The organism is Amycolatopsis sp. CA-211722 (assembly GCF_056828465.1).
Genome location: NZ_CP184752.1, coordinates 2973396 through 3086522, shown reverse-complemented (window position 1 = coordinate 3086522; position 113127 = coordinate 2973396). Strand labels below are relative to the sequence as shown.

The following is a 113127-nucleotide window of genomic DNA, read 5'->3' as shown; positions in this document are numbered from 1 at the left end:
AAGGCGGACGCCGCCGCGGCCGGCCGGGAGCGCGGAACGAGCGCGTACAGGCCGAGGACGACCGCGAGCGCGCCGAGCAGGCCCCACGACGCCGCGCCGAAATCCGACCACAACCCGGGAGCGGTGTAGCCCGGCGCGGTGAACACCGGCGTGCCGAACGCGACGATCGCCAGCACCGCCGCCGCCACGAGCGGGGTGAGCACGTTCCCGCCCGCCCGCGTCCCGTCCAGGCCGGTGTCCAGCTCCGCGTTGTCGTCTTCGGAGACGTCGCGCTCCACGACTCCGGTGATCACCGCGGCGAGCGCGGCGACGGCCGCCAGCACGAGCGCGATGAACGTCCACGTGACACCGGGGCCCGCCGAAAAGCCGACCTTGTCCGGTAGCGGCAGCGGCAGGTCGACCCCGAACAGCGCCGGGTCCACCGCTTTGTCCTCGGTCACGGACAGGGCGGCGCTCAGCACCGCCGCGCCCGCGAGGACGACACCCGCCCACGTGGCCGCGACGATTCCTCTGGCGAACGCGGAGAGCCGCGGCACGAAGACGAACAGCGCGGGCACGGCGAGCACGACCGCGGCGCCGAGCAGCAGCCAGCGCGACGGTGTCTCGGGTACCGGCGTCGGACCGTTGGCCTTCAGCACCGGAGCCAGCGCACCCGCCGCCGCGGCTCCGGCGGCGAGCAACGCCAGGCCGCCGGTGGCCAGCCGCCACCAGAACAATCCCGGCAGCTTGGCCTCGCCCGCCAGGTCACCGGTGGCGGCCTCGCCCGCTTCCGCGACGTCGAACCGGGTGAAGGCGAGCCCCACCAGCGCCAGACCCGCGACGGTCACGACCACCGAACCGGGCGCGACCGAAAGCCGGTCCACGACCGATCCCGCGATCAGGGGCGGGATCCCGACCGCGAGCGCGCCCAGCCCCGCTCCGGCGAATCCGCCCTTGCCGACCTCGGCCGAGGGCGAACTCACCGCCACGAGCGCGGTCAGCGGCAGCAGAGCGGCGAGCAACAGGTACCCGGCCATCGCGACGGTCGGGCCCTCGAAGGCGTTCTTGGCCAGGAGGTACGCGTTGCCCGATCCGAACGGCGCGAGGAGCAGGCCGACCCCACCCGCCACTCCGAGCACGGGTCCGAGCAGCCGCCAGCGACGCCGTCCGTCGAGCTCACCCGCCAGTTCCGCCTCGTCGCGGGCGGCCCCGGCGGCGAACGCGCCGGCCGCGAGCGTGAGCAGGTGGCCCGCCACCAGCGGCCACAGCCCCGGCCCCGCCGGAGGCAGCGCGAGCAGCCTGTCGGCGAGGAACAGTTCCGGGCGCGCGGCGAGGGAGCCGTCGGCGAGCAACTGCAGATCCAGCAGCAGCCGTCCGGGCGCGAGCGCGGTGAGCCCGAGCACCAGGCCCGCCGCGAGCCCCGACCGTCCGGTGACCACCGCGTAGAGCACGGCGGCGGCGGGCGCCAGAGCCAGCACGACCAGCAGGGGGGCGGCGGTGAAACCAGGCGAACCGCCCTGGATCACGGGCAGCAGCGCGCCGGCCGCCAGCGCGACCGAACCGGCCGACACCAGCCCCGCCGACAGCAGAAGCGCTCGCGGGCGGGCGCCCGGTTCGCTCCGGAGAAGTTCGGCGGACGCGGTACCGGGGACGGCTTGCCCGGCGGAGTCGCCAGGGTGCCGTGAGCGCGAAGTCATCGACGGCGACGCTAGCAAGCCGGGGTCGGCGGGGCCCGCCAGCAGGGGCCACCCCAGGTACGACCGGCGCTCGGCCGGCCCCTGAAGAAGCCCAACCCGGGCAAACCTCCTTCAACACCGTCGAGCAACCGCTTATTTCGCTCGTTTGCCTCCTTTCCGGCCCTCCGGTACCCCCGAATGGCCCTCCGATCTTGTAACGCAAGTCACACGGTTGTGAGTAAACCTGGTCTAACTTTGGGTAATCCTCACTGGACAACGGCCAGATCGCCGTCGCCCGATCGGCCGAGAGCGCCGCCAGATCTTGCTGATCGGGGTGCCGCTTCGTTACTGTCCCGGGGTCCCCATTACAGTCAGATCACGAATGAGAGCACCGAACGAACCACCCCCGAGGTCGTTCACCGGGATCCCCCGCCCGGGCTCTTGATCCGACTCCCCGAACACGGAAGGCCCCGTCTTGGCTTCACACCGCTCCCCCGGCGGCCAAGCTCCTTCCCCGGCGCTCGAGAACGCACTCGATGGTGCGGTCGTCCGCGTCCGGGGCTCGCACCGCCTGTCGCCCCCGTCCTCGGCCCTTCGTGGCCGTGTCGTGGTCGCAGCCGTCGCTGCCGGCGCCTTCGCGGCCGCCGCTGCCGGGCAGACCCTGAAGTCCGTTTCGGAATCCTCCGACGCCGCCGTCACGCCGCTGGCCAGCACCCAGGACGCGAGCGCCTCGTTCGCCCTCGGTGGCGGAGCCGGTGGTGGCGCCCCTGAGCTGCTGCCGACGAGCCAGTCGACCAACGCCTCCGCCGAAGCTCAGAAGCTCTCGGAGAACAACAGCATCACCCAGGCCCGCGTCAAGCGTGAGGCCGAAGCGGCCCGCAAGGCCGAAGAAGAGGCCAAGCGCCCCAAGACCTGCATGCCGGCCAAGGGCACCTTCACCTCGGGCTTCGGTGCCCGGTGGGGCACGAGCCACCTCGGCATCGACATCGCGGCCCCGATCGGCACGCCGATCGTCGCGGCCTCCGACGGCACGGTCATCGAAGCGGGCCCGGCCAGCGGTTTCGGCCTCTGGGTCAAGGTTCAGCTCGCCGACGGCACCATCCACGTCTACGGCCACATGAACTCGTTCTCCGTCCGCGAAGGCCAGAAGGTCAAGTGCGGCGAGGAGATCGCCGAGGTCGGCAACCGTGGTCAGAGCACCGGCCCGCACCTGCACTTCGAGGTGTGGCAGAACGGCACGAAGAAGATCGACCCGCGCCCGTGGCTCGCCGCCCGTGGCGTGAGCGTCGGCTGATCGAGCCTCCGCTTTCCTCTCGACGCAACACCTTTTCACCGCATCGGTGACTCCACCCGTGGAGAAGGCGCGCCGGGCGAAGACGCTCTGGCGCGCCCTCAGGCCCTCCGCTTCCCGTTTCGCAAACGCCGAGGACACCGGCTTCGGAAACATCGGGAAGCGTAGTAGGCCATCGGGCGCGGAACTCGCGCGGCCTTCCGGCCCCTCAGAGCGCTCACGCGACGCCGCCGGGCGACTTCCGGACGAAGTACCCCACGGCGATCTGCCACACCGTGCAGAGACCCACTGGCCGCTGTCGGGCGAAAAATCCCCAAGGAAGAGTTCGGCACCCGGCTGGCCGCGGCCCGAACAGCCATCGCCGCGCGTGCCCGCATACGACACACCGTCCGGCCCCGTCCGGTTCGTGCGTCCGCAGTAACGCGCGCCAGGCCGCGACCAGCCTGAGCACTTCCGGCGGTTCCGGACCCCGATCCGTCCCCGCCCCTTCTTCAACACCCCGCAAATACTCGAGTACCCCACTCGAGAGAACCCCAAACAAGACCCCGTCCACACCGCTGCGCCCCTCCTCCTGAACGGGGCACACCGGCTCGTCCAGCCTACCCCAGCGCATCGAACTCGTGTTCGATGGCACAGGTATACGGGAAGGGTCCGACAGTTTTCGCGAGCGATGAAGAAACCGCAGGTCAGGGCTAGAGTTTGACCATCGGGACGCTGCCGATGAGCATCAGCCGGACCTTGCCGGCGGCACCGAAGTCGATCGTCGCCGTGGCCCGCGGGCCCGTGCCGTCGCAGGCGACGACGGTGCCGAGCCCGTACTTGTCGTGGCTGACCCTGTCGCCGACGTCCAGTTTGAGCGCGACGGTGTCCTTCCAGCCCTTGCCGAACGGGCTCGTGCTCGCCGACCGCGAGGCCGGCGAGCCACCGCCGCGGCTCCCCCAGGTCGTCGCCGCACGCGGCGATCCACCCGAGGAACCGAAACCGCCGGAGGACGACGAAGGCGCGAGCCTGCGCCAATCGACCAGGTCGGCGGGAAGTTCGTCCAGGAACCGCGAGGCCGGGTTCATCTGCGGCTGCCCCCAGGCGGACCGCACCATCGAGCGGGAGACGTACAGCCTCTTCCTCGCCCGCGTGATCGCGACGTAGGCGAGCCGGCGCTCTTCGGCCAGCTCAGTCGGGTCACCGAGCGCGCGCATATGCGGGAAGATCCCGTCTTCCCAGCCCGTTCCGAAGACGACCGGGTACTCGAGGCCCTTCGCGGTGTGCACGGTCATCAGCGTGACCACACCCGCGTCGTGCCCCTCGCCGTCGTCTCCGCCGTCGGGCGACGGGACCGAATCCGCGTCCGCCACCAGGGAGACCCGCTCCAGGAACGCGGGCAGCGAGCCCGGCTCCGGCACACCCGGCTCGGTCTCCGGCAGTTCACCCTCCGGACCGGCGACCTCGGTGGTGAACTCGGTGAACTCCCGCGCGACGGTGACGAGTTCCGTCAGGTTCTCCACTCGCGACGCGTCCTGTGGGTCTTCGGATTCCTCGAGTTCCGTGCGGTAGCCGGTGCGCTCCAGGACCGCTTCGAGGATGTCGGCGACCTCCGCGCCGCTTTCCACGACCTCGCCGAGCTCGTCCATCAACTCGACGAAACCGGTGATCGCCTTGGCGGAGCGCGGGTTCAGCAACGGCACCTCGCCGTTGACGGCACCGCGCAACGCCTGCGCGAACGAGACGCGCTCACGCTCGGCGTACGTCGCGATGACGGCTTCGGCGCGGTCACCGATGCCTCGTTTGGGGACGTTGAGGATGCGGCGCAGGCTGACCGTGTCCTCCGGGTTCGCCAGCACCCTCAGATACGCGAGCATGTCGCGGACCTCGCGCCGTTCGTAGAACCGCACCCCGCCGACGACCTTGTACGGCAGGCCGAGGCGGATGAAGATCTCTTCGAACACGCGGGACTGGTTGTTGGTGCGGTAGAAGACCGCGACGTCGGAGTAGTCCGCTTCGCCCTTGTCCGCCAGCGCGTCGATCTCACCCGCGACGAACGCCGCTTCGTCGTGCTCGTTGTCCGCGACGTAGCCGACGATCTTCTCTCCGTCACCGGAATCGGTCCACAGCCGCTTCGCGCGCCTGTTGGGGTTTCGCGCGATGACCGCGTTCGCCGCGTTCAGGATCGTCTGGGTCGAGCGGTAGTTCTGTTCCAGCAGCACGGTCCGCGCGTTCGGGAAGTCGCGTTCGAATTCCTCGATGTTGCGGATCGTCGCGCCGCGGAAGGCGTAGATCGACTGGTCCGCGTCACCCACGACGCAGAGTTCGGCGGGCTCGATGCCGGCCTCGTTCGCCTCGGTGCCGACCAGTTCGCGGACCAGCGTGTACTGCGCGTGGTTCGTGTCCTGGTACTCGTCGACCAGCACGTGCCGGAACCGCCGCCGGTAGTACTCGGCGACGTCCGGGTACCGCTGCAGGAGTTCGACCGTCCGCATGATGAGGTCGTCGAAGTCGAACGCGTTGGCCTGGTTCAGCCGCCGCTGGTATTCGACGTAGACCTCGGCGACGCGGCGTTCCAAGTCGTTGCCCGCGTCGGCGACCGCCGTCTCCGGATCGATCAGCTCGTTCTTGAGGTTCGAGATGTGCACGGCCAGCGTGCGCGCCGCGTACTTCTTCGGGTCGATGTCGAGATCCCGGGCGACGAGGGTGATGAGCCGCTTCGTGTCGTCCGAGTCGTAGATGGAGAAACTCGACGACATCTCCAGCGTTTTGGCCTCACGGCGCAGGATCCGCACGCACATGGAGTGGAACGTCGACACCCACATGGCGTTCGCGCGGCGGCCGACGAGGTCGCTCACCCGCTCCCGCATCTCCGCGGCCGCCTTGTTGGTGAACGTGATCGCCATGATCTGGCCGGGGTGCACGTCCCGTTCGGCCAGCAGGTACGCGATCCGCCGGGTCAGCACCCGGGTCTTGCCGGAACCCGCGCCCGCGACGACCAGCAGCGGCGAGCCCGCGTGGGTCACGGCTTCGCGCTGCGCCGGGTTCAGGTCGTCGAGCAGGTCCGAGTGCCGGGACTTGGCCGGACCGTCCGCTGGGAGATCGAAGAGGGTGTTCATCGCCGGTCCACGCTACAGCGCCGGGCGTAGGCGATGTTGCCGCCTGCCGTCCGACGCGCGAGCGGGGTTCGCGGCGGAGGATCGGTCGCCATGGACACCAACGGAATTCCCTCCCGGCTCAGGGCCGCCGACGTCGACCGCGAGCGGGTCGCCACCCGCATCCAGGCCGCCGGCGGTGAAGGCCGTCTCACTCTCGAAGAAGTGGAAGACCGGCTGAGCGCCGTGTATTCCGCCAAATACACCGACGACCTCGTCGCGCTCACGTCGGATCTGCCGAAACCCGCGCCGAAACGGCGCCCGGTCGTGTTCGGGCATCCGGCCGTGCGGATCCACCTCGCGGTCGCCGTGGTGCTTTCGGTGCTGCTGATCGTCCGCTGGACGGCATCGGGGGCGCCGTTCTTCTGGCCCGCGATGCCGATGTTCTGGCTGGCGATGAGCGTCCTCGTGCACGCCCGCGTCCGCGGAGCGCGCCGCCGCTTCGAGCGGGAGGACCGCTTCGCTGTGGCATAATGATCGGCATGCGGCACCACGCGACGCGATTTTTTTACGGGATCCGGACTCCGGCTCCCGTGATCGCATAGTGCCGCCAATGCCATCACCCGAAGCCCCGGAGTCCACGGACCCCGGGGCTTTGCGCTGTTCCGGGGGCCAGCAGGGAATCCGGACCGAAGAGAGGTCCCGATGAACACCACACAGAAGCCGGACGCCGAAGAACCCACCGCCACCGCCGAAGAGATCGGCGAGCTCCGCAAGGAGATCGACTTCCTCGACGGCGAGATCCTGCGGCTCGTCAAACGCCGCGTCGAGGTCTCCAAGACGATCGGTGCGGCCAGGATGGCCGCCGGCGGCACCAGGATCGTCTACAACCGCGAGATGGACGTGCTGGCGCGCTACCGCGAGCTCGGGCCGGAGGGACGGCAGCTGGCGATGGCGCTGCTCAACCTCGGTCGGGGCAGGCTGGGGCGGTAGGTGGTAGCAAAGGTCCCTTGCTCCCCCAAGGCCCGTCCGGATCGCGTTTAGCGGGCTGAACGCGATCCGGCGACGTCACGATCCTGTGCCGTGAGGTGGAACTCAGGGTGTTCCCCGAGCCACGACGGCGCGGGACAGGGCAAACTGGACACATGATTAACCTCATCGCCGTGATCATCGCGATCGCCGGTGTCCTGGCGGCATTGGGCCATCTCGGTTATCTCGCCATGCTGAACAACGCGGCGGGTAAGCGCGCGGGCGGCACCCCCATCGCCCAGTACGTCAAGACGCGCTGGCCGATCGCAGCGGGTACCACGGCCGCCTCGCTTTTCGCCTGGCTGCTCACGAGTGGGGGAACGACGCTCGACGTCATCGCCATTTTGCTCGCTGCGGGTAGCGGGATCACCGCCACGAAAGCCCTGCAGTCGACCCAGCAGAAGTACCGCAGCGGCAACTGAACGGCTTCACCAGCGCCGATAGCGCTCCGTTACGTCACCGAGGCCCGTTCGGCCGCGCCCGACCGAGTGAAACATCTGCAACTTGCAGAGTGGGTGAAGACTTGCGGGTGTCGAACTTTTAGTGTGTTCCTCGTGTGGACCCTTGCGTCTGGGTCGGGCGATGCCCGTATGGCGCGCGGGGGCGATGGCCCCGCGCGCCCCCAGTCGTATGCGCGTGCATTTGCTCACGAGAGTGCTTGGGAGTCTGCAAGCGAGGGATCCCGTGAACCCGCTGCTCCGTTCGGCTTAACCGGTGTCACATCGCCGTCAGGGCCGGCCCGTGAGGGGGTCGCTCGGACATGAACGGCTGGGCGGAACGACAGGGACGCGACGGCATCACACAGACAGGACGTCACCGGGCGGGTGGCGCCGAGAGCTGGACCCCACCCGTGCCGCCGAGGCGGCAGCGCCCGACCGGGCACGGGCATCACGCGCACCGCGAGTTCGCCCCGCCCTCCACCGGTTCCCTCCCCTTGCCGCCACCGCGGGACAGGAGGGCGCCGAGCCCTGGCTACGCCCCATCGAGCGGCCGTCTGCCGCTCCCCCAGCCCGCGCGCGTCGAGGTCTCCTTCACCGAACCGGTCCCCGCGGAAGAACGGACGGCGAAGGTCGCGCAGCGCACGAAGGTGACGCTGACGGCTCCCGCTCCCCGCCGTCCCGAGCCGGTGGAGGTCGACGACACCGACGACGTCCGCGTCTACCTCGCCCCGCCGGTCGACGGCCTGAGCACCTTCGACCTCGGTTCGGTGCCCGCGTCGGTGACCCCGCCCAAGACCTGGCGCAAGGCCGCCTGGTTCGCGGCGGCGGCGTCCGCGCTGGTCGTGGTCGGCTTGCTCTTCGCCGGTTCGTACCTGGTCGGCAAACCCCTCCCGGAGCAGCAGAGCCAGGGCGGCTGGCCCGGATACCGCGGCGGCAGCCCGATGACCCAGGACGATGTCGCCGGCCATCCGGCCACGCCGCCGCAGGGAGGCGCGGTCGGCAACCCGTCCGAATCCGCGACCGAGTCCGCCACCAGGGACGACAGCAGCTCCGCCAACTCGGGCACCGCCTCGGACAGCGAGACCGCCGGGACCGACTCGTCGCGGCCCGGCTCCAGCTCCGGCCCGGTGACGTCCGGGCGGCCCACGCCGCCGTCGAGCGACCGGCCGCAGAAGCCGCCGGTCGTCCCCGCCAACCGCACCACCACCCCGGCCCCCTGGTACGCGTCGCAGCCGGACGCGGAGGCGATGGGCGACAACACCGAGATCTTCCTCAACTCGGTCACCACGAACCCCCAGGAAGCGTCCTCGGTGACCTCCGGCGGCCTGCGCGACGAAGGCGCGGAAGGCCTCCGGGACCGCTACCGCGACGTCGCCTACTTCGAGGTGAAGAAGGTCAGCATCGACCAGCGCCGCGGGGTCACGGTCAACACCGTCGAGGTCACGCACAAGGACGGCACGAAGACCATGGAGCAGCGCACGTTCACCTTCGGCGACGACGACAAGATCGTCGACGACGGCATGTAGGCGACCACGCACGTGCAAGTGTCCTGTTCCTCTGCACGTGCGGTGCGTTGAGCGGTCGTCCCTGGTCCGGGTGGGTGACCTAAGCTGCCGTTCGTCGTATGGCGACGGCATTCCGGCGATGGAGTCTGGCCGTGGGCCGTCCGCACAGGGTTTCCTGGCGACTGCAGGGTCCGCACCGTTCAGAAGACGGCCGCGCGGACCAAAGGCGTCGGCCGAACGGCCCAGCGCCTGCCCCGGACCAGAGCGAGGAATTTCGTGCTTGATCGACAGCGCATACGGCGTGAGGACGCCGTACGTGTCGAGGACGTCATCCCGGAAGAGATCCTGAACGACACCCGCGTCGACCGCGAGTACCTCGAGCAGGTCTTCCGCGAGCCGCAGAAGTTCGTGCCCGCGCGCACCCGCGAAGAGCGGGCCCCGCGGCCCGAACCCGAGGTGGACGAGCCGGAAAGCCGCGCCGTCCGGCGGGCCAAGCTGGCCGGCCTGGTCGCCGCCGGGTTCCTGGTCGCGGGCGCCGTCGTCACCGCGGGCGTGCTCGCGGGCGCCCAGCCGCAAGGCACCGTGCCGGGTGCCGCGGCACCCGAGGCCATGAGCGGGGCCGCCGCGCTCGGCGGGCTCGCCGTTCCGGACTCCACCGAGCCGCAGCGGAAGCAGGAGCCACCGACGCCGTCGGGCACCAGCACGACACCTCAGCCGTCCTCGGGCACCGGCTCGGGTTCGCTCCCCTCGCAGGGCTCGTCGTCCAGCAGCACCAGCTCGCAGCCGGCCGTCAAGCCCGCCGCGGTCAGCACGGCCGAGGGCAAGATCGACGCGGTCCGGAAGTTCTACCGGGCCGTCGACGCCGATCCCTACGGCGCGATGTCGCTGATCACGCCGGTGCTGGCCGAATCGGAGGCAGGCAAGCTGATCGAGGCGTGGAGCGCCATGGACGCCATCCAGATCCAGGACATCCGCGAACAGGCCGACGGCACCATCCTGGCCGTCGTGACCATGCGCAACCCGGACGGCGGCCTGCTGCGGGTCACGCAGGTGCTGGAATTCGCCGACGAGACCTCCGGCCTGATCACCGACGCGCGGCTGCTGTCCGCGCAGCACATGTGACGGACACCGCGCGTGTAACAGCCCTCCACCCAGGGCGATCAGAGTGTGCCGCGTGTGTGTGCGCAGAGTGAGCGCCTAGCCTTGTCACGAGTCGGTCTCGGAAAAGCCGGCACACAGACCACTACATGTGCATACGCTCCAACGCTGTGGCGTGCTGAAGGCCGCACCGCGCACGCGGACGATTCCGCGTCGTGAAGACGGAGCCCAAAGGGAGGTCGCGTGAGCGACGAGGGTCGCCTGGTCGCCGGTCGATATCGCATCGCCGGGCGGATCGGCACGGGCGCGATGGGGGCCGTGTGGCAAGCGCACGACGAGGTACTCGGCCGCACGGTGGCGATCAAGCAGCTGCTGCTGCAACCCGGGCTTGAGGCTCACGACGCCGAAGACGCCCGTCAACGCACGATGCGTGAGGGGCGGATCGCCGCCAGACTGCACCACCCGAACGCCATCTCGGTGTTCGACGTCGTCACCGACGACAACGGCCAGCCGTGCCTGATCATGGAGTACCTGAACTCCACCAGCCTCGCCCAGGTGCTGCAGGAGGAGCGGACGCTGCCGCCGACGGAGGTCGCGCGGATCGGCGCGCAGGTCGCGGCGGCGCTGACCGAGGCGCACGCGGTCGGCATCGTGCACCGGGACATCAAGCCGGGCAACATCCTCCTGGCGCCCAACGGCACCGTGAAGATCACCGACTTCGGCATTTCGCGGGCCAAGGACGACGTCACGGTCACGAAGACCGGGATGATCGCCGGAACCCCCGCCTATCTGGCGCCCGAGGTGGCCATCGGCGGTGACCCGGGCCCGGAGTCCGACGTCTTCTCGCTCGGCTCGACGCTCTACGCCGCCTGCGAAGGCCAGCCGCCCTTCGGCCTCAGCGAGAACACGCTGAGCCTGCTGCACGCGGTCGCGGCCGGGCAGATCATCCCGCCGCGCCAGTCCGGCCCGCTCGCCAGTGTGCTGGCCGTACTGCTGCACCCGGAAGTGCGGCACCGCCCCACCGCCGAAGAGTGCGAAGAGCTCCTCGCCGCCGTCGCCCGGGGTGAAACGCCGCTGGGCGGCCCCGCGGACGACACCGTGCTCGCCGCCCCGATCGCGGGCGCGCTCGCCGGCGGTGGCGTGACCCAGGCGCTCGACAGCGAGGCCGCCGGTCATTCGGGCTCGCTCCTCGACGAACAGGACGCGGCCGGGTCGTACTACGACGACGAGGACGACTACCAGCAGCCCGCGTCGGGCTACCCGGAAGACGACTACGACGGGTACGACAACTACGACGAGACGGCGTTGCTGGCCGAACGCGGCCACCCCGGCGGCGGCCCCGCGCCCACGCGCGCCGTCCCGATCCCCGCGGGCGACTACGACGACGACCCCTACGACGACGATTACGACGACCCGCCCCCGCCGCCCGCCCGCGCGCAGACCAGCCCGGTGGACGAGGACGACGACGAGAAGCCGGGCGCGTGGAAGAAGCCCGCGATCATCGGTGGTGTCGTGGTCGTGGCGCTGGCCGCGCTGGGTTTCTGGCTGCTGAGCCCGAACAACCCGGAGACGCCCGCGCAGGTGGGGAATTCGTCGACGAAGCCGTCTCCGTCCGCGACGTCTTCGGCGCCCGAGACGACCGAGACGCCGACGGAGACGGAGTCTTCGGAGCCGCCCAAGGAGACGACTTCGTCGAAGAAGACGACGAGCAGGGCGACGCAGACGCAGGAGCCGGATCGGCCGACCAGCACGAAGAGCTCCGCCAAGCCGCCGTCGCAGACGACTCCGCCGAGTTCCAGCAAGTCCGTAGAGCCGACCGACCCGCCAGCGAGTTCGACCACGACTGGCGCCTGACCCGAGGCTGCAATTGAGTTCTGAAGGTTCCATCGTCGGCGGCCGGTACCGCCTGGACCAGCCCATCGGGCGTGGCCGGGCGGGCATCGTGTGGCTGGCGTTCGACACACGCCTGCTGCGCACGGTCGCGATGAAGCGCATGTACCTGCCGGTCGGTCTGCCGCCGGACCGGGCGGAGCAGGCCAAGGCCGTCGTCGTCCAAGAAGGCAAGGACGCGGCCAAGTTCGAGCACGCCACCGCCATCAAGGTGTACGACGTGCTGCCCGACGGGCCGGACGTGTGGCTGGTGATGGAGTACATCCCGTCCCGCGGGATGGCGACCTTCCTCGCCGAACACGGCAGGCTGACCGCGGAACAGGCGGCCGGGCTGGGCATCGTGCTCGGCCGCGCGCTGGCCGCGATGCACGAGGCCGGGGTGGTGCACCGGACCGTCGAGCCGGGCACGGTCCTGCTGGCCGACGACGGCGGCGTGAAGCTCACCGACATCGGCATCACCGGTGGCGGTCCGAGCCCCGCGTACCGGGCGCCCGAGGTGGCGCGCGGCGAACCGGCGACTTCGGCGTCCGACGTGTTCTCGCTGGGCGCGACGCTGTACACGGCCGTCGAGGGGGTGCCGCCGTTCGGTGAAGACGGCGAGTCCTCGGAACGGCCGCCGCAGACCGCCGGGCCGCTGGCGGGCGCGCTGCGCAAGATGCTGCGGGCGGAGCCGGACGCGCGGCCGACGATGGCCGACACGGTGCGCTCGCTGAACGCGATCACGGAGGGGCGGCAGACCGCGTTCATCCCGCCGACCGCGCCCGCCATGCCGACGGTTCCGGCGTCGATGCCGATGCCCGTCCAGCAGGCACCGCAGCAGCCGATGCAGCAGTTCCCTCAGCACCAGCCACAGCAGTACCAGCCGCCTCAACCGCAGTACGCGCCGCCGGCGCAGCAGTACGCGCGCTCCGCGCCGGTGGCCGCGAAGTCGCCCGACACCCGGAAGTGGCTGATCACGGCAGGCGCCGTGGTGGCGGCGATCCTCGTCGGTGTGCTGTTCGCGGAGCTGTTCCTGATTTAGAGGTGCTCGAGGACCAGCGTCGCCAGTTCGACCGGACGGCTGAGGTACGGGCTGTGGCTCGCCCGCCAGGTCACCGTCGTGTCGCACCGGGCGGCGAAGTGGACGACCATTTCCGGGACGAGCGCCCGGTCTTCGGTGCAGGTGACGTACGTGGTCGGGGTTTCCTTCCACGCCGAGCCTTCCGGGGACTCGTCGAAGATCGTGACGGGTTCCGGGCGCAGCAACGCCGTGGCGCGCTCGGCGACGGCGTCCGTGCAGTCGGCGTACATCGCCTCGCGGACGGCGGCGAGGTCGAGATGGGTCAGACCTCGATCGTCGAAGATCAGGGGCAGCTCTTGGGGTTCGCGCCCGGTTTCCTCTCTGGTCCGCTCGATCCAGTACTGAGCGGTTTCCCCTGGTTCGCTAACGATCGCGGCCAGATAGATCAGGTGCGAAGCCCCTTGAAGGCCGCTGGCGGTGAGCCCGCCGAAGGAGTGCGCGAGCACCACTGGCGGCTCGGCCGCCCGGTCGACGAGTTCCTGGACGGTTTGGGTGGTTTCGGCGATCGGACGCCCGCCGAGGTCGGGGACGGTGACCTCGGCGCCTTCCCTGCGCAGGCGTTCGACGACGTCGTCGAAATGGGCGGGCTGGTGCCAAGAGCCGTGCAGGACGATGAGGGGACGCACCGGGGTCCTTTCGCTGGCGGGGTTCCCTGCCAGGTTGTCGACCGCCGGCGCGGCTGATCAAGCTCAGCCGGTTTTCGTGCCCACTCGGCCAGTCCCGCTTACCTGTCCGGCCCCTTCGCGGATGGCACCGAGGAAACGGCGTACCGCGGGGTGTTCCCTGGCGTGCGCGGCCACGGCGGCGTGGATGGACCGCACCGGATCGGGGCGGCGGACCTTGCGGATGGCGACGCCGGGATGCGGCGCGCCGAGACCGAGCTCCGGGATCAGCGCGACACCGAGCCCGGCGGCCACGAACCCTTGCGCCGTCTGGTAATCCTCGGATTCGACGACGTGGTTCGGGGCGAATCCGGCCGCGCCGCAGGCGTCGAGCAGGATGTCGCGGCAGGCGCCGGGGAGACCGTCGACACCGACCCACGGATCCTCCGCGAGTTCGCCGAGATCGAGGACGCGTTTGCGGGCGAGCCGGTGGTTCTTCGGCAGGATCGCGCGGTACGGATCGTCGAGCAGGTGGACGTACTCGACCCCCTTGACCCGGGGGGTGCTGCTGGGGAGCACGATCATCGCGACGTCGGCCTCGCCCGATTCGATCTCGGGCATCGAATCGTCGGGCTCGACCAGTTTCAGGTCGAGGCGGACACCGGGGAACTCCCGGCGCAGGGCGGCGACGGCCAAGGGCACCAGCGAGGCGCCCGCCGTGGCGAAGTAGCGGATCGCGAGCCTGCCCGTGCGGCCTTCCTTGAGTTCGGTGAGCGCGGCTTCGGCCTTCGCGAGCTGGGTGCTCAGCGTTTCCGCGTGTTCGGACAGCAGCGAACCGGCGGGGGTCGGCCGCACGCCGCGGCCCACGCGTTCGAGCAGTTCGACGCCCGCTTCCCTTTCCAGGGTGGACAACTGCTGGCTGATCGCGGAAGGTGTGTAGCCGAGATTCCGGGCGGCGGCGGTGATCGAACCGCTGCTGATCACGGCTCGGAGGACCTGCATGCGGCGGACGTCCAGCATGCCCCGATCTTACAGTTCTTCTTAAGGCTGCCTGCAGTTATTTTCGCTTGTCCTTACGCGTCGGCGCGGCGAAGCTGGGCCAGGCACTTAAGGAGGACTGGGGTGGGCGAGACGAAGACCCTGCTGCGGATCGGCGCGCTGGCGCTCATGTGGGGATCGAGTTTCTTCTGGATCAAACTGGGGCTCGGCGCGTTCACGCCGGTGCAGCTCGTGCTGGCGCGGGTGGCGCTCGGCGCGGCGGTGCTGATCGGGCTCTGCTACCTCGGCCGGGACCGGCTGCCGTCGGGGCGGCGGATCTGGGGACATCTGGCGGTCGCGGCGTTCTTCCACAACGCGCTGCCGTTCCTGCTGTTCGCGTGGGGTGAGCTGACCGTCGACTCCGGGATCACCGGGGTGCTGAACTCGACGACACCGTTGTGGGTGTTGCTGGCCGCGCCGATGATGGGCGCGCGGACGAAGATGACCGCGGTGCGGGTCACCGGGCTGGTCGTCGGGCTCGCCGGGATCCTGCTGATCTTCGCGCCATGGGAGGCCTCCGGCTTGCTGAGCTGGGGCGCGCTGGCGTGCCTCGCGGCGGCCGCGAGCTACGGTTTCGCGTTCGTCTACGAGGGCAAACACCTCACCGGCACCGGCGACTCGCCGATGGCGCTGGCCGGCGGGCAGATGCTGCTGGCGACCGGGTTCCTCCTGCTCGCGATGCCGATGGGCGGTTTCGAACCGGTGCACCTGAGCACCGGCGCGGTCGTCGCGGTCGTGATCCTGGGGATCGGGTCGACCGGGATCGCGTTCGCGCTGAACTACCAGCTCCTCGCGAGCGAGGGCGCCGTCGCGGCGTCGATCGTCGGGTATCTGCTGCCGGTGGTTTCGGTGCTGCTGGGAGCGGTGTTCCTGGCCGAGCCGCTGAACCTGAGGGTGATCGCCGGGATGGTCGTCGTGCTGGGCGGGGTCGCGCTGACCCGGCTCCGCCCGAGGGAGCAAGGGACCTTTGCTACCACTCCGCAGGTCGAGCGCCCTTTGGCCGCCGCCGGGGAGGCCGCGCCGTGACCTGCGTTTAGCGGGCTAAACGCGATGCGGTGGGGCCTGGGGGCTCGCCGGATCGCGTTTAGCCCGCTAAAGGCGACGCGACCGCGAGGACGAGCAGGGCGGCGAGGACGATCTCGACCCAGAAGTAGAGCCAGCTCGGATAGAACCGCTCGGGCCGCTCCGCGAACCGTGCGACCAACCGCCCGAAGGCCATCCCCGCGAGCGCGACGGCCACCGCGATCGCGGCCCCCCGCTGGATCCCGCCGACGTCGAAAGCCGCGAACCCGAGCAGCGCCGCGACAGCCACCCCGAAGCCGCCGTACACCGCGCGCACCTCGGTTCGCGCCGTCGCCGACTCCAGCGAAACGCCGAACGGCCGGATCAGCCGTTCCGGCGCGACGAGCCCGAGCAGCCCCATCCCCAGGAAGAACAAGGCCACCAGGCCGATGAGAACAGACGCCACCTAGACGAGACGCCGGTCGGACGCCCAGCGCGAAAGCTCGTACCGGTTCGAAAGCTGCGTCTTCCGCAGCACGCTCGACACGTGGGTCTCGACGGTCTTCACCGAGATGAACAGCTCCGAAGCAATCTCCTTGTACGCGTACCCGCGCGCGAGCAGCCGCAGCACGTCCCGCTCACGCGGGGTCAGCAGGTCGAGGTCCGGGTCGCTGATCGGCGCGGAACCCGGCCGGTCGGCGAACGCGTCGAGCACGAACCCGGCCAGCCGCGGCGAGAACACCGCGTCCCCGTCCGAGACCCGCACGACGGCCCGCACGAGCTCCTTCGACGAGATCGTCTTCGTGACATACCCCCGCGCCCCCGCGCGGATCACGGCGATCACGTCTTCCGCGGCGTCGGAGACCGACAGCGCGAGGAACACGACGTCCGGCAGTTCCGGGCGGACCCGGCGCAACACCTCGGCGCCGCCACCGTCCGGCATGTGCACGTCGAGCAGCACGACCTGCGGTTTGGTCCGGGCGATGCCCGCGACCGCCTCGGCGACCGAGCCCGCCTCACCGACCACGCGGACGTCGTCGGTGATCGAGTCCAGTTCGGTGCGCACACCCGCCCGGAAGAGCGCGTGGTCGTCGACGAGGAAGACCTTCACCGGCTCCCGCGTCTGCTGGTTCTCCGTCACGATGCTCCCTCGCTCGCCCTGTCCCGTGAGCATAGCGACCTCACGCCGCACCCTTCCCCGCCTTGACCGGCATCTCCAGCTGGACCTCGGTTCCTTCACCCGGTGCGGTACGAAGCTTGAGCTTCCCGCCGTGCCGCTCCATCCGCCCCCGGATGGAATCGGCGAGCCCGTGCCGATCACTCGGCACGACGTCGGGGTCGAACCCCTTACCCCGGTCGCGCACGAAGACCGTCACCGCGGTCGGCTCGACTTCGGCGTACACGCTGACCTCGTCGACACCCGCGTGCTTGGCGGCGTTGACGATCGCTTCGCGCGCCGCCTGGACCAACGCGGTCAGCGGCTCGTTCAGCGTCGCCTCCCCCACGACCACCTGCTGCACCGAGATCGCGAACGCGTCCTCGACCTCGCCACACGCGGCGGCGAGCACCTCGGACAGCTGACCGCTGACGGCCTCTTCCTCGGTCTTCTTGCTCTTGCCGTACCCCGACGGCCCGTACAGCCAGCCGCGCAGCTCGCGTTCCTGACCGCGCGCGAGCCTGGCGACCTCGCGCGGCGATTCCGCCTGTTTCTGGATCAGCGCGAGGGTCTGGAGGACGGAGTCGTGCAGATGCGCGGCGATCTCGGCGCGTTCGTCGGTGCGGATGCGGGCGGTGCGCTCGTCGGAGAGGTCGCGGACCAGGCGCAGCCAGAACGGGACGGTCAGCACGGCGACGCCGAACAGCGTCGCGATCACGGCGACCAGCGCGAACTTGACCTGGTCGATGCTGCCGCTCTCCAGGACGACGACGCCGATGCCGGTCATCACCAGCGCGACACCGGCGACCAGGCGGATCGCCGCCGACCAGCCCCCGCCGCCGAGAAAGGCCGTGGCGACCCCGCCCTTGGCACTGATACGCCAACGCCGCCGCTGCGACTCGTCGGCCTCGCGCCAGACGACGGCCGCGCCGATCATCGCCAGCGCCAGCGGGATGGCGACCCAGCCGCTGATCAGACCGGTCAGCGTGCCGCTGGCGACGGCGAGGCCGACACCCAGCGCGATGAGCCCGAAGGCCTGCTGCTTCTCTTTCGGCGCGGACTTCTCCGGCTCGGCCTCGCCGGATCGCTGCTGGACGAACACCCAGAGCAGGCCGTACGCGAGCAGGCCCGCGCCGTTCAGGGCGGCGAGCAACGCGAACGCGATCCGGACCCAGAGCACCTTGACGCCGAGGTGGTCGGCGAGGCCGCCGGCGACACCCGCGATGGCGCGGCCGGAACGGCGGCGATACATCTTGGGCGGCTCGAACGGCGCCGGGGACAGGCTGCCGGTGACGGGCACCGGCGGGCGCTCGATGATCGTCGGCTTCACCTGTCCGGCGAGCTCGTCGGTGACGGATTCCTGCACGTTCTCCATGGTCACACGGAGTGGGGTACTGATCCATCGGGGAAACCCCTGACTCTTCCCGCTGGGGGAAACCTCAGGGACGTTCCCGGATGTGGCGAGGGCCCGCCGGGGCGCATTCTTTGTGGCATGAGTGGGAGTGAGACACAGGTTCCGAAGCGCGGCCCCGCGGCCGGCTTCGAGGAGACCGTCAAGGATTTCTGGCGGAGCAGGCCGGTCCGTCCGGTGGCGGGCCGCAAGTTCGCCGGGGTCGCCGCGGGGATCGGCTACCGGTACGGCATCGACCCGACCGTGGTCCGGGTGGCGTTGGTCGCGGCGACCGTGTTCGGCGGTTTCGGCGTCTCCGTCTACCTGCTGGGCTGGCTGTTCCTGCCGCAGGAAGGCGATCGCGTTTCCGCGTTCGAGGGCCTGATCGGCCGGGGGCGCGCGTCGAGCTCGCCGGCGTTCGCGGTGATGCTGCTGCTTCTGCTGTTCCCCGGGCTCACCTGGACCCTGAGCGGCGGCTGGATGGCCGACGGCACCGGCCTGATCGGGTTCGCACTGATGGCCGTCGCGCTGTACCTGCTGCACCGCAACCGCGGTCAGTTCAACCGGCCGACGATGCCCGCTCCGGCCTATCCGACGGCCGCGTTCTCCATGGCGTCGGCGTCGGCGGCCTCCACCTCGACGGCGACCGAAGGCGGCTGGGACCCGCTCGCGGCCGACCCGTCGGCCTGGGATCTGCCGAACGCGTCACCCTCCGGCGGACTGCCGCCGCAGAGTCCTCCGCCGCCTCCCGCGCCGCCGATGCCCCGTCGCCGCAAGTCGAAGATCGGCGCCGCGACCTTCGGGATCGCCGTGCTGGTGGCCGGAGTCGGCACGGTTCTCGGCCTGGACGGCGAGACGTGGTTCACCCCGCAGCACGTCGTCGGGCTCACCCTGGGCGTGGTCGGCATCGGATTGGTGGCCGGTTCGTTCGTCCGAGGCGGCCGCGGGCTGATCGGGCTGGCGGTGCCGCTGGCGATCGTCGGGATGGCGCTGACCACGGTGCCGTTCGAGAACTTCTCCGTGAAGGGCGGTGTCGGCGATCTGAAGGCGACGCCGAGCCAGGTGTCCGACGTGCTGCCGGAGTACCGCCACTCGGCGGGCGACATCGACCTCGACCTGACCAAGCTGCCCGCCGGCGCGTCGGTGAGCACGAAGGTCTCCAACGGGGCTGGCAACTCGACGGTGCTCGTGCCGGCGGGTGCCGAAGTGAAGGTCTCCTGCGAGACGGGGGCGGGCGAGGTCGACTGCCTCGGTCACTCCCGCTCGGGGGTCGGCGAGGACGCGGTCGACTTCACCGCGCCGGGCGACAACGGGCAGAAGATCACGGTGCAGGTCAAGAACGGTGTCGGGAACGTGGAGGTGCGCCGTGGCTGAGTACGACTACGACAACACGCAGACCCAGTCTTCGCAGCCCGCCAAGCGCGGGGTGGACGTCTTCACGCTGTTCATCGGGATCGCGACGCTGCTGGTGTCGGGTTACGTCCTCTCGGACGGTTCCACGTGGCTACCGCAGTTCGACTTCCGGTGGGTCATGGCGGGCGGGGCGATCTTCGTCGGCGTCCTGCTGCTCGCCGCTTCGCTGCGCAAGAGCCGCCGCTAGCGGCGCCGCTGACGCTCCACCCACTCCGAAGGCCCCGGCCCCTCGCCGGGGCCTTCGCCTTGCTCCCGACCTGCGTTTAGCCCCCTAATCGCGATCCGGGCCGCGCCAGATGCCCCCGCCCCCCGACCTGCGTTTCGCGGGCTAAACGCGATCCGGTCGCCTGGGTGCCCCAGGGCCGACAGATCGCGATTAGGGGGCTAAACGCAGGTCCGAGCCGGGAAAGGTCACTCCCACTCGATGGTGCCCGGCGGCTTGGACGTGACGTCCAGGACCACCCGGTTCACCTCGGCGACCTCGTTCGTGATGCGGGTCGAGATCCGCTCCAGGACCTCGTAGGGCAGCCGCGTCCAGTCCGCGGTCATCGCGTCCTCGGACGACACCGGCCGCAGCACGATCGGGTGCCCGTAGGTCCGCCCGTCACCCTGGACGCCGACGCTGCGGACGTCGGCGAGCAGCACCACCGGGCACTGCCAGATCTCGCCGTCGAGCCCGGCCGCGGTGAGCTCCTCGCGCGCGATGGCGTCCGCCGCGCGCAGCGTCTCGAGCCGCTCGGCGTCGACTGCGCCGATGATCCGGATCCCGAGCCCCGGGCCGGGGAACGGCTGCCGCTGCACGATCGTCTCCGGCAGCCCGAGCTCCAGCCCGACGCGCCGCACTTCGTCCTTGAACAGCAGCCGCAGTGGCTCGACGAGCTCGAACTGCAGGTCGTCGGGCAGCCCGCCGACGTTGTGGTGGCTCTTGATGTTCGCCGCGCCCTCACCGCCGCCGGACTCGACGACGTCCGGGTACAGCGTGCCCTGGACCAGGAACTTGTAGTCGCCCTCGGCCTTCAGGTCGCGCTCGGCCTGCTCGAACACGCGGATGAACTCGCGGCCGATGATCTTCCGCTTCTCCTCCGGGTCGGTGACCCCGGCCAGCGCGTCGAGGAACCGGTCCCGCGCGTCGACGGTCACCAGATTCACCCCGGTGGCGGCGACGAAATCGCGTTCGACCTGGGTGCGCTCGCCGGAGCGGAGCAGACCGTGATCGACGAACACGCAGGTCAGCCTGTCCCCGATGGCCCGCTGGACCAGCGCGGCGGCCACGGCGGAGTCGACGCCACCGGACAGCCCGCAGATCGCCCGGCCGTCGCCGACCTGCTCGGCGATGCGCTTGACCTGGTCGTCGACGATGGACGACGTCGTCCACTGCGGCTTGATGCCCGCGATGTCGTGCAGGAAGCGGCGAAGCACCTCCTGGCCGTGCGGCGAGTGGTGCACCTCAGGGTGGTACTGGACGCCGGCGAAGCGGCGCTCGACGTCTTCGAACCCGGCGACGGCGGCGCCGTCACTGGAAGCGGTCACGGTGGCGCCCTCGGGAGCCTTCGTGACGCTGTCGTTGTGGCTCATCCACGCCGGCTGGTTGCTCGGGAGACCGGCGTGCAGCACGCCGCCTTCACCGGCCACGCGGACCTCGGTGCGGCCGAACTCGCGGATCCCGGTCGGCTCGACCGTCCCGCCGAGGGCCTGCGCGAGCACCTGGTGGCCGTAACAGATGCCGAGGATCGGCACGCCCGCGTCGACCAGGCCGGGGGCGAGAGCCGGGGCGTTCTCCGCGTACACGCTGGAAGGACCACCGGAAAGAATGATCGCGGCGGGGTCCTTGGCGAGGATGTCCTCGGCCGTGGCGGTGTGCGGGACGACCTCGGAGTAGACCTGCGCCTCACGCACGCGCCGCGCGATCAGTTGCGCGTACTGCGCCCCGAAGTCCACGACGAGTACCGGACCGGTGGGACTGGGCACCTGAAACCTCCAGATCAGAGCAGCACGCTTCCCCACCATCGTCCCAGGTGGGCCGGGTCACCTCGCCGCCAACCCCCTCTCGATTCAGGACAGCGGATGACCGCGAGGCGGCCTACCGTCCGACGGCATGGGCATCGACTGGACCAAGGAACTCTCCGAACAGCTCGACTGGCACTGGACCCAGCACCTCCGGCCCCGGCTGGACACCCTCGGCGACGCCGAATACCTCTGGGAACCCGCCGAGGACTGCTGGACGATCCGGCACGACGAGAGCGGCAAGCCGACGATCGACTGGGCGTATCCGGAGCCATCGCCGCCGCCGGTCACGACGATCGCGTGGCGCCTCGCCCACATCATCGTCGGCGTCTTCGCGATGCGGAACGCGTCGCACTTCGGCGGGCCGACCGTCGACTACCAGACCTTCCCCTACGCGGGCTCCGCCGAAGAAGCGCTGAAGCAGCTCGACGACGCCTACGCGCGGTGGCGTGACGGCGTCCGCGGCCTCACCGCCGAAGACCTCCAGCGCCCCTGCGGCGACGCCGAAGGGCCGTACGCGGAGTACCCGCTCGCGACCCTCGTCCTCCACATCAACCGGGAGGCCATCCACCACGGCGCCGAGGTCCTCCTCCTGCGCGACCTCTATCGGGCACGCCCGCGAACAGATCGCGTTTAGCCCGCTGAACGCGATCTGTTCGAGGTGCTCGCCGAACCCTGACTGGAATACCGTGTCCCCATGGACATGATCACCCCGGAGCCGCGTCCCGCCTGGATCGCCGGACGCCCCGAGCAGGGCGCTTCGACGATCACCGTGCACCACCCCTACGACGGCAGCGAAGTCGCCACCGTCGCGGTGCCCGGACCGGAGCAGGTCGAACGAGCGGTGAGCGCGGCGGCGAGCGTCGCGAAGGAGTTCCGGCGGTCCTTGGCGCACAGCCGCGCCGCGGCGCTCGACCACGTTTCGCGGGTCATCGCCGGCCGGGCCGAGGAGATCGCCGAGGTCATCACCGCCGAGAACGGCAAGCCGCTCAAATGGGCCGAGGCGGAGGTCCGGCGAGCGGTGTCGGTGTTCCGGATCGCCGCCGAGGAGGCCCGCCGGTTCAGCGGCGACCTGCAGCGCCTGGACACCGACCCGGCGGGTGAGGGCAGGCTGGCGCTCACCCGCCGGATCCCGCGCGGCCCGGTGCTCGGCATCGCGCCGTTCAACTTCCCGCTGAACCTGGTGGCGCACAAGGTCGCGCCGTCGCTCGCGGTCGGCGCGCCGATCATCGTCAAACCCGCGCCGCGCACGCCGCTGGCCGCGCTGATCCTCGGCGAGATCCTGGCCGAGACGGACCTGCCCGAAGGCGCGTTCTCGGTGCTGCCGCTCGGCAACGAGGAGACGTCGGCGCTGGTCGCCGATCCCCGGCTGCCGGTCGTTTCGTTCACCGGTTCGGGTCCGGTCGGCTGGTCGATCGCGGACGCCGCGCCGCGCAAACACGTCGTACTCGAACTCGGCGGCAACGCGGCCGCCGTCGTGCTCCGCGACTGGCCGGACCCCGAAGGCGCCGCGGAGCGCATCGCGACCTTCGGCAACTACCAGGCCGGGCAGTCCTGCATCGCCGTGCAGCGGGTCATCGTCGAACGTGAGGTCGCCGAAGAATTCGTGCCCGCCTTGGTCGAAGCGGTGCGGGCACAGCGAACCGGTGACCCGTACGACAAGAACACCGACGTGGGCCCGGTCGTCGACGAGGCCGCGGCGGAGCGGATCGTCGCCTGGATCGACGAGGCCGTCGCCGCGGGCGCGAGGATCCTCACCGGCGGCAAGCGGGACGGCGCGACGGTCGAGCCGACCGTGCTCACCGACGTCCCACCGTCCACAAAGGCCTGGGCGGAGGAGATCTTCGGTCCGGTGCTCGCAGTGTCCATTGTGGATGGAGTGGACGAGGCTTTCGCGTCGGTCAACGAATCCGCGTACGGCTTGCAGGCCGGGGTGTTCACCCGCGACGTGCATCTGGCCTTCTACGCGTCGACGGAACTCGAAGTCGGCGGCGTGATCATCGGCGACGTCCCGAGCTACCGCGCGGACCAGATGCCGTACGGCGGCGTCAAGGGGTCCGGTGTCGGCCGGGAGGGGGTCCTCGCCGCGATGTACGACCTCACCGAGGAACGGGTCACCGTCTTCACCGGCATCGACCTCTAGTCCGGGGTGACGGCCTGCGCGAACCCGAACACCTTGTCCGGGTCGTAGGTCTTCGCCACCTGCTTGAGACGAGTGGCGTTGCCGCCGTAGTAGGCCGTCATCCAGTCGGGCAGGGCGGGGTCGATGTAGTTGACGTAGCCCCCGCCCAGTCCGAGCCCCGACACCACCTCCGCGACCGAATCCGTTGCCGCGGAACGATTACGCGCGTCCGCCTGACTGTAGATCTGCACACTGCCGATCGCCTTCCGGTGCCAGAACGCGGTGGCGTCCGGGGCGATGTCGGCGACGGCGCCGCCGAGACCGTCGACCAGCAGGTCCATTCCTTGCCTGCCCTTGAGGACGGACGTCAGCTTCGCGGGCTCCGCCGGTTCTTCGAGTATCCGCGATGAGGCCACAAAGGACTGACGGTTCTCACTGCCGGAGAAGTACTTCATGGCACCGAGATAATCGAGCTGCTTCACCGTCCGCGTTCCACCGACCTGGTCGAGCAGCTTTCCCAGCGAAGCGGAATCGCCGACGTGGCAACCGGAAATCCGCACACCGACCGTCGATCCGCCGGACAGCACGACATTCGCCCACAGCTCGGGCGGCGCTTCGGGAAGCCAACGCTGCCATTCGGCGACGACGTCGTTCGCGCTGCCCGCCGGGAACCGCAAGGAGAACACCGAAACGGCCGAGGGCGCCGGATCGGTACGGAAGGTGAACGAGGTGACGACACCGAAGTTGCCGCCTCCCCCACCGCGTAACGCCCAGAACAGGTCCGGCTCGGAATCCGCCGACACCGTCCGCAGTTTCCCGTCCGCCGTGACGACCCGCGCGGACACCAAATGGTCACACGTGAGACCGTATTTCCGGGCGAGCACGCCGATTCCGCCACCGAGCGTCAGCCCGGCGATCCCGACGCTGGGGCAGGAACCCGCGGGCAGGCAACGACCCGCACGGCCGAGTGTCGCGTAGACGTCCTTCAGTTTCGCGCCCGCGCCGATCACGACCTGTTCACCTTGGACGTCCACTGAGGACATTCCGCCGAGGTCGATCATCAAGCCGCCGTCGGGAACCGAATATCCGGCGTAGCTGTGCCCTCCGCTACGCGCCGCGATGGGAACCCGTCTCGCCGCGGCGGAAACGGCCGCCTGAACGTCTTCGGCCTTGGCGCATTTCGCGATCGCGGCGGGCTTGAGCCCGTCGAAGGCCGGGTTGAACACGCGTTTGGCGCTGTCGTAACCGGAATCCCCCGGCAGGAGCAGGGAAACCTTGTTCCGCAACGCCGCCCAGTCCGGTGGGCCGGACGGCGGCGTGACGCCGGTACTCGGCGGCAACGACGTTCCCGGCGCGGAGCTGGGCGGCTGGGCCGGCGGCGCGGCGGAACACGCCGTCACGGCCGCCCCGGCCACGGTCGCGCCGGCGAGTTTGAGGAACGCCCTTCTCTCCATGCCAGTTAGACGCCCGTGGGGCGGGCAGGTTGCGGCCTTACCCCCGAAGGTGTGCGCTCACCGGCACGACCAAGGGCGTACCGGACACCGGATCCGCCATCACCTTCGCCGTCAGGCCGAAGATCTCCTCGAGAAGCGGCTCGGTGAGCACCTCGGCGGGCGGGCCCTGCGCGACGATCCGGCCGCCGCGCATCGCGACCAGCTTGTCGGCGTAGCGGGCGGCGAGATTCAGGTCGTGCAGCACCATCACCACGGTGGTGCCGCGTTCTTCGTGCAGCCGGTACACCAGGTCCAGCACGTCGATCTGGTGCGCCAGGTCGAGATACGTGATCGGCTCGTCGAGCAGGAGCAGGCCGGTCTCCTGCGCCAGCGTCATCGAGATCCACGCCCGCTGCCGCTGGCCGCCGGAGAGCTGGTCGACCACCCGGCCGGCGTGCTCCTCCATCCCGGTCAGCCGCAGCGCCCGCTCGATGGCCTCGTCGTCGGACGAGGACCACTGCCGGTACCAGCTCTGATGCGGATGCCGCCCCCGCCGGACCAGATCGGAGACGGTCAGCCCCTCGGGCGCGGACGGGGTCTGCGGCAGCAGGCCGAGGATCTTGGCGACCTCACGGGTCGGCAGCTTGTCGATGCGTTCCCCGTCGAGCAGCACCGCGCCCTGCCGTGGCTTGAGCAAGCGCGCCAGCGCGCGCAGCAGGGTCGACTTGCCGCAGCCGTTGGGGCCGATGATCGCGGTGACGGTCCCGTCGAGGACGTCGAGGTCCAACCCGGTCACGACGGGCGTTTCGCCGTAGCCGAGTTCCAATTCCCGGGCACGCAGTCTGGCGTTCACGCGCGCTCCTCCTTACGGCTGCGGATGAACAGGAAGATCAGATACGGCGCGCCGAGGATCGCCGTCAGCACGCCGACCGGAAGCCCGGACAGGCCCGGCGTCACCCGCACCACGAGATCCGCGCCGACGGTCAGCAGGGCGCCGAGGACCATCGAGCCGAACAGCGGCGGCTGCGCGGAACGGACCAGCCTCAAGGCGATCTGCGGGGTGGCCAGCGCGACGAAGGTGATCGGGCCCGCGGCCGCGGTGGCGACGGCGGCCAAGGCCGCGCCGAGCAGCAGCAGGGTGCCGCGGGCGGCGTCGACCCGGATACCGAGGCCGCGCGCGGTGTCGTCGCCGAACTGCAGGCCGCCGATGGTGTGCCCGGCGACCAGCGTGATCGGCGCGAGGACGGCCAGCGCGAGCAGCACCGGGGCGACCGATTCCCAGCCGACGTCGGCGAGGCTGCCCACGATCCACGTCGTCGCCCGCGCGGCGTTGTCGACGTCGCCGATGGTCAGCATCCAGTACACGAGGTTGTAGCCGACGGCCGAAAGCGCGATCCCGATCAGCACGAGCCGGTAGCCGTCGATCCCGCGCCGCCATGAAAGCGCGTACAGCAGGATCCCCGCGATCACGCCGCCGGCCAGCCCGGCGAGCGGAACGCCCAGCGTGCTCGCCAGGCCGCTGACCTGGCCGCCGGTGCCGCCCGCGACGATCACGCCGACCGCGCCGACACCCGCGCCCCAGGTGATGCCGAGGATGTCCGGGCTGGCCAGCGGATTCCTGGCGATGGTCTGGAACAGCGCGCCGGACAGCCCGAGTGCGGCGCCGACGCCGATCGCGGTCAGGGTGCGCGGCATCCGCAGGTCGAAGATGATCCCGCGTTCCCGCGCGGTGCCGCCGCCGAACAGCGTCTTCAGGACGTCGCCGACGCCGATGTGGGAGGTGCCGATCCCGATGTTCAGCGCCGCGACCAGCACGAGCGCGACCGCCGCGAAGAACACGACGGCGAGCGTCCTCGGCCGCACCGGCCAGGCCGCCGGGCCGAGCGAGATCACCTTGGGAGGCGTCATATCCGTGCCAGGCCCTTCTTGCGGACGAGGTGGACGAACACCGGCACGCCGAGCACCGCCAGCATGATGCCGACCTCCAGGTTGTCCGAGGCGACGACGCGGCCGAGCAGGTCCGCCGCCAGCAGCAGGATCGCGCCGAGCACGGCGGAGAACGGCACCAGCCACCGGTAGTCGGGCCCGCTGAGGGCCCGCGCGAAATGCGGGACCAGCAGGCCGAGGAACGCGATAGGACCGCAGGCGGCGACGGCCGCGCCGGTCAGCAGCGTGATCGCGGCGACCCCGAGCAGCCTCGTCCGGCCGACCCGCCGTCCGAGCGCGACGGCGACGTCGTCACCGAGCGCGAGCGTGTTCATCCCTGGGGTGTTGATCACCGCGAGGAGCAGGCCCGCGGCCACGAACGGGGCGATCTGGCCGATCATCGCGGGATCGCGGCCGGCGATCGAACCGACGTGCCAGAAGCGGTAGGTCTCCATCCCGCGGTCGTCGCCGAGCACGATCGCGGAGATGACGCCGTTGAGCAGGGCGCTCACCGCCGCTCCGGCCAGCGCGAGCGTCACCGGTGTGGCGCCGCGGCCGCCGACCGCGCCGAGCAGGAACACCACCGCGCTCGCGACGAGGGCACCGGCGAAGCCGAACCAGATGAACGCGTACAGGTCGTCGATGCCGAGCACGACGACGGCGAGCACCACCGCGAACGCCGCACCTTGGGTGACGCCGAGCAGGCCAGGGTCCGCGAGCGGATTGCGGGTGTGGCCCTGCATGAGCGCCCCGGCCGCGCCGAGCGCGAGCCCCGCGAGGACACCGAGCAGCGTGCGCGGCACCCGCAGCGAACGGACGATCAGGTGATCCGGCACGCCGGTGGGATGGAAGATCGCGTCCCATACGACACCCAAAGGAATCGAACGCGCACCGAGGGCGATGCTCGCGACGCAGACCACAGCCAGAAGGGTGACGAGCAGGGCGCCTACTGTCGCCTTTCCAACACGAACTTCCACTGTGGACATCCGCCATCCTATGCTCCGGTTAGGAAAGCCTAACCGCACAGAAAGAGTGACCCATGACCCCACCCCGGCGCGCAGTCCTCGCCCTCGCCGTGACCGCCTGCCTGGCACTCTCCGCATGCGGTGGCGCAGAACAGGAATCCGCCTCCACGCCCACCGGCCAAAGTGGATTCCCGCGGACCGTCGAACACGTGATGGGGTCGACCACGATCGACAAGCAGCCCGCAGGCGTCGCGGCGTTGGACTCCAGCTACGTCGACGCGGCACTAGCGCTCGAGACGAAGGTCGTGGCGTACACGAAATACCGCAACTACGACAAGCTGCCGGACTACCTGGGCGATGACCGCAAGTTCGCCGAGGGCGCCAAGGAGATCGGCGCGCTCGAAAGCCCGGACATCGAGAAGCTGTACGACATCAAGCCGGATCTGATCGTGTCCGCGAAGGTGCGGCACGAGAAGTTCTACGCGGAGTTCAGCAAGGTCGCACCCACGGTGTTCAGCCAGACCACCGGGGCAACCTGGAAGGACAACGTCCGGATGCTCGGCAAGGCGGTGGGCAAGGAAGCCTTGGCGGAGCAGAAGATCAAGTCCTACGAGGAGCGGGCCCGCAAGGTCGGCGACGCGGTCAAGGCGAAGCTCGGCAAGCCGGTGACCGCCTCCGTGGTCCGCTTCATCGAAGGGGAGCCGACGGTGCGGCTCTACAGCACCGCGTCGTTCCCCGGGAGCGTGATGGCCGACGCCGGGATCCAGCGCCCCGCTGGCCAGCCGGACAACAAGGCGAAGATCTCCAACGACCTGAGCCAGGAAGAGATCGGGAAGCTCGACGCCGAGGCGATCTTCATCGCCAGCTACACCGACGAGACCAAACAGGCCGAAAACCCCATGACGAAGTTCCAGTCGAACCCGCTTTGGGGAACCCTCAAGGGAAAGAAGATCGACGTCAACGACACCACCTGGTTCACCTCGGTGAGCCTGCAGGGCGCGCACGCCATGCTCGACGACATCGCCAAGCAGTTCGGCGTGGACTCGTTCCGCTCTTGATCCTTTGTGGACGGTGTGCCGTCACAGCCAATGCGGCAGTGGCGGCGCGGTACCGTCCAAAGTGGATCCATCGCTGCGGCCGGTGATCCACGCCAGGACGTCGCCCGGGGAGCCGGTCAGCGTGACCGGCTCTCCGGTGCCCATCCGCCACTCGTGACGGGTCCCGTCGGCACCGACGGCGACCAGCAGGACGGCGGGCAGCTCGCCGCCGTACATGCCGATGGCGTTGCCCACGACGATCTCGAACTCTGCGCCGAGCAGCTCGGCGACGCGGGCGAAGTCGTAGCCGAGATCGAGGTCGGCCAGGTGGATCGCGGTCTCCGAGAGCCGGAGCCACAGCACGAACTCGGCCGGGATCTCGCGTCCCTGCCGGGCACGCACACGGACCTGCCACGCGTCGTCCGGCATCGTCGACGCGACTTCGACGAACCGTGCCGCGGACGCGACGACGTCTTCGGCGATCTCCCCGGCGGACCGGTACGCGCCCTTCTCGATGTCGTCGTCCCTGGCCGACTCACCGGCGTACATCGGGGTCTCGACCCCCGACTTCGCCCAGGCGAGGAGGTTGACCAGGCCGTCGGCGTTGCGCGCGAGGTGGGACAGCAGATGCGCCCGCGTCCAGCCGGGCAGCCCACTGGGGGCGTGCACGGCCTCTTCGTCGAGCCCGCGTGCCAGCCGCGCCCATTCCTCGTGCAGGGCGCGGACGCGGTTCAGCAGGACGTGCGCGCGTTCGGAGGCTGCCATTCCCCCAATTTAGCGCCGAAGCGCCGCCGGCGCGTCCGCCGGAACCGCGGGGTTCTTCGGCGCGATCGGTTCGAGACGGGTGTACGGCGAGTCCTGTGCCGGCCTGCTGTCCGGTTCGCCCTTGTTGGGCCAGAACGAGAAGGCCCGCTCGGCCTGCGCGGTGATGGTCAGCGAGGGGTTCACGCCGAGGTTCGCCGTGATCGCCGAACCATCCACAATGGACAGACCTGGGTAGTTGAACACCCGGTGGTACGGGTCGATCACGCCGTTGTCGGGCGCCGTGCCGATCGGGGCGCCGCCGATGAAATGCGCCGTCAGCGGGATGTCGAAGATCTCGCCCCAGGTGCCGCCCGCCATGCCGCCGATTCGCTCCGCGGTGCGGAGGTTGGCCTCGTGCCCGGCGGGGATGAAGCTCGGGTTCGGCTCGCCGTGGCCCTGTTTGGACGTGTACTTGCGGCGGCCGAAGAGCCCGCGTTTGGTGTACGTGGTGATGGAGTTGTCGAGGCTCTGCATCACCAGCAGGATCACGGTGCGCTCGCTCCAGCGGTAACCGTTGAGCAGCTTCACGGTCTGGACGGGGTGCTTGACCATGAAGTTCACGGCCTGGCGCCAGCGCGGGACCGCCGAGTCGCCTTCGGTGGCGATGGTCTGGAGCAGGCTCATCGCGTTGCTGCCCTTGCCGTAGCGGACGGGCTCGATATGCGTGTTGTCGTCGGGGTGGATCGACGACGTGATCGCGACGCCGCGGCTGAAGTTCCGCTCTTCGTCGACCGAGGTCCGGGCGGCGCCGATGATGGCCTCGGAGTTCGTGCGGGTCAGTTCACCGAGACGCGGCGAGAGCTTCGGCAGCTTGGCGGTGTCGCGCATGCCGTGGAGCAGGTTCTGCGTGCCCCAGGTGCCGGCGGCGAGCACCACCTGCGCGGCCGTCAGCTTGTGCCGGAACCTGCGCGAGGTGGTCCCGGTCTTCTTGATGCTCACCTCGTACCCACCTGCGTTTAGCGGGCTAATCGCGCTCACGGTGGTCAAGGGGATGACCTTCGCGCCGTCCTTCTCCGCGAGGTAGAGGTAGTTCTTGACCAGCGTGTTCTTGGCGCCGACGCGGCAGCCGGTCATGCAGGCGCCGCATTCGGTGCAGCCGGTGCGCGCGGGGCCCGCGCCGCCGAAGTACGGATCCTCGGCGCGCTCCCCCGGCTTGCCGAAATACACGCCGACGGGCGTCGGGTGATAGGACTCCGGCACGCCCATGTCCTCGGCGACGCCCTTCATGACCACGTCCGACGGCGTGACGCTGGGGTTGGTGACCACGCCCAGCATGCGGCTGGCCTGGTCGTAGTGCGGGCCGAGCTCGGACTCCCAGTCGGTGATGTGGGACCACTGCGGGTCGACGTAGAACGGCTTCAACGGGCGGTACAGCGTGTTCGCGTAGACCAGCGAGCCGCCACCGACGCCCGCGCCGGCGAGCACCATGACGTCCTTGAGCATGTGGATGCGCTGGATGCCGAAGCAGCCGACCTGAGGCGCCCAGACGTAGCGGCGAAGGTCCCAGGACGTCTTCGCGAACTCGTCGTCGGCGAAGCGGCGGCCCGCCTCGATGACGGCGACGCGGTAGCCCTTCTCGGTCAGGCGGAGGGCGGCGACACTGCCGCCGAACCCGGAGCCGACGACGATCACGTCGTAGTCGAAGTCGTCTTCAGTGGTGGTGTTACTCGCAGTCACACCCTCGACTGTAACCCCGGCCACCCCTTCTGACCAGAGGTAAGTTACTCGCCGGTTACCTTCCCCCCGAATGGCCGCAGCCCCGCCCAGAGCGCCTTTAGCGGGCTAAACGCGAAACTGGTGAGGCCAATGGGACTGGTGTGGTCAAAGGGGACGCGATCCACTCCATTGACGCCCAAAGGCCCGGATCGCGTTTAGCGGGCTAAACGCGATCCGGGCCGGGAGCGAGCGTCAGCGGCGGACGGTCAGGCCCACCCGCTGGAACTCCTTCAGGTCCGAATAGCCCGTCTTCGCCATCGCGCGGCGAAGCGCGCCGAAGAGGTTCACGACGCCCTCGGCGTCCGAGGACGGCCCGAAGAGCAGCGTCTTCAGGTCGACGGCGTAGTCCGGCCCCAGCGCCACGCGCGAACGCGGCAGCGACGGGTGCGCGGCCGCCGACGTCCAGTAGAGCCCCTGCCCCGGCGCCTCGGAGGAGGCGGCCAGCGGCGCGCCCAGCATGACCGCGTCGGCGCCGCAGGCGATGGCCTTGGCGATGTCGCCGGACGTGCTCATCCCGCCGTCGGCGAGCACGTGGACGTACCGGCCACCGGTCTCGTCGAGATAGTCACGCCGCGCGGCCGCGGCGTCGACGATCGCGGTCGCCATCGGTGTCCCGATCCCCAGCACGCTGTCGGTGCTCGTCACACCGCGGCTGGCCCCGTGCCCGACGATGACGCCGGCCGCGCCGGTGCGCATCAGGTGCATCGCGGTGCGGTAGTCGCTGACGCCGCCCGCGATCACCGGGACGTCGAGCCGTCCGATGAAGTCCTTCAGATCCAGCGGCTCGGCGTCGCGCTGGACGTGCTCGGCGGAGATGATCGTGCCCTGCACGACGAGGATCTCGACGCCGGCCGCGATCAGATCCGGCGTCAGCTCCGCGGCGTGCTGCGGGCTGACCCGCGCGGCCACGGTGACCCCGGATTCGCGGACGGTCTTGATCGCCTCGGTCAGCAGGTCCAGCCGGATCGGGGCGGAGTGCAGTTCCTGCAGCTCACGCACGATCGCGGTCGGATCCTCGGTGTCCTCGGCCGCCCGGACGAGGCGGAAGATCGCGTCCTCGACGTTCGGGTGCCGCGCCCACAGCCCCTCGGCGTTGAGGACGCCCAGCCCGCCGAGCTCACCGACGGCCACCGCGGTTCCCGGCGACACGATCGCGTCGGTGGGGTGCGTGACCAGCGGCAGCTCGAACCGGTACGCGTCGATCTGCCAGGCGGTGGACACGACCGAAGACGACCGGGTGCGCCGCGACGGCACGATCTCCACGTCATCGAGGTCATACGCCCGCCGCGCGGTGCGGCCCATGCCGATCTCGACCAGATCCCGCACGTCAAGTCCCTTCTCACCGACGACCGTTGCACCCCATTGTCGCTAGGCCGCGTGGGTGACCTGCGCACGGGGCACCCGAACCGGGCCGGAAGTCACATCAGCCCCAGGTGCCCCACCCGTTTCACGTTTAGCCCGCTAAAGTCGCTCGGGGTCAGAAGGAGACCTTCTCGACCGAGTCGGTCCGCAGGACGGATTCCTGCGCGAAGGCCTTCTTGTAGTCGGTCCGGATCTCTTCGATCTCGCGATTCGCGTCGCGATCGCTGAACGGGTACACGACGACGATCACCTTCGATTTCTCCCGCGAGATCACGCCGTCCGAACCGCGCCACTGGCCGCGTCCGGTCAGCTCGGTGAACCCGTCCGGGAACCTCGGCGTGACGGCCTTGTCGGTGAACGCGGTGAACTCGGCGTCGGTCAGCTCCCCGCCGCCCGGCTTCGTCGTCCCGAAGTACAGCTCGGTGCGCTTCCAAAGCTCACCCGGCGACGCCTGAAGACCGGCGGCCTCGGGCGCGGAAGGCGCGGCGGAAGCGGTGGGGGCGGCGGAAGCCGCCACCCCGCCGCCGAGCCCGAGGGCAGCGGCGGCGAAGACGGCGAGCGCGGTCCGGCGCGACGTGAAAGACATCGGGTTCCTCCCAGAAGACTTGATCAGCGGGCCAAGTCTCCCGGGAACGGAACCGGATGGGTAAGTGTCCTAAAGGGCGGACTAACGGGTGGTGTAGTTCGGCGCCTCGACGGTCATCGTGATGTCGTGCGGGTGGCTCTCCTTGAGCCCGGCCGCGGTGATCCGCACCAGCTGCGCCTCCTGCAGCTCGGGAATCGTCGACGCGCCCGCGTAGCCCATACCCGACCGCAGCCCGCCCACCAGCTGGTGGACGACGTTCGCGAGCGGCCCGCGGAACGGGATCCGCCCCTCGATGCCCTCGGGGACCAGCTTGTCCTCGCTCAGCACGTCGTCCTGGGCGTAGCGGTCCTTCGAGTAGGACTTCGCCTGGCCGCGCGACTGCATGGCCCCCAGCGAGCCCATGCCGCGGTAGGTCTTGAACTGCTTGCCGTTGACGAGGATCAGGTCGCCGGGCGATTCCGCGGTGCCCGCGAGCAGGCTGCCGAGCATCACCGTGGACGCGCCGGACGCGATCGCCTTCGCGATGTCGCCCGAGTACTGGATGCCGCCGTCGCCGATCACCGGGATCCCGGCCGGACGCGCCGCCTGGTCGGCCTCGTAGATCGCGGAGATCTGCGGCACGCCGACCCCGGCGACGATGCGGGTGGTGCAGATCGAGCCGGGGCCGACACCGACCTTGATCCCGTCCGCGCCCGCGTCCACCAGCGCCTGCGCGCCGGCCCGGGTCGCGACGTTGCCGCCGACGATGTCGACGGTGTCGCCCAGTTCCTTCTTCAGCAGCGCGACGGTCTCGACGACGGCGCGGGAGTGCCCGTGCGCGGTGTCGACCATCAGCACGTCGACCCCGGCGTCGGCCAGCGCCATCGCGCGCTTGTGCCCGTCCGGGCCGACCCCGACGGCGGCACCGACGATCAGGCGGCCGTTGGTGTCCTTGGAGGCGTTGGGGTACTGCTCGGTCTTGACGAAGTCCTTGACCGTGATCAGCCCGCGCAGCTTGCCCGCGCCGTCGACGATCGGCAGCTTCTCGATCTTGTGGCGGCGCAGCAGCCCGAGCGCCGCCTCCGCGGTGACGCCGACCTGGGCGGTGACCAGCGGCGGTTTCGTCATCACCTCGTGCACCGCGCGGGTGTGGTCGACCTCGAACCGCATGTCGCGATTGGTGATGATGCCCACCAGCGTCCCGGCGGCGTCCGTGACGGGCACGCCGGAGATCCGGAACCGCGCGCACAGGGCGTCGACCTCGGCGAGGGTGTCCTCGGGCGAGCACGTGACCGGGTCGGTGACCATGCCCGCTTCGGAGCGCTTCACGACCTCGACGGCGGCCGCCTGGTCGTCGATCGGGAGGTTGCGCTGCAGCACGCCCATCCCGCCCTGGCGGGCCATCGCGATGGCCATCCGGCCCTCGGTGACGGTGTCCATGGCGGCGGAGACCAGCGGGATGTTCAGGGTGACGTTGCGGGAGAGCCGGGTGCGGGTGCTGACCGCACTGGGCACCACGTCGGACTCGGCCGGCAGCAGCAGCACGTCGTCGAAGGTCAGCCCGAGCATGGCGAACTTGCTCGGGACGGGGGCGGTGACGCTGTCGCTGGTCATAGCAGGCGAAGGGCCTTCCTAGCGGTGATGAACGTGTCGCTGTGGCGACGCGAGGGCCTGCCCCTCATGATATCCGGGCCGGGCGGCCGCCCGGCCCGGGTGGGCGCCCGGTAGCGTGCAGGCGTGCCGCAAGATGCGTTGCCCCCAGACCCGTTCGCGGATGACCCGGACGACCCGGCCCGCGCGTTCATCGACGACGCCGACCGGCTCGACGAGCCGATCAGCGACGAAGAACGCACCGAGTTGCTGGCCGACCTCTCCGATCTCGCCGTCTATCAGGCGCTCCTCGAGCCGCGCGGAGTGCGCGGGATCGTGGTCGACTGCGGTGAATGCGACGAACCCCACTATCACGACTGGCACCTGCTGCGCGCCAGTCTCGAGCAGCTGCTCGCCGACGGCCGCATGCGGCCGCACGAGCCCGCGTTCGACCCGAACCCCGGTGACTACGTGAGCTGGGATTACTGCCGCGGTTTCGCGGACGGTGTGACAGCCAACGAAAGCGCCTACTGATCGCGTTTAGCCCGCTAAACGCGATCTGAGACGGCGAAGGGCCTGGTGAGAGATCTCACCAGGCCCTTCGGCGTTCGCGGGGTGTTACGGCGTCGTCTCGACCGCACCGGGAGCCTGCGCTCCGGCGCCCGGCGACGGCTCGTTACGCGAGCCACCGGGGTCGTTGCCCGAGGCCGGCGGCGTCGTGGACGTCGTGGGCGGTGGCGGCTCGCTGGTGGTGGTCGGCGGAGTCGGCGAGGGAGTCGTGGTGCCCGGCAGGCTCGTGCCGGGGTTGCCGCCTCCAGGCAGCGACGTCGGCGGAGCGGTCGGCTGCGGAGTGGGCTGCGGGGTGGTCGCGACCGGAGTCTGCGTCGGCTGCTGCTGATCCGGCGGCAAGGGCTGCGCGGGGTTCTGCAGCTGAGCACTCAACTGGCGGTGCTGCTCGAGCAGCTGATCGCGATTTTCCTCGTCGGTCACCTGGCTCAACGCGGCCTGGGCCTCGTCGAGCGCCTTGCGGGCGTCGTCGAGGCGCCCGCCGGCGAGCGCGAGGTTGGCCTTCTCGAGATCGAGTTTGGCCGCCGCGGCGGCCTCGACCGACCGGGCGTGGTCGGCGTAAAGCACCTTGGTCAGTCCCCAGAGCGTGTCACCAGGCTGCGCGTCCTTCGCGGCGAGACCGGTACCGGCGAAGGCGATGGCCAGGACGGCCGCGGCGGCGGCCACCGGGACCAGCAGCCGGCGTCTTCCCCCGTGTTTGCGGGCGAGCGCGGCGGTCTTCACGGTGACGACGGCGGTGTCGACGTCGACGAGCTCCGCGAGCGGTTCGCTGTCGATGTCACGCCGCCAGGCCAGCAGCAGCGCGTTGAGCTCTTGATCGCCGAGGTCGTCGGCCATCTTCGGATCCGAGCCACCGAGTGCGTCGAGCAGCGCGTCATCGGCCTGGACGGCCGACAGATCAGCTGCGAACTCGGCTTCCGAGGGCGTCAGCCCTCTTTCGAAGGCCGTCAGTTCACGATCGGTCCCAGGGGAGAACCGATGGTCGCGATCGGTCACTCAGATCACCTCCTCAGCGGCCAGAACCTTACGTAGGCGCGCGAGGGCGCGATGCTGGGCCACCCGGACGGCGCCGGGGGTGGACCCCACGGCCTCTGCCGTCTCCTCGGCGGACAATCCCACGACAACCCGCAGGACCACGATCTCACGCTGTTTGTCGGGAAGGACGCGCAGCAGTTGCGACATGCGCTCGTTCAGCTCGCCTTGGAGAGCACGCTGCTCGGGACCGACGCCGCCCTCGACCTCGTCGGGGACTTCGGCGACCGGCTCGGCGCGGTTGCGGGCCGCGGCGCGATGCGCGTCGGCCACCTTGTGCTGGGCGATCCCGTAGACGAAGGCCAGGAACGGGCGGCCCTGATCACGGTACGAAGGCAATGCCGTGAGCACCGCGAGACACACCTCCTGAGCAACGTCGTCTGCGGAAGCGAACGAACGCTCCTGCCTGCCAACCCGAGCGCGGCAGTACCGCACTACCAAAGGACGGATGGCCGCCAGCAACCGCTCGACCGCTTGAGGATCACCCTCAACAGCAGCGGCGACCGGCTCATCCAGTCCGTCCCCCACATTGGCCATCGCAGACAACAGTCCCAGTGTTACGTATAGGCGTGCAAAGAGTCCGGCGTGTGACTTCGGAATCCACTACCGGTGACAGCTACCGTACCGCTCGGGCCCGCCGCCTTCGTTGACGGCCGTCATCGGCGCGCCGCCGTGCCGGCGAGCGCGCTGAACCCGGATCTTCCTGGTCCCTTTCACTCGTGGTCGAACTTTCAACGAGCCGGAACACAGCGGGGTACGACGGTCCGCCCGGAGGCGGACTCGCTCGGGCAAGAGTGCCCGAGCGGTGAAGACAAAAGTGCGAAGCGTGACCGGGAACACAGGTACGGGCCAGGGGTACACCCCCGGCCCGTTCGTCACCCGTTGTGCGATCTCGCCGTTGAAATCAAGAAAGCGTCGTCAGGAAACAAGCCCACGGCGGAATCCGTGGGCGACCGCCTGAGCGCGGTCCCGCACGCCGAGCTTGCGGAACAAGCGGCGCGCGTGGGTCTTCACGGTGTCTTCGGACAGATACAGCTCGCGGCCGATCTGCCCGTTGCTCTTGCCCTGGCTCATCCCGCGAAGCACCTGAAGCTCTCGCTCGGTGAGCTGGACGCCGGGGTCGGACGGCTGACGCGGCGCCGGCACCGAGGTGCTGGCGAGCGTGTGCGCCAAGGCGGCGACCAGCTCGGGACGCGAGGCGTCCCAGCGCAGGTAGCCGCGGGCTCCGCCGGCGATGGCGGCGGCGATGCTGCCCGCGTCGTCCGGGGCGCCGAACACGATCACGTTCGCTTGGGGGTTCGCCGAGACGAGCCGCCGGGTGGCTTCGACGCCGGTCGGGACGGCGCGCTGGGTACCGACCAGCACGACGTCGACCGGCTGACGGGAGTACCGGGCCAGCAGCTCGTCACCGTGCGCTACGCAGTCGATGCGACTGACCCCTGGGACCGCGGACATCACTCGAGTGAGCCCTTCGCGGACACTGCGTCGGTCGTCGCAGATCAAGACCGTCGTCACGGGGTTTCCTTCCTGCAGCCGGGTGACATTCCACTTCCCCTATCGGACGCTTTAGCCCGAACCTTGACACGATCCGGTGGCTTTTTTTGAAAGTTCTTAGCCCGGTTGCCGGAATGGGCCCTCCAACAGGCTAGACGCCATCAGAGGGGGACCCACGGAGATTCCCGGGCGAGCCACCTCCCGCAAGGATCCGCATGCCGTAACACTGCGTGCAACACTTCGGCCCCTCTGAATCGATACTCATCGGCGTGTCCTGCCCCGAAGTCCGCCTCTACCAGGCACGCCACCCATAGAAGTGAATTGAATTCGTATTTTTCGGCGGTTTCGCGGGCGCTCTCCACCAGCGCCTTCGCGCGATCCCGCTCAGCGGAACCGGCATTCGCGATCGTCACGCCGAGTACAAGCTGTGATTTGACGACGTGCCGGCAGGCGCCCCTGGCGCGCGCGGTTTCCCACGCCATTTCCGCAGGTGCGATCGCCGCGGCGGAAATGTTACTCGCCAGTTCGATTTCCGCGCCGACCCAGCCCGCCCTCGTCCGGGTCCGCCAGCTGCCGGTGTGCGCGCCCGCACGGGCGAGCAACCTCCGGGCGGCGGTGAGCCTGCCGCGCCCCAGATTGTCCGCCGCGAGGCCGAGGAGGGCGTCCGCCCGCGCCCCCTCGGCGTCCAGACCGTCAGGGTCGGGTTCGCCTCGCGGCTCCGTGATCACCCGCGCGAGCGCCTCACCGTCGAGGACCAGGGCCGCCGCGTGCCCGCCCAGCTGCCGCCGATGCGAGGCCAGCGTGCTCGCGGCCAGCGACGCGACCACCGGATCCTTGCCCGTGCGCAAATCGTTCAGCAGCGTGGCCGCCGCCGCGTACCGGCCGCGGGCGCCGAGCCCGATCGCGGCGAGCAACCGGCCGCGAGGCGACGCGGGCACCGCGAAGGAGCTCGGCGGCGGCAGGCCGTCGCCGAACGCGGCGGACCGCAAGGACGATTCCATGCGTCCTTTCTATCGCCTCGCACCGACAAGAACGTGCTCGATCCGGTCGGCGGCGGTCGCGAGTTCGCCGAGCAGTTCGATCTTGTCCGGGAGGGTGGCGGGATCCCAGCCGGGACCGCACGCGAAGAGCCTGCTGCGCTGACGGCCGCGGGACACCCTGGCGAACAGGCGAGGGTCCGCCGTCGCGCGCCGTCCCGACCACAGGACCACCGCCGCCGGGACGCTGCGGCGCACGGTCACGGCGAGCACTTCGGCGGGTAGGGACGCCCCGAACAGCTGAGCGCCGATCCGGCGTCCCGCCAGCGCCGCGGCGAGCGCGTACATGGGCAGGTTGTCGCGCTCGTCCGGCACGCAGGTCAGCAGCACCGGACGCTGGTTACGCGGTTCGCGCAGCACCGGCGTCGCGCGGACTAGGGCGGCGTACACGCATTCGGCGAGCAGATACTCGACCTCCGCTCCGGCGCTGACACCGCGCCAGCGCGCGCCGAGCGCTGTCAGGACCGGCGAGACGACACCGGTCCACGCGGGCAGGACGCCGAGTTCGCGGATCGTGTCGGCGAGCATGCGCTGGACCGCGCCGAAGTCCATCGCGAGCGCGGCGGTGCTCAAGCGCCTGGCGAGACGGGACGGAACGTCGTGGTCTTCGGCGGGCGGCGCCGCGGCGCGCTCCTCCACCTGGACCACGACGGCCTCCGGCGGCTCCGTCGCCGTCCGGGGCATCTGCTCCAGCGCGTACTTCGCCGCTTCAGCCGTCGAGGCGCCACGAAGCAACGCGCGCTGCATCAGTTCGAGGCGGCCGATGTCGGAGCTGCCGTAGCGACGGTGACGGCCGTTGGTGTGGCGGCTCGGCCCTACGCCGTATCTGCGGTCCCAGGTGCGCAGGGTGGACGGCGCGACCCCGAGCCGACGAGCGACCGAGGCCACCGGCAGGGTGGGTTCTTCACTGCTGATCCGAGATCCCACTCGACCCAATATCCAGGCAGCCAGGGACTGCGGCAACCGGAACGGAAAGTACCGCTCACACATCCGGGGGATGCCTAACGGCTGAATCGTCTTGAATCTCTTGAACAAGTATTGGCGCGCTTCTAACGTTACCGCCGTTGCACCGAATGGAGTATCCGCAGCGCAGCAGAGCAGGTAAACGCTTCGACCGGATGACGGAGGCGGTCAGGATGGCGGACACACGCAGGCTCCCGGGGCCCAACGCGGATGTATGGGACTGGCAGCTCGAAGGGTCGTGCCGAGGCATGGACAGCGCGTCCTTCTTTCACCCTGACGGCGAGCGCGGGCCGGCCAGAGCCCGCCGCGAGGCGAGGGCCAAAGCCGTGTGCCTGGCTTGCCCGGTACTGGCCATGTGCCGGAACCACGCGCTCGCCGTGCACGAGCCGTATGGGATCTGGGGCGGGCTGTCGGAATCGGAACGCGAGCACATCATCAAGGCGGACAAGCGCCAATTGAGCATGTCGAACGGCTGATCCGGCCGAGTCGGCGACGCGGAAGGGCGGCATCCGGGTGGGGTGCCGCCCTTCCGCGTCTCCGGCGCCGGATCGCGTTTAGGGGGCTAAACGCAGGTCGGGCGGCTGTGGGCCCTCGCGCGACCCGGATCGCGTTTAGCCCGCGAAACGCAGGTCAGCGCGGCCGCGGTCACCCAGGCCACCCAGATCGCGTTTAGCCCGCGAAACGCAGGTCGGGCGCGCGGGCGCAGCAAAGCGGGGCGGCACTCCGGCTGGAGTACCGCCCCGCTTCAGGGATGGAACTAGTGCGCGTGGCCGTGACCGGCCGCGGCGGGCTCCTCCTCGACCGGCTTCTCGACGACGGAGCTCTCCGTCGTGAGCACGAGCCGGGCGATGGAAGCGGCGTTCGCCACCGCGGACCGGGTCACCTTGACCGGGTCGACGATGCCGGCGGCCAGCAGGTCGGTGAGCTCGCCGGTGGCGGCGTTGAAGCCGTGCCCCCAGCTCTGCTCCTGGACCTTGTTCACGATGACCGCGCCCTCGTGGCCCGCGTTGGTCGCGATCCAGAACAGCGGGGCGGACAGCGCGTCGCGGACGATGCGCACACCGGTCGCTTCGTCGCCCTCGAGGCCGAGACCGCCGTCGAGCTCCTTGACCGCGTGCACGAGCGCCGAGCCACCGCCGGGCAGGATGCCCTCTTCGACGGCCGCCTTGGTCGAAGCCACGGCGTCCTCGATGCGGTGCTTACGCTCGTTCAGCTCGGTCTCGGTGGCCGCGCCGACCTTGATCACCGCGACACCACCGCCGAGCTTCGCCAGCCGCTCCTGCAGCTTTTCGCGGTCCCAGTCGGAGTCGGTGTTCTCGATCTCCTTGCGGATCTGCGCGACGCGTCCGGCGATGTCGTCCTTGGTGCCGGCACCGTCGACGAGCGTGGTGTCGTCCTTGGTGACGACGATCCGGCGGGCGTTGCCCAGCTGGGCCAGCGTGGTCTCGGACAGCTTGTGCCCGATCTCGGCCGAGATGACCTCGCCGCCGGTGACGACCGCGAGGTCGTCCAGGAACGCCTTGCGGCGGTCACCGAAGAACGGCGCCTTGACCGCGACGGCGGTGATCGTCTTGCGCAGCGAGTTCACCACGAGGGTGGACAGCGCTTCGCCGTCGACGTCCTCGGCGATGATCAGCAGCGGCTTCTTGGCCTCGACGACCTTCTCCAGCACCGGGAGCAGGTCGGCCAGCGCCGAGATCTTCTCGCGGACGAGCAGGATGTAGGCGTCCTCGAGGATCGCCTTCTGCTCCTCCGGGTTGGTCGCGAAGTGCGCCGACAGGAAACCCTTGTCGAACTGCACACCCTCGGTGATCACGAGCTCGGTCGCCAGCGTGGACGACTCCTCGATCGTGATGACACCGTCTTCGCCGACCCGCTCGACGGCCTCGCCGAGCAGGGCGCCGATGGCCGCGTCACGCGAGGTGACGGTGCCGACCTGGGCGATGTTGTCGCGACCCTTGACCGGGGTCGCCTTCTCCTTGAGGACGGCGATGACCTTCTCCGCGGCGGCCTCGATGCCACGGCCGACGGCGGTCGGGTTCGCACCGGCGGCGACGTTGCGAAGGCCGACCTTCACCAGCGACTGCGCGAGCACGGTCGCGGTCGTGGTGCCGTCACCGGCGACGTCGTTGGTCTTGGTGGCGACGCTCTTGGCGAGCTGGGCGCCGAGGTTCTCGAACGCGTCGTCGAGCTCGATCTCACGAGCGACGGTGACGCCGTCGAGGGTGATGGTCGGGCCACCGAACTTCTTGTCGAGCACGACGTGGCGACCGCGCGGGCCGAGGGTGACCTTGACCGCGTCGGCGAGCTTGTTCACCCCGCGCTCGAGCGCGCGACGAGCGTCCTCGTCGAAACTGATCTGCTTGGGCATGGCCTGTTCCGCTTACCTTCCAGTTCTAAAGCTCGGAAAACACGAACGCCCCGGTCCCCGGCAATGCGGGGCCCGGGGCGTCATGCGCTGAGAGCGGACGTCAGTTGATGACGGCCAGCACGTCGCGAGCGGAAAGGATCAAGTAGTCCTCACCGTTGTACTTCACTTCGGTGCCGCCGTACTTGGAGTAGATGACGACGTCGCCGACAGCCACGTCCAGCGGAACGCGGTTGCCCTTGTCGTCGATGCGGCCCGGGCCCACGGCCAGAACCTTGCCCTCCTGGGGCTTCTCCTTGGCGGTGTCGGGGATGACGAGGCCGGAAGCGGTCGTCTCCTCGGCCTCACTCGTCTGGACAACGATCTTGTCCTCGAGCGGCTTGATGTTCACGCTCACCGGGTTGACCTCCACGGTCGTCGAAAGCGTTGGCAGGATTAGTTACGGCTCCTACCACCCCCGCCGTCGCGGGTGCCGGGGCGTGTTCGGGCCGTGCAATTAGCACTCTAGCCATGTGAGTGCCAGCTTCGCAAGGAGGGTCCGCTCACCTTGTCCGCGAGCCCCTGACCGGCCGTTTTGGTTCCGCCCCGGACCACCGGATCGCGATTAGGGGGCTAAACGCAGGTCGGCGAGGTCGGTCACCAGGGCATCGGGGTCGAGGGCCGCGAGGGTCCGGCGCTTGGCTGGTGTCTTCGCCAGGGCGATCGATGCGACGCCGGCGGCGCGAGCGGCCAGGATGTCCGCGACGGAGTCGCCGACCATGACGCACTGCCCCGGCGACGTGCCGAGGGCCTTCACCGCGGCGTCGAGGAGCGCCGGCTGTGGCTTGAGCCTCGCGGGATCGCTCGACGTCCGCGCGCTGATCCCGCGAACGAGCTCGGCGAGTTCGTGCAGCCCCAGAAACGCCCGGACCGCGTCGACCGAGTTGTTGCTGACGATCGTCACCGTGAATCCCTGCGCACGCCAGTCACGCAGCACGTCCGCGAGTCCGGGTGACGGCGAGATCAGGGCGACGGCCTCCCCTTCGAAGCGGCTGAGCTGCCGCTCGACGACGTGCGCGGTGTTCGGACCGCAGGAGGCCGCGAACCGGAGCACGTCGAACGGATCGGCCGAGTCGAGCACCTCGGGTTCGATGAGACGTTTGAGCCTGTCCGCCACCTCGCTCGCCGGCAGCCTGGCGAACACGTCGCACACCGGCCCGTCGAAGTCGAGGAAGACGTGGTCCTTCTCCCGCAGAAGCTCCATGCCTCCCACCCTGCCACCGACCTGCGTTTAGCCCCCTAATCGCGATCCGGAGGGGCCTTACGGACCAAGCCGGTTTCTGGTTAGGTTCCGACCATTGGGGTCGGTCCTGTTCAGCAGACCTAGTCACTGGGGGTATACGCCCATGCCGCGTCCCTTCCGTCCCGTTTCCCTCGCGCCGCTCCGGCGCCGGTCCAGACGGACCGCCGGGCTCGCGATCCTCAGCCTCACCGCCGGACTCCTCACCGCCGTCCCCGCTGAAGCCGCCCCCGCGGACCAGCAGCGTCAGCGGGACTTCGCGGCAGCCGCGCAGGAGTTCGGCGTTCCCGAGAACGTCCTGCTCGGCGTCTCCTTCCTGGAGTCGCGCTGGGACTTCAACGCGGGCACGCCCAGCACGTCCGCCGGGTACGGCCCGATGCACCTGACCGACCTGCGCGAAGCGGGCACCGGCACGCATCACGACGAAGGCGAGGAGGACCCGCGCGGCGACGACGCCCGCCCGGCCAAACTCCCTGCGACTCCGGCGCCGAAGCCTCCCCCGCCCGGCCTCCAGACGATCGACGACGCGGCCGCGCTGATCGGCCAGGACGTCGCGACACTGCGCACGAACACCACCCAGAACATCCGCGGTGGCGCCGCACTGCTGGCCAAGTACCAGCGCGAGACCGGCGACTGGCGGGCGGCTGTCGAGCGCTACAGCGGCGCGAAGGACGCGGAGGGGGCTCAGTCCTTCGCCGACGAAGTCTTCGACACCATCTCCAAGGGCGTCAGCCGCAGGACCGACGACGGCCAGAACGTCACCCTCGCCGCGTCACCGGTGAGCCCGGCGCGCGCCCAGGCCGACGACCCGAAGATCGAGTGCCCGAAGAAGATCTCGTGCCTTTCGGTGCCGGCGCCGTACCAGGAGCTGCCGAACAACGACTACGGCAATCACGACAAGGCGGACCGGCCGACGAGCCAGAAGGTCGAATACATCATCATCCACGACACCGAGGGCTACTGGGACACGGCGATGGACCTGGTCACCGACCCGACGTACGTGAGCTGGCACTACACGATCCGCTCGTCCGACGGCCAGATCGCGCAGCACGTGCCGACCAAGGACGTCGCCTGGCACGCGGGCAACTGGTACGTCAACGCGAAGTCCGTCGGCATCGAGCACGAGGGCTTCGCCGCGAAGGGCACTTGGTACACGGAGGCGATGTACCGCACCTCCGCGAAGCTCGTCGGCTACCTCGCGCGGAAGTACGACATCCCGCTCGACCGCGCACACATCCTCGGCCACGACAACGTCCCCGGCACGCTCCCGTCGACGATCCGGGGCATGCACTGGGATCCGGGCCCGTACTGGGATTGGGCGCACTACTTCGACCTGATGGGCGCGCCGCTTTCCGGTTTCGGCCGCCCGGGCTCGCCGCTGGTGACCATCACCCCGGACTTCGCCTCGAACCAGCCCGCCTTCACCGGCTGCGAGACCGCGGGAAAGCCTTGCCCGGCAAGGGGTTCCGGTTCGGTCGTACTGCGCAGCGAGCCGAACGACACCGCACCGCTGCTCAAGGACATCGGCCTGCGCCCGGACGGTTCGGCGAGCACGATGGCCGTTTCCGACATCGGCAGCCGGGCGGAGACCGGCCAGCGGTACGTCGTCGCCGAGCGCCGCGACGGCTGGACGGCGATCTGGTACCTCGGCCAGAAGGGCTGGTTCCGCGACCAGCGCACGACGAGCCCGACGTTCGGCCTGGTCGTCACCCCGAAGCCGGGCCTGGCGACCGTGCCGGTGTTCGGCCGCGCGTATCCCGAAGCCGAGGCCTACCCGGCGAACGTGCCGGTGCAGCAGGTCGTCCCGCTGCCGTACACGTTCTCGGCCGGGCAGCGGTACTCCGTCGGCAATCTGCTCGGTTCCGAGTACTACTCGGCGACGACGTTCGACCCGGCGAACCACGTGGTCGTCAAGGGCAAGACGAAGTACGTGCAGATCCAGTTCGGACACCGCATCGCCTTCGTGAAGGCGGACGACGTCCGGGTCCTGCCCGCCCTGTAGAGGCCGTCCCCGGGGTCAGGAGTCCAGCGCGACCTTGACCCCGGGGGCGTGCTCGGTGTTCCGCCGCGTCTTCGACCAGCCGTTGCGGCCGCGCACCAGCCGGAACAGCGCGCGCCACGACGTGATGTAGAACGTGTAGATGTACAGCGCGTAGGCGAAGCCCATCCCCAGTCCACGTAGGACATTGCGGCTCTTCAGGCATTTGAACTGGTAGATCGGGCCCCACACGATGAACGGCAGCAGCCCGAACGAGCCGTAGATGGCGAACAGGATCCACGCGCCGTCGTCGGCGAACCAGGTCCACACCTGCGCCGGATCCCCGGCGGTGCTGAAGAGCAGCAGGATGAACGGGATCGGGTACAGCAGCGAGCCGAGCAGCTGCATCCACGGCTGCGCGAGGTAGTACATCATCTCCGCCGCGCCCAGCGTGCTCACGTGCGGCGAATCCCAGATCCGCCGGAGATACCGCGAACACTGCATCGTGCCCTGGCCCCAGCGCGTGCGCTGCACCAGGAAGCGCCGCAGGCTGTACAGACCTTCCTGTTTCACATGGGAATCCGGGGTGTAGCCGGTCCGCCAGCCCGCGGTCAGCAGATGCACGCCGAGTTCGAAATCCTCCAGCAGCGAACCGCGCCACGGCTGTTCGTCCGGCCCGGCGATCGAGTCCAATGCGGACAGCCGGGTGAACTGACCGTTGCCGCCCATGGAGATCGTGCCGGTGAAGCCGCGCGAGGTCTGGATGGCCGCGATGGCCGTGCGGAACTCGAGATCCTGCATCTGCGCCAGCTTCAGCCCGAACGCACGGGAGAACCAGTTCTTCCCCGGCGGCCGGGTCCCGGCGTTGCCCATCCAGACGTCGAGCTGCACCGCGCCGATCGTCTCGTCGCCGAAGAGATGGTCCGCGGCGCACACCTCCAGGCAGTTCGCCGCCGGCCGCCCGTCCGCGTCGACGACCACGACGACCACGTCGTCCCGGCTCGCGTCCGGGCCCATCCAATCGTTGAGCGCCTGGTAGGCGGCGTTGAGCGCGTCGCCCTTGCCCGTCCTCGCCTCCGGACGGCGCCGGGGAACGAGATGCAGGTACGGGTCGTAGCCGCCGTTGCGCCGCCAGATCGACCGGACCACGCGGGCCGTGCGGTCCTCGGAGTCGTCGTCGACGACCCAGACGTGCGCGTGCCGGAACGTCGACCGCAGGTACCGCACCGTTTCCCGGATGACGGTCTGTTCGTCCCGGCACGGGACGAAGAAGTGCCAGGTGAAGTCGGCGGCGTCACCGACGGGCGCGGGTTTGCGCCGCAGGTACGGCACGACGATCACGACCACGTACACGATGAACGCCACGCTCATCGTGAGCGCGAAGGCCTGGGTGATCGCCAGAAGGATCTTGATCGAGCCGCCGCCCATCAGGCGGCCACGCGTTCGGCACGGGGCTTGCGGGTGCTCAGCCAGACGAACAGCACGAGGGCGATCGCGCCGCCGAGGACGCTGACCATCGAACCGAGCAGGGTGTGACCCCAGTAATAGCCTTCGTCGATACCCATCACGTTCACCAGCCCGACGATGGCCAAAACCCTCATCTGATTGACAAGAATGACGACGATCGCGGAAATGAGCAACGAAGTGAAGAGCCGCTTCGCATTTCCCGGACGGAAATACAACATGACGGCGGTCACCAGGAGCAGTGGCAGCAACATGAACGCCGACGAGCATTCCGGAGTCATTCTCAACCCGAGTGGAGTATCGCCCGACAACCCAAAGTAGACAGTCTCGCGTTCACCGGCGACGAAGACACCCGATGTGGTGATGACTCTCAGTATCAGACCGGAGAGCTGGACTTCGAAAACCCGGTACAGGCGTTCGGCCAGCACCAGGCCGACCGCGACGGCGAGCACCGCCAGTACCGCCATACGCAGCGGAAACCGGCTGGAACTCGGCAAGGGAGCGCTCGCAACGGCCACGGTGACCCTCTCAGGAAAGACGCAGCAGACGACGGGGATCCGGCGCAGCGGACAGGAACTCGCCGACGAGAGTAAGTCAGCGGGAACCGGCCCTTTCGACCGGGGTTCGCATTTCCAACGTGATCATGGGCCCTTTCGGCACGATCGTGGAGAAACTGACTAGGCCGAAAGGGTGAAGCCTTCGGCGACCTGCGGTAAATGTCCGCAAGACCACCTGATCCGGTGATCCTCGCAGTTTTCTGTTCAATTTAAGAAACACTCGGCGATAGACGATCCGCGAGCCGAGTCAGGCCAGCTGAGGATTCGTCCGCGACGGTTGTGCCTTCGTGTCGACCGCAGATCAAGAGAAACTCCCCCACGAAATCAATTCGGAGGACCAGTTGAAGAACACGCACCTCTTGCGACGAGGTGGACTGCTCGCCGCTGTGGTGGCGAGCGTGGCCATCGCCGGCGCGGCGCCCGCCTCGGCGGCCCCCGGCGACGGCTCCGCGTACGGCGTCAAGGTCGATGTGAAGCTCCTCGGCCTCGACGCGGTGAAAGCCGGACCGCTCGCCGAGGCGAAGACCTCCGGGCCGACCACCAACAGCCTCGCGAAGGTCGACCTCACCGGTGTGCTCACCGCGGGCGCGATCAACACCGAAGCCAAGCGCGACGAGAACTCCGGCGCCGTCACCGCCAAGGCCAGCACCGCCGACGTCGGCTTGCCGCTGCTGAAGAGCGCTCTCGGCACGGTCGGCGTGAAGGTCGTCGAAGCCACCTGCACCGCGACCCAGAAGGGTGTGCAGGGTGCGACCAACCTGGTCGGCGCGAACCTCGGCAGCGCGGGGACGGTCGACTCGACGCCCGCGCCGAACACGCAGATCAAGGTCGGCCTCGGCACCGTCAACGTCGCGACGATCATCCTGAACGAGCAGATCAAGAACCAGGACGGCAGCCTCACGGTCAACGCCATCCACGTGAAGCTGCTCGGCGAAGCCCTCACCCCGCTCGGTTCCGGCGACGTGATCGTCTCGTCGGCGACCTGTGGCCCGGCCGGCCTGCCCGTGCCGCTCGCTTCGGGCGCGGGGCTGTGGATCGGTCTCGGCCTGCTCGGTGCCGTCGCCATCCCGGTCGGTATCCGCGTCGTCCGCAACCGGCGTCCGGCGACCACCGCCTGACCTGGGTGAAGTGAGGTCGAAATGTACAAGTTGCCTGGCGCCGGAGTCGGCGTCGCCGGTGGCGGGGTGGGTGCCCTCGCCGCCACCGGGGCCGACGTCGGCTGGTGGCTGGCCGTCGGGGTGATCCTGCTGGTTCTCGGAACCATCGCGGTCATCGCGGGCTACCGCCGCACGAAACGGCTCGGCGAGATGGGGAGCTGACGCTTCCCCGGACGGAACGGCCGCCGGCGTGGGCCCCTCGCGCGCCGGCGGCCATCACCCGCGTTGTGCGGGACACTCGAAACGTGGATGAGGAGCGCGAACGCGTGGATGTGATGTTGCTGGCCGGAACGCGGCCGGAGGCGGTCAAGCTCGCGCCGCTGGCGTTGGCCCTGGCGGAGCACCCGCACCTACGGCCCTTCGTCGTCCACAGCGGACAGCATCAGGGCATGGTCGAACAGGCGCTGATCCCGTTCGGACTGCCGGTCGACGCCTGGCTCGACACCCCGCCCAGGACCACCGGCACCCAGGCGGAACTCGTTTCCGGGCTGCTGCCCGCACTCGACGACGTGCTGCGTCGTGTCGCCCCGGCCGCGGTCGTCGTCCAAGGCGACACGACGACGGGGCTGGCCGGCGCGCTCGCCGCGTTCTGGCAGGGCATCCCGGTCGTGCATCTGGAGGCCGGCCTGCGCACGCACGACCTCGCCGCGCCCTTCCCCGAAGAGGGGACGCGGCAGATGATCTCGCGCATCGCCGCTCTGCATCTCGCGCCGACACCGGCCGCCGCGGCCGCGCTGCGCACGGAAGGTGTTCCGCGCCAACGGATCGCCGTCACCGGCAACACTGTCGTCGACGCCGTGATCGCGATCGCCGAGCGGGATCTCCCGGCGAGGGACACCGCCCTCGCCTTGCTGGAGATGGAAATCGCCGAGGCGGGCGAACGTCTCGTCCTCGTGACGTCGCATCGGCGCGAGTCCTGGGGCGAGCCACTGAGCCGCACGCTCGCGGCCATCGAACTGATCGTCGCGGAGCACAGCGACGTCCAAGTGCTGTTCCCGGTGCATCCCAATCCGGCCGTGCGGGATCAGGTGACGACCGCGCTCGGCGGAACGCCGCGGGTGACGATCACCGAGCCGCTCGAATATCCCGACCTCGTGCGCGCGCTGCGGCTCGCCGAGCTCGTCCTGACCGATTCCGGTGGTATCCAAGAGGAAGCGCCGACCTTCGGCACCCCCGTCCTGGTGCTACGCGACGTCACCGAGCGGCGCGAAGCGATCGAGGCGGGCTGCGCCTGGCTGGTCGGGACGGACACCGGCCTCATCGCGGACACCGCGGCGAAGGTCCTCCGTGGCGACCTTCATCCGACGCACGCCGGAAATCCTTACGGTGACGGCAATGCCGCCGCGCTGTCGGTGGCCGCGCTGGAAGAACTGCTCAATCTCGCTCCGGCGCCACGCACCGTCGCCGAATCCCGTTAGATCGAGACGATCTGCACCGGCAGCGCCGGATTCGCGGAGAAATCGAGCGATGCCCGCGGCCGTCCGGCGGCGACCACGTGGGCGCCGAGCGCGGCGATCATCGCGCCGTTGTCGGTGCACAGCCGCGGCCGAGGAACCCGCAGGGTGATCCCGGCTTCGGCGCAGCGCTCGGCGGCGAGTTCGGACAGTCGCGAATTCGCCGCCACGCCGCCGGAGATCACCAGCGTGTCGACGCCGTGTTCCTTGGCCGCGCGGATCGCCTTCATCGTGAGCACGTCGGCGACGGCCTCCTGGAACGACGCGGCGACGTCGTCCACGGGAATCTCCTCACCGCGGCGTTCGGCGCCTTCGACCCAGCGGGCGACGGCGGTTTTCAGGCCGGAGAAGGAGAAGTCGAACTTGGCGTCGCGCGGCCCGGTCATCCCGCGGGGGAACGCGATGGCCGCGCCGTCGCCGTTCTTGGCGGCCTTGTCGATGGGCGGGCCGCCGGGGTACGGCAGGCCGAGCACGCGGGCGACCTTGTCGTAGGCCTCGCCCGCCGCGTCGTCCACAGTGGACCCGAGCTCGGTGATCTCGGACGCGATGTCGTCCACCAGAAGCAATTGCGTGTGCCCGCCCGACACGAGCAGGGCGAGACAGCGGTCGGGCAGCGGGCCGTGCTGGAGCGTGTCGACGGCGATGTGCCCGGCGAGGTGATTGACGCCGTAGAGCGGGATGTCGAGCGCGGCGGCGTACGCCTTGGCCGCGGCGACGCCGACCAGCAGCGCGCCCGCGAGACCGGGGCCCGCGGTGACCGCGATCGCGTCCACATCGGACAGTTTCAGCCCGGCCTTGTCGAAGGCGCGCTCGACCGTCGGGACCATCGCCTCCAGGTGCGCGCGGCTGGCGACCTCGGGGACGACGCCACCGAAGCGAGCATGCTGGTCGACGCTGGAGGCGACCTCGTCGGCGAGGAGTTCGACCGTGTCGTCGTCGTGCAGGCGGACGAGGCCGACACCGGTCTCGTCGCACGAACTCTCGATGCCCATGATGATGCGCGGCATCAGCCCGCCACCTCGTCTCGGACCTGGGCCCGCGGGCGGGCCATCGTGTAGGCGTCGGCGCCGGAAGGCTGGTAGTAACGCTTCCGGAGGCCGACGCGTTCGAAACCGTGCCGCTCGTAGAGCGTGATCGCCGCGTCGTTGTCGGTGCGGACTTCGAGGAAGACCGGCGCGGCGAGTTCGTCCGCGCGATCGAGGAGCGCCTTCAAGAGCGTGGTGCCGATGCCCCTGCGCTGGTGGCCGGGGTCGACGCCGATCGTGTGGATGCTCGCCTCGTAGTCGCCGCGGCGGCCGACGACGGCGAGCCCGGCGTACCCGATGACCTCGTCGCTCTCATCCGGACGGGCGACCAGGTAGTAGCCGCCGCCGTCGAGTTCGGCGTGGAAGGCGTAGGCGGTCCAGGGTGAATCGCCGGGGAAGAGGATCTTCTCTATCTCGACACAGCGGGGAATGTCCTTGCGGCGTAAGGGTTCCAGCCTCACGGCGTGGTCACCTTCTTGCGCGCGGCCGGTTCGACGGCGTCGGGGCGGCGAAGGTAGAGCGGGGTGAGCGGGGCGGGCTCTGCGCCGAAGTCGGCTGCCTTGACCAACCCGAGAGGCGACGGGAAGCGCGGCTCGATCGGCTGGACGCCGAGGGTGTCCGCGTAGAGGAGGGCGCCGTCGCCCGCGGCGACCTTGATGGTGGTCTGGAGGTCCGCGGGCCGCTCGACGTGAGGGCCGTCGGTGCGGGAGCCGTCGGCGGCGTACGCGGCCCAGTAGACCTCGCGGCGCCTCGCGTCGGTGAGGACGAGGAAGGGCGCTTCGCCGGGGGCGACGTCGGCGGCGATGGCGTCGAGACTGCAGACCGGGTGGGCGGGGATGCCGAGGGCGTGGGCGAGCGACGCGGCGGTGGCCATGCCGGCGCGAAGGCCGGTGAAGGGGCCGGGGCCGACGCCGCAGACGATGGCGTCGAGGTCGCGAAGGGTAACGCCCGCGGCCTCGACGGCTTCGAGGGCGTGGGGCGTGATCAGCTCGCCGTGGGCGCGCGGGTCGACCGTGACACGGTCGCCGCGTGACTCGAGGACGTCGCCGTCCAGGGCGACGAGGCCCGCGGTGACCGCCGGGGTCGAGGTGTCGATGGCCAGTACCAGCACGGTTACCCAGCCTACGACCAGCGCCCCGGATCACGATTAGGGGGCTAAACGCAGGTCGGGTGACGTGGCCGCTCCCCTGCGCCGGATCGCGTTTAGCCCGCTAAACGCGACGCGCACCGGCCCTGCCGCCGGACCCCACACCCCCGCCCACCGGATCGCGATTAGGGGGCGAAACGCGATCTGGATCCCCGCCCACCGGATCGCAGTTAGCCCGCTAAAGGCGAGCCGGCGGGTCCTCGCCTTCCGGACCCACAGATCGCGATTAGGGGGCTAAACGCAGGTCGGCGGAGGGGTGTGAAGCAGGTCGCAGGGTGTGGGCGGCTTGCGCGGGTACGGTTCCGAAAGCGGGGTTCCTTGGCTCCAAGCGCCCCGGCCGGCGGAGTCGAGCAGGAGGTCACACGGTGCCCGATCGGATGTTCCCCACGCTGGCGAGCGGCTCGGCCAAGGAGGCGCTCCGCTTCGGCGACACCTCCCTCACCTACGACGACGTGGCGGCCATCGCCGGCACACTCGCCCGCGACCTGCCGGACGGCCGCGTCGCCGTCTGGGCGACGCCCACAGTGCACACCAGCGTCGCCATCGTCGCCGCCCTGATCGCCGGCGTCCCCGCCATCCCGCTCAACCCGAAGATCGGCGAGCGCGAGCTCGCGCACATCCTCACCGACAGCGAGCCCGTCCTGGTTCTCGCCGAACCGGGCGCCGACCTGCCCGCAGGGCTCAGCGGCCTGCCGCGCCGCGGCATCGTTCTCGAAGGCACATCGGTCGATCTCCCTGCGGAACCGGACGCCGAAGCCCCGGCGCTGATCGTCTACACCTCCGGCACCACCGGCCCGCCCAAGGGCGTCGTCCTCCCCCGGCGCGCCATTTCGACCACCCTCGACGCGCTCGAGGACGCCTGGGAATGGACCGCCGACGACGTCCTGGTCCACGGACTCCCGCTGTTCCACGTGCACGGCCTGATCCTCGGCATTCTCGGCCCGCTCCGGCGCGGCGGCTCGGTCCGGCATCTCGGTCGCTTCTCCACCGAAGGCGTCGCACGCGAACTCGCCTCCGGAGCGACGATGATGTTCGGCGTCCCGACCATGTACCACCGCATCGCGGGCGAAGTCGGTGAAGACTCGTCGCTCGCCGAAGCGCTCAGCAGCGCCCGGCTGCTCGTCTCCGGGTCGGCCGCACTGCCCGTCCACGACCACCAGCGCATCACCGCGGCGACCGGCCGGCGCGTGATCGAGCGCTACGGAATGACCGAAACCCTCATGAACACCAGCATCCGCGCCGACGGCGAGCACGTCCCCGGCACCGTCGGCGTCCCGCTGCGCGACGTCGATCTTCGGCTGGTCGACGAAGCGGGCGAGCCCGTCGAGGAGATCGAGACCGTTGGCGAGATCCAGGTCCGCGGGCCGAACCTGTTCACCGAGTACCTGAACCGCCCCGACGCCACGGAAGCCGCCTTCGACGACGGCTGGTTCCGGACCGGCGACATGGCGACCCGCGACGCGGCCGGGTACGTGAAAATCGTCGGCCGGAAGGCGACGGATCTGATCAAGAGCGGCGGCTACAAGATCGGCGCGGGCGAGATCGAGAACGCGCTGATGGAGCATCCCGGCGTCGCTGAGGTGGCGGTGACCGGCGAGCCCGACGACGACCTCGGCGAGCGCATCGTGGCCTGGGTGGTGCCCGATGGAGAACGCCCGGCGGAGTCGGAACTCGCCGACCACGTCTCACGCCTGTTGTCGCCGCACAAACGGCCTCGGGTGGTCCGCTACCTGGAGGCGTTGCCACGCAACGACATGGGCAAGGTCATGAAGCGGGCACTCGGATGAGCAGGCCGTCGGCGCGGTCTGTCATCAAGGAGATCGCGACCGGTTTCGAGGATCTGGCCGTTCCGCGTTCCGAAGAACCGGACGACGGTCCGATCGGCTGGCCGGGCTACCGCTCGGCCCGTGAGGCCGCCGAAGAGCGGACCGGTGAAGACGAGTCCGTGCTCTGCGGGACCGCCAGGATCGGTGACGTCGAGGCGGTCGTGATCGCCTTCGAGTTCGGGTTCCTGGGCGGGTCGATCGGTCAGCGGACCGGTGACCGCGTCGAAGCGGCCTTCGCGCGGGCGGTCGCATCCGGGTTGCCGGTGGTGTCGCTGATCGCGACCGGCGGCAGCCGCATGCAGCACGGGATGCGGGCGCTTTCGCAGCTGCAGCGCATCGCGCGGGCGGCGGCCGGAGCCCGGTCGGTGCCGCAGGTCTCGGTGCTGCGCGATCCGACGACGGGCGGCGGCTGGGCGACCCTCGGCGCGAGCGCGGACGTCGTTCTCGCGCTGCCCGGGGCGCAGGTCGGCTTCGCCGGTTCCCGGGTGCGGCCTGCCGGCGCTTCTCCAGATGCGTACACGGCCGAAGCGAAGCTCGCGTGGGGCCAGGTCGACCAGATCGTGGCGTCAGCCGACTTACCTGCGGCGTTGGAACGATGGCTGCGGCTTCTGACTTCGCCGACGCTGGAGGCCGCGGCGCCGCCTGGCGCGCTCGGAGCGACGGACTTGCCCGAAAGCGGATGGGACGCGGTCCAAGCCGCGCGCTCTGCCGAGCGGCCTCGGGCAGCGGAGTATCTCGATGCGTACTTCGACTGGCGTGAGGAGGTCTCGGGCGACAGGTGCGGCGGAGTCGACTCCGGTGTCCTGTGCGGCTTCGGCTGGCGCAGCGGCCGAGCGATCGCGTACGCGGCCCAGTGCGGTACGCCGACGTCGCCCGCTGGATTTCGGACGGCGGCGCGTCTCGTGCGGCTCGCGTCGAGGCTCGGAATTCCGGTCCTCACCCTCGTCGACACTCCCGGAGCGGCGAACGACGAGGCGGCCGAGCGGGCCGGGGCGGGCGGGGCGATCGCGGAGTTGTTCGAGGTGGTCGCGAGCGCGGTCGTGCCGATCACGACGCTGGTGATCGGGGAAGGCGGCTCCGGGGGCGCGCTCGCGTTCGCGGCGCCGGGGTCGACGTGGGTGACCCCCAACGCGTACTTCTCGGTGACCTCGCCGGAAGCGGCCGCGGCGATCCTCAAGCTGCCCGCCGACGAAGTCCCCGCCCTCGCGGACCGACTGCGGCTGCGCCCCCAAGACCTGGTCGACCTGGGAATCGCGCGCTCCGTCGTCGGCCCCGCCGACCTGCGTTTAGCCCCCTAATCGCGATCCGGTGCCCGCAGATCGCGATTAGGGGGCTAAACGCAGGTCGCGCCCGCGGATCGCGATTAGCCCGCTAAACGCAGGTCGGGCGTGCGGGACGTCCAGGTGCCGTGTGGCTCCAGGGTGACCAGGCGGACATCGTCTTCCCTGCGCTCCAGGCGCACGACGAGGTAGTCGTCCGACAGCCGTTCGGCGGTGCCCTCGCCCCACTCGACGACCAGGGCCGACCGCTCCAGTTCGGTGTCGAGGTCCAGGTCGTCCAGCTGCGAGAGATCCCCACCGAGCCGGTACGCGTCGACGTGCACCAGCGCGACCCCGGAAGCCCCAGCCGGATGCACCCGCGCCAGCACAAACGTCGGCGAGCTGACCCGCCCGCCGACCCCGAGACCGTCCGCGATCCCGCGGGTCAGCGTCGTCTTGCCCGCCCCGAGCGGCCCGGCGAGCAGCACCAGATCGCCCGCGCGCAGCGAACGTCCGAGCTCACGCCCGAAATCCATGGTCGATTCGGGAGTCGGGAAAGCGAAATTCATCAGCGTTGCCACCACCAGGTCCGCCGTTCGGAAGTCTCACCATCGGTGCCGGTGCACCGTTGCACCAAGTCGATCAGGTGGCTGTTCACCAGTTCGGGTTGTTCCAGCTGCACCATGTGCCCCGCGCCGCGGACGCGCACCAGCTCCGCGTCGGGCAGCTCCGCCGCGATCCGCTCGGCGTGTGCGATCGGCGTGAACCGGTCGGAATCCCCGCCGACGACCAGCACGTGCGCGTGCTTCAACCCGGCGAGCGCGGCGTACCGGTTGTGGCTGCCGAGCGTGTCGACGAAGTTCACCAGCCCGCGCACCGGCGTGACTTCGAGCATTTCCAGCATGAAGTCGACAAGTCGAGGAGACACGTCACGGCTGCCGAAGGCCAGCCGGCGCACTGCCTGCCGGGTCAGCTGCCCTCCTGCCGCGCGCACGAACTCGACGAGCCCAGGCTGCCATCCGGCCAGCCCGCCGACGCCCCGCGTGAGCGGGTTGTACTTCGAGAGCAGTGATCTCGGAAGCCCCCGAGCGCCGACTTCGCCCGCCGCGGTCGCGATGAACGCGACGCCGCAGACCCGGTCGTCGAACAGTTCGGGATGCTCCGCGGCGAGCTCCATGATCACCATGCCGCCCATCGAGTGCCCCATGAGCACGATGGGCCCCTCCGGCACCACCGAGCGCAGGACCATGTCGAGGTCGCGCGCCAGCTGCTCGATGGTGCTGGTCTCGGCGGTCGCGGCGCCGGATTGCCCGTGCCCGCGATGGTCGAAGTACACCTGACGCACCCGCGGCAGCTTCAGCGACGCGAGGTCTCGCCGCTGAAAATGCCAGCAGCGCTTCGACAACGCGAAACCGTGCACACCGACGACGGTCAGCTCCGGTTCTCCCCCATCGGCCGGATCGATCTCCTCGACCGCGAGCGGCGTGCCGTCCTCCGCCGCCACTGTCGAGGTCCTATCCGGTGCGAGGTCCCCCAACGGCTCGTCCACGAACGGATCCTCACTCTGCCGCCGCTGCTGTGCGGCGACGGCGATCGCCGCGGCGGTGCCGGTGGCCACCGCCCCGACGCCGCCGACGATGGCCAGCAGTCTCCGTGAAGGTGTCACGAGCCTGCCTCCAGATACGTGCGGTGGACGCGCGGCCGGTACATCGAAGTCACGATCTCGTAGTCGATCGTCCCCAGTTTGTCGGCCCATTCCCGCGCCGTGGGCCCGTCCTTGCCGAACAGGATCACCTCGCTGCCGATGGACGGCTCGGCGTCTCCGCAGTCGACGATGAGCTGGTCCATGCAGACGCGACCGACGACCGGCCGACGCTTTCCGGCGAGGAGGACGTCCATCCGCCCGGACAGCGACCGCGGCACGCCGTCCGCGTAGCCGACCGGGACCAGGGCGAGGGTCGTGTCGCGCTCGGCCGTCCAGCTGTGGCCATACGAAACCGATTCGCCGGACGGGATCCGCTTCGTGAGCACGACGGAAGACTTGAAGGTCATCGCCGGGCGCAAGTCGTCTTCGGTGGGCACCGGGTTCAGCCCGTAGATCGCGATCCCGGGGCGCACGAGGTCGAAGTGCAGGTCGGGCCTGGTCAGCACGGCGGCGGAGTTCGCGATATGCCGCATCGGGTTCAGGCCGGCGGCGCGCGCGATGTCGTAGGCCTCGTCGAACCGCTTCGCTTGCGCGTCGATGGAGGGGTGGCCCGGCTCGTCGGCGCAGGCGAGGTGCGACCAGATCGCGACGACCTCGACGAGCGGCTTCGCGGCCGCCGCGGCCTTGACGAGGGCCGGCCATTCCGCAGGTGGGCAGCCATTTCGACTGAGCCCGGTGTCGATCTTGAGGTGAACCCTGCAGATCGCGTTTAGCCCGCTAATGTCGCGTGCCCGGCGCGCGCCGTCGGCCACCCGGGCAAGCTCGTCCAGGGAGCTCACGGCGACGTCGATGTCTTCCGCGACAGCGGGCGCGAAGTCGGTTTCAGGAGTGTCGAGCCAGCTGAAGAGCCGGACCCCGATCCCGGCCCGGCGCAGCGCGAGCGCCTCGCCGAGGGAACAGGTGCCCAGCCAAGTGGCGCCGCCCTCGACGGCGGCCCGGGCGACCTCGATGGCGCCATGCCCGTAGCCGTCGGCCTTGACCACGGCCATCGTCTGGGCCGAGGGGGCGCGGGAAGCGAGCAGGGCGACGTTGTGCCGGATGGCGGACAGGTCGATGACGACCTCGGCACGCGGGAAACTGGCGGTCATAACGACCACCAGTTTCCCACGAACCGGCTCAGGACAGGCGCGCCCCGTCGGTGGCGGAGAACACGTGCAGCTCGTCGGGACGGATCCGCAGGTGCAGGGTGTCGCCCATGGCCGGCGGTGTGCGCGGGTCCACACGGGTGACGACGTTCGACTTCGCGCCCTCGGCGTCGGTCTCGGCCAGCTTGCCGTAGACGTACGCGTCCGAGCCGAGCTCCTCGACGAGGTCGACCTTGATCGGCAAGGTGCCGTCTTCGCTGGTGGTCACCTCGAGCGACTCGGGGCGGAAGCCGAGGGTGACCGTGTCGCCGTCGGCCTTGGCGAGGATTTCGCGGGTCAGCGGCACCCGGGCGCCACCCAGCTCAGCGCCGTCTTCGGTGAGCTTCGCGGTGACGAGGTTCATCGCGGGCGAGCCGATGAATCCGGCGACGAAAGCGTTTGCGGGCTTGTCGTACAGGGCGCGCGGGGTGTCGCACTGCTGCAGGAGACCGTCCGAGAGGACGGCGACCCGGTCGCCCATCGTCATGGCCTCGACCTGGTCGTGCGTGACGTACACGGTGGTGACGCCGAGGCGGCGCTGCAGCGCGGCGATCTGCGTACGGGTGGAGACACGCAGCTTCGCGTCGAGGTTCGACAGCGGCTCGTCCATGAGGAAGACCTGCGGCTCACGCACGATGGCGCGGCCCATCGCGACACGCTGGCGCTGACCACCGGAGAGCGCCTTCGGCTTGCGGTCGAGGTACTGCTCGATGTCGAGCAGCTTGGCCGCGTCGAGCACCTTCTGCTTGATCTCCGAGGCCGGGCGGCCCGCGATCTTCAGCGCGAAGCCCATGTTCTGGCCCACGGTCATGTGCGGGTACAGCGCGTAGTTCTGGAACACCATCGCGATGTCGCGGGCACGCGGCGGCAGCTGCGTGACGTCGCGGTCGCCGATCCACACGGCGCCTTCGTCGATGTCCTCGAGGCCGGCGAGCATCCGCAGGCTGGTGGACTTGCCACAGCCGGAAGGACCGACCAGCACGAGGAACTCGCCGTCGGCGATCTCGAGGTCGAGTGCGTCCACGGCGGGCCGCTCGGAGCCCGCGTAGCGCCGGGTCGCCTTGTCGTAGGTGATCGTGGCCATCGGTTCAGTCCTCTTTCGGTTTCGCGGAAATGCCGTGCCCGAGTTCGCGGGCTTCGAGATGCCGCTGCTGGATCCGGTGCCCTTCGGCGCGGTCCGCTTCGGTCGGCTCGAGTGGGGTGTAGCCGTGCTGTTCCTGCCAGCGGGGAGGTTCCGTGCTGGAAGCGAGGGCCCAGGCCGCCTGCCGCGCGGCACCGACCGCGACGTACTCGGCGACTTCGGGGATGACGACGGGCACACCGAACACGATCGGCGCGACCGCGCGGACGGCGGCCGACTGCGCGCCACCGCCGATCAGGAGGACACGACCGACTTCGAGCCCCTGCTCTCGCAGGGCGTCGAGACCGGCGGCGAGGCCGCACAGCATGCCTTCGACGGCGGCACGGGCGAGGTTTTCGGGCGTCATGTTCGCGCGGGTCAGGCCGAAGAGCGTGCCGTTGGCGTCCGGGAGGTTCGGAGTCCGCTCACCGTCGAGGTACGGCAGGAAGGTGAGGCCGCCGGAACCGGGTGTGGCGGCGAGCGCCAGCTTGTCGAACTCGGCGAGCTCGACGCCGAGCATCGCGGACGTGGCCGTGAGCACGCGGGCCGCGTTGAGCGTGCAGGCCAGCGGGAGGAAGCGGCCGGTGGCGTCGGCGAATCCCGCGACGATGCCGGAGGGGTCGGCGCTCGCCGTCTCGGAGACGCCGAACACGGTGCCGCTGGTGCCGAGCGAGACGACGACGTCGCCGGGGACGAGTTCGAGACCGAGGGCGGCGGCCATGTTGTCGCCGGTTCCGGCCGAGACCAGGATCCCGTCCGCGGTGTGGCCCGCGGCTTCGGCGGGGCCGATGACCTTGGGCAGTTCAGGCGTGCGGCCGCCGAAGGCGTGTGCGAGGAGGTCTTGGCGGTATTCGCCGGTGGCGGGCGAGAAGTATCCGGTGCCGGAGGCGTCGCCGCGATCGGTGACCGGCTCGGCGCCGTCACCCAGCAGCCGCCAGGTCAGCCAGTCGTGCGGGAGCAGCACACGGGCGACGCGATCGGCCAGCTCCGGCTCGTTCTCCGCCATCCAGCGCAGCTTCGTGACGGTGAAGCTGGCGACCGGCAGCGAACCGACGGACTTCGCCCAGTTCTCGGCACCGAGCTCGGCGCCGAGGTCTTCGGCCGCCTTCGCGGACCGGGTGTCGTTCCACAGCAACGCGGGCCGGACGACCTCGCCGTCTTCGTCGAGGGTGACCATGCCGTGCTGCTGACCACCGATGCCGATGGCGCCGACGCCGTCGAGGAGGCCGTCCGTGGCCTCGCGGAACGCGTCCCACCACGCGGCCGGGGCGACCTCGGTGCCATCGGGATGCGAGGCGCGGCCGGTGCGGACGATCTCGCCGGTGGTCGCGTCGCAGACGACGACCTTCGTCGACTGGGTCGACGAATCGATTCCGGCGACGAGATCAGAACTCATATTCCGGGCCCTCCGGTGCGCATTCGACCTGCTCGATGGCGGTTCCCGCGGTCAGCGCCGCCTCGATCTCCTCGGTCGGCGCCTCTTCGTCGGTGATCAGGAGGTCGTAGTCGCCGATGTCGCCGTACGCGTAGGTGGCGGTGCGGCCGAACTTGGAGTTGTCGACGACCAGGACGTTGCGATCGGCGGTGCGCAGGGCGGCCTTCTTGAGCTCGGCGTAATCCTGGACCGGGTGGAACAGGCGGCCGACCGCGACCGCGGCGACCGAGACGAACGCGATGTCGGCGTGCGTGCGGTCGAGGAACCCGACGACGTCCGGGCCGGCGCACGAGTCGAACTCGTGGTGGTAGCGCCCGCCGGCCACGACGACCTCGACGCTCTTGGCGGGCCCGAGGATGCGGGCGGCTTCGAGCGAGTTGGTGATGACGGTGAGGTCCTCGACCTGGGCGAGGCGGCGGACGAGCGGGAAGAGCGTCGTCGAGTCGTCGACGAAGACCGTCTGTCCGGAGTGGACGTGCGCTGCGGCGGCGTCGCCCAGGGCGTCCTTCGTGGCCTGGTTGAAGGTGTCGCGGAAGCGGGCGGCCGACTCCATGGTCGTCGCGGGATAGGCCTCGACCTTGCCGCGGAGTTTGCGGAGGAGACGGCGGTCGGCGAGGTCGTCGAGGTCGCGGTGCATCGTCATCAGGCTGACGCCGAAGCGGGTGGTGAGGTCGTCGATGCGGACCTCGCCGGTGGCGATGACGTGGTCGAGGATCTCCTGGCGCCGGTGCTCGACGGCGGCGTCCGAAGGCCTGGTCTTAGACATGGGCGACACCGTTCACGACCCGGACCATCGCGGTCTCGGCGGGGTGGGTGTCGGCGCTCACACCTGCTTCTTACCAGATTATTCGCCCGGAGTTAACACGTAACTCGATAACTCCCGCATTTTTTCCCACCCCCGCCGCCTGCCCCGCCGACCTGCGTTTAGCCCCCTAACTGCGCTCTGATGGCGCCCGCCCGCAGAACCCGGGCATCTGAGGGCGCCCGACGGCAGAGCGCAGTTAGGGGGCTAAACGCAGGTCGTGGCCCTGGTCAGGAGGTCAGGGAACGGACGGACCGGAGGGCATCGGGGATCGCGCCGAGGATGCCGGAGGCCGAGGTCGGGGCGCCGTCGGCGGCGAGCGAGCCGGCGAGCGAGTGGACGTGCGAGGCCGCGCCGGCCGCCAGCCATGGATCGAGCCCCGAAGCGAGCAACGCGCCGAGCAGACCGGACAGCACGTCCCCCGAACCGGCCGTCGCGAGCCACGAGCCCCGCGGCGTGTTCACCAGCGCGCGCCCGTCCGGCGCCGCGACCACCGTGCAGTGCCCCTTCAGCAGCACGACGGCGTCGTACTTCTTCGCGGCCGAACGCGCCGCCGCGACCCGGTCCGCCCCCGGCGGCGAACCCATCAGCCGCTCGAACTCCCCCGCGTGCGGAGTCAGCACGAGCGGCGTGTCCGGATCGCGCGCGTCGAGCACGTCGGGCGACCGCGCGACGATCGTCGTCGCGTCGGCGTCCGCGCACACCGGCACGCCGCGGCCGAGCACGAACCGCAGCACGTCCCGTCCCTCGCCCCCGGTGCCGATCCCCGGCCCGACGACCCACGCCTGCACCCGGCCCGCGTCGGTCACCGAACCCGTCGCGATGACCTCGGGCCAGTGCCCGCGCACGACATCCGCGGCATGACCGGCGTACCGCACGAGCCCGGACGTCGCCAGCACCGCCGCACCGGCCGCGAGCACGGCCGCCCCCGGATACGTCGCCGACCCGGCGGCCACTCCCACCACGCCCTGGCTGTACTTGTCGTCGTCCGGCCCGGGCACCGGCCAAACCGCGGCGACGTCCGCCGTATCGAGCCGCCGCAGATCGGGCTCGCTGAGCCGCAGTCCGATGTCCACCAGGGAAACCTCGCCACACGACGCGGGCGCCAGCACGTGCACCGGCTTGAGCGCGCCAAAGGTGACCGTCCGGTCGGCCACGACCGCCGGACCGTCGACGGCGCCGGTGTCCGGATCCACCCCGCTCGGCAGATCGACGGCCAGCACCGGCGAACTCACGTGCTCCAGCAACGCGGCGGCGTCCGGCCGCAACGGCCCGCGCGCCGAGATCCCGACGATCCCATCGACGACCAGGTCGGCCCGCTGAATCCACTGTGGACCGTCCTCAAGGGACACGACCTTGCCACCGGATCGCTTCAAGGCGGCCAAACCAGGGCCGTGCGCGCGTTCGGGCTTCAGCAGGATGGCGGAGACGGCCACATTGCGGCGACGCAGGAACGCGCCGGCCCACAGGGCGTCACCACCGTTGTTCCCCGACCCGACGAGCAGCGTCACCCGCCGCCCGGACACCGAACCCGTGTGCTCGGCCAGCATCTCGGCGGCGTGCACCGCGAGCCCGAAAGCCGCGCGCCGCATGAGCTCGCCGTCAGGGGTGACGGCGAGCAACCGGTCCTCCGCCGCGCGAATCCTTTCCGTGGTCCAGATTCCCTGCACGACGCCTCCGGTCTCTACTCGACGGTGACCGACTTCGCCAGGTTACGCGGCTTGTCGACGTCGTACCCGCGCGTGCGGGCGATCTCGGCGGCCAGCACCTGCAGCGGCACCGTGGAGACCAGCGGCTGCAGCAGGGTCGGGACGGCCGGGATCTCGATCAGTTCGTCGGCGAACGGGCGGACGGTCTCGTCGCCCTCCTCGGCGATCACGATCGTGCGGGCGCCGCGCGCCTGGATCTCGCTGATGTTCGACACCAGCTTCGAGTGCAGCACAGCGCGGCCCTTGGGCGACGGCATCACCACGACGACGGGCAGGCCTTCTTCGATCAGCGCGATCGGGCCGTGCTTGAGCTCGCCGGCGGCGAAACCCTCGGCGTGCATGTACGCCAGTTCTTTGAGCTTCAGCGCGCCTTCGAGGGCGACCGGGAAGCCGACGTGGCGACCGAGGAACAACACTGCCTTCGAGTCGGCGATCCGGCGGCCGAGGTCGCGGACCTGGTCCACAGTGGACAGGACCTTCTGCACCGCGGCGGGCATCGCTTCGAGTTCGGCGAACTCGCGGGCGACCTCGTCCGGGTACTTGGTGCCGCGGGCCTGCGCGAGCGCCAGACCGACCAGGTAGTTGGCCGCGATCTGCGCGAGGAACGCCTTCGTCGAGGCGACACCGATCTCCGGACCGGCGTGCGTGTAGAGCACGGCGTCGGACTCGCGCGGGATCTGCGCGCCGTTGGTGTTGCAGACGGCCAGGACGCGGGCCTTCTGCTCGCGCGCGTGACGGACGGCTTCGAGGGTGTCCGCGGTCTCGCCCGACTGGGAGACGGCGACGACCAGCGTCGCGCGGTCCAGCACCGGGTCGCGGTAGCGGAACTCGCTGGCGAGCTCGACCTCGACCGGGAGGCGGCACCAGTGCTCGATGGCGTACTTGGCGACGAGGCCAGAGTGGTATGCGGAACCACAGGCGACGACGAAGACCTTGTCGACGTCGCGCAGGTCCTGGTCGGAGATGCGCTGCTCGTCCAGGATGATCCGGCCGCCGTCGAAGTGGCCGCGCAGCGTGTTCGCCAGCGCCTCCGGCTGCTCCTCGATCTCCTTGAGCATGAAGTACTCGTGGCCGCCCTTTTCCGCGGCCGAGAGGTCCCAGTCGACGGTGAACGGCTTGGCCTGGGCGGCGTCGCCGTGGAAGTCGGTGACCTCGTAGCCATCGCGGGTGATCACGACGAGCTGGTCCTGGCCGAGCTCGACCGCCTCGCGGGTGTGCTCGATGAACGCGGCGACGTCGGAAGCGACGAAGTGCTCCCCCTCGCCGACGCCGACGACCAGCGGCGACGAACGGCGGGCGGCGACGACGGTGTCCGGCTGGTCGGCAATGGTCACGACCAGGGTGAACGCGCCCTCGAGACGACGGCAGACCGCGGCGACGCTGGCCGCGAAGTCGCCCTTCGTGTCGCCCTCGGTGTACGCACGGGAGATCAGGTGCGCGGCGGTCTCGGAGTCGGTGTCGCTCGCCATCTCGACGCCTTCGGCCTCGAGCTCGGCGCGCAGGGCGGCGAAGTTCTCGATGATGCCGTTGTGCACGACGGCGACACGCTGGGAGGCGTCGCGGTGCGGGTGCGAGTTGCGGTCGACCGGGGCGCCGTGGGTGGCCCAGCGGGTGTGGCCCATCCCCGCGGTGCCGGTGAAGGCGTCCCTGCCGACGCTGTCGAGCTGGGTCTCCAGGTTGGCCAGGCGGCCCGCCTTGCGCTCGACGTTCAGCGCGCCGGCGCCGTCGAGAACGGCGACGCCCGCCGAGTCATAGCCGCGGTACTCCATCCTGCGCAGGCCGCCGATGACGACGTCCAGGGCCGGGCGGTGTCCGACGTATCCCACGATTCCACACACGGCCACCAGCCTAACGACGGAAATTCGGCCCCTTCGCCCGGGCGCCCGCACCTGCGTTCAGCGGGCTAAACGCGACGCTTAGGCACGCTAAGCAGCACGGTTGGCCCGCGAAAGGCGAACGCCGGGGCGGCGCGCGGGCCGGACGGGGGCGCGGGCAGTAAGGTCACGAGCATGGCCAGCAAGCCCAAGCAGCTGCTCGCGGAGCTGTCCCACCCAGGTCCGCACGAGGTTCTGCGCGGCAACCTCGCCCTGGTCGGACTGCCCGGCGTCGTGTTCACCCCCCGTTCGGGACTCGGTCTGCCCGCGATCGCGTTCGGGCACGGCTGGTTGCAACCGACCGGGAGCTACCGCCACCTGCTCCGGCACCTCGCGAGCTGGGGCATCGTCGCGGCCGCCCCGGCCACCCAGCGCGGTCCGCTGCCTTCGCACCGGCTGCTGGCCGGTGACCTGCTCACCACGCTCGACTTGATCACGACGGTCCGCCTGGGACCGGACGGCATCAGCGTCGACCCGGCGAAACTCGGCCTGGCCGGACACTCGACCGGCGGCGGCTCGGCAGTGCTCGCCGCGGCGCAGGCCGCCGAGAACGACGAGCGGCCCGAGATCCGCGCGGTCGCGACCATCACCCCGGCCCAGACGCTGCCGCCGGCAACGGTGTCGGCCCGCTCGGTGACCGCGCCCGGCCTGCACCTCGCGGCGGGCGAAGACCTGGTCGCGCCGCCCGTCGGGCATGCCGAGGCCATCGCGGACGCGTGGGGCGGGCCGGTGCAGCTTCGGACGCTCGGGAAGTCTTCGCACCTCGGTGTCACCGAAGGCAGGCACTGGAGCCAGCTGCTGCTGCACGGGAAGCCGCATCGCGGGACCCAGCAGCTGACGCGGGCGCTGTTCACCGCGTTCTTCCTCACCCACCTGACGGGCACGACGAAGTACCAGCCCCTGCTGGACGCCGACGTCAAACGCGCCCCCATCGAGCTGCAGGACGAACCCGCCGCCTGACGCCCGGATCGCGTTTAGCCCGCGAAACGCGACACGCCCCCCGGCCCGACCCCGGATCGCGATTAGCCCGCGAAACGCGATCCGGCGCCAGAGGGCAAAAGAAAGGGCCCGGCTCTGGCGAGCCGGGCCCTGAAGTGCGTGAAGCCGGTCAGTCGACCATCCACGAGTTGTTCGAGAAATCGTCGTCGTCGAACCCCTTGTCGTCACGGGCGTGACGACCGCGGCGACGCGCGGGCGTGCCAGGCGCTTCGGGCGCCGCGGCACTGGCGGCGGGCGTCGGCGCCGCAGGCGGGACGTCCACGGTCGCCGGCATTCCGGGCACGCCCGGCGCGACCGGGAGCGGCGGCGGAGGCGGCGCCGGCCGCGACGCGTCAGGCCGCGCACCGAACTCGGCGAACCGGGCGTCCGGCTTTTCGTCGTCCTCGATGTCGAAGCCGATCGTGTGGCTGCGGTCGGCGGTCGTCTTGCCGGTCAGCCAGCCCCCCGCCTCCTTGCTCCGCTTCCCCAGCTCCTGCATGTGCGCGGCGTACTTGTCATGGATGGCGGCATCCTTCTGCATGGTCTCCACCGCCTGGGCCTTGGCGTCGGCGAGATGCCGCTCCCGCAGCCCGCGCTGCTCCAACTGCTCCGTGATGGCGGCGTCCTGCCTGGACATGGCGGCCGCCAGCCGGTCAACAGCGCTCATCGGTCCTCCCTCGTTCCCCGGTCAGGCGATCATCGCTCGTAGCTGATCGAACGGTCGCCTTCGTCATCGAGCGAGCCGCTGATCCGGCCGCCCGCGCCACTGGTCTCGAAAATGCCACCCTCGACGCGGTACTGGCTCGACCCGCGCTGCGTGTCACCCCCGCCACCGCCGGCCGCGCCGCCCATGGCGCCCATTCCACCCATCATGCCGCCCATTCCGGCGGGCGAGCTCGCGGCAGCGGCGTTCGCGGGCGCCGGGTCCATCCCGCCGGGAGCCATCCCGAGGCCGCCCTCGGCCCCGGCCGGCTGTGCGCCGCCGCCGGACTGCATGCCCGCTTCGAGCGAGCCTGCTTCGTTCAGCGACCCTGACGAACCACCGTCGAGGGGGCTGCCGATCGCGCCTTCGAAGCTACCGCCGCCCCCGGCGGTCGGAACGGTGCCATCGCCGCTGGAACCCGACGCGCCGCCCGCGGTGGCTTCCGCCCCCGCGGACACCGAAGCGGTCCCTTCGGCACCGACGCCGACCTCGACTCCACCGGGAGCGCTGAAGCCACTGCCGCCGCCACCACCGGGCGCCATCCCGGCCTCGGCCGGGGCGGGCATCGTGCGGATCTCGTCGGGTTTGCCGGGCTGCGGGTTGCCGGGGTTCCGGTCGTCGAGGCCGTTCTTGAGGTCGTCGGTCTCGAGGGTGTCGCCAGGCTTGAGCTCCTTCTTCTCACCCTTTTCGTCGAGGGTGTACGTGGTCGGCTCACCCTTGCCGTCGTCGACGGTCACCACGGTCGGACCGTTCGGGCCGTCCGGCTGCTCGGCGGTGATCTTGAGGTTGCCGTCCTGGATGTGGATCTTGCCGTCCGGGCCGGGCCGGTAGACGCCGTCGGGGCCGGGCTCTCCCTCCTTGACCGTGCCCTTCGGACCGAACTCGCCGTCCTTGCCCTCTTCGCCGGGCTTGCCGTCCTTGCCTTCTTCGCCCTTCGGGTCGTCGAAGTCGAGCTTGTAGTCCTTCTCGTTGCCCTTGCCGTCGTCGACCTTGATGTCCATTTTGCCGTCTTTATCCGGCTCGGTCATCTCGATCTTGTTGTCGCCCTTTTGGACGGTCATGGTGTCCTGACCGTCGATACCGTCCTTGATCGCCTCGCCCGTCGCCGGGTCGATCGGGTACGGCTTGCCTGTCTCGGGGTCCAGCTCGAGCGGCTTGCCGGTGACCGGGTTCATGCCCTCGGCGGGCTTGTCCTCCGGCTTCGGCGTTTCGGGGACCGAAGCGGCGGGCGGGGTGCTGGCGCCGCCGCCGCTCCCGCTTCCACCGCCGCTTCCGCTTCCGCTTCCACCACCGGAACCCCCACCAGTGTCACCACCGCCGCCCTTGTCCTTGCCCTTGCCGTCGTCGATGGGCGGCTTCTCGGACCCCGGCGCGGGGAACGGGTTCGTGTAGTCCTCCATGAACCGCGAAAGCTCGTGGTACTGCGTGTTGATCGTCTCGGTCGCGTTCTTGCAGAGCTTCTTGAAGTTCTCGAAACGCTCACCGAACTCGGTGGCGAACGAGCCCTTCAGCCACTGCTTCGCGGCCCCGATCGCGTAGTCCTTGTTCTCGTCGTTCAGATCGCAGTCGTCGTGACGCAGCCGTTCGGCGAGGTTGTTGCCCGGACACGCGGAATCGAGCCAGTACGCGACGTCCATGAGCTTTTCTTTGGAATCGACCTTGCCGTTCGCGATCTCGACGACCTGCTTCGCGATGTACAACGGCGCCGTGGCGACCTTGTCGACTCGGAGCTTCAGCGTTTCGTCGACCTTCAGCTTGAGCGCGCTGTAGATCTTGTCGATGGTCGACGGCACCAGCTTGATGGCGCCGTCCATCTGCGCGATGAGCTCTTTCGCGTCGGGCTGGATCCGCTGCTCGTACTTGACCTTCGCGGCTGTCGCGCCCTCGCCCTTCCAGTCGTGGAAGAGTGTGGTCAGCGCCGTCGTCGCGTCCTTCTGGGTCTGCTCGACAGCCTTCTTCGCGTCGGCGAGATCTTCGACCTCGTCGAACATCTTCTGGAAGTTGATCTCACGGTTCTCGTGGAACCGGTCCCAGATGTCGGTCTTGTAGCTGATTTCGCCCGACTTCTCCGGCATCTTGTTCCAGACCTGCTCGGCCCAGTCGGAGAAGAAGTCCAGTGCCGGCTTTCCGAGGTCGAGCACCTGGTCGGATTTGGTGGTCGCACCTCCGGCGGCCGGCCGGGACATGGAGTCGAGGTCCTTGTCGGCCTGCTTCGTTTCGGCCGCCTGCTTCTTGTCCCCCGCGGCGTTCGAGTCGCGTTCGGCGACGGCCTTCTTGTAGGCCTCTTCCTTGTCGGTGAACGGGTTCAGCAAGGCGTCTTTGGTGCCTTGCGTGATGTAGGGGTCGTTCAGGATCTCCGCGACCTGGGCGGGCGTCGGTTTACTCATTACTGCGCTCCCGCCTTGTTGGCAGCCGCGGCGTTCGCCTGGTCGGATGAGGTGTAGCGGGTCGACGCGGTGCTGACCCCGCCGGCGAGCTGGGTGAGCTGGCCCGCGTACCCCTTCATCGCGTCGGAAATGGCGAGAATCCCGGTGGCGTAGCCCTTTTGGTAGTCCTTGTGGACCCGGCCGAAGTTCTCGGGCCCGACCTGGGTCGGCCCTACCTTCCCCGCCTCGGACGTCGTGTTCTCGGCCGCACGCTCCAACGACGTCGACGCCGTGAGCATCGCCTCTGAATCGGCTTTGTAGCCCCCGTCCGGCATGACCGGTGCCCCCTTCGTCCCGCTGTATCCGCCTCGTTGTCCTACCTACGACGCACGCCGGCGGCATCAGGTGCCGTCGCATATGCACACAGAATGTACCCACCGGTCATCCGGACCGCAGGGACATTCACACCTTTGCTAACTCAAACGATTTCGGCGCAAGAAGCCTGGTAGACCGCGTTTTCGCGGTTTCGCGCCCGCTTCGACGGCCTCGGCGAGCACGGTGGCCGCGCCGCGGATGTCGACCAGGCGATCCAGCTCGTCGAGGTCGAGGTCGACTCCGAACTCCACCTCGACCGTCGCCAGGAGCCGGACGCGGCGCCGGGAATCGACGCCCATCTCGGCGAAGGGCGTGTTCTCGTCGATGGTGTCCGGGTCGACGTCGAAGGTTTCGCAGACGAGAGCCTTGATCTCGTCGACGTACTCGCTCCCGTCAGCTGCCATGGGGGAATTCTGTCCCATCCGCGGTCCAGTACCGCGTTCTGGCCGCGGAACGCGCGACCTTGCCGCTGGAGGTCCGTGGCAGACCGCCGGGTTTGACCAGGAAGAAAGCACGAAGCCGCACGTCGTGCCGCTCGGCGACGGCGCGGGTGGCGGCTCGCGCGATCTCGGCTTCGTCGAAGTCCGGGGCCTTCCGGGCGCGTTCGGCGACCACGACGACACCTTCACCCTCGTCGCCGTCGACCGAGAACGCGGCGACTCGCTCGGGTCCGAGAAGCGGGTGCGCGGCGGCGACCGTCTCCTCGATGTCGTGGGGGCTGTGATTGCGGCCGTCGATGATGATCAGGTCCTTGATGCGCCCGGTCACCGACAGCCTGCCGTCGCGGATCATGCCCAGATCGCCGGTGCGGAGCCAGCCGCCTTCCCCGTCGAGTTCGGCGCCGAACACCTCGGCGGTCAGCTCCGGACGGCGCCAATACCCGGCGGCCACGTTGGGCCCCTTGACCCAGATCTCGCCCACGTCGACTTTAGCGGGCAAAACGCGATCCGGCGGAGGCACGACGCGGACCCGCTGTCCCCTGGGCCAGCCGATCTCGACGATTTCCCGGCCGTCCGCTTCGGTCACCACGGGTCCGCCGGAATCGCCGCTGGCGACGTAGACGGTGGCCTCGGCCAGACCGTAGGACGGCCGGAACGCCCCCCTCGGGAAGCCGTGGGGTTCGTAGGCGGCGAGGAACTCCCGGACGGTCGCCGCCCGGACCGGTTCACTGCCGCTGAGCGCGATCGACACCGTCGAGAGGTCGTACTCGGCGCGCTTCGCCTCGGGCACGGCCTCGGTCACCAGGTCGTACGCGAAATTCGGGGCCGCGGTGAGCGTGTTCGGATACGACGACATCAGCAGCAGCCAGCGCTCCGGGCGCCGGATGAACTCGAGCGGCGCGATGAACACCGTCCGGCCGCCGGAGTGCATCGTCCCGGCGATCAGCTGCGCCAGGCCCATGTCGTGGAAGAACGGGATCCAGCCGACACAGGTGGTGCGCTCGTCCACGTCGTAGGCGTCGCAGATCTGCCAGCAGGCGGCCGACAACGCGCGATGCGTGATGATCACGCCGGCGGGCGATCGTGTCGTACCGGAGGTGTACTGCAGGTAGGCGGGGTCTTCGGGGGAGACCGGCGACGGCGGCGACTGGTCGGCCGGGTCCAGCGGCAGGGTGTCCACGGCGATGATCTCGCGGGGCGATGGCACCGGCTCCGCCTCGGCGAACTCCGTCAACCGCTCGACCAGTGCGTCCGACGTGAGCCAGATGTCGGCGTCGCAGTCGTTGAGGACCCCGACGAGCCGCTCGCGGTGAGCGCGCACGTCCGGAGCGGACAGTGGCACCGCGACAGCCCCGGCGTACAGGGCGCCGAAGAAAGCGACGACGTAAGAGAGGTCTTGCCGCGCCGTGATCGCGACGCGGTCTCCCGGCTGGATCACCTCGCGCAGCTTCGCCGCGACAGCGCGAACGTGCAGGAGCAGGTCGGCCCAGGTCAACGTGTCCTCGACGGGTTCGTGCCGGTTCGAGCAGTCGAGGTGCGTGTACGCCGGGCGATCGGCGTCGGCGCGTTCGAGCAGGCGGAGCACGAGCGGGGTCCGCAGAACTTCTTCGGGCACTTCTGAGCGCACTGGCACATCCTCCGGCCGCGGCATGGGCATCATACGAACGTGGACGACTTCTTCGTGCTGGACGATCCGGCGGACCGCGTCAAGGCCCTGCGCGACCGCGAGCTCAGCTCGAACCCGGGCGGCGCCGCGGCCGAGACGCCGAATCTCCTGTTGATGGACGGCGCGGACCACCGGCGGCTCCGCGCGGTCGTCAAGGAGGTCATCGCCCTCGTGGAGCCCCTGCCGAACGCCCTGCTCACAGACCTGCGCGTGACGATTAGCCCGCTAAAGTCGAGTGCGCGCTTCGACCTGGTGGCCGACTTCGCCAGGCCGGTGGCGGCCAGGGTGACGGAGGCGGTGCTGGGCACGGAAGAGCCACTCGGCGAGAAGCTGCTGACGAACCTTTCGGAGACCGCCGCGAATCTGGACGTCTGGTCGGGCGGGCCCGCCGGGGCCGACACCGCCGCGCTCAGGGTCGCGATGTTCTTCCTCAAGGCGACGGCCGTCGAAGGCGGCGGGCTGGCGCTGCTCCGCGAAGCGCACGAAGCAGGCCGGATCACCGAGGACGAGCTGATGATCACGCCGGTGATGCTCGCCCACGCGGCGTACGAGAACTCCATGAACTTCCTCGCCCTCGCCGGTCTCGAACTCCTACGCCGCCCCAACGCCGTCGACGACGTACGCGGCCTGATCCACGAGATCGCCCCGACACGCTTCGCCGCTCGCCGCGTGACCACGCCGTTCTCCTTGGCGGGCACGGACTTCACGACCGGGGACAAACTGGCCATCCCGCTGGGCCCCGACGCAGAGCTCGCCTTCGGCCTCGGCCGGCACACCTGCCCCGGCTCGCGCATCGCGGTCGCCGAGGGCGAATTCGCGCTTCGCGCCCTTGCCGAGATCCTGACTCCCGACCACGTCGCCGAGGACGTGCGGTACAAGACGCACGCCGTCTTCCACGGCGTCGAGCGGGCGGTCGTGGCGCTGCGAACGTGACCGCTCAGGTCGCCAGCCAGTCGGTGTTGGCGAAATCGTCGTCATCGCCCCGCGCGGCGGCCGCCCGCCGATGCCGCCCGGCCGGACGCTCCTCCGGCACAGGCGCCGGAGACGGCGGGGGCCGCGGCGGCGCGGGAACGGACGGAGCAGGCGGCCGGTACGCGATCGGCGGTTCCTCGGCCGTCCGGTACCCGGCGCGGCGCTCGTTCTCGGCCTCGTCCTCCTCGAACCCGAAGTCGCCGTCGTCCTCGACCTTCTCGGAGAGCGTCGACTCGGTCTCCCAGCCGCCCGCGGCCTCCGCGCGCCGCTTCTGCTCGCTTCGGGCCGCGAGCGCCGCGCCCGTTTCCTGCTTGAGCTGGTCGCCCGCCGCCTTGGTCTCGTCGATCGCCTTGGCCGCCCGGTTGTCGACCAGATACATCCGGTCGCCGTTCTCGCGCTCCAACCCGGCCAGCTTGTGCCGGAGCCTGGCGAGGTCTTCCTCAGGATTCACTGATCCTCCCCTAGCGGAAGCCGATGACGCCGTCGTCGTCGAGCGAGCCGCTGATCCGGCTGCCCGTCGTCGTCGCGGTGTCGAACAGGCCGCCGTCGACCCGGTATCCGCTGGACGTGCGCTGCTGGTCTTCGCCGGACCCTTGCCCGCCTCCGGCCGCGCCGCTGCCCATCATGCCCATACCGCCCATCATCCCCGCCCCGGCCGCGGCCGGATCCTGGGCGCCCCCTCCCGGAGCGGAACCGAGCCCGGACGGAGTCGAGGGAGCGGCCGCGCCGCCGCCGGTTCCGGCCGGATCCGACGTGTCACCCAGACCGTTGTCCCCACCCTCGAACGGGTCGCTCAGCGATTGGGCCGTCGTCGATTCGGAGTCACCGTCCTCAGCCGCCGCCACCGGTTCGGCCTGCTGACCGGGCGTGGGTGCTCCGCCGCCGGCCCCACCGGACGTGCCGTCGTGCGAGCGAACAGCCTGCTCTTCGACCGGTTGCGTCGCGGCATGCCTTCCGGACGGCTGCGGCGTGGAGTCCGGGCTCGTGTGACGGCCGCCCGCGGATTCGTCTTCACCCAGGGTGTACTTCGACGGCTGTCCCGAGCCGTCGTCGACGGTCACCAGCGTCGGCCCGTCGGGGCCGTTCGGCCGTTCCGCGGTGATCTTGAGGCCGCCGTCCTCGATGTGGATCTTGCCGTCGGGGCCAGGAGTCGCCGGCGGACGCTGTTCGGCGCCGTCCCGGGGCGCGGGTCCGCCCGCCGCGTCCGGCGCGGCCTTGCCGTCGCCGAAATCGAGGCCGTAGTCCTTGACCTGACCCGTGCCGTCCTGGACGGAGATGCCCATCCTGCCGTCGGCACCCGGCTCGGCCATGGAGATCTTGCGGTCGCCCTGCTCGACGGTCACCGGCTCCGGTCGCGCGGCGTCGGTGCCGGTCTTGATCGCCTCACCCGTGCGGGGGTCGATCGGATACGGCTCGCCGGTGGCCGGATCGATGTCGAGCGGCTTGTCCGTGACCGGGTTCTTCTCCTGGCTCGGGACTTCGGGCTTCTCCGGCTCCGGGAGCACGGTGTTGCTCGGCGTCATGCGCCCGGGGCCGCCACCGGCACCGGGCGACGGGCCACCGCCACCGCTGGCGGGCGGACCTCCACCGCCCTTCTCGGCGGGCTTTTCGACCGGCTTCTCGCCGCCCGTTTCCGGGGTCTTGCCCAGATCCGCGAACGGATTCTCGACCACCTGGCCGAGCGAATCGAAGTACGCCTTCCACGCGCCGTTGATCGCGTCACGCGTGTTCTTGCACACCAGCTGGAAGTTCTCGATGTGCTTGCCGAACCAGCCGACGAAGACCTTGCCGAGCCATTCCACCGCTTGGGGCCTGAGAACGTCGTCGATGGTGCTCTGGTCGATGTCGCCCCAGTCCTTGTTGTAGGCGTTCTTGGCGTCGATACTCAGGAACTTGATGCAGTGGACGATGTCGTTGTGGCTGCACGAGCCGTCGGCGATGCGGATGATCCGCTCGATGTCCTGCGCCGTCGCACCGTCGATGTTGTCGGTGAACCACTTCTGCAGCCACTCGACCTTCTCCCGGCAGAATTTGCCCACCGAGGCGTTGGTCCGCAGAAGTCCGTCACCCGCGGCCTTGAACGCCTCGGCGACCAGACCGGTCTTGTCCGAATAGGCCTTTTGGTAGGCGCGCGCCTGCTCGGCCGCGGCGCCTTCCCAGGTGCCGAGCGAATTGCCCAGCTTCCCGGAGACGTCCTGCGCCGAACCGGCGATGGCCGTGCCGACCGCGGTCAACTCGTCCGCGCTCGCCTTGAAGAGGTTGAACGGGATGTTGTCCTGCTCGTGATAAGCCGTTCGCAAGGTCTCGATCGCGACGACGGCGCCACCCGCCTTGGACAGGCTCACGGCACGGACGTAGAGCGGGTGGAAGATCTCGTAGACCTTGAACCCCGACAGGCCGGGTACCATGATGTCGTTCGAATTCGCGCAGCCCGGGTCGGTCTCGGTGGCGCGCCCGGCGATCTCCTGGGTCTTCGCCGCGTCCCGGTTCAGCGTGTCGCGATCACCCTGCCGCCCCGCGGCCTGGTTCGCGTCGTACTTCTCGTGCGCTGTCTTGTAAGCCGCCTGGACGTCTTCGAGGTAGGCGTCGTTGGAGCCGATGTCGCTCTCGGTGATCCAGTCACCGTTCATCGACTTGATGTAGTCCCGGAAGCCGTTCCGCTCGGCTTCGCTGGCGAACCCGCAGCTTTCCGGCGTCTCGTCCTCGATGTAGTCGATGTAGTTGAGGGCGAGTTCGCGTTTGGTGTCGCGATCGATGTTCGGGTCGTTGAGGATCTTCTCGACTTCGGCCCGGCTGGGAATGTCGTGCCCGGTGTCGCCACCGACGTCCGCGAGAGGCATCAGTGCTTCCTCATCTCGGCGGCGTTGGAGTCCTCATTGGACTGGTAAAGGTCCTTGGACGCCGCGAGCTTGCGGCCGAACTCGTCCGAAGCCGCGAGATAGCTGCGCGCGCACTTCGCCAGGCGCTGGATGCTCGCGGAGTACCCGCTGAAGCAATCCCCGTGCGCCGGGCCGAAACTCGCCGCGCTCAGGTTGATCTGCTCGACCGCCCCGATCGGCCCTTCGCAAGCCTGCTTGGGCAGGTCCTGCAGGACCTTCGCCGCCTCGTTGAGCTGCGCTGGATCGACCTTGTGCCCTTTACCGGCCACCGTCACCCTCCCCTAGGTATCCGCACACGGAATGTACCGGGCCGGTAACACCGGCGCAGCGACTTGGGGAGATCGTGAGAGGGGTTACGAGGCGGAGGAGACGACTCCGGCGAGCCTGTCGGCGGCCGCCTGCGCGGTGTCGTGCGCGGTGGCCTCGACCATGACGCGGACCAGCTGCTCGGTGCCCGATGGGCGCAGCAGGACACGGCCTTCTTCGCCGAGTTCGGCCTCGACGGCGCCGACGGCGTCGCGGACCGCGGCCGAGACGGCGACCGCCGCCTTGTCCGCCACCGGGACGTTCACCAGCACCTGGGGCAGGCGGTTCATGACCGCGGCGAGCTCGGCGAGCGATTTGCCGGTCGACGCCATGCGGCTCATCACGCGCAGCGCGGTGAGGAGGCCGTCGCCGGTGGTCGCGTAGGCGGGAAGGACGACGTGACCCGACTGCTCGCCGCCGAGCGCGAACCCGCTCGCGCGGAGCTCCTCGAGGACGTAGCGGTCGCCGACGGCGGTGGTGACGAGGTTGATGTCGTGCGCGCGCATCGCCAGGTGCAGCCCGAGGTTGCTCATCACGGTCGCGACCAGGGTGTTCTTGGTCAGCTCGCCGGTCTCGGCGAGGGCGAGCGCGAGGACGGCCATGATCTGGTCGCCGTCGATCAGTTCACCCGCGGCGTCGACCGCGACACAGCGGTCGGCGTCGCCGTCGTGCGCGATCCCGAGGTCGGCGCCGTGCTCGACGACGGCGGCGCGCAACGCTTCCGGGTGATTCGACCCACAGTGCTCGTTGATGTTCACGCCGTCCGGGTCGGCGTGGATCGCGATGACCTCGGCGCCGGCCTTGCGGTACACCTCGGGGGCGGCGTAGGAGGAGGCGCCGTTCGCGCAGTCGACGACGACGCGCAGGCCCGCGAGCGGGTGCGGGGTGGCCGACAGCAGGTGCTCGACGTAGCGGTCACCCGCGTCGGGGACGTCCTTCACCCGGCCGACGCCGATGCCGGTGGGGCGGGTGACGGGAGCGGCGAGACCGGCTTCGATCTCGTCCTCGATCCCGTCGGGCAGCTTGTGCCCACCCGCCGCGAAAAGCTTGATGCCGTTGTCGGGCATGGGGTTGTGGGAGGCGGAGATCATCACGCCGAGATCCGCTTCGAGCGCGCCGACCAGGAAGGCGACGGCGGGCGTCGGGAGGACGCCGAGGCGGAGCACGTCGGCGCCCGCGGACGTGAGGCCGGCCACGACGGCGGCCTCGAGCATCTCGCCGCTGGCGCGCGGGTCGCGGCCGACGACGGCGACCGGTCGGTGCGAACGGTCGTGGGCCGCGAGGACGCGGGCGGCGCTGGCGGCGAGCGAGAGCGCCAGCTCCGGGGTCAGCTCCTCGTTGGCGAGGCCACGTACGCCGTCGGTACCGAATAGACGAGCCATCTGTCGACCTCCTTGAAAAACCACCACGACAACCTAGCCAGTCCCCCTGCCTGCCCGCCCGCGCCCCCGGCTTCGCCTTTAGCGGGCTAAACGCGACGCGCGCGACTTTAGCGGGCTAAACGTGACACGGGTGGGGCACATGGGGCGGGTGTGACGGGTGGGACTGGAGGCGAGCGGGGACCGATGGACCCCGGAAACACGGAAGCGCCCATCCGAGAGACGGATGGGCGCTTCCGCGGGTTGCGCCAGAGGCGCGATCAGCGCTTGCTGTACTGCGGAGCCTTACGGGCCTTCTTGAGGCCGTACTTCTTCCGCTCCGTGGCGCGGGCGTCACGGGTCAGGAAGCCGGCCTTCTTCAGGGCCGGGCGGTCGTCGGCGTCGACCTCGACGAGCGCACGGGCGATCGCGAGGCGGAGCGCACCGGCCTGGCCCGAGATCCCGCCACCGTGCAGGTTGGCGAAGATGTCGAACGAGTCGGGCTTGTCGACCGTCACCAGCGGCTCACGGATGAGCTGCTGGTGCACCTTGTTCGGGAAGTACTCTTCGAGCGTGCGGCCGTTGAGCTTGAACTCACCGGTACCGGGAACGACGCGCACCCGGACGACGGCTTCCTTACGGCGGCCGACCGTCTGGGCGTTGCCACCGGCGGCACGCGACGGACGCGGGGCGGCGGGGGTCTCGCTGGTCGCGACGGCGTCGCCGACCGGAGCGGTCTCCGTGGTCGCGACAGCCTCGACGGCCTCGGTCTCGGTGCTGGTCACAGACTGTTCCTCACTCACTGCGCGACCTGCGCGATCTTGGTGATCTCGCGCGCCTGCGGCTGCTGCGCGGCGTGCGGGTGCTCGGCACCGGCGTAGACCTTGAGCTTCTTCGCCTGGGCGCGGCCGAGCTTGTTCTTCGGGAGCATGCCCTTGACGACCTTCTCGAGCAGGTGCTCGGGCTTGGTGTCGAGCAGTTCGCCGAAGGAGCGCTTGCGCAGACCACCGGGGTAACCGCTGTGCCGGTACGCGAACTTCTGCTCGCGCTTGTTACCGGTGAGCGCGACCTTCTCGGCGTTGACGATGATGACGAAGTCACCGGTGTCCACGTGCGGGGCGTAGGTCGGCTTGTGCTTGCCGCGCAGCAGCGTGGCGACCTCGGTCGCGAGCCGGCCGAGCACGACATCCTCGGCGTCGATCACGTGCCAGGCACGAGTGACGTCGCCGGGCTTGGGGCTGTACGTGGGCAAGGGTCTACCTCGTCGTCAACATTGCGTGTGGGTTCTGTGCGGGCCTAGCGCTTACGCGCCGCAGCGCACAACGACATATGAAGATACCCCCACGCCCGACCCTACTGCGAAGCGGGGGTCGGTCCGGGGTCCCATACTAGGACCGGCGCCCGGCGGGCGCCCCGCAACTGTACCTCGCCGGTGTGGCGGAACCGCCCACGGCATCGTCCTTCGCGGGAGAGGATGAGACGATCCGGACGCGCACCGCGCGCGGGGGACTCGATCAGGGGAACGGCGATGAACAAACGTCCAACGACCATCTTGTGCGTGCTGAGCGCCGTGCTGGCCCTCACCACCGCCTGCGGCCAGGGGCGGGCGGGCACCGCCGTGCCGAAGGGTGACGACGCGGCGACCTACGTCGGCACGAAGTTCGAAACGGCGATGAACAAGCTCCAGGACACCATCGGCCAGCAGCGCGACGTCACCAGCGAGTCGGGCGCCTACTTCCGGTTCGACGAGAAGTACATCCGCAGCACGATCTCCTCCGCCCGCACCGGTTCGCCGGAAGGCCGGGTCAGCCGCCAGCGCTCGCAGAAGAACCCGGACGACAGCATCGACTGGTACACCCCCGCCGACGGGACCGTCGAGTACGTATACCTCGGCCCCGTCTACAAGAGCCTCGCCCCGACACCGTGGGTCTCGATGCCGAAGTCGGAGGCGGGGCTGGCGATCCCGTGCGCCTGGGTCGGGATCATCACCGCCTGCAAGATGGCCGACGCGATCGCGGTGTCCTACAACGCGGACAAGAAGATCGTGAAGGGCGCCAAAAGCCTTCCGGAGAACCGGATCGAGCTGACCGCGGACATCCCCTTCGGGAAGTTCATGGAACGGCGGGTGGAGATCCTGCCGCCGTCGATCAGCGGGGCGGTCACGGCCGAGATGAAGAAGGCGCCGGTGCACACCACCGTCTCCCTCAACCCGGACGGGACGCTGAGCCAGATCGTGATGGACGCCAAGATCGAAGGCGGCGGGCACAAGATCGAGCTGCGCTACGACTTCCGCTTCACGGGCAAGGCGAGCGCGCAGGATCTGCCCAAGCTGCCCGACGCTTCGCAGATCACCGTGTTGCCGGACAAGGCGGCCAAGGACGACTTCAACCGCCGCTTCAGCGAGTTGAAGGGCGTCTGAGCCATGGCCAGCTTTCGTCCCGACGCCGTGAAGTTCCCGAAGTCCCGAGGTGACCACCGATGAGCCAGCCCCCCGAACAGCAGCCGCAGCAGCAGTGGTGGCAGCCGCCCGCGAATCCCGCGAACCAGCAGCAGGGCTGGCAGCAGGAAGGCCAGGCCACCGGACCGCACTCCGGGCAGTGGCAGCAGAACGACCCGAACGCGGCGACCACCGGTTCCTACACGGGACAGTGGCAGCAGCAGCCTGGCGTCACCGGTTCCTTTTCCGGGCCCTGGCAGCAAAGCGGCGCCCCCGCGCCGGGGACGGCGTGGCAGCAGCCTCAGCAGCAGCCCGTGCCGCAGCAGCAGGATTGGCAGGCACAGCACCAGGTTCCGAGCGCTCCCCCGCAGGGACAGTACGGCGGCGGGTTCCAGCCCGCCCCGTCCTCCCAGTACGGCGGGCTCGGCGCTTTCGGGGCAGAGCCGAAGAAGCCCAAGGCCGCCAAGAAGACCCTGCTGATCGGCGGGGTCGCCGCGGCCGTCTTGGTCGCGGGCGGCGTCGGCGCCTGGCTGCTCGGCGCGTTCGCGGGCGACACGCTCGACCAGAAGTCGGTCCAGGGCGGCGTCGTCCGCGTGCTCAACGAGCATTACGGGGAACCGGACGTGAAGAACGTGTCCTGTCCTTCCGGCCAGCCGGTGGAGAACGGCACCACGTTCGACTGCTCGATCGATCTTTCGGGGCAGCAGAAGAAGGTCACCGTCCGCGTGCTCAACACCAGCCCGGAATTCGAGGTCGGCGCGCCGCACTGACCGCGGCCGGACGAGAAAAGCCGCGACGGGCTCCGTCGCGGCTTTTCCTTTGACACAAACGAAACGGCGGGCTCGGCATCCGAAGATGCCTGCCCGCCGTTGCTCGTTCGGAGCCGGAAGACTCAGAACAGGCCGGTGACGCCCTGTTCCGTGGCCTGGTAACCGTCGGCCAGCTGCGGCAGCACGCCGGCGACCTGCGCGAGCAGCTGCTTGAGCTCCTCGAACTTGTTGTCCCACTCGGTCTGCGCGGCGATGTACGCGGTCTGCGCGTCACCCTGCCAGGTGTTGACCAGCGGAGCGAGGTCGCTCTTCAGCTGACCGAAGAGGGACTCCAGCTCGCCACCGGTGCTCTTGCAGTCGTCGGCCGCCGCGTGGATCGTGGCGTAATCGACCTTCATCTCGCCCATGAATTCCTCCAGTGATTAAAGAAAAGTCTCGGATTGTTGCGGGGTGGAGCCAGATCAGCCGAGGACGCCGAAGCCCTTGTTGACCGAGTTGATGAGTTCCTGCTGCTGCTGCTCGGTAGCGTTGTACTTCGAGCCGGCCTGCTCGAGCAGGTCACCGATGTTCTGGAGGGCCTGGTTGAGCGCACGGCCCGTGTCGTCGAAGCGCTTCATCACGTTGTTGAACGCGATCGAAGCGTCGCCGGTCCAGCCCGCGCGGGTGGCCTCGATGTTGTCGCGAAGCTTGCTCAGGTTCTGGTCCATCGAGACGCGAACCTCAGTCACCCGCTTCTCGGCCTGGGTGAACTGCTCGACATCTCCCTGAAAACCGCCAGCCATGGGAGCTACCCCCTTCGTTCGTGGTTATCCGCACTTGGTGAAGTTCGTTTGGTACGGACCTACGACGGAGACACTGCCACGTCTGGTTCCCTCTTGTCGCTCGTTGGTTTCAAGTAGTTGCTTGCGTTAACGCTCCCGGCGGGAACCGGGCGCGGAAACTTGGCGCGCACGCTGCGTTTCAGGCGGGGAAAATGGCCTTCACCATGCGATTTAGCGAATGCACACAGGCCGTTCAATCGCCGCGGCTCATGATTCGCGACTGCGAAAAGTCCTCGTCGTCGTCACCCACACGTGGCCGTCGGGGCGCCGGTTCTGGCCGAAGGGGAACCAAGTCCGCCGCGGAGGGCAACGGGGGAACCGGAAGACCGGCGCCCACCCGGAACCGTTTCGCGGCGTTCCGGAGGGCGGCAGGGGTCGGCGCGGTCTCGCCGCCCGCGAGCCGCCCCTTGCCGAATTGCTTCGCCAGTTCGGCGTTCTCGCCCCGGCGGCGTTCGTAGCGCGCTTTGGCCGTGCGGGCGACCTGCCGCGCATAGGTGACCGCGTCCCGCCCTGTACGCGCGAAGTGTTCGGCGGCGGTCTCGGGTTCGGGTGGCATCTGTCTCCCCCTCCTTTCTGCCTCCCCCTTCAGTTGACGACCACCATCGTTTTGACGACCTGCTCGCAGGCCGCGCTCACCCGTTGCTCGTGCGGTGAGCCGGTGCCGTACTGGCAACCGATGTGGACGCGGATCTTTCCCTGAGCGACGACGTACCAGTCGACGCGGGCACTCGGTTTGGTCTCGCGGTAGTAGATGACGGCCTTGCCGGCGTAGTTCGCGCTGCCGCTGAAGCCGCTGTATTTATCCGGCTCTCGCTGTGCCTCGGCGCTGAGTTCGTCGACGAGCTTCTGTCTGTCGGCCGTCGCGTCGTAGGTCATCACGAATTCCTGGGCGACCACGAGGTCGTCCCCGTTGAGGGAGTCGCTCGGGTGGATCACCACCTGACGCTTGGCGACGCGATCGTCGGTCTGCGTCCAGTCCGGCGGCGCGATGAAGCGGTAGTCGTACTGGGCGAGTGTGCGGCCCTCCGGCTCGGCCTCCCCGCTGTTGACCGCGAAGAGGACGCCTCCCACGACCGCCGCGACGGCCACCACCGCCGCGACGACGATCCACGGCGCCTTCTTGGTCTTCCCGCCACGCTCGGCGGGTTTGGTCTCGCGGGCGGGCTCTCCCGGCCGCCACGGCTGCGGGGGCGCCACCCCCTGCTGGCCCATCGGCGGCGACGGCGGGCCCTGCTGCCGCGTCGCGTTCAGCGGGCTAAACGCGTTCTGTGGGGGCGGGCCGGGAGGGAACGGGGGGCGCCGGTCGACGGGGGCGGGCACGGGACCGCCGCCTGCCCGGGAGACCGCGGAGCCCGCGAGGGAACCCGTCCGGTCCGGGTCGATCAGCACGGCACGCAGGGCACCGCGGGCGACCACGGTCTCCGGCTGGTCCAGCGTCGTCGGTACGACACCGGTCCGTTCGTGCACCAGCCGGGACACCATCGGGATCCGGCTCGACCCGCCCACGAGGAAGATCGCCGTCAGCTGCTTCGGCCGCAGCCCGGAATCGCCGATCGCGGCCACGGTCAGCTCGACCGCGCGGCCGAGCGGGCCCGCGATGAGCCGCTCGAGGTCTTCCCTGGTCACATGCGCGTCGGCGAACGGCGGCGGCATCGGGACGTCGGTGTACGCGTGCCGCGAGAGCGTCTCCTTCGCGCCGCGCACGTCCTGCCGCAGAACGCGGCGACGCCGTCTGTCCGTGAGCTCGCGGCCCTCGACGAGCTTCCGCCATTCCGGCGGATCGGCCGCCGACACCAGCGAACCCACGTGCTCCAGGAGCGCCTGATCGACGTCCGCTCCCCCGAAGCTCGGATCCCCCCGGGTGGCCAGCACCTGGAACCCGGCGCGTTTAGCGGGCGAACTGCGATCCGCCGGGCTGCCGGGCATGCGCTGCACCACGGAGACGTCGACGGTGCCACCGCCCAGGTCCAGGACCGCCAGAGCGTCTCCCGGACGGCCGCTGAACTCGACGGTGCGTTCGGAATTGAGATCGGCCGGGGCGAACGTCGCGGCGTGGTAGACCGCCGCGGCGACCGGCTCCGGCACCAGCGCGACCTGGCGCGCGAGCCCGTTCGCCGCCTGCCGGAGCAGCCGGGTCCGGGTCGCGCCCCAATCCGCGGGATGGGTCAGGACGAGCAGCTCGACCTCGGCGTCGCCGGCGAGCCGGCGCGCCTCGGTCACCGCGCGTTTCAGCACGGCGTGGACGACGTCGGTCACGCGTAGGACGTTGTCGCCCAGCAGCAGGTCGCCTTCGTCGATCCGGCGCTTCGGGTTCGGCTCGTAGCGCGACGGATCCACCGCGGCCTGCCGCTCCGCCTCCTGGCCGACGAACAGCGTCCCGTCCGGCGCGGCGTAGACCGCCGACGACATCAGGGGCTGCCCGTCCACCACGACGACCTGCGGCTCGCGGCCGTTGATCGAAGCGACTACGCAGGTGCTCGATGTCCCGAAGTCCACCGCTACCCGCACTGTCACAAGCCACTCCCGCAGATCATCGTCGTCACCCCACGCCCGGCCGTCGCCTCATCAGTCCGGCTGGATCCACGAGACCTGCATGAGCTGCTTGCCGTGCTTCCGGGTGACGAGGTTGCCTCGGCCCGGCGGCATCTGGCTCGGCTTCACGTTGGCGACGAGGTTGCCCTCGTCGCGCGAGCCGTTCATGACCATACCGGGCGCCGCGATCTCCCTGAGCTTGCCGAGGATCGGGTCGAACATCGCCCGGCTCGCGCCACCACTGCGGCGCACGACGACGATGTGCAGACCGACGTCCTTCGCCTGCGCGAGGAATTCGGCGAGCGGCTTCAGCGGGTTGCTCGTCTGCGTGGCGACCAGGTCGTAGTCGTCGACGATGACGAACAGCTCGGGACCGGTCCACCAGGACCGCGTCTTGAGCTGTTCCTGCGTGACGTCCGGACCGGGGAGGCGCCGGGTCATCGACCCGTGCACGTCCTTGACCATGCTTTCCAGCTGCGCGGCGGACACCGCGTAGCCGAGCAGCTGGTCCCCGCCGACGAAGCCGAGCATCGTGCGCCGGTAGTCGACGAGGATGATGACCGCTTCCTGCGTCGTGTACCGCTCGGTGATGCCCCTGGTGATCTGGCGCAGCAGGTTCGTCTTGCCCGACTCGCCGTCCGCGAACGCGTAGAAGTGCGAATCGGCGGCGAAGTCCAGGTAGATCGGCTGGAGGTCTTCCTCGTTGACACCGATCGGCACCAGCTTCGTGTTGCGCTTGGTGTCGATGGACAGGACCTCGTCGTAGGTGACCATCTCCGGCAGCAGGCGGACCTGCGGCGCCGGGCGGCCCTTCCACGCGGCCTTGATCTTCGCGACCGCGTCGGCGACACCGGCGGCGACGTCGTCCGGGTTGCTCGATCCGTCGATCCGCGGCAGACCGGTCAGCAGGTGGAGCTTGTCCCTGGTGAGACCGCGGCCGGGGCGCCCGGCCGGGACGTTCACCGCGACCCGGCGGTCGATGTCCGACTCGCTCGGGTCACCGAGGCGGAGCTCGAACCGGGTACCGATCATGTCCTTGATCGCCGGGCGGATGTCCGCCCACCGGTTCGCCGCGATGATGACGTGCACGCCGTAGGAAAGACCCTGGGTGGCGAGCTTGGTGATCGAGGTCTCCAGCTCGTCGAAGTCGTCCCGCAGGGCCTTCCAGTTGTCGACGATCAGGAAGGCGTCACCGAAGGCGTCTTCCTCGGGCTTGATCTCGCCCCGCCGCTTGCGGTTGCGGAACTCGTTCATCGAGTCGATGCCCATGGCACCGAACCGGCCTTCCCGCTCGGTGAGCAGGGTGGTCAGCTCGGCCACGATCCGGCGGGCCTTGTCCGGCTCGCGCCGGGCGACGGCGACGCCACCGACGTGCGGCAGGCCCTGGAGACCGGCCAACGTACCGCCACCGAGGTCGAGCGCGTAGAACTGCGCTTCCTCGGGGGTGTGGGTCAGCGCCATCGACATGATCAGCGTCCGGAGCATGGTCGACTTGCCCGACTGCGGACCGCCGACGATCACACCGTGCCCGGCGCCACCGGAGAAGTCGGCCCACAGCAGGTCACGACGCTGCTCGTACGGACGGTCGACGATGCCCATCGGCACCTGGAGCCGTCCGTTGCCGAAGAACCCGACCGGGGAAAGACCGCGGTCGTCGGTGGGGTTCAGGTTCGGCAGCAGGGTGTCGAGCGAGTTCGGCTCCTTGAGCGGCGGCAGCCACACCTCGTGCGCGGGCGGTCCCTGGCCGATCAGCCGGGACACGATCACGTCGAGCTCGCTGGGCTCGACGGCCTCGTCCGATTTGGCCTCTTCCACCGGCGCGGCCTCGATCTGCTGCGGCTCCGGTTCCTTCGGCAGCTCGACGAAGTCCGGGACGAACAGCTGCGGGCGCTTGTCCGCGCGGACGACGGTCGCGACCGGGCCGGCGGCCTTGATGCCCGCGGGCCGGTACGGGCCCGAGACGTACGAAGCCTTGAAGCGCACCAGCGTCGAAGTGTCGTACTTGAGGTAACCGCCACCGGGCACGGACGGCAGCTCGAACGCGTCGGGCACGCCGATCGCGGCACGGGATTCCGCGGCGGAGAAGGTCTTCAGACCGATGCGGTAGGACAGGTGCGAGTCGAGACCGCGCAGCTTGCCCTCTTCCAGCCGCTGCGACGCGAGGAGCATGTGCATCTGCAGCGACCGGCCCAGACGGCCGATGGCGACGAACAGGTCGATGAAGTCCGGCTTGGCGGCCAGCAGCTCGGAGAACTCGTCACAGACGATGAAGAGCGCGGGCAGCGGGTCGAGGTCGGCGCCGTTCTCGCGGGCCTTCTCGTACTCCCAGACGTTCTTGAAGTTACCGCCGTTCTTCAGCGCCTCCTGGCGCCTGTTCATCTCGCCGGCCAGCGCGTCCTTCATGCGGTCGACCAGCGTGACCTCGTCCGCGAGGTTGGTGATGACCGCGGAGACGTGCGGAGCGGCGTCCAGACCGAGGAACGTCGCACCACCCTTGAAGTCGACGAGGACGAAGTTCAGCGTGCTCGACGAGTGCGTGGCGAGCATGCCCAGCACCAGGGTGCGGAGGAACTCCGACTTACCGGAACCGGTCGCCCCGATGCACAGGCCGTGCGGGCCCATGCCCTCCATCGCGGCTTCCTTGATGTCCAGCTCGACCGGCTGGCCGTATTCGCCGACGCCGAACGGGACGCGGTAGCGGTCTCGCACCGGGCGCGGCCGCCAGGCCTGCTGGACGTCGAAGGTCATCGGGTCGCCGGGGATGCCCAGCAGTTCGAGCAGACCGGGGTTGGACAGCAGCGGCTCTTCCTCGGCGGCGTCCTGCGCGGCGGTGCCGACGCGGTACGGGGCGAGGAGCCGGGCCAGCGCTTCGGACTCGACCACGCTGAGCGTGTCCGGGCGGCCGAACCATTCGACGCCGCCGGCGCTGCGCGCGCCGAGACGGTCTTCCTCGACGACCAGCCGCAGACCACGACGGGCCGCGAGGTTGCCGATGGAGTCGGAAAGGTCGATCAGGGTGACGCCGACCAGGCCCTCTTCGAGGATGATCTGCTCTTCGCGGGTGACCTCGGCGTCGTCGACGATGATGACGACGTGCGGCTGGTCCGGGGCGGGCGTCGCGTTGCGGGAGAAGCGCTGGCGGTCACGGAGTTCTTCGTCGAGCCACTGCTCGATCTGCGCGAGGGAACCCGCCATCATCCGCAGCTGGCCGATACCGTCGGCGAGCGCCGGGTGCTGGGCGTGCGGCAGCCACTTCGCCCACTCCCATTCCTCCTTGGCGCGGCCCGCCGTCGCGACCGCGATGAGGACGTCGTCGGGGCTGTGGAAGGTGACCAGCTGGGCCAGCATCGCCCGGGTGAGGCCGCGGGTCAGACCGCGGTCGCCCTGCATGCTGACCGCGGCGAACCCGCGGAGGGTGATCTGGGTCGGGAGGTCCGGGACGATCGAGTGCGCGCGGACGAACCGGCGCAGGGCGAGCGTGGCGATCGGCTCCAGCTCGTCGACCGGGCCGGTCTGCGGCGGCACCAGCCGCGTCGCGAGCCGGTGCGAGCTGCGGCCGACGCGGAGGTGGAGGAAGTCCTGGTCGTTCTGGCGGCGTTCCCACATGCGGCGGCTCGCGGCCAGCGACCACAGGGTCTGCGGGTCGGGGTGGACCCATTCGAGGGCGGCGCGCTGGTCGACCATGGCCTCACGGGCCCTGTCGCGCATCTGGCCGAGGTAGCGCAGGTAGTCCTTGCGGTCCTCGTCCATCTCGGCCTTTTTGGCGCCGCCGCCCTTGCCCGCGCCGCCGGCCATCATGCCGACGGTGCTGAGCACCATCATGCCGCCCATCATCATCATCATGGGATTGCGTCCACCGGTGGTGAACATGAAGATCATCATGCCGATGGAGGCGACGATCATCACCGCGGGAAGCAGCTTCATGACGATGTTGCCCGGGATGGTGCGCGGCACCTCAGGCGGCGGTTCGAGATGCACCTCGCCGCCCGGCGGCCGCGGCGCCGCCAGACGCGGTGACTTCTTGAACTGCAGCGTGCTCATCGAAGGACCCCTCTTCAAACTCGACGATGGCGGCCACCGTTGGTGCGCGTACTGGTGCGCGAGACAACCTATCGAACGTGACCGACGAAATCCGGACAACGCCGAGAACGGCCCCGGCCGGGACCATACGCATGCCGGGAGTGTAGGGCTCCGGCTCCGCCGACGTGCGTTTAGCGGCCTAACTGCGATCCGGCGCCCCAGACGCCCGACGTGCGTTTAGCCCCCTAATCGCGATCTGGCGGTCTGGGCCGCCCAGGTGCCCGGGGCTCGGGCGCGTCGCGTTTAGCCCGCTAAAGTCGACGCGCCGGCAGCCGGTGAGCGGGGCTCGGAGGTCGCCTCTCTTACTTTTGCCGGTCTTTTTCCGACAGTCGATGATGTGGGCACCCGGGTTCGGTATAGGTTCCCCCGGGAGCAGACTCTCAGGGCAGGGGGAAGGCAGTGGCAACGGGCACGACGGTATTCAGCAGGGTGACGGTGGTCGCGCCACGCACCCGGATCGACGTGGCTTTGCCGGCTGACGTCGCGGTGGCGGACCTGCTGCCCATGCTGTTGGAGATGGCGAAGGAGGCGACGCCGGACGGCGGCGCCCGCCACGGCGGCTGGGCGCTGGCGAAGCTGGGCGACGCGCCCCTCGACCCGAGCCGGACCCTCGCGTCCCTCGGCGTGGTCGACGGCGAGCTGCTGCAGCTGCGCAAGCGCAACGAGAACCCGCCGCCCCCGCTGTACGACGACGTCGTCGACGCGATCGCCGAGTCGTCCCCGGACAGCTTCCGTCCGTGGACCAAGGAGACGGCGCGCCGCTTCGGGCACATCGCGGGCGGCCTGGCGCTGTTCTTCGCGGCCCTCGCGCTCTTCACCAGTGGCTCGCTCTACGGCGGCAACGCGCTCGCCGCCGCCATCGCGGGCGGTGTCGGCGCGATCGCGTGCGTCGCGATCGGCGCGACACTGGCCAAGGCCTACCAGGCCGAGGCGACCGGCGTCCTGATCGCCGCCGCCGGCGGTCTGCCGCTGGCCTTCGTCAGCGGCTTCTACATCGTGCCGGGGCTGTCCGTGTGGGCGAACCTGCTGCTCGCGAGCGCTCTCGTGATCATCGTGGCGGCGGTCTGCATCCTCGTCATCGGACACGGGATCACCACGTTCATCGCGGCCGCGACGACGGCCACGATCTCGGCGCTGACGTTCCTTGCCGCGACGCTCATCGACACCCCGATCGCCGGGATCGCCGCCGGTGCCACCGCGTTCTCGCTGGCCTGCATCTCGCTCCTGCCGCGCGCGACGATCAAGCTCGCGGCCCTTCCGACGCCGCACGTGCCCGGCAGCGCCGAAGAGCTCAAGGAAGACTCGGGCTTCCCGGACTACCGCGCCATCGAACGCCGCACCGCGGTCGCCCACGAGTACATGACCGGCCTGCTGACCGGCTGCGGCGCGGCCACGGCACTGTTCGCGATCATCGCCTCGACCTCTCCGACGGTCTTCGGCCCGATCCTCGGCGTGATCGCCACGCTGGTCCTGCTCCTCAGGGCGCGGGCGTACGCGAACGGCGCGCAGGCCGTCGCCCTGCTGACCACGGGCATGGTGTCCGGCGCGGGCATCCTGCTCGGCTGGATGTGGTCGGCAAGCCCGCTGAACCGCGTCCTGTTCGTGTTCGGCGCGCTGCTGCTGATCGGCGCCGGTGCGCTCGTGGTCGGCGTGATCTTCCCGAACCAGCGCTTCTCGCCGCCGCTGCGGCGGACGGTGGAGATCTTCGAGGCCGTCTTCATCGCGACGGTGCTCCCGCTGGCGCTCGGCGTCATGGATCTCTACACGACGCTGCGCCACCTCAACTTCAAGTGACGACCCGATCGGATGATGCTCTGATGGCCGTAGCGCGGAAGTCCAGGGGGACGCGCGTCCGCCACCTCGGCCTCGCCGCACGTACCGGAACGGTGCTGCTGGCGGCCGGGATCGGTGTTCTCTCGCCCGCGTCGGTGGCTCTTCCCGCGTGGGCGCAGCAAAGCAGCATCGCGCCGGACGCCGGCGGCTACTACGCGATCCCGCCCCGGGTGGACCCGTCCAAGAAGCCTGCCGACCTGGGCAAGCCGGACAAGACCTACGAGAAGAAGACCGAGTGCGTCCAGCGCAGCAAGCTCGGCGGCGACCAGGTCGACATCAAGAACCGGCCATGGGGCCAGGAGTACCTCCAGATCGAAAAGGTGCACCAGCTGATGCGCGGCGCCACGAAGTCGGTGGGCGCGGGCATCAAGGTCGCCGTGATCGACACCGGCGTCTCCGCGCATCCGTACTTCGGGGGTCGCGTCGAGTCGGGCGGTGACTACGTCGCGACTCCTGGCGGCGGCAAAGCGCCAGGGCTCGAAGATTGTGATGGTCACGGCACCGAAGTGGCAGGGATCATCGCCGCGAACCCGCCCGACGCGAGCGTCGGGTTCCGAGGTGTGGCACCGGACGCCACGATCCTGTCGATCCGGCAGTCCAGCCAGAACTACGAGGAAGTGGAGAAGAAGGAAGAGCCGCCGGTTTCTTCCAACAACCCGGCTCCCCCTTCCTCGTCGAACAATCCGGGATCGCAGCTACCGCCCTCCTCTCAGGGGAACGGTGCCGTCGGCGGAACCACGCCGGGCCAGGACAAGGGTGGACGGCAGCAGGAGCAGGGCAAGACCGCGGGCACGCTGACCACGCTCGCGCAAGCGGTGGTCCGGGCCGTCGACCGGGGCAGCAACGTCATCAACATGTCGGTCGACAACTGCCGCGTGGCCACCGGCACCATCACCCCGCGCGAGCAGGAGCTTCAGGCGGCGGTGAACTACGCCGTCAATCGCAATGTGGTCGTGGTCGCGGCGGCGGGCAACGTCGGCGACAAATGCGTGCAGAACGATCAACCGGACCCCAAGGTGCCCAAGACGATCGTCACTCCGCCTTGGTTCTCCGAAGACGTGCTGTCGGTCGCGGCGATCGACGAGACCGGCGGTGTCGCGAATTTCAGCGTCCACGGACCGTGGGTCAGTGTTGCCGCTCCGGGCACCAAGATCATCTCGCTGGACCCCGCGGAGGGCTCCAGCAGCCTGGCCAACCTGACCATCGAGGGTGGCAAAGACCCGGGTCCCATCCAAGGGACCAGCTTCGCCGCCCCGTACGTCGCCGGCGTGGCCGCGCTTGTGCGCGCGAAGTTCCCGGAGCTGAACGCCCGTGAGGTGATGAACCGGATCAAGGCGACGGCACAGCACCCCGCGGCGCCGGGCGGACGGGACAACTTCGTCGGCTTCGGCGTCATCGATCCGATCGCGGCGCTGACGGCGATCGTGCCGTCGGAGGCGGACAAGGCGAAGCCGGTCCAGCTGCCGGCGAACCTGCCGCCCGCGAACGACCGTGATCCCGCGCCGATGATCGTCGCGCTCGCCGGAACCGGCGGGGGCCTGGTGGCGCTGCTCATCACGCTGTTCGTCGTGCACTCGGTCCGCCGCAACCGGCCGACCGCCTCACCGGGCCGCAAGACCCCGTAGCACTTGCGTTTCGCGGGCTAACCGCGATCCGGGCTCGCCTGAGAGCCGCCCAGATCGCGGTTAGCCCGCGAAAGTCGCTCCGGCCATGGGGGCTCCTACTTGGCCAGCTTGGGCTTCGGTGCGGGCTTCTCGTCTTCGCCGATCACGGGCGGGACGACCTGGCCGGGCTCACCGACCACATCGGACGGTTTCGAGGCGGGCCGCGTCTTGGACTGGTGAGCCGTCTGGCCTCCACCGCCCATGCCGCCCATCCCCATCATCGGCGCCATCCCCATCGGCATCATCGCCGACCCGGCCCCGGCGACCCCGTGCCCTTGAGCCGGAGCGGCCTGGACGGGCGCGACCTCCGGGACCAGCGCCTGCCCTTGCGAAATCAACGGTTCCTGCGACCCGGTCTGCCTGCCGTCCGCCGCGGACGGCGACGTCGACTGATCGTCGGACGCCGCACCGGAATCCGGCTCGGCGGGGGCCTTGTCGGGCACCGGCGCGCCCTGCGCCTCGGAATCGTCGTGAAGCTTGAACTCGTCCTGCGGGTACCGGTGAGCGATTTCGATACTCCGCGCGCCCGCGTCAGGGTCGTCGACGCCGTCGCAAAACCGCACGAAACCCTCGAGGACGTTGCGAGCGGCCTCAAAGAGCGCCTTGGCCGACTCCTGCGCCTCCTCCAGCTGGGTCCGCGCCCGCCGGACGCCGCCGACCGGCAGCATCGCGGTCTCGGAGGTCAGTTCGGCCGTGTCGACCAGGACCTCCACGAGGTCGGTCAGGATGCGGCGGATCGACAGCACCAGCTCGTCGAGCGAGCTCGCCAGCGTGCTCAGGGCGTCTTCGACGTCGGAGCCCGCGGCGTTGATGTCCACGATGTACGCCACGAAGGCGTCCGCGTCCTTGCCGGACCATCCGGCGTCGAGACGTCCGAGGTCCTCCGAGAGCTCTTTCGAGACGTTGCCAGCGGTCTTCGCCGCCTTCCGGAGCAGGTCCGCCTCGACCTTCAAGTCTTCCCAACGCCCCGCGAGAGGCGTCAGGTAGGTCTCGACCGGATCGATCAGCCCCAGATGGCCGGACAGCTCCGAGACGAAGGCCAGATGCGGTGCCGCGGCCTCGATCAGCTCCTCACCCCCCGACCCCGTCGCGTTTAGCGGGCTAAACGCGATCGGGGGCGCCTCGGGAGCCGCGGGGCGTGCGGCCGCCATCGGGTGCGGGATGGAATCCGTCGGGTTCTCCGATTCGGCGATCATGCGGTTCAGAGCTCCACTGCGCGCTTGATCGTCTGCGCGGCCTCGTCGTCGTGCCCGGCGTGCCGCGCGGTCACCGTGTGCAGGGCCTCGGACGCCGACCTCAGCGCGGCCGCACCTTCCACCAGCTGCCGCCGGATGGCCTCGGCCGCGCGCCCATAGGACGCGCCGAGGCCCAGTTCCTCCCCCAGCGTGCCGTGAGATTCGACGGTGACACCCTCACCTGTCACCTCCGCGGCCGCCAGGTCGAGCTCTCCGGCGGCCGCGTCCACCCGTTTCGCGTAGTCACCGACGACGTCACCGTCGATCTTCAGGCCGGCCACTGCACCCTCCACTCACCCGATTCCGCTCGGGCGTTGAGACGCTCGCGCCGTCCGAGGGGTTCCCGGTGATCAGTTACCCGCCGGAGCCTGCGACTGCGTGGCGACCGAACCGGCCCGGTCGTCGATCGGCACCGTGTCGAACGTCCGGAGCACGTCCTGCGTGTTCAGCGATGCGCCGGTGGGCAGGATCCTGACGATGGACTCGGGAGCGGGTACCCGCTTGTTGAGCCCGATCGAATCCGCCGTGACGGCGTCGGGGACGCCGTACCGGATCCCGCGATCGGAGATCAGCTGGATCGGTCCCTTGTCGAAGGTCTCCTTGCCGGTCGCGGACTGGACGACCGCCGCGAAGCCGGGCTCCATGTAGAAGCTGTTGATCGGCGCGCCGACCGGACCGGGGGTACCGATCTTGACGCCAGGTGCGGATCCGTCGGCGTTCCTGCCCTTCGGCAGCTTGTCGTCGACGAACACGGCCGTGTGCGCGTCCCGGGAAGCGCCTTCGCCGGTGATGGACCAGCTCAGGCAGGAGACCCGGGAGCCCTGGGTCGCGTTGAGCACCGTCGGCACGGTCTGGGGATACGCGTCGAGCTCGACGACCTGGGAAACCCGCGTGAGGTTGCGGATCGCGGCCAGCGGCACGGACGTGACCGAGGTGCTGCCGTCGTTCTTCCCGGTCTTCACGATGTCCGCGACGGCGGGCGAGATGGCCTGGATGCCTTCCCTCGTGATGAGGTAGAAGTCCTTCCGCCCTTCGGCCTGCTCCGTGGAGAACACGTCGCCGACCTTCATGCCTTCGATCTCGTAGGCCGGGGTCTCGCCCTTGCCCGGGACGTCCGGGAGCTTCAGCTCCGGCACCTCGGGGATGGCGTCCAGCAGGCCCTGCGAGATACCGCGGGGCTGATTGGGCAGTTTCAGCGCGGAACGGACGGCGTCGGCGTCGGGCTGGATCTCGGCCTTGACCGCGTTCGCGTTCCGGGCGTTCGGGTCCGGCTTCTGCCGGTAGATCAGGTACTCGCGGCCGTTGGCGCCCTTGGCCAGCAAGGCCTCGTTCTGGCCGAGTTCACGGCTCCCGAGCTGCTTCACGCCCGCGTAGACGGTCGTCTCCGTCTTCGTGAGGTCCGGCTGAGGCACGGACGGGTCGTACATGACCTCGTCGCAGACACCCCAGTCCGGGGTGACCCGCTGGCTGTCCGTCGGCATCAGCTGCGGGCCGTTCGGAATACCCATGAGCTGGCCGCGGGGGATGTTCTTCAGCTGTTCGTCCGAGACGACTGTGGGGTTCTTCACTTCGGAGGCCTGCGTGGGCCCGGAAGGCTTGGCACCCGCCTGCTGCGCGCCTTGTTTCGACTGCGCGATGATCAGCAGCCGCGCGGAGGCGAGATTGAAGGTGGGGATCAGTTTCTTCGGGTTCCCGGCCACGACGTAGACCGTTCCGGACTGCTCGCCGATGACGATGTTGCCCGCTTCCGGCACGGCGGGCTTCGGGTTCAGCAGGCCCCAGATCACGAAGACCAGGACGCCCAGCGCGGCCAGCACGACACCCACGATGGTGGCCCGCGTGTGCGTGCGCATCGGGTCGTGGAGCATGACGGCGTCGCGACGGACCAGCGCGGATTGCATCCGTCGCAGAACGAACTGATAAGCCTGAACTTGAGACTTAGTAGTCGGTGTTGATGGCATTCTCGACCTACAGTCCTCCCCGTCGCGGTACGGTTCCGCAGGATAGCCGTACGGGGACCGTCTGGTGTGGGGTTTCTACCAACTCCAGCTAGTGTCAAGTTCCTCGGGACCGGCTTTCCGGGTACGCAGCAAGCACGAGGGGAAGAGAAAGCGCGGATGTCCGTCACCACTCCTCCACGTCCGCCCGGCCCTCCGGGGTCGCAACCTCCTGGTCGTCCGCCGGGACCGCCGCCCAGGCCCGGCAGACCGGGTGGTCCGGGCGGCCCGGCCGGAGGCCCGGGAGGCCCCGGTGTTCCTCGTGGTCCCGGGGGCCCAGGTGGTCCTGGAGGGCCTGGCGGTCCGCAGGGCCCTGGCGGCCCCGGTGGTCCAGGAGGACCGAAGGGCCCCAAGGGGCCCGGCGGTCCTGGTGGCCCGGGAGGACCCGGTGGTCCGGGTGGTCCAGGGGGCCCTGGCGGTCCCCCGTCCGGCGGCCCCGGCCCGCAGTCCGGTCCCCCGCCCGCTCCGGTGGCACGGTTCGCCGCGCCCGCGCGACGCCGCACCGGCGGGATCAACCTCGGTCCGCTGCCCGTGGCGAACCTGGTCGTGCTCGAGCTCGGGCTCGCGATCGGCCTCGTCCTGCTCGCGATCGACATGAAGCTGAAGTACGTCGCGATCGGCGTGCTCGCGTTCGCGCTCATCGTCGCGTTCCTGCGCTGGGGCGGCCGCTGGTTCACCCAATGGGCTGGACTCACCATGCGGTACACGTTCCGTTCGCACGATCGGGTGGCGAATCCGCTTCCGCCGAGCAGCATCGAGTCGCTCGCCGCCGAAGAGGACGCCGTCACCGGTCCTGACGACGCCCGCGTGAACCTGCTTCGCCTGGCCGTTCCCGATCTCGTCGTGGCGCACGGGGTGGATCACGAGCGCCAGCAGGTCGGTCTCGCGTGGAACGACGGGACGTGGACCGCTGTCCTGCTCGTCGAACCCGCGCCCGCGCTGATCACCCAGGCGGGTGGAGCGCCGAGCCTGCCGCTGTCCGCGCTCGCGCCGTGCCTCGAAGACCGCGGTGTGGTCCTGGACTCGATCCAGATGATCTGGCACTGCTACCCGGGCAGCGCCGCGCTTCCGTCGGACTCGCCCGCCCTCAGCTCCTACATGGAGGTGCTCGGCCCGCTTCCCGCGGCCGCGCGGCGGACGACGTGGGTCGCCATCCGGCTCGACCCGCGCCGGTGCCCGGCCGCGATCCGCGAACGCGGCGGCGGCGTCGTGGGTGCGCATCGTGCCCTGATCGGTGCGCTCTCGCGGGTACGCAACGCCTTGGAATCGCAGGGTGTGCCGACCCGGCCGCTCGATCCGGACGAGTTGCTGCGGTCCAGCATTTCGGCCGCCGAGCTGACCGCGGTCGCCGGCTCGCAGGGGAAGGTCGGTCTGCAGGAACGCTGGACCGGCGTCACCGCTGCCGGTATCGGACACGCGAGCTACGCGATCACGAGCTGGCCGAAGGGCAAGATCAGCGGCAGCCTGAACGCGCTGACCAGTGTCCGCGCGCTGTCGGCGACGGTGGCGATGTCGATCTCGCCGTCCGCGGACGAGGGGAAGATCGGCCTGCGGGGAATCGTACGCCTGAGCGCGCGGAACCCGCGTGAACTGGACGCGGCCGACCAGCGGCTGCAGGGCATCTCGGACCGGCTGGGTGTGACGCTGACGCCGCTGCGCGGCCTGCAGATCTCCGGGTTCTCCGCGACTTTGCCGATCGGAGGCACGGCATGAGCACCCGCATGCGCGACGCCGGCCAGAGCGCCGGTGTCGCCCCGGAATTCACCGTCGACCCGGCGATGCTCGACGCGATCAGCCCGTCCGGTGATCGCGGTGGCATCGTTCTCGGCTCCGGGCTCAAGGGCGAGCCGCTGACGATTTCCGCGCTGCGCTCGACGCCGACCCGGATCGTGCTGGTCGGTGGCCTGTACCTGGCTCGCCAGGTGGCGCTGCGGGCGATGGCGGTCGGCGCGTGGGTCGTCGTCGCGACCGGGCGTCCGGCCGCGTGGCAGGTGCTGTCCCAGTCCGCGGGGACGCAGCCGAACGGCCGGCCTTCGCCGCTGGTGCAGATCCGGCGGCTGTCGCCGGTGGACCTGCCGCGGCCCTCCGAGGACGCGCCGCTGCTCGTGGTGACCGATGGCGGCCCGACTCCGCAGGATCTGTTCCCGCCGCGGTCGCCGTGGCAGACGACGGTCTACGTGCTGCCGTACCTGCACCCGCAGGCCGGGGCGACGGCGAACGCCGCCGACCTGGTGCTGATGCAGCGGCTTCCGCCGGGGCAGGCGGAGCTGGCCGCCCGGATCTGGCGGCTCCCGCCCCAGATGATGAAGCAGCTCACGACACTCAAGGACGACCAGGTGGTCGCCCTGGGCCGGAACCTCTGGCGCCCACTTCGCCTGGTCACCACGGCGAAAGAGCAACAGATCCTGGGCCCCGTGCGCCGCGGCGACTAACCCGGCCCGCGTCGACTTTAGCGGGCTAATCGTGCTCTGCGGGGGCACTGTCCTTTTCGGACGGTGCCCCCGTTTTACGCGTCCGCCGCGTCGCGTTTCGCCCCCTAAACGCGATCCGAGGCGTGGGGTTTGCCGGTCAAGGGGCAATCGCGCGCGCTGTGGATAAGCCGGGGTTGTGGATAAGTCGCCGTGAAATGGCATCGACGGCCCTGGGTTGTCGGTCTTGTCGGTCACGGTGTCGATATGACCAAACCCTTCGATTCATCACATCTCCCCGATGTCTTCCGCGGCTCGGAAGCGCGCAAAGCCGGCCTAATCACTGCAAGCCAGCTACGCGGCTCGAGCGTCCGACGGCTGTTTCAGGACGTCTACACGCGCGCCGGCGTAGAGGTCACCCACGAGCTGCGCTGCCGAGGCGCCGCACTGCTGGCGCCTCCGGAAGCAGTCCTGACCGGGCGATCGGCCGCGACCGTTCACGGCGTCGCGCTGGCCAACCCCAACGACCCCGTCGAGATGATCGTGCCGGAGAAGCATCGCTTCGGCCCGATCGTCGGCATCAAGGTTCGGCGGACAGAGGTCAAACCCGAAGAATCGAGCCCCTGGAACGGCATTCGCATCGCACGGAAACGCCGAATAGCGTTGGATCTCCTGCTTCGGCTATCTCCGCGCAAATCCAGCTGGACGCGACGGCTCCGCATCGGCGTCCCGGATCTGGACCAGTTCATGAGGGCGAACGACCTGACCGACCTGCACCTCAACGGCGAGTTCTACGGTCGTCGCAATAGAGGGATTCGCTTGGCCAGGCATGCCTTACGCCTTTCCGATCCTCGCGCGGAATCGCATCCGGAATCGGAACTCCGCATCGTGCTGGCCGCCGGCGGCATCACAGCGACGCCTCAGGTCGAGGTCAAGTCCCGCACCGGCCGTTTCCTCGCTCGTCTCGACCTCGCGGACGAGAAGTTCCGGGTCGCCATCGAGTACGACGGCCGATGGCACAACACCCCGAAAGAACAGGCCTACGACCGCAAACGTCGAAGACGCGTGGAGGCCGAGGGATGGCGTTTCGTCATCGCCACCGCGGAAGACCTGGCGAACGACTTCAAAGGCATCGTCGAGACCGTCTGGCAGGCCCGCCGCAGCGCGTTTAGCCCGCTAAAGGCGCCGCGTCAGGAGGGGGTGCGCATGGCGCGCGTTTGATCGGCACGGGAGGCAAGCTCGGCGTCCGGCGGATAGTCGACCGCCATCAACGTCAGGCCGTGTGCGGGAGCCACCGCGCTGTCGCGCGTCCGGCTCTCCAAGACGTCGCCAGGCCAGCCCAGCGGGCGGCGGCCGTCCCCGACCAAGAGCAGCGCCCCGACCAGACTGCGCACCATCGAGTGGCAGAACGCGTCGGCGGAGACGGCGACCTCGACCGCGTGCGGCCCGGTCCGCCGCCAAACAAGCCGCTGCAGCTCGCGAATGGTCGTCCCGCCCTCACGCTGCTTGCAGAAGGCCGCGAAGTCCTGAAGGCCCAATAGAGCCTCCGACGCCTCGTTCATCGCGTCGACCGAAAGCGGGCGCCCCCAGGCCAGAGTGTCGTGTCGCCGCAACGGATCCACGCCCCACGGCGCATCCGAGACGCGGTAGAGGTAGTGACGCCGCACAGCAGAGAACCGCGCGTCGAACCCAGGCGGAGCAACCCGGGCATCCAGCACGCGCACGTCACCCGGCAGGTACCGATTCCAGCGGTGCCGCATCCGCCCCAGGTCAGGAATGCCCTGCTCGTCCACTTCCAGGCGGCCGGATCGCGTTTTGCCCGCTAAAGGCGACGCGTCGACGTGGACCACCTGGCCCGAAGCGTGCACACCGGCATCGGTGCGGCCGGCGACGACGACGGATTTCGGGACCGAGGCTCCTGGAGGTTGCTTCGCAAGCGCCTCTTCGAGGACGCCCTGCACCGTGCGCCGGCCGGGCTGCCGCGCCCAACCGGAGAAATCGGTGCCGTCGTAGGAGACGTCCAGACGCAGACGAACGAGCCCGCCCTCCGCAGTGGGAGTGGCGGGCTCGTCCGGGGTGTTCGGTGCCGTCAGGACGTCAGTCCTTCTTGCTGTCCGCGTCCGCGGCGGGGGCCTCAGCGGCCTCGTCGGCGGCGGGAGCCTCGGTGGCCTCCGGAGCCTCGGTGGCGGCCGTGTCGGCAGCCTCAGGGGCGTCGGTGGTCTCCTCGGCGGCCGGAGCGGCAGCCTTCGGCTCGTCCTTGGCGAACTTCGTCTTGCGCGCGGCCTCGGCCTCGGCGGTGACGGTCTTCTCGGACACCAGCTCGATGACGGCCATGGGGGCGTTGTCGCCCTTGCGCGCCATCGTCTTGGTGATCCGGGTGTAGCCACCCGGACGCTCCGCGAAGAACGGACCGATCTCGGCGATCAGCTTGTGCACGACGTCCTTGTCGCGCACGACGCGCTGGATCTGACGACGGTTGTGCAGGTCGCCCCGCTTCGCCTTCGTGATCAGCTTCTCGGCCAGCGGGCGCACCCGCCGGGCCTTCGCCTCGGTCGTCGTGATCTTGCCGTGCTCGAACAGCTGGGTGGCCAGGTTGGCCAGGATCAGCCGTTCGTGCGCGGGCGACCCGCCGAGACGGGGTCCCTTTGTGGGGGTGGGCATCGGTTCTCCTCGTTCAGCTCACAGCTGAAGGCCGGCGCTCCCCCACCCGACCGGTGAGGGAGCCGTAGCTGGCCTTACAGCTGCTCCGTCTCTGCGTAGTCCTGGCCATCGTCGTGGCCGTTGTCCGAAATTCCGTCCGTGATGCTGTCGACGCCCTCGGACCAGCCTTCACCGTCGTAGCTGGCCGCGGCCGCGGTCGGGTCGAACCCGGGCGGGCTGTCCTTCAGCGCGAGGCCGAGACCGACGAGCTTGAGCTTGACCTCGTCGATCGACTTCGCACCGAAGTTGCGGATGTCCAGCAGGTCGGCCTCGCTGCGCGAGACCAGTTCGCCGACGGTGTGGATGCCCTCGCGCTTGAGGCAGTTGTACGACCGGACGGTGAGGTCCAGGTCCTCGATCGGCATCGCGTAGGCGGCGATGGTGTCCGCCTCCTGCGGCGACGGGCCGATCTCGATGCCTTCGGCGTCGACGTTCAGCTCGCGCGCGAGACCGAACAGCTCCACCAGCGTCTTACCGGCCGACGCGACAGCGTCCCGCGGCGTGATCGACGGCTTCGTCTCCACGTCCAGGATCAGCTTGTCGAAGTCGGTGCGCTGCTCGACACGGGTCGCCTCGACCTTGTAGGTCACCTTCAGCACCGGGGAGTAGATGGAGTCGACCGGGATCCGGCCGATCTCCGCGCCCGCCTGCTTGTTCTGCAGGGCCGGAACGTAACCGCGGCCGCGCTCGACGACGAGCTCGATCTCGAGCTTGCCCTTGCCGTTCAGCGACGCGATGTGCAGATCCGGGTTGTGCACGGTGACACCGGCCGGGGGCACGATGTCGGCGGCGGTGACCTCACCGGGGCCCTGCTTGCGCAGGTACATGGTGACCGGCTCGTCCTCTTCCGAGGAGACCACGAGCTCCTTGAGGTTCAGGATGATGTCGGTGACGTCTTCCTTCACCCCGGGAACGGTGGTGAACTCGTGCAGCACGCCGTCGATGCGGATGCTCGTCACGGCCGCGCCCGGAATGGACGACAGCAGCGTGCGCCGCAGCGAGTTGCCGAGCGTGTAGCCGAAGCCGGGCTCCAGCGGTTCGATGGTGAACCGGGAGCGGGTCTCGTTGACCGTCTCTTCGCCGAGAGCCGGTCGCTGGGAAATCAGCATCTTTCCTAATTCCTTTCCAAACGGCGCCCGCCATATGACACCGAAAGGGATGGCGAAGCGGCGGCGCACTCCGGGCGCCGCCGCCCGTGCCCACATCGGGCCGGGGAAACCCCGGCCCGATGATGGATCACTTCGAGTAGAGCTCGACGATCAGCTGTTCCTGGACCGGAACATCGATCTGAGCGCGCTCCGGGAGCTGGTGGACCAGCACACGGAGGTTGGACGGAACGACCTGGAGCCACGCGGGAACGGGACGCTCGCCGAAGGACTCCTTGGCCGCGACGAAGGGCAGCATCGCGAACGACTTCGGCCGCACGTCGATGATGTCCCACTTCGTGACCTGGTAGGACGGGACGTTGACCTTGACGCCGTTGACCAGGAAGTGGCCGTGGCTCACCAGCTGACGCGCCTGACGGCGGGTGCGGGCGATGCCGGCGCGGTAGATCACGTTGTCCAGCCGGGACTCGAGGATCTGCAGCAGGTTCTCACCGGTCTTACCGGGACGCCGGACGGCTTCCTTGTAGTACCGGACGAACTGACGCTCGAGAACGCCGTAGGTGTAGCGAGCCTTCTGCTTCTCCTGCGACTGCAGGAGGTACTCGGACTCCTTGATGCGCCCGCGGCCGTGCTGGCCCGGCGGGTAGGGGCGACGCTCGAAAGCCTGGTCGCCGCCGATGAGGTCAACCTTGAGGCGACGCGAAATACGCGTCGCGGGGCCGGTGTAACGAGCCATTTCTTCTTACTCCTCCCCGTTCCTCAGACCCGGCGCCGCTTGGGCGGGCGGCAGCCGTTGTGAGGCTGCGGGGTCACGTCCTGGATGGTGCCGACCTCGAGGCCGGCCGCCTGCAGCGAGCGGATCGCCGTCTCGCGACCCGAACCCGGGCCCTTCACGAAGACGTCGACCTTCTTCATGCCGTGCTCGGCAGCCTTGCGGGCGGCGTTCTCGGCGGCCATCTGCGCGGCGAACGGGGTGGACTTACGCGAGCCCTTGAAGCCCACGTGACCACTCGACGCCCACGCGATCACGGCACCGGTCGGGTCCGTGATCGAGACGATGGTGTTGTTGAAGGTGCTCTTGATGTGCGCGTGACCGTGCGCGACATTCTTCTTTTCCTTACGGCGGACCTTCTTGGCCCCCGCCGCAGTACGAGACTTCGGTGGCATGTTCTGAGGGTTCTCCTGTTAGCGCGCGTTCTCTTGGTGAGCGGCGACCGCTTCTGCCTGGCCGCGCCGGATGATCGAACCGGCGTCGGTGTACAGGTTGCGGAGCGCCATCGGGCGGGCGTAGAGCGCCTTGGGCGAGACACAAGCCGAGCCGCGGCGGTGGACGCCGCCCATACGCACGACCTTCTTGCCCTGGACGCTCACTTCTTGCCAGCCTTCTTCTTGCCGGCGACCGTCTTCTTCGGACCCTTGCGGGTGCGGGCGTTCGTCTTGGTGCGCTGACCGCGGACGGGAAGTCCGCGACGCCAGCGAAGGCCCTCGTAGCACCCGATCTCGATCTTCCGACGGATGTCGGCGTTCACCTCGCGGCGAAGGTCACCCTCGACCTTGAAGTTCTCCTCGATGTAGACCCGCAGCTTGGCGAGGTCGTCATCGCTCAGATCCTTGACGCGAGTGTCCGCGTTGAGCTCGGCAGCCGCGATGAGCTGCTTCGAGCGGGTACGGCCGATGCCGTAGATGTAGGTCAGCGCGATCTCCAACCGCTTTTCGCGGGGGAGGTCTACGCCAGCGAGTCGTGCCATTGGCGTTGATGCTCCTTCATAGAATTCATCTTCAGGTCTGCTCCCCGTCCGGTCCCGGGACCGACTCGCCTGTCGTGCCCTCTGCTCGCGCTTCGGGTGTCCCGGCCTCGGCCTGAAGTCCGAGGGTGAACCGGGCCGTTCGCACGGCCCGGCAGGTGCGGGGAGATTGTGTAGCCGTCAATCCACTCTGAACGAGTGCGAGTGATCAGCCCTGCCGCTGCTTGTGCCGCAGGTTTTCGCAGATCACCATGATCCGGCCGTGACGGCGGATCACCTTGCACTTGTCGCAGATCTTCTTGACGCTCGGCTGGACCTTCACGTCTCCTGCTCTCCTGCTTGTGCTAACTCGTCGTGATCACTTGTAGCGGTAGACGATGCGACCACGTGACAAGTCGTAGGGCGAGAGCTCCACGACAACCCTGTCCTCGGGCAGGATGCGGATGTAGTGCTGCCGCATCTTGCCGCTGATGTGTGCAAGGACCTTGTGGCCGTTCTCCAACTCGACGCGGAACATCGCGTTGGGGAGCGGCTCGACTACGCGGCCTTCGACCTCGATGGCCCCGTCTTTCTTGCCCATGTCCTCCGCATTTCCTGTCGCTACACTGTGTGATCAGTCAAAGCTTGAGTGCTTGGCTGGGTGGTGCATCGGCACACTCCTGCCCGGGTCCAATGTCCGTTCGCGAGAGTTCACGAGCGCGCAGGATCCGGGCGCGATGAGTACACCGACTTGACAGTGTACGCAACCCGTGTCGTGAGCCCCAAACGGGGGTGACTGTGTTAGGTGCCCCGTCGAGCCCGCCTGATGCGGCCTTCTCCATCGTACGCCCCCGCCGACCTGCGTTTCGCGGGCTAAACGCGATCCGGCGGGGCTGTGACCTGGGGCCTTCGGCGGGCGAGGTGTACCCGATGGGAGGCAGCGGGCGGGCGCCGCGACGGATAACCCGGGCGCCAGGCCGACCTGCGTTTCGCGGGCTAATCGCGCTCTGCGAGGCCCGTTCGCCTTTAGCGGGCTAAACGCGATCCCAGGGCGCACCTGCGTTTCGCGGGCTAAACGCGATCCGGGGGGCGAAGGGCGAGGTCAGGCGTCTTCGGGGGCGGTCAGCACCCACGGGCCGTCGTCGGTGATCGCGACGGTGTGCTCCCAGTGCGAGGCCCGCGAGCCGTCGGCGGTCACGACGGTCCAACCGTCCTCGAGCTCGACGGTCTCCCCGCCACCACCGGTCAGCATGGGCTCGATAGCGAGCGCCATCCCGGTCTTGAGCCGAGGCCCCTTGCCCGGTTTGCCCAGGTTCGGCAGGAACGGGTCCATGTGCATCTGGCGGCCGATGCCATGGCCGCCGTACTCGACGATCATTCCGTACTCGACGCCGTCTTCCCGACCGGCTTTCTCGGCCGCGGTCTGCACCGCGTGTGAGATGTCCGTGAGCCTGCCACCCGACGCCACCGCGGCGATCCCCGCCCACATCGCCGCCTCGGTGGCGGCCGAGAGCGCGAGATCCGCCTTCGACACCTCGCCGATCGCGAGAGTGACCGCCGAGTCGCCGTGCCAACCGTCGAGGATGGCACCGCAGTCCACCGAGATGATGTCGCCGTCGTTCAGAACCTGCGTCTTCGACGGGATACCGTGGACGATCTGCTCGTTCACCGAAGCGCAGATCGACGCCGGGAAGCCGTGATACCCCTTGAACGAGGGCACCGCGCCGGCGTCACGGATCGTCTGCTCGGCGAGCTCGTCGAGATCGGCCGTGGTCACCCCCGGCTTGGCGAGCTCACGCACCGCGGTGAGGGTGCGCCAGACCACCAGTCCGGCGGCCCGCATCGCCTGAAGCTCGCCAGGGGTCTTGATTTCGATCATGCGCCCACGACGAAGCCGTTGCAGTACACGCAGTCCTCCGAGATTCACGTGCGGTCGCGCAGCGCTTCCAGCACGCGGGCGGAGATCTCGTCGACCGAACCGACGCCGTCGACCGAGACCAGGATGTCCGAGTAGTACTCGAGCAGCGGAGCGGTCTCGGACACGTAGATCTGCTGACGGCGGCGGATGACCTCTTCGGTGTCGTCCGAACGGCCGCGGGACAGCAGCCGATCGACGACGACGTCTTCCGAGACCTGGAGCTGGATGACCGCGTTGAGCTTGGTGTCGACCTCGCCGAGAATCTCACCGAGGACGTCGGCCTGCTTCGTGTTGCGAGGGAACCCGTCGAGCAGGAAGCCGGCCTTGGCGTCGGGTTCGGCGAGGCGCTCGCGCACCATCTCGTTCGTGACCGAGTCAGGCACGAGTTCGCCGGAGTCCAGGTAGCGCTTGGCTTCCTGGCCCAGCGGCGTCTGCTCGCCCACGTGGGCGCGGAACAGGTCGCCGGTCGAGATGTGCGGGATCCGGAGCTTCTCCGACAGTGCTACCGCCTGAGTACCTTTGCCCGCGCCAGGAGGGCCAACGAGAACCAGGCGCGTCACTTCAAGAACCCTTCGTAGTTACGTTGCATCAGCTGGCTTTCGATCTGCTTCACGGTGTCGAGACCGACACCGACCATGATCAGCACAGCCGTGCCACCGAACGGGAAGTTCTGGTTGTTCCCGCTGCCGGTGACGGACAGGAAGAAGTTCGGAAGGATCGCGATGATGCCCAGGTACAGCGAGCCCGGCAGGGTGATCCGGCCGAGGACGTAGCTGAGGTACTCCGCGGTGGGTCGGCCCGGGCGGATACCCGGGATGAAGCCACCGAACTTCTTCATTTCTTCCGCACGCTCGTCCACGTTGAACGTGATCGTGATGTAGAAGTACGTGAAGAAGATGATCAACGCGAAGTACAGCAGGACGTGCGCCCAGCTGGACTGGTTGACGATGTAGTTCTGGATGAAGACCTGCCAGCCCGCGTTGCTGTTGGCGTCGCCGACGAGGCGGCTGATCAGGTCCGGCAGGTAGAGCAGCGACGAGGCGAAGATGACCGGGATGACACCGGCCTGGTTCACCTTGATCGGCAGGTAGGTCGACGTCCCGCCGTACATGCGGCGGCCGATCATGCGCTTGGCGTACTGCACCGGGATCCGGCGCTGGCCCTGCTCGACGAAGATGACGCTGGCGATGATCACCAGGCCGAACACACAGATCAGGGTGAAGACCACCGGGCCGGCGCTGCTGAGGATGTTGCCACCCTCGATCGGGATCCGGGCCGCGATGTTCAGGAAGATGAGGACGGACATGCCGTTGCCGACGCCGCGCTCGGTGATCAGCTCACCCAGCCACATCATGACGGCGGTACCGGCGGTCATCGTGATGACGATGATGGCCAGCGTGTAGACGCTGTTGTCCGGGATGATCGCGGTGTCGCACTGCGGGAAGAGCTGCTTGCGGTCGGCGAGTGCCACCACACCGGTCGCCTGCAGGACCGCGAGGGCGATCGTCAGGTACCGGGTGTACTGCGTCAGCTTGCCCTGGCCGGCCTGGCCTTCCTTCTTCAGCTCCTCGAACCGCGGGATGACCACGGTGAGGAGCTGGACGATGATGCTCGCCGTGATGTACGGCATGATGCCGGTCGAGAACAGCGACAGCTGCAGCAGCGCACCGCCGCTGAACAGGTTCAGCAGCTGATAGACGCCCTCCTGCGACCCGGTCTCCGTACATTGCTGCACGGCGGAATACGAGATGCCCGGGGCCGGGATGGTGGCACCGATTCGGTAGACCGCGACGATGGCTAGCGTGAACAGGATCTTCTTACGTAGATCCGGCGTCGCTAGAGCCGAGCGGAAGGCGCTGAGCACGCGGGGAACCTCCTCGGCGTCGTCGGCTGTCTTACCGACGATCGGCTTGGCCGGCCTGGGGCCGGCGGGAACACACAGCTTTCTGGCACAAGCCAGGAACGCTTCGGGGCACACTCGTCCCGAAGCGTGTCGCCGACTCTAACAGCTTCACAGGGCGTGTCCGCAGTGCGTGTGGGTTTTCCGGACGAAGGTTGGTTCGCGGGGTTGATCGACGACCGCTTCTCGCTCCGGAACCTTGACAGATCGCCTTGGCGTTCCCCACTTTTTCCGGCCCCGGATCGCGATTAGGGGGCTAAACGCACCGTGATCAGGAGCTCGAAGTGGCGAGCGCGCCCGCCATGCCGAGAAGTACGGCGCCGGTGCCGCGGTCGACGTTTCGAGTCGCCCGGCGAGACAGCCGGAGCGACTTCACGAGCGCGCCCGCGCCGATGTAGGTCGCGCCCGCCACGAACTCGGCGAGCAGGTAGACGGCGCCGAGAATCGCGATCTGGGCGGGAAAGGAGCCGTGAGCTGCGTCGATGAACTGCGGTACGAACGCCGTGAAGATGAGGATCGCCTTCGGATTCGTGATCGCGACGACGAATTCCTTCCTCGCGATCCGGAGCGCGGGTACGGACTCGGTGCCTCGCGGCGCCTGGACCAGCGCGGTTCCGCCGCCTCGGAACGTCGACCACAGCAGGCGCCCGCCGATCCAGACCAGGTAGGCGACGCCGGCCCATTTGATCACTGTGAGTGCAAGCTCCGACGCTGCGAGGAGCTGTCCGAGCCCGGCGGCGACGGTCGCGATCAACACCGTGAATGCGGCCAATCGGCCTAACAGCCCGGCGAGGCCTTTCCAGGCACCCTGTGTCATGCCGTGGTGCATGCCGAGCAGATTGTTCGCCCCTGGCGTAAAAGCCACGAGGACCGCCGCTCCGAAAAAGACCAGTGCCCAAGTCATCGGCCACCTCCTCCCCCACCGTATCGGCGGCCGCGAGCGCGTTTAGCGGGCTAATCGCGCTCTTTCGCGCCAGAATCCGGCGGAGGCGCGAAAGCGGAGTAGTCCGGTTTCTCCGGCTGAGGCTCCGGCGGAAGGATCGCGATGGAGATGCCGTCCTTCGGTGTGGGCATGTCCGCGAGACTCGGGTCGCCGCTCATCGGGACTTCGTCGTCCTGGACGCGGTGGCTGACGACGGCAGCTCCGACCGCCGCGACGACCGCGGCGAAGAGGGCCCACATACCCGCGCCCAGTGCCGTCGTCGTCTCGATGGACTCGCCCATTATGGGTCCGAAACTCAAAGTGGTGGCGGTCGCGACGACTCCGGTGAGGAACACCGCCGCGACGGTGGTGACCCATCGGTCCAAAGCGCCCGGGCGCCGCAGGCGGGAGGCACGGGCACTGACGATCACGGCCGCCAGAAGGATCGCCGCGGCGACCAGGACCGGGATACCGACAGGTGTGGACGGTGCGCTGAAAGGGGGATTATTCGACTGAAGGACCTTCGTGTCCCACGCACTTTGAACGAACACGACCACGACGGCGTCGCTGCGATCGAAAGAAAACCGATGCTCGATATTGAAGAACGGGAAGAGGCAGCCCAGGACCGCGAGCAGCATGGCCAAAGCGGCCAGTCCCGCTGCGACGAGCCTGCGGGGCTCAGGCCGGCCCGGCCGTACCGGCTCGCCCACAGGGTCAGTGGGCCCGGAAATCGACACGATCACCGGCGGGGCGGCCGGCTGCTGAGGGGGCTGCGGATCCGGTCCGGGAGGTGTGGCCACCTCGTGATCCTCCCAGCACAGGGCCCCTTCCGCCACGCCCCGCGTCTCCAGCATCAGATCGCGTTTAGGGGGCTAAACGCAGGTCGGGGGCTGGACGGCCTGTCCGCGCCGGGATCGCGTTTAGCCCGCGAAACGCAGGTCGGGGGCCGGGCGGGCTGCCCGCGCCGGGATCGCGATTAGGGGGCGAAACGCAGGTCGGCGCGCCAGCGTCCGCCCGAGGGCCGGATCGCGTTTAGCCCGCGAAACGCAGGTCGGGTGAGCGCAAGCGAAAGGCCCGCCGGGCGGAGCCGGGCGGGCCTTTCGGTGAAGCGAGCGAAGAAAGCTCAGAGCGTGGTGGCGGAGCCACCGGCAGCGGAGAGCTTCTCCTTGGCGGAGCCGGAGAAAGCGTCGGCGGTGACGTCCAGCTTGACGCCGTTCAGGTCACCGTTGCCGAGCACCTTCACGAGCTTGTTCTTGCGAACAAGCCCCTTCGCGACGAGCTCCTCGTTGCCGACCTTGCCACCCTCCGGGAACACGCGGGCGATGTCGCCCAGGTTCACCGGCTGGTACTCGGTGCGGAAGCGGTTCTTGAAGCCGCGAAGCTTCGGGAGCCGCATGTGGATGGGCATCTGCCCACCCTCGAAACCGGCGGGCACGTTCTTCCGGGCCTTGGTGCCCTTGGTACCGCGACCGGCGGTCTTGCCCTTCGAGCCCTCACCACGGCCGACGCGGATCTTGTCGCGCTTCGCGCCCGGAGCCGGACGAAGGTGGTGGATCTTGATGGCAGTCATGCCTTGACCTCCTCGACCTCCACCAGGTGGCGGACGGTGTGGATAAGGCCGCGCACCTCGGGAGTGTCATCACGCACGACGCTCTGGCGGATCTTGCGCAGCCCGAGGGTGCGCAGCGACTCGCGGTGAGCGTGCTTCGTGCCGATCTTGCTCTTGACCTGGGTCACCTTGAGCTGAGTCATGGTCAGACCCCCTGACCCGCGCGCTGACGCAGCATGCGAGCCGGAGCGACGTCCTCGAGCGGGAGACCGCGGCGGGCCGCGACCTCTTCGGGACGCTGCAGACCCTTCAGGGCCGCCACGGTCGCGTGCACGATGTTGATCGCGTTGTCGGAGCCGAGCGACTTCGACAGCACGTCGTGGACGCCCGCGCACTCCAGCACCGCGCGCACCGGGCCACCGGCGATGACACCGGTACCGGCCGAGGCCGGACGGAGCAGCACGACACCGGCGGCTTCCTCACCCTGGATGGGGTGGGGGATGGTGCCGGCGACGCGGGGAACGCGGAAGAAGTTCTTCTTCGCTTCCTCGACGCCCTTGGCGATGGCCGCGGGAACTTCCTTGGCCTTGCCGTAGCCGACGCCGACCTGACCGTCGCCGTCACCGACGACCACCAGGGCGGTGAAGCTGAAGCGACGACCACCCTTGACGACCTTGGCGACGCGGTTGATCGTCACGACCTTCTCGAGGTGCGGGGTCTTCTCCTGGCCGGCCCCGCCACGGCCGCTGTCGCGCCGGTCCCGGCGGTCGCGACGGTCATTGCGGTCGTTGCCGCCCTGTCCGCCGGGTCCGCCCTGGCCGCCGCCGAATTGCCGTGTACGTCCCGGCATCAGGCTTTCCTTCCATTCACGAGCATCTGCTGCATCAGAACTCCAACCCCGCCTCGCGGGCAGCGTCGGCGAGCGCCGCGATGCGGCCGTGGTAGGCGTTGCCACCACGGTCGAACACCACGGTCGAGACACCGGCGTTCTTGGCGCGGGCGGCGACGAGTTCCCCGACCTTGGCGGCCTTGGCCTTCTTGTCGCCTTCCAGCGCGCGGACGTCCGCCTCGAGGGTGGACGCCGACGCCAGGGTCTTGCCGGCGAGGTCGTCGATCAGCTGCACGGCGATGTGCCGCGACGAACGCTTGACGACCAGGCGCGGACGCTGGTCCGTGCCGTTGATCTTCTTGCGAAGGCGGAAGTGCCGACGGGCCTTCGCGACGCGGCGGCGGGTCGAGATGTCCTTGCCGACCGGCTTGCGCTTCGTAGTCGTGTCGCTCATGATCACTTACCCGTCTTTCCGACCTTGCGGCGGATCTTCTCACCCTCGTAGCGCAGGCCCTTGCCCTTGTACGGGTCCGGGCGGCGCAGCTTGCGGATGACCGCGGCGATCTGGCCGACCTTCTGCTTGTCGATGCCCGAGACCGAGAACCGGGTGGGGGTCTCGACCTTGAAGGTGATGCCTTCCGGAGCCTCGATCTTCACCGGGTGGCTGTAGCCGAGGGCGAACTCGAGGTCCGAGCCCTTGGCCTGCACGCGGTAACCGACACCGTGGATCTCGAGCTTCTTCTCGTAGCCCTCGGTCACACCGACGACGAGGTTGTTGACCAGCGTCCGGGTGAGACCGTGCAGGGCACGGCTGGTGCGCTCCTCGTCGGGCCGCTTGACCTCGAGAGTGCCGTTTTCGGCCTTCTCGACGGTGATCGGCTCGGCGATGGTGTGCTCAAGGGTGCCCTTGGGCCCCTTGACCTTGATCAGCTGACCATCGATGGTCACCTCGACCCCGGAGGGGACGGCGACCGGCAGCTTTCCAATGCGTGACATGTCTTTGCCCCCTTCCTTACCAGACGTAGGCGAGGACTTCGCCGCCCACGCTGTTTCGCTTGGCCTGACGGTCGGTCTGGAGGCCGGACGACGTCGAGATGATCGCGACGCCGAGGCCACCGAGAACGGACGGCAGTTCGGTCGATTTTGCGTAGACCCGCAGGCCGGGCTTGGACACGCGGCGGAGGCCGGCGATGCTGCGCTCACGGTTGGGGCCGTACTTCAGCTCCACGACGAGGTTCTTGTGCTTCTCGCCCGGCTCGTCGCGGTAGCCCGAGATGTAACCCTCGCGCTTGAGGATCTCGGCGATGTTCGCCTTGATCTTCGAGTGGGGAAGCACGACCTCGTCGTGGTAAGCCGAGTTCGCGTTACGCAGACGGGTCAAGAAGTCTGCGATGGGGTCGGTCATCGTCATGGTGACCTGTCAACCTTTCTCGCCCTGGTTCCCCGCACTCACTGCAGGGCCTGTGGCGAAGTGGGAGTTAAAAAAGACTCTTACCAGCTGGACTTGCGGACGCCGGGCAGCTCGCCCGCGTGTGCCATCTCGCGAAGGCAGATCCGGCAGAGCCCGAACTTGCGGAACACCGAGTGCGGGCGACCGCACCGCTGGCAACGCGTGTAACCGCGCACCTTGAACTTCGGCGTCTTCGCGGCCTTGTGGACCAGTGCTTTCTTGGCCATCGACTCAGTTCTCCTTGAACGGGAAGCCGAGCTTGCGAAGCAGCGCGCGGCCCTCGTCGTCGGTGTTGGCGGTGGTGACGACAGTGACGTCCATACCGCGCGGGCGGTCGATGGCGTCCGGGTCGATCTCGTGGAACATCGACTGCTCGTTGAGACCGAACGTGTAGTTGCCGTTGCCGTCGAACTGCTTCGGCGAAAGCCCGCGGAAGTCACGGATACGCGGCAGCGCGATGGTCAGCAGCCGGTCGAGGAACTCCCACATCCGGTCGCCGCGCAGCGTGACGCGCGCACCGATCGGCTGGCCCTCACGCAGCTTGAACTGCGCGATGGACTTGCGAGCCTTGCGAACCTCGGGCTTCTGCCCGGTGATCGCGGCCAGGTCGCGGATGGCGCCTTCGATCAGCTTGCTGTCACGGGCGGCGTCGCCGACACCCATGTTCACGACGACCTTGACGACGCCCGGGATCTGGTGGACGTTCTCGAAGGAGAACTCCTGCTGGAGCTGCCCCTTGATCTCCTCGCGGTACCGCACCTTGAGGCGCGGGGCGATCTTCTCTGCGGTGGTCATGATCAGATGTCCTTACCGTTCCGGCGCGAGACCCGGACCTTCTTGCCGTCCTCGCCGATGCGGTAGCCCACCCGGGTCGGCTTGCCGTCGGAGTCGACGACCATCACGTTCGAGACGTGGATGGGCGCTTCCTGCGTGACGATGCCGCCGGACTGCGCGCCGCGCTGGGTCTGGGAGATCCGCGTGTGCTTCTTGATCCGGTTGACGCCCTCGACCAGCACGCGCTCGCGCTCGGGGTAGGCCTGGATGACCTTGCCCTTGGCACCCTTGTCCTTGCCGGCGATGACGACGACCGTGTCGCCCTTCTTCACCTTCATGCTCTACAACACCTCCGGCGCGAGCGAAATGATCTTCATGAACTTTCGGTCGCGCAGCTCGCGGCCGACCGGCCCGAAGATGCGGGTGCCGCGGGGCTCATTGTCGTTCTTGATGAGCACAGCAGCGTTCTCGTCGAAGCGGATGTAAGAACCGTCCGGACGACGGCGCTCCTTGCGCGTGCGAACGATGACCGCCTTGACGACGTCACCCTTCTTCACGCCGGCGGCCGGCATGGCGTCCTTCACGGTGGCGACGATGATGTCGCCGATGCCCGCGTAGCGCCGCCCCGAGCCACCGAGAACGCGGATGCAAAGGATCTCCTTCGCGCCCGTGTTGTCGGCAACCCGAAGCCGCGACTCCTGCTGGATCACGTCTACTCCTGTATGTCGCGCTGGTTCTCGCGATGAACCGCGAGCCTTGCGGAACTAAGGGACTCTTGAAGAGCCCTACTTACTTGGCCTTCTCCACGATCTGCACCAGACGCCAGCGCTTGGTCGCCGACAGCGGGCGGGTCTCCATCAGGGTGACCCGGTCGCCCACGCCCGCCTCGTTG

The 113127-nt window shown here is 69.4% G+C and carries 113 protein-coding genes (2 of these 113 running past the window's edge); 31 read left to right on the top strand and 82 right to left on the bottom strand.

Annotated elements, in window-relative coordinates; translation table 11 throughout:
• Window positions 1–1676, bottom strand: the 5' portion of a protein-coding gene (locus ACOCEP_RS15205; RefSeq protein ID WP_482337884.1) for a hypothetical protein. 169 nt of this gene lie to the left of the window's left edge; 1676 of the gene's 1845 nt are visible here — the first part of the coding sequence; its start codon is at window positions 1674–1676; its stop codon lies beyond the left edge, outside the window.
• Window positions 1677–2262: 586 nt separating this feature from the next.
• Between ACOCEP_RS15205 and ACOCEP_RS15200 the strand changes: the two genes are divergently transcribed.
• On the top strand, window positions 2263–2949 hold the full coding sequence (locus ACOCEP_RS15200; protein ID WP_126736643.1) for a M23 family metallopeptidase: 687 nt from the start codon (window positions 2263–2265) through the stop codon (window positions 2947–2949).
• Between the two features lie 689 nt (window positions 2950–3638).
• Here ACOCEP_RS15200 and pcrA read toward each other — a convergent pair.
• On the bottom strand, window positions 3639–6044 hold the full coding sequence (gene pcrA / locus ACOCEP_RS15195) for a DNA helicase PcrA (RefSeq protein WP_482337882.1): 2406 nt from the start codon (window positions 6042–6044) through the stop codon (window positions 3639–3641).
• A 90-nt stretch (window positions 6045–6134) separates the two neighbouring features.
• Here pcrA and ACOCEP_RS15190 point away from each other — a divergent pair, with 90 nt between their 5' ends.
• The 7 genes from ACOCEP_RS15190 (at window position 6135) to ACOCEP_RS15160 (ending at window position 13003) form a co-directional block, all read left to right on the top strand.
• Complete coding sequence (locus tag ACOCEP_RS15190) at window positions 6135–6554, top strand: DUF1707 SHOCT-like domain-containing protein (RefSeq protein WP_482337880.1); 420 nt, start codon at window positions 6135–6137, stop codon at window positions 6552–6554.
• 171 nt (window positions 6555–6725) lie between these two features.
• Window positions 6726–7013, top strand: coding sequence for a chorismate mutase (locus tag ACOCEP_RS15185; RefSeq protein WP_016331191.1), 288 nt, complete (start codon window positions 6726–6728; stop codon window positions 7011–7013).
• Between the two features lie 152 nt (window positions 7014–7165).
• Window positions 7166–7471, top strand: a complete 306-nt coding sequence (locus tag ACOCEP_RS15180) for a hypothetical protein (protein WP_034304453.1) — start codon at window positions 7166–7168, stop codon at window positions 7469–7471.
• Window positions 7472–7809: 338 nt separating this feature from the next.
• Window positions 7810–9015 (top strand): hypothetical protein, encoded by a 1206-nt coding sequence (locus tag ACOCEP_RS15175; RefSeq protein WP_482337878.1) that lies wholly within the window; start codon window positions 7810–7812, stop codon window positions 9013–9015.
• A gap of 255 nt (window positions 9016–9270) precedes the next feature.
• Entirely contained in the window at window positions 9271–10116 is an 846-nt protein-coding gene (locus ACOCEP_RS15170) for a hypothetical protein (RefSeq protein ID WP_482337877.1), read from the top strand.
• Between the two features lie 219 nt (window positions 10117–10335).
• Window positions 10336–11946, top strand: coding sequence for a serine/threonine-protein kinase (locus ACOCEP_RS15165; protein ID WP_482337875.1), 1611 nt, complete (start codon window positions 10336–10338; stop codon window positions 11944–11946).
• Between the two features lie 13 nt (window positions 11947–11959).
• Window positions 11960–13003 (top strand): serine/threonine-protein kinase, encoded by a 1044-nt coding sequence (locus tag ACOCEP_RS15160; RefSeq protein ID WP_482337873.1) that lies wholly within the window; start codon window positions 11960–11962, stop codon window positions 13001–13003.
• On the opposite strand, the gene ACOCEP_RS15155 is transcribed toward ACOCEP_RS15160, so the two are convergent.
• Both ACOCEP_RS15155 and ACOCEP_RS15150 read right to left on the bottom strand, forming a co-directional pair.
• Complete coding sequence (locus ACOCEP_RS15155; RefSeq protein WP_482337871.1) at window positions 13000–13668, bottom strand: alpha/beta fold hydrolase; 669 nt, start codon at window positions 13666–13668, stop codon at window positions 13000–13002. The two genes, ACOCEP_RS15160 and ACOCEP_RS15155, sit on opposite strands and share 4 nt — an antisense overlap.
• A gap of 63 nt (window positions 13669–13731) precedes the next feature.
• On the bottom strand, window positions 13732–14664 hold the full coding sequence (locus ACOCEP_RS15150) for a LysR family transcriptional regulator (RefSeq protein WP_482337869.1): 933 nt from the start codon (window positions 14662–14664) through the stop codon (window positions 13732–13734).
• A gap of 102 nt (window positions 14665–14766) precedes the next feature.
• Between ACOCEP_RS15150 and ACOCEP_RS15145 the strand changes: the two genes are divergently transcribed.
• Entirely contained in the window at window positions 14767–15708 is a 942-nt protein-coding gene (locus ACOCEP_RS15145) for a DMT family transporter (protein ID WP_482337868.1), read from the top strand.
• Between the two features lie 58 nt (window positions 15709–15766).
• On the opposite strand, the gene ACOCEP_RS15140 is transcribed toward ACOCEP_RS15145, so the two are convergent.
• Genes ACOCEP_RS15140 through ACOCEP_RS15130 form a run of 3 tightly spaced genes read right to left on the bottom strand, consistent with a single transcriptional unit; the run spans window position 15767 to window position 18221 of the window.
• Entirely contained in the window at window positions 15767–16150 is a 384-nt protein-coding gene (locus ACOCEP_RS15140; RefSeq protein ID WP_482337867.1) for a DUF4345 domain-containing protein, read from the bottom strand.
• Window positions 16151–16858, bottom strand: a complete 708-nt coding sequence (locus tag ACOCEP_RS15135; RefSeq protein ID WP_085939730.1) for a response regulator — start codon at window positions 16856–16858, stop codon at window positions 16151–16153.
• A gap of 7 nt (window positions 16859–16865) precedes the next feature.
• A complete protein-coding gene (locus ACOCEP_RS15130; protein WP_482337865.1) occupies window positions 16866–18221 on the bottom strand; it encodes a PspC domain-containing protein in 1356 nt (451 codons plus the stop codon).
• 111 nt (window positions 18222–18332) lie between these two features.
• Between ACOCEP_RS15130 and ACOCEP_RS15125 the strand changes: the two genes are divergently transcribed.
• Window positions 18333–19604: a PspC domain-containing protein gene (locus ACOCEP_RS15125; RefSeq protein WP_482337862.1), complete on the top strand. Its 1272-nt coding sequence runs from the start codon at window positions 18333–18335 to the stop codon at window positions 19602–19604.
• On the top strand, window positions 19597–19830 hold the full coding sequence (locus ACOCEP_RS15120; RefSeq protein WP_482337861.1) for a hypothetical protein: 234 nt from the start codon (window positions 19597–19599) through the stop codon (window positions 19828–19830). The genes ACOCEP_RS15125 and ACOCEP_RS15120 overlap by 8 nt, the downstream gene beginning before the upstream one ends.
• A gap of 224 nt (window positions 19831–20054) precedes the next feature.
• Here ACOCEP_RS15120 and guaA read toward each other — a convergent pair whose 3' ends face one another.
• Complete coding sequence (guaA, locus tag ACOCEP_RS15115; protein WP_016331177.1) at window positions 20055–21611, bottom strand: glutamine-hydrolyzing GMP synthase; 1557 nt, start codon at window positions 21609–21611, stop codon at window positions 20055–20057.
• 127 nt (window positions 21612–21738) lie between these two features.
• On the opposite strand from guaA, the gene ACOCEP_RS15110 reads away from it, so the two are divergent.
• Together ACOCEP_RS15110 and ACOCEP_RS15105 are read left to right on the top strand one after the other, a co-directional pair.
• Window positions 21739–22284 (top strand): DinB family protein, encoded by a 546-nt coding sequence (locus tag ACOCEP_RS15110; protein WP_482337859.1) that lies wholly within the window; start codon window positions 21739–21741, stop codon window positions 22282–22284.
• A 60-nt stretch (window positions 22285–22344) separates the two neighbouring features.
• The gene (locus ACOCEP_RS15105) at window positions 22345–23790 is read left to right on the top strand and encodes an aldehyde dehydrogenase family protein (RefSeq protein WP_482337858.1); all 1446 of its coding nucleotides are present in this window, start codon (window positions 22345–22347) and stop codon (window positions 23788–23790) included.
• Here the strand turns inward: ACOCEP_RS15105 and ACOCEP_RS15100 are convergent.
• From ACOCEP_RS15100 to ACOCEP_RS15085, 4 genes are read right to left on the bottom strand one after another with little or no spacing between them, the layout of a single operon-like run.
• Entirely contained in the window at window positions 23787–25223 is a 1437-nt protein-coding gene (locus tag ACOCEP_RS15100) for an FAD-binding oxidoreductase (RefSeq protein ID WP_482337856.1), read from the bottom strand. The two genes, ACOCEP_RS15105 and ACOCEP_RS15100, sit on opposite strands and share 4 nt — an antisense overlap.
• Before the next feature lie 37 nt (window positions 25224–25260).
• Window positions 25261–26055, bottom strand: a complete 795-nt coding sequence (locus tag ACOCEP_RS15095; RefSeq protein WP_482337855.1) for an ABC transporter ATP-binding protein — start codon at window positions 26053–26055, stop codon at window positions 25261–25263.
• A complete protein-coding gene (locus tag ACOCEP_RS15090) occupies window positions 26052–27110 on the bottom strand; it encodes a FecCD family ABC transporter permease (RefSeq protein ID WP_482337853.1) in 1059 nt (352 codons plus the stop codon). The genes ACOCEP_RS15095 and ACOCEP_RS15090 overlap by 4 nt, the downstream gene beginning before the upstream one ends.
• Window positions 27107–28114, bottom strand: a complete 1008-nt coding sequence (locus ACOCEP_RS15085; protein WP_482337851.1) for a FecCD family ABC transporter permease — start codon at window positions 28112–28114, stop codon at window positions 27107–27109. Before ACOCEP_RS15085 ends, ACOCEP_RS15090 begins: the two co-directional genes overlap by 4 nt.
• A gap of 53 nt (window positions 28115–28167) precedes the next feature.
• Between ACOCEP_RS15085 and ACOCEP_RS15080 the strand changes: the two genes are divergently transcribed.
• Window positions 28168–29151, top strand: coding sequence for an ABC transporter substrate-binding protein (locus ACOCEP_RS15080; RefSeq protein ID WP_482337849.1), 984 nt, complete (start codon window positions 28168–28170; stop codon window positions 29149–29151).
• Between the two features lie 21 nt (window positions 29152–29172).
• Here ACOCEP_RS15080 and ACOCEP_RS15075 read toward each other — a convergent pair whose 3' ends face one another.
• The 5 genes from ACOCEP_RS15075 to guaB form a co-directional block, all read right to left on the bottom strand.
• Window positions 29173–29895: a maleylpyruvate isomerase N-terminal domain-containing protein gene (locus ACOCEP_RS15075; protein ID WP_482337848.1), complete on the bottom strand. Its 723-nt coding sequence runs from the start codon at window positions 29893–29895 to the stop codon at window positions 29173–29175.
• 9 nt (window positions 29896–29904) lie between these two features.
• Complete coding sequence (locus ACOCEP_RS15070; protein WP_482337847.1) at window positions 29905–31611, bottom strand: GMC oxidoreductase; 1707 nt, start codon at window positions 31609–31611, stop codon at window positions 29905–29907.
• Between the two features lie 231 nt (window positions 31612–31842).
• Window positions 31843–32976 carry a GuaB3 family IMP dehydrogenase-related protein gene (locus ACOCEP_RS15065; protein WP_482337845.1) on the bottom strand — a complete coding sequence of 378 codons (1134 nt, stop codon included), beginning with the start codon at window positions 32974–32976 and terminating at the stop codon, window positions 31843–31845.
• 151 nt (window positions 32977–33127) lie between these two features.
• The gene (locus tag ACOCEP_RS15060) at window positions 33128–33598 is read right to left on the bottom strand and encodes a DUF3574 domain-containing protein (RefSeq protein WP_482337844.1); all 471 of its coding nucleotides are present in this window, start codon (window positions 33596–33598) and stop codon (window positions 33128–33130) included.
• An 81-nt stretch (window positions 33599–33679) separates the two neighbouring features.
• On the bottom strand, window positions 33680–35191 hold the full coding sequence (guaB, locus tag ACOCEP_RS15055) for an IMP dehydrogenase (protein ID WP_126736620.1): 1512 nt from the start codon (window positions 35189–35191) through the stop codon (window positions 33680–33682).
• Between the two features lie 123 nt (window positions 35192–35314).
• On the opposite strand from guaB, the gene ACOCEP_RS15050 reads away from it, so the two are divergent.
• Window positions 35315–35701, top strand: coding sequence for a DUF5319 domain-containing protein (locus tag ACOCEP_RS15050; protein WP_005166667.1), 387 nt, complete (start codon window positions 35315–35317; stop codon window positions 35699–35701).
• An 84-nt stretch (window positions 35702–35785) separates the two neighbouring features.
• Here the strand turns inward: ACOCEP_RS15050 and ACOCEP_RS15045 are convergent, their stop codons facing one another.
• The 5 genes from ACOCEP_RS15045 to ACOCEP_RS15025 all read right to left on the bottom strand — a co-directional run bounded on the left by ACOCEP_RS15045 (window position 35786) and on the right by ACOCEP_RS15025 (window position 40185).
• Window positions 35786–36730 (bottom strand): anti-sigma-D factor RsdA, encoded by a 945-nt coding sequence (locus ACOCEP_RS15045; protein ID WP_482337841.1) that lies wholly within the window; start codon window positions 36728–36730, stop codon window positions 35786–35788.
• Window positions 36731–37303, bottom strand: coding sequence for a sigma-70 family RNA polymerase sigma factor (locus ACOCEP_RS15040; protein WP_026467317.1), 573 nt, complete (start codon window positions 37301–37303; stop codon window positions 36731–36733).
• Between the two features lie 381 nt (window positions 37304–37684).
• Window positions 37685–38281, bottom strand: coding sequence for a response regulator transcription factor (locus ACOCEP_RS15035; RefSeq protein WP_003073605.1), 597 nt, complete (start codon window positions 38279–38281; stop codon window positions 37685–37687).
• A 140-nt stretch (window positions 38282–38421) separates the two neighbouring features.
• Complete coding sequence (locus tag ACOCEP_RS15030) at window positions 38422–39261, bottom strand: hypothetical protein (protein ID WP_482337839.1); 840 nt, start codon at window positions 39259–39261, stop codon at window positions 38422–38424.
• Window positions 39262–39270: 9 nt separating this feature from the next.
• Window positions 39271–40185 carry a MerR family transcriptional regulator gene (locus ACOCEP_RS15025; protein WP_482339721.1) on the bottom strand — a complete coding sequence of 305 codons (915 nt, stop codon included), beginning with the start codon at window positions 40183–40185 and terminating at the stop codon, window positions 39271–39273.
• Window positions 40186–40433: 248 nt separating this feature from the next.
• Between ACOCEP_RS15025 and ACOCEP_RS15020 the strand changes: the two genes are divergently transcribed.
• Window positions 40434–40736, top strand: coding sequence for a WhiB family transcriptional regulator (locus ACOCEP_RS15020; protein ID WP_034305019.1), 303 nt, complete (start codon window positions 40434–40436; stop codon window positions 40734–40736).
• 281 nt (window positions 40737–41017) lie between these two features.
• On the opposite strand, the gene groL is transcribed toward ACOCEP_RS15020, so the two are convergent.
• The 3 genes from groL to ACOCEP_RS15005 all read right to left on the bottom strand — a co-directional run bounded on the left by groL (window position 41018) and on the right by ACOCEP_RS15005 (window position 43871).
• Complete coding sequence (gene groL, locus ACOCEP_RS15015) at window positions 41018–42631, bottom strand: chaperonin GroEL (RefSeq protein WP_482337837.1); 1614 nt, start codon at window positions 42629–42631, stop codon at window positions 41018–41020.
• A 100-nt stretch (window positions 42632–42731) separates the two neighbouring features.
• Entirely contained in the window at window positions 42732–43025 is a 294-nt protein-coding gene (gene groES / locus ACOCEP_RS15010) for a co-chaperone GroES (protein ID WP_009072407.1), read from the bottom strand.
• A 207-nt stretch (window positions 43026–43232) separates the two neighbouring features.
• The gene (locus tag ACOCEP_RS15005; protein WP_482337834.1) at window positions 43233–43871 is read right to left on the bottom strand and encodes an HAD family hydrolase; all 639 of its coding nucleotides are present in this window, start codon (window positions 43869–43871) and stop codon (window positions 43233–43235) included.
• Between the two features lie 142 nt (window positions 43872–44013).
• Here ACOCEP_RS15005 and ACOCEP_RS15000 point away from each other — a divergent pair, with 142 nt between their 5' ends.
• Window positions 44014–45909 (top strand): N-acetylmuramoyl-L-alanine amidase, encoded by a 1896-nt coding sequence (locus ACOCEP_RS15000; RefSeq protein ID WP_482337832.1) that lies wholly within the window; start codon window positions 44014–44016, stop codon window positions 45907–45909.
• A 15-nt stretch (window positions 45910–45924) separates the two neighbouring features.
• On the opposite strand, the gene ACOCEP_RS14995 is transcribed toward ACOCEP_RS15000, so the two are convergent.
• Window positions 45925–47313: an XrtP-associated glycosyltransferase gene (locus ACOCEP_RS14995; RefSeq protein ID WP_378343623.1), complete on the bottom strand. Its 1389-nt coding sequence runs from the start codon at window positions 47311–47313 to the stop codon at window positions 45925–45927.
• Complete coding sequence (xrtP, locus tag ACOCEP_RS14990) at window positions 47313–47816, bottom strand: exosortase P (protein WP_240595781.1); 504 nt, start codon at window positions 47814–47816, stop codon at window positions 47313–47315. Before xrtP ends, ACOCEP_RS14995 begins: the two co-directional genes overlap by 1 nt.
• A gap of 431 nt (window positions 47817–48247) precedes the next feature.
• Here xrtP and ACOCEP_RS14985 point away from each other — a divergent pair, with 431 nt between their 5' ends.
• The 3 genes from ACOCEP_RS14985 to wecB all read left to right on the top strand — a co-directional run bounded on the left by ACOCEP_RS14985 (window position 48248) and on the right by wecB (window position 50481).
• Window positions 48248–49024 carry a choice-of-anchor P family protein gene (locus tag ACOCEP_RS14985; RefSeq protein ID WP_482337830.1) on the top strand — a complete coding sequence of 259 codons (777 nt, stop codon included), beginning with the start codon at window positions 48248–48250 and terminating at the stop codon, window positions 49022–49024.
• A gap of 21 nt (window positions 49025–49045) precedes the next feature.
• Window positions 49046–49225 carry an LPXTG cell wall anchor domain-containing protein gene (locus ACOCEP_RS14980; protein ID WP_007031099.1) on the top strand — a complete coding sequence of 60 codons (180 nt, stop codon included), beginning with the start codon at window positions 49046–49048 and terminating at the stop codon, window positions 49223–49225.
• A 104-nt stretch (window positions 49226–49329) separates the two neighbouring features.
• Window positions 49330–50481: a non-hydrolyzing UDP-N-acetylglucosamine 2-epimerase gene (gene wecB, locus ACOCEP_RS14975; protein ID WP_482339720.1), complete on the top strand. Its 1152-nt coding sequence runs from the start codon at window positions 49330–49332 to the stop codon at window positions 50479–50481.
• Here wecB and tsaD read toward each other — a convergent pair.
• Genes tsaD through tsaB form a run of 3 tightly spaced genes read right to left on the bottom strand, consistent with a single transcriptional unit; the run spans window position 50478 to window position 52653 of the window.
• On the bottom strand, window positions 50478–51524 hold the full coding sequence (gene tsaD, locus ACOCEP_RS14970; protein WP_125788863.1) for a tRNA (adenosine(37)-N6)-threonylcarbamoyltransferase complex transferase subunit TsaD: 1047 nt from the start codon (window positions 51522–51524) through the stop codon (window positions 50478–50480). The genes wecB and tsaD overlap by 4 nt on opposite strands.
• Window positions 51524–52003 carry a ribosomal protein S18-alanine N-acetyltransferase gene (gene rimI, locus ACOCEP_RS14965; RefSeq protein WP_482337828.1) on the bottom strand — a complete coding sequence of 160 codons (480 nt, stop codon included), beginning with the start codon at window positions 52001–52003 and terminating at the stop codon, window positions 51524–51526. The genes tsaD and rimI overlap by 1 nt, the downstream gene beginning before the upstream one ends.
• A complete protein-coding gene (tsaB, locus tag ACOCEP_RS14960) occupies window positions 52000–52653 on the bottom strand; it encodes a tRNA (adenosine(37)-N6)-threonylcarbamoyltransferase complex dimerization subunit type 1 TsaB (protein ID WP_482337826.1) in 654 nt (217 codons plus the stop codon). The genes rimI and tsaB overlap by 4 nt, the downstream gene beginning before the upstream one ends.
• Window positions 52654–53054: 401 nt before the next feature.
• On the opposite strand from tsaB, the gene ACOCEP_RS14955 reads away from it, so the two are divergent.
• Together ACOCEP_RS14955 and ACOCEP_RS14950 are read left to right on the top strand one after the other, a co-directional pair.
• On the top strand, window positions 53055–54476 hold the full coding sequence (locus ACOCEP_RS14955) for an acyl-CoA synthetase (protein ID WP_482337825.1): 1422 nt from the start codon (window positions 53055–53057) through the stop codon (window positions 54474–54476).
• Window positions 54473–55813 carry a carboxyl transferase domain-containing protein gene (locus ACOCEP_RS14950; protein ID WP_482337823.1) on the top strand — a complete coding sequence of 447 codons (1341 nt, stop codon included), beginning with the start codon at window positions 54473–54475 and terminating at the stop codon, window positions 55811–55813. The genes ACOCEP_RS14955 and ACOCEP_RS14950 overlap by 4 nt, the downstream gene beginning before the upstream one ends.
• Window positions 55814–55878: 65 nt before the next feature.
• Here ACOCEP_RS14950 and tsaE read toward each other — a convergent pair whose 3' ends face one another.
• From tsaE to glmS, 8 genes are all read right to left on the bottom strand, one after another.
• On the bottom strand, window positions 55879–56343 hold the full coding sequence (gene tsaE, locus ACOCEP_RS14945) for a tRNA (adenosine(37)-N6)-threonylcarbamoyltransferase complex ATPase subunit type 1 TsaE (RefSeq protein ID WP_482337821.1): 465 nt from the start codon (window positions 56341–56343) through the stop codon (window positions 55879–55881).
• Window positions 56343–57440, bottom strand: a complete 1098-nt coding sequence (locus ACOCEP_RS14940; RefSeq protein WP_482337819.1) for an alpha/beta fold hydrolase — start codon at window positions 57438–57440, stop codon at window positions 56343–56345. Before ACOCEP_RS14940 ends, tsaE begins: the two co-directional genes overlap by 1 nt.
• A complete protein-coding gene (gene alr, locus ACOCEP_RS14935; protein ID WP_482337818.1) occupies window positions 57437–58567 on the bottom strand; it encodes an alanine racemase in 1131 nt (376 codons plus the stop codon). The genes ACOCEP_RS14940 and alr overlap by 4 nt, the downstream gene beginning before the upstream one ends.
• A gap of 28 nt (window positions 58568–58595) precedes the next feature.
• Window positions 58596–59687 (bottom strand): ABC transporter ATP-binding protein, encoded by a 1092-nt coding sequence (locus ACOCEP_RS14930; RefSeq protein WP_038519743.1) that lies wholly within the window; start codon window positions 59685–59687, stop codon window positions 58596–58598.
• A gap of 4 nt (window positions 59688–59691) precedes the next feature.
• Window positions 59692–61119, bottom strand: a complete 1428-nt coding sequence (gene xylB / locus ACOCEP_RS14925; RefSeq protein WP_482337817.1) for a xylulokinase — start codon at window positions 61117–61119, stop codon at window positions 59692–59694.
• The gene (locus tag ACOCEP_RS14920; protein ID WP_482337815.1) at window positions 61109–61924 is read right to left on the bottom strand and encodes a DeoR/GlpR family DNA-binding transcription regulator; all 816 of its coding nucleotides are present in this window, start codon (window positions 61922–61924) and stop codon (window positions 61109–61111) included. Before ACOCEP_RS14920 ends, xylB begins: the two co-directional genes overlap by 11 nt.
• Window positions 61925–62190: 266 nt before the next feature.
• Entirely contained in the window at window positions 62191–63630 is a 1440-nt protein-coding gene (locus ACOCEP_RS14915) for an NAD(P)H-hydrate dehydratase (RefSeq protein ID WP_482337813.1), read from the bottom strand.
• Window positions 63631–63644: 14 nt separating this feature from the next.
• Window positions 63645–65507 (bottom strand): glutamine--fructose-6-phosphate transaminase (isomerizing), encoded by a 1863-nt coding sequence (gene glmS / locus ACOCEP_RS14910; protein ID WP_482337812.1) that lies wholly within the window; start codon window positions 65505–65507, stop codon window positions 63645–63647.
• Between the two features lie 171 nt (window positions 65508–65678).
• Here glmS and ACOCEP_RS14905 point away from each other — a divergent pair, with 171 nt between their 5' ends.
• A complete protein-coding gene (locus tag ACOCEP_RS14905; RefSeq protein ID WP_125679983.1) occupies window positions 65679–66503 on the top strand; it encodes a dienelactone hydrolase family protein in 825 nt (274 codons plus the stop codon).
• Window positions 66504–66651: 148 nt separating this feature from the next.
• Here the strand turns inward: ACOCEP_RS14905 and ACOCEP_RS14900 are convergent, their stop codons facing one another.
• The 5 genes from ACOCEP_RS14900 to ACOCEP_RS14880 form a co-directional block, all read right to left on the bottom strand.
• Window positions 66652–67188, bottom strand: a complete 537-nt coding sequence (locus ACOCEP_RS14900) for a hypothetical protein (protein ID WP_482337810.1) — start codon at window positions 67186–67188, stop codon at window positions 66652–66654.
• Window positions 67189–67217: 29 nt separating this feature from the next.
• A complete protein-coding gene (locus tag ACOCEP_RS14895) occupies window positions 67218–69611 on the bottom strand; it encodes a hypothetical protein (protein WP_482337809.1) in 2394 nt (797 codons plus the stop codon).
• On the bottom strand, window positions 69611–69925 hold the full coding sequence (locus ACOCEP_RS14890; RefSeq protein ID WP_482337808.1) for a hypothetical protein: 315 nt from the start codon (window positions 69923–69925) through the stop codon (window positions 69611–69613). Before ACOCEP_RS14890 ends, ACOCEP_RS14895 begins: the two co-directional genes overlap by 1 nt.
• Before the next feature lie 138 nt (window positions 69926–70063).
• Complete coding sequence (locus ACOCEP_RS14885) at window positions 70064–70369, bottom strand: acyl carrier protein (protein ID WP_482337806.1); 306 nt, start codon at window positions 70367–70369, stop codon at window positions 70064–70066.
• Window positions 70359–72056, bottom strand: coding sequence for a fatty acyl-AMP ligase (locus ACOCEP_RS14880; RefSeq protein WP_482337805.1), 1698 nt, complete (start codon window positions 72054–72056; stop codon window positions 70359–70361). Before ACOCEP_RS14880 ends, ACOCEP_RS14885 begins: the two co-directional genes overlap by 11 nt.
• 15 nt (window positions 72057–72071) lie before the next feature.
• On the opposite strand from ACOCEP_RS14880, the gene ACOCEP_RS14875 reads away from it, so the two are divergent.
• On the top strand, window positions 72072–73004 hold the full coding sequence (locus ACOCEP_RS14875) for a cytochrome P450 family protein (protein WP_482337804.1): 933 nt from the start codon (window positions 72072–72074) through the stop codon (window positions 73002–73004).
• Between the two features lie 4 nt (window positions 73005–73008).
• Here the strand turns inward: ACOCEP_RS14875 and ACOCEP_RS14870 are convergent, their stop codons facing one another.
• The 6 genes from ACOCEP_RS14870 to rplM all read right to left on the bottom strand — a co-directional run bounded on the left by ACOCEP_RS14870 (window position 73009) and on the right by rplM (window position 78838).
• Window positions 73009–73494, bottom strand: coding sequence for a hypothetical protein (locus ACOCEP_RS14870; RefSeq protein WP_482337803.1), 486 nt, complete (start codon window positions 73492–73494; stop codon window positions 73009–73011).
• A 10-nt stretch (window positions 73495–73504) separates the two neighbouring features.
• A complete protein-coding gene (locus ACOCEP_RS14865; RefSeq protein WP_482337801.1) occupies window positions 73505–75883 on the bottom strand; it encodes a hypothetical protein in 2379 nt (792 codons plus the stop codon).
• The gene (locus ACOCEP_RS14860; RefSeq protein ID WP_126736594.1) at window positions 75883–76191 is read right to left on the bottom strand and encodes a type VII secretion target; all 309 of its coding nucleotides are present in this window, start codon (window positions 76189–76191) and stop codon (window positions 75883–75885) included. Before ACOCEP_RS14860 ends, ACOCEP_RS14865 begins: the two co-directional genes overlap by 1 nt.
• Window positions 76192–76275: 84 nt before the next feature.
• Entirely contained in the window at window positions 76276–77610 is a 1335-nt protein-coding gene (gene glmM / locus ACOCEP_RS14855; protein ID WP_482337799.1) for a phosphoglucosamine mutase, read from the bottom strand.
• 257 nt (window positions 77611–77867) lie between these two features.
• Entirely contained in the window at window positions 77868–78371 is a 504-nt protein-coding gene (gene rpsI, locus ACOCEP_RS14850) for a 30S ribosomal protein S9 (protein WP_034304312.1), read from the bottom strand.
• Window positions 78372–78385: 14 nt separating this feature from the next.
• Window positions 78386–78838 (bottom strand): 50S ribosomal protein L13, encoded by a 453-nt coding sequence (gene rplM / locus ACOCEP_RS14845; RefSeq protein ID WP_005166833.1) that lies wholly within the window; start codon window positions 78836–78838, stop codon window positions 78386–78388.
• A 276-nt stretch (window positions 78839–79114) separates the two neighbouring features.
• Here rplM and ACOCEP_RS14840 point away from each other — a divergent pair, with 276 nt between their 5' ends.
• Together ACOCEP_RS14840 and ACOCEP_RS14835 are read left to right on the top strand one after the other, a co-directional pair.
• Window positions 79115–80005 carry a hypothetical protein gene (locus tag ACOCEP_RS14840; RefSeq protein ID WP_482337797.1) on the top strand — a complete coding sequence of 297 codons (891 nt, stop codon included), beginning with the start codon at window positions 79115–79117 and terminating at the stop codon, window positions 80003–80005.
• Between the two features lie 59 nt (window positions 80006–80064).
• Window positions 80065–80793, top strand: a complete 729-nt coding sequence (locus ACOCEP_RS14835) for a DUF4333 domain-containing protein (RefSeq protein ID WP_482337796.1) — start codon at window positions 80065–80067, stop codon at window positions 80791–80793.
• Window positions 80794–80915: 122 nt separating this feature from the next.
• Here ACOCEP_RS14835 and ACOCEP_RS14830 read toward each other — a convergent pair whose 3' ends face one another.
• From ACOCEP_RS14830 to eccCa, 5 genes are all read right to left on the bottom strand, one after another.
• Window positions 80916–81200, bottom strand: coding sequence for a WXG100 family type VII secretion target (locus ACOCEP_RS14830; protein ID WP_125679971.1), 285 nt, complete (start codon window positions 81198–81200; stop codon window positions 80916–80918).
• 54 nt (window positions 81201–81254) lie between these two features.
• Entirely contained in the window at window positions 81255–81575 is a 321-nt protein-coding gene (locus ACOCEP_RS14825) for a WXG100 family type VII secretion target (RefSeq protein ID WP_219146112.1), read from the bottom strand.
• A 232-nt stretch (window positions 81576–81807) separates the two neighbouring features.
• Window positions 81808–82170: a hypothetical protein gene (locus tag ACOCEP_RS14820; protein WP_192747841.1), complete on the bottom strand. Its 363-nt coding sequence runs from the start codon at window positions 82168–82170 to the stop codon at window positions 81808–81810.
• A 29-nt stretch (window positions 82171–82199) separates the two neighbouring features.
• Window positions 82200–84128 (bottom strand): type VII secretion-associated protein, encoded by a 1929-nt coding sequence (locus tag ACOCEP_RS14815; RefSeq protein WP_482337794.1) that lies wholly within the window; start codon window positions 84126–84128, stop codon window positions 82200–82202.
• A gap of 51 nt (window positions 84129–84179) precedes the next feature.
• Window positions 84180–88187 (bottom strand): type VII secretion protein EccCa, encoded by a 4008-nt coding sequence (gene eccCa / locus ACOCEP_RS14810; protein WP_482337793.1) that lies wholly within the window; start codon window positions 88185–88187, stop codon window positions 84180–84182.
• A 468-nt stretch (window positions 88188–88655) separates the two neighbouring features.
• Here eccCa and eccD point away from each other — a divergent pair, with 468 nt between their 5' ends.
• Entirely contained in the window at window positions 88656–90020 is a 1365-nt protein-coding gene (gene eccD / locus ACOCEP_RS14805; RefSeq protein ID WP_482339719.1) for a type VII secretion integral membrane protein EccD, read from the top strand.
• 23 nt (window positions 90021–90043) lie between these two features.
• Entirely contained in the window at window positions 90044–91684 is a 1641-nt protein-coding gene (gene mycP / locus ACOCEP_RS14800; protein WP_482337792.1) for a type VII secretion-associated serine protease mycosin, read from the top strand.
• A 95-nt stretch (window positions 91685–91779) separates the two neighbouring features.
• On the opposite strand, the gene ACOCEP_RS14795 is transcribed toward mycP, so the two are convergent.
• The 3 genes from ACOCEP_RS14795 to eccB all read right to left on the bottom strand — a co-directional run bounded on the left by ACOCEP_RS14795 (window position 91780) and on the right by eccB (window position 94919).
• Window positions 91780–92919, bottom strand: coding sequence for a WXG100 family type VII secretion target (locus ACOCEP_RS14795; RefSeq protein WP_482337790.1), 1140 nt, complete (start codon window positions 92917–92919; stop codon window positions 91780–91782).
• A gap of 5 nt (window positions 92920–92924) precedes the next feature.
• A complete protein-coding gene (locus ACOCEP_RS14790; RefSeq protein WP_034304288.1) occupies window positions 92925–93239 on the bottom strand; it encodes a hypothetical protein in 315 nt (104 codons plus the stop codon).
• Window positions 93240–93308: 69 nt separating this feature from the next.
• The gene (gene eccB, locus ACOCEP_RS14785; protein ID WP_482337789.1) at window positions 93309–94919 is read right to left on the bottom strand and encodes a type VII secretion protein EccB; all 1611 of its coding nucleotides are present in this window, start codon (window positions 94917–94919) and stop codon (window positions 93309–93311) included.
• A gap of 567 nt (window positions 94920–95486) precedes the next feature.
• Here eccB and eccE point away from each other — a divergent pair.
• The 3 genes from eccE (at window position 95487) to ACOCEP_RS14770 (ending at window position 98584) form a co-directional block, all read left to right on the top strand.
• Window positions 95487–96668 (top strand): type VII secretion protein EccE, encoded by a 1182-nt coding sequence (eccE, locus tag ACOCEP_RS14780; RefSeq protein ID WP_482339718.1) that lies wholly within the window; start codon window positions 95487–95489, stop codon window positions 96666–96668.
• On the top strand, window positions 96665–97387 hold the full coding sequence (locus ACOCEP_RS14775; RefSeq protein ID WP_482337787.1) for a hypothetical protein: 723 nt from the start codon (window positions 96665–96667) through the stop codon (window positions 97385–97387). Before eccE ends, ACOCEP_RS14775 begins: the two co-directional genes overlap by 4 nt.
• A gap of 243 nt (window positions 97388–97630) precedes the next feature.
• Entirely contained in the window at window positions 97631–98584 is a 954-nt protein-coding gene (locus ACOCEP_RS14770; protein ID WP_482337785.1) for an endonuclease domain-containing protein, read from the top strand.
• On the opposite strand, the gene truA is transcribed toward ACOCEP_RS14770, so the two are convergent.
• The 25 genes from truA to rpsQ all read right to left on the bottom strand — a co-directional run.
• The gene (truA, locus tag ACOCEP_RS14765; RefSeq protein ID WP_482339717.1) at window positions 98554–99387 is read right to left on the bottom strand and encodes a tRNA pseudouridine(38-40) synthase TruA; all 834 of its coding nucleotides are present in this window, start codon (window positions 99385–99387) and stop codon (window positions 98554–98556) included. The two genes, ACOCEP_RS14770 and truA, sit on opposite strands and share 31 nt — an antisense overlap.
• A 73-nt stretch (window positions 99388–99460) precedes the next feature.
• The gene (gene rplQ / locus ACOCEP_RS14760) at window positions 99461–100024 is read right to left on the bottom strand and encodes a 50S ribosomal protein L17 (RefSeq protein WP_482337784.1); all 564 of its coding nucleotides are present in this window, start codon (window positions 100022–100024) and stop codon (window positions 99461–99463) included.
• 74 nt (window positions 100025–100098) lie between these two features.
• On the bottom strand, window positions 100099–101172 hold the full coding sequence (locus ACOCEP_RS14755) for a DNA-directed RNA polymerase subunit alpha (protein WP_005166811.1): 1074 nt from the start codon (window positions 101170–101172) through the stop codon (window positions 100099–100101).
• Between the two features lie 127 nt (window positions 101173–101299).
• Complete coding sequence (gene rpsD, locus ACOCEP_RS14750; protein WP_007031054.1) at window positions 101300–101905, bottom strand: 30S ribosomal protein S4; 606 nt, start codon at window positions 101903–101905, stop codon at window positions 101300–101302.
• A gap of 23 nt (window positions 101906–101928) precedes the next feature.
• Window positions 101929–102336, bottom strand: a complete 408-nt coding sequence (gene rpsK / locus ACOCEP_RS14745) for a 30S ribosomal protein S11 (RefSeq protein ID WP_004558885.1) — start codon at window positions 102334–102336, stop codon at window positions 101929–101931.
• 18 nt (window positions 102337–102354) lie between these two features.
• Window positions 102355–102540, bottom strand: coding sequence for a hypothetical protein (locus ACOCEP_RS14740; protein ID WP_005166807.1), 186 nt, complete (start codon window positions 102538–102540; stop codon window positions 102355–102357).
• On the bottom strand, window positions 102537–102917 hold the full coding sequence (rpsM, locus tag ACOCEP_RS14735; RefSeq protein WP_005166805.1) for a 30S ribosomal protein S13: 381 nt from the start codon (window positions 102915–102917) through the stop codon (window positions 102537–102539). The genes ACOCEP_RS14740 and rpsM overlap by 4 nt, the downstream gene beginning before the upstream one ends.
• Window positions 102918–103122: 205 nt before the next feature.
• Window positions 103123–103236 carry a 50S ribosomal protein L36 gene (gene rpmJ, locus ACOCEP_RS14730; protein WP_004558882.1) on the bottom strand — a complete coding sequence of 38 codons (114 nt, stop codon included), beginning with the start codon at window positions 103234–103236 and terminating at the stop codon, window positions 103123–103125.
• A 36-nt stretch (window positions 103237–103272) separates the two neighbouring features.
• Window positions 103273–103494 carry a translation initiation factor IF-1 gene (gene infA / locus ACOCEP_RS14725; protein ID WP_005166804.1) on the bottom strand — a complete coding sequence of 74 codons (222 nt, stop codon included), beginning with the start codon at window positions 103492–103494 and terminating at the stop codon, window positions 103273–103275.
• A gap of 501 nt (window positions 103495–103995) precedes the next feature.
• Window positions 103996–104772 carry a type I methionyl aminopeptidase gene (gene map / locus ACOCEP_RS14720; RefSeq protein ID WP_482337780.1) on the bottom strand — a complete coding sequence of 259 codons (777 nt, stop codon included), beginning with the start codon at window positions 104770–104772 and terminating at the stop codon, window positions 103996–103998.
• A gap of 44 nt (window positions 104773–104816) precedes the next feature.
• Window positions 104817–105371 carry an adenylate kinase gene (locus ACOCEP_RS14715; RefSeq protein WP_478262716.1) on the bottom strand — a complete coding sequence of 185 codons (555 nt, stop codon included), beginning with the start codon at window positions 105369–105371 and terminating at the stop codon, window positions 104817–104819.
• A complete protein-coding gene (gene secY, locus ACOCEP_RS14710; protein WP_126733351.1) occupies window positions 105368–106675 on the bottom strand; it encodes a preprotein translocase subunit SecY in 1308 nt (435 codons plus the stop codon). The genes ACOCEP_RS14715 and secY overlap by 4 nt, the downstream gene beginning before the upstream one ends.
• A gap of 307 nt (window positions 106676–106982) precedes the next feature.
• Entirely contained in the window at window positions 106983–107615 is a 633-nt protein-coding gene (locus ACOCEP_RS14705) for a LysE family translocator (protein ID WP_482337777.1), read from the bottom strand.
• 50 nt (window positions 107616–107665) lie between these two features.
• Window positions 107666–108433, bottom strand: coding sequence for a hypothetical protein (locus ACOCEP_RS14700; RefSeq protein WP_482337775.1), 768 nt, complete (start codon window positions 108431–108433; stop codon window positions 107666–107668).
• Window positions 108434–108756: 323 nt separating this feature from the next.
• The gene (gene rplO, locus ACOCEP_RS14695; protein ID WP_037314680.1) at window positions 108757–109203 is read right to left on the bottom strand and encodes a 50S ribosomal protein L15; all 447 of its coding nucleotides are present in this window, start codon (window positions 109201–109203) and stop codon (window positions 108757–108759) included.
• A complete protein-coding gene (rpmD, locus tag ACOCEP_RS14690; protein ID WP_007031047.1) occupies window positions 109200–109385 on the bottom strand; it encodes a 50S ribosomal protein L30 in 186 nt (61 codons plus the stop codon). Before rpmD ends, rplO begins: the two co-directional genes overlap by 4 nt.
• A gap of 2 nt (window positions 109386–109387) precedes the next feature.
• Window positions 109388–110032 carry a 30S ribosomal protein S5 gene (rpsE, locus tag ACOCEP_RS14685; protein WP_007031046.1) on the bottom strand — a complete coding sequence of 215 codons (645 nt, stop codon included), beginning with the start codon at window positions 110030–110032 and terminating at the stop codon, window positions 109388–109390.
• Window positions 110033–110066: 34 nt separating this feature from the next.
• Entirely contained in the window at window positions 110067–110465 is a 399-nt protein-coding gene (gene rplR, locus ACOCEP_RS14680; protein ID WP_007031045.1) for a 50S ribosomal protein L18, read from the bottom strand.
• A 2-nt stretch (window positions 110466–110467) separates the two neighbouring features.
• Window positions 110468–111007: a 50S ribosomal protein L6 gene (rplF, locus tag ACOCEP_RS14675; protein ID WP_482337773.1), complete on the bottom strand. Its 540-nt coding sequence runs from the start codon at window positions 111005–111007 to the stop codon at window positions 110468–110470.
• A gap of 16 nt (window positions 111008–111023) precedes the next feature.
• A complete protein-coding gene (gene rpsH, locus ACOCEP_RS14670) occupies window positions 111024–111422 on the bottom strand; it encodes a 30S ribosomal protein S8 (RefSeq protein ID WP_007031043.1) in 399 nt (132 codons plus the stop codon).
• An 80-nt stretch (window positions 111423–111502) separates the two neighbouring features.
• A complete protein-coding gene (locus ACOCEP_RS14665; protein WP_005166789.1) occupies window positions 111503–111688 on the bottom strand; it encodes a type Z 30S ribosomal protein S14 in 186 nt (61 codons plus the stop codon).
• Window positions 111689–111692: 4 nt separating this feature from the next.
• On the bottom strand, window positions 111693–112256 hold the full coding sequence (gene rplE / locus ACOCEP_RS14660) for a 50S ribosomal protein L5 (RefSeq protein WP_007031042.1): 564 nt from the start codon (window positions 112254–112256) through the stop codon (window positions 111693–111695).
• Between the two features lie 2 nt (window positions 112257–112258).
• A complete protein-coding gene (gene rplX, locus ACOCEP_RS14655; RefSeq protein ID WP_005166786.1) occupies window positions 112259–112573 on the bottom strand; it encodes a 50S ribosomal protein L24 in 315 nt (104 codons plus the stop codon).
• Between the two features lie 3 nt (window positions 112574–112576).
• Complete coding sequence (gene rplN / locus ACOCEP_RS14650; protein ID WP_005166785.1) at window positions 112577–112945, bottom strand: 50S ribosomal protein L14; 369 nt, start codon at window positions 112943–112945, stop codon at window positions 112577–112579.
• 79 nt (window positions 112946–113024) lie between these two features.
• On the bottom strand, window positions 113025–113127 hold the 3' portion of the coding sequence (gene rpsQ, locus ACOCEP_RS14645) for a 30S ribosomal protein S17 (RefSeq protein WP_005166784.1). 176 nt of this gene lie beyond the right edge of the window; the window shows 103 of its 279 coding nt (coding positions 177–279); the start codon falls outside the window, past its right edge; it ends in the stop codon at window positions 113025–113027.

Bases quoted from the DNA above. Each gene is read 5' to 3' on its own strand.
- ACOCEP_RS14825 (WP_219146112.1), bottom strand. From the start codon at position 81,575: ATGGCTGGCGGTTTTCAGGGAGATGTCGAGCAGTTCACCCAGGCCGAG.
- ACOCEP_RS14930 (WP_038519743.1), bottom strand. From the start codon at position 59,687: ATGGCCACGATCACCTACGACAAGGCGACCCGGCGCTACGCGGGCTCC.
- ACOCEP_RS15185 (WP_016331191.1), top strand. From the start codon at position 6,726: ATGAACACCACACAGAAGCCGGACGCCGAAGAACCCACCGCCACCGCC.
- map (WP_482337780.1), bottom strand. From the start codon at position 104,772: ATGATCGAAATCAAGACCCCTGGCGAGCTTCAGGCGATGCGGGCCGCC.
- ACOCEP_RS15150 (WP_482337869.1), bottom strand. From the start codon at position 14,664: ATGCTGGACGTCCGCCGCATGCAGGTCCTCCGAGCCGTGATCAGCAGC.
- ACOCEP_RS15040 (WP_026467317.1), bottom strand. From the start codon at position 37,303: ATGGCCAATGTGGGGGACGGACTGGATGAGCCGGTCGCCGCTGCTGTT.
- ACOCEP_RS15075 (WP_482337848.1), bottom strand. From the start codon at position 29,895: ATGGCAGCCTCCGAACGCGCGCACGTCCTGCTGAACCGCGTCCGCGCC.
- ACOCEP_RS14755 (WP_005166811.1), bottom strand. From the start codon at position 101,172: ATGCTGATTTCCCAGCGACCGGCTCTCGGCGAAGAGACGGTCAACGAG.
- rplX (WP_005166786.1), bottom strand. From the start codon at position 112,573: ATGAAGGTGAAGAAGGGCGACACGGTCGTCGTCATCGCCGGCAAGGAC.
- rplO (WP_037314680.1), bottom strand. From the start codon at position 109,203: ATGACTGCCATCAAGATCCACCACCTTCGTCCGGCTCCGGGCGCGAAG.
- ACOCEP_RS15135 (WP_085939730.1), bottom strand. From the start codon at position 16,858: ATGCTCACGGGACAGGGCGAGCGAGGGAGCATCGTGACGGAGAACCAG.
- ACOCEP_RS14705 (WP_482337777.1), bottom strand. From the start codon at position 107,615: ATGACTTGGGCACTGGTCTTTTTCGGAGCGGCGGTCCTCGTGGCTTTT.
- rpmD (WP_007031047.1), bottom strand. From the start codon at position 109,385: ATGACTCAGCTCAAGGTGACCCAGGTCAAGAGCAAGATCGGCACGAAG.
- rpsH (WP_007031043.1), bottom strand. From the start codon at position 111,422: ATGACGATGACCGACCCCATCGCAGACTTCTTGACCCGTCTGCGTAAC.
- ACOCEP_RS14835 (WP_482337796.1), top strand. From the start codon at position 80,065: ATGAGCCAGCCCCCCGAACAGCAGCCGCAGCAGCAGTGGTGGCAGCCG.
- ACOCEP_RS15125 (WP_482337862.1), top strand. From the start codon at position 18,333: ATGAGTGGGAGTGAGACACAGGTTCCGAAGCGCGGCCCCGCGGCCGGC.
- pcrA (WP_482337882.1), bottom strand. From the start codon at position 6,044: ATGAACACCCTCTTCGATCTCCCAGCGGACGGTCCGGCCAAGTCCCGG.
- rplE (WP_007031042.1), bottom strand. From the start codon at position 112,256: ATGACCACCGCAGAGAAGATCGCCCCGCGCCTCAAGGTGCGGTACCGC.
- glmM (WP_482337799.1), bottom strand. From the start codon at position 77,610: ATGGCTCGTCTATTCGGTACCGACGGCGTACGTGGCCTCGCCAACGAG.
- xrtP (WP_240595781.1), bottom strand. From the start codon at position 47,816: ATGGCGGTACTGGCGGTGCTCGCCGTCGCGGTCGGCCTGGTGCTGGCC.
- ACOCEP_RS15080 (WP_482337849.1), top strand. From the start codon at position 28,168: ATGACCCCACCCCGGCGCGCAGTCCTCGCCCTCGCCGTGACCGCCTGC.
- mycP (WP_482337792.1), top strand. From the start codon at position 90,044: ATGGCCGTAGCGCGGAAGTCCAGGGGGACGCGCGTCCGCCACCTCGGC.
- groL (WP_482337837.1), bottom strand. From the start codon at position 42,631: ATGCCCAAGCAGATCAGTTTCGACGAGGACGCTCGTCGCGCGCTCGAG.
- ACOCEP_RS15110 (WP_482337859.1), top strand. From the start codon at position 21,739: ATGGGCATCGACTGGACCAAGGAACTCTCCGAACAGCTCGACTGGCAC.
- ACOCEP_RS15180 (WP_034304453.1), top strand. From the start codon at position 7,166: ATGATTAACCTCATCGCCGTGATCATCGCGATCGCCGGTGTCCTGGCG.
- rplF (WP_482337773.1), bottom strand. From the start codon at position 111,007: ATGTCACGCATTGGAAAGCTGCCGGTCGCCGTCCCCTCCGGGGTCGAG.
- rpsE (WP_007031046.1), bottom strand. From the start codon at position 110,032: ATGCCGGGACGTACACGGCAATTCGGCGGCGGCCAGGGCGGACCCGGC.
- ACOCEP_RS15060 (WP_482337844.1), bottom strand. From the start codon at position 33,598: ATGTCTTTCACGTCGCGCCGGACCGCGCTCGCCGTCTTCGCCGCCGCT.
- ACOCEP_RS15175 (WP_482337878.1), top strand. From the start codon at position 7,810: ATGAACGGCTGGGCGGAACGACAGGGACGCGACGGCATCACACAGACA.
- ACOCEP_RS14770 (WP_482337785.1), top strand. From the start codon at position 97,631: ATGACCAAACCCTTCGATTCATCACATCTCCCCGATGTCTTCCGCGGC.
- ACOCEP_RS15190 (WP_482337880.1), top strand. From the start codon at position 6,135: ATGGACACCAACGGAATTCCCTCCCGGCTCAGGGCCGCCGACGTCGAC.
- ACOCEP_RS15000 (WP_482337832.1), top strand. From the start codon at position 44,014: ATGCCGCGTCCCTTCCGTCCCGTTTCCCTCGCGCCGCTCCGGCGCCGG.
- ACOCEP_RS15005 (WP_482337834.1), bottom strand. From the start codon at position 43,871: ATGGAGCTTCTGCGGGAGAAGGACCACGTCTTCCTCGACTTCGACGGG.
- ACOCEP_RS14885 (WP_482337806.1), bottom strand. From the start codon at position 70,369: ATGGCAGCTGACGGGAGCGAGTACGTCGACGAGATCAAGGCTCTCGTC.
- ACOCEP_RS14840 (WP_482337797.1), top strand. From the start codon at position 79,115: ATGAACAAACGTCCAACGACCATCTTGTGCGTGCTGAGCGCCGTGCTG.
- ACOCEP_RS14865 (WP_482337801.1), bottom strand. From the start codon at position 75,883: ATGCCTCTCGCGGACGTCGGTGGCGACACCGGGCACGACATTCCCAGC.
- guaB (WP_126736620.1), bottom strand. From the start codon at position 35,191: ATGACCAGCGACAGCGTCACCGCCCCCGTCCCGAGCAAGTTCGCCATG.
- ACOCEP_RS14900 (WP_482337810.1), bottom strand. From the start codon at position 67,188: ATGAGCGCTGTTGACCGGCTGGCGGCCGCCATGTCCAGGCAGGACGCC.
- rplQ (WP_482337784.1), bottom strand. From the start codon at position 100,024: ATGCCCACCCCCACAAAGGGACCCCGTCTCGGCGGGTCGCCCGCGCAC.
- infA (WP_005166804.1), bottom strand. From the start codon at position 103,494: ATGGGCAAGAAAGACGGGGCCATCGAGGTCGAAGGCCGCGTAGTCGAG.
- xylB (WP_482337817.1), bottom strand. From the start codon at position 61,119: ATGAGTTCTGATCTCGTCGCCGGAATCGATTCGTCGACCCAGTCGACG.
- rpsK (WP_004558885.1), bottom strand. From the start codon at position 102,336: ATGCCACCGAAGTCTCGTACTGCGGCGGGGGCCAAGAAGGTCCGCCGT.
- ACOCEP_RS14820 (WP_192747841.1), bottom strand. From the start codon at position 82,170: ATGCCACCCGAACCCGAGACCGCCGCCGAACACTTCGCGCGTACAGGG.
- ACOCEP_RS14795 (WP_482337790.1), bottom strand. From the start codon at position 92,919: ATGATCGCCGAATCGGAGAACCCGACGGATTCCATCCCGCACCCGATG.
- ACOCEP_RS14830 (WP_125679971.1), bottom strand. From the start codon at position 81,200: ATGGGCGAGATGAAGGTCGATTACGCCACGATCCACGCGGCGGCCGAC.
- tsaE (WP_482337821.1), bottom strand. From the start codon at position 56,343: ATGAATTTCGCTTTCCCGACTCCCGAATCGACCATGGATTTCGGGCGT.
- ACOCEP_RS14880 (WP_482337805.1), bottom strand. From the start codon at position 72,056: ATGCCGCGGCCGGAGGATGTGCCAGTGCGCTCAGAAGTGCCCGAAGAA.
- ACOCEP_RS14980 (WP_007031099.1), top strand. From the start codon at position 49,046: ATGTACAAGTTGCCTGGCGCCGGAGTCGGCGTCGCCGGTGGCGGGGTG.
- ACOCEP_RS15105 (WP_482337858.1), top strand. From the start codon at position 22,345: ATGGACATGATCACCCCGGAGCCGCGTCCCGCCTGGATCGCCGGACGC.
- ACOCEP_RS15085 (WP_482337851.1), bottom strand. From the start codon at position 28,114: ATGTCCACAGTGGAAGTTCGTGTTGGAAAGGCGACAGTAGGCGCCCTG.
- eccB (WP_482337789.1), bottom strand. From the start codon at position 94,919: ATGCCATCAACACCGACTACTAAGTCTCAAGTTCAGGCTTATCAGTTC.
- rpsM (WP_005166805.1), bottom strand. From the start codon at position 102,917: ATGGCACGACTCGCTGGCGTAGACCTCCCCCGCGAAAAGCGGTTGGAG.
- ACOCEP_RS14920 (WP_482337815.1), bottom strand. From the start codon at position 61,924: ATGTCTAAGACCAGGCCTTCGGACGCCGCCGTCGAGCACCGGCGCCAG.
- alr (WP_482337818.1), bottom strand. From the start codon at position 58,567: ATGACCGCCAGTTTCCCGCGTGCCGAGGTCGTCATCGACCTGTCCGCC.
- rpsD (WP_007031054.1), bottom strand. From the start codon at position 101,905: ATGGCTCGTTACACCGGCCCCGCGACGCGTATTTCGCGTCGCCTCAAG.
- ACOCEP_RS15020 (WP_034305019.1), top strand. From the start codon at position 40,434: ATGGCGGACACACGCAGGCTCCCGGGGCCCAACGCGGATGTATGGGAC.
- ACOCEP_RS14905 (WP_125679983.1), top strand. From the start codon at position 65,679: ATGGCCAGCAAGCCCAAGCAGCTGCTCGCGGAGCTGTCCCACCCAGGT.
- ACOCEP_RS14775 (WP_482337787.1), top strand. From the start codon at position 96,665: ATGAGCACCCGCATGCGCGACGCCGGCCAGAGCGCCGGTGTCGCCCCG.
- ACOCEP_RS15100 (WP_482337856.1), bottom strand. From the start codon at position 25,223: ATGGAGAGAAGGGCGTTCCTCAAACTCGCCGGCGCGACCGTGGCCGGG.
- ACOCEP_RS14895 (WP_482337809.1), bottom strand. From the start codon at position 69,611: ATGAGTAAACCGACGCCCGCCCAGGTCGCGGAGATCCTGAACGACCCC.
- rplR (WP_007031045.1), bottom strand. From the start codon at position 110,465: ATGAGCGACACGACTACGAAGCGCAAGCCGGTCGGCAAGGACATCTCG.
- ACOCEP_RS14890 (WP_482337808.1), bottom strand. From the start codon at position 69,925: ATGCCGGACGGGGGCTACAAAGCCGATTCAGAGGCGATGCTCACGGCG.
- ACOCEP_RS15090 (WP_482337853.1), bottom strand. From the start codon at position 27,110: ATGACGCCTCCCAAGGTGATCTCGCTCGGCCCGGCGGCCTGGCCGGTG.
- eccCa (WP_482337793.1), bottom strand. From the start codon at position 88,187: ATGAGCACGCTGCAGTTCAAGAAGTCACCGCGTCTGGCGGCGCCGCGG.
- tsaD (WP_125788863.1), bottom strand. From the start codon at position 51,524: ATGCCGCGCATCATCATGGGCATCGAGAGTTCGTGCGACGAGACCGGT.
- ACOCEP_RS15030 (WP_482337839.1), bottom strand. From the start codon at position 39,261: ATGGAATCGTCCTTGCGGTCCGCCGCGTTCGGCGACGGCCTGCCGCCG.
- ACOCEP_RS14950 (WP_482337823.1), top strand. From the start codon at position 54,473: ATGAGCAGGCCGTCGGCGCGGTCTGTCATCAAGGAGATCGCGACCGGT.
- ACOCEP_RS14995 (WP_378343623.1), bottom strand. From the start codon at position 47,313: ATGGGCGGCGGCTCGATCAAGATCCTTCTGGCGATCACCCAGGCCTTC.
- ACOCEP_RS14665 (WP_005166789.1), bottom strand. From the start codon at position 111,688: ATGGCCAAGAAAGCACTGGTCCACAAGGCCGCGAAGACGCCGAAGTTC.